Raw genomic sequence first — 115,106 nt, 5'->3', positions numbered from 1 at the left:
ACGCTGAAGACCTCGGTGTGGGTCACCGGCGGTTGCGAATCCTGGTATCAGGACCACAACGGCAACATCACCGCCCTGTGGCCGGGCTTCACCTTCGCGTTCCGCAACGCGACGCGTCGCTTCGACATCGCCGCCTACGACGTGACCGTGGGCGCCCAGGCCCCCGCCGACCGCCCGGCCGACGCCGTCCCGGTCACCGCCTGACTCCCCTACCTCCCGACGAAAGAGAAGACACATGAAGGATTTCCGCAACAAGGTCGTCGTGATCACCGGCGCCGGCTCGGGCATGGGCCGCGAACTGGCCGTCAAACTCGCTCGCCGCGGCGCGAAGGTCGCCATCTCCGATGTCGACCCGGACGGTCTGGCCACCACCGAGCGCCTGGTGACCGAGGCCGGCGGCGAAGTCCATGCGCAGCTGCTCAACGTCGCCGAACGGGAGGCCTTCCTCACCTACGCCGACACCGTCGTCGAGCACTTCGGGACCGTGAACGCCATCTTCAACAACGCCGGCATCGCGCACCACGGCGAAGTGGAGACCATGGAGTTCAAGGACATCGAACGCATCATGGACGTCGACTACTGGGGCGTGGTGAACGGCACCAAGGCGTTCCTGCCGGCCATCATCGCCTCCGGCGACGGCGCCATCGTCAACGTGTCCTCGCTGTTCGGCCTGCTGTCCGAGCCCGGACAGGCCGCGTACAACTCGGCGAAGTTCGCGGTCCGCGGCTTCACCGAGGCGCTGCGCCAGGAGATGCTGATCTCCGACCACCAGGTCGCGGTGACCTGCGTGCACCCCGGCGGCATCAAGACCGCCATCGCGCGCAACGCCACCACCTCCGGGGACCACGACGCGGCCGCGACGGCGGCGTTCTTCGACAAGTACCTGGCCAACACCTCGGCGTCCAAGGCCGCCGACATCATCCTGCGCGCGGTGGAGAAGGAGAACGCGCGCGTGCTGGTCGGCGCCGATGCGAAGCTGCTCGACCTCGGTGTGCGCCTGGTGGGCTCGTACTACCAGGGCATCTCGGCGAAGATCACCCAGTGGGGCATGTCCCGCCTGTCCTGAACCTGCAGGACCGCACGATCAGGACACGGCGCCGGTGGCCAGCCAGGCGGCGGCCACCGCGCCGGGGTCCTCACCGCGTTCCACCCGTGCACCGAGTTCGGCGAGCACGTCCGTGGTCAGCTCCCCCGCGATGCGGCTGAGCTGCTTGAGCGCGGACTTGTCCAGCGCCGCACTGCGGTACACCGGCACCAGATCCTGGGCGCGCGGAGCACCGTCGGACGCCAGGATGCGAAGGTCGCCCAGCTCCCCCGCGCTCGCCGTGGCCAACGCGGGCAGCACGCCGAGCGCCTCGCCGCCGGTGACGCGGGCGATCACCGCGCGCGCATCCGGCACCCGCTCCACCGCACCGGGGCGGCAGACGGCGAAGGCCGCGAGCACCGCAGCGTCCTGACCGTCGAGCACCACCAGCGGCAGTCCGGCCGGCAGCCGACCGCAGTCGGCGAGCGTCGGCACGTCGTAGCGGTCGCGCAGACCGGCCGACAGCAACAGCTGCGGGCGATCGCTGACCCCGGTCGGGTCGCCGATCGCCACGCCCTGCGGCAACGCGCGCGCCACCTCGGTCAGCAGTTCCTCCCCGCCGAGCGCTTCGGGGCGGGTGGAGAGCTGGGTCAGCAGGTCACCGGTGAAGGCCGGAAACAGATCCACCCCGCCGGTGCTGATCGCCGCCATCAGCGCGGTGTCGGTGCCCACCGGCGCACCCGCCGTCGTCGCCGGCGTGCCGGCACGGCTCAACCCCACCGCGTACACCGCGGCGGCCGCCCGCATCGTCGACGACGATCCGGAGCCGACCAGCAGCGGCGCGTCCGCCTCACTGTCGTCGCCGCACGCGGTGAGAACGGTGAGTCCGGCCAGCAGCACGAGGAGCGCGGTCAGGGCCCGCTTGGTGTTCGTCATCGCAGCCCACGGTAGTCCACCCGCGCGGCACCCACCCGCGACACACGGCGCTCGGTACGATCGCGACGTGTCCACGCAATCTCGAGGTTCCACGGGACCGCGCCGTACTCGGGCGCCGCGCACGTCGGTGCCGCCCGATCGCGCCGTCGTCGACTGCGCCGTCTATCGGGGCGGCCGCCGCGAACCCGGCTACCGCGACTTCGCGTCGGCGTACGCGCATGTGCGCGCCACCGGCTCGGGTTTCGTCTGGCTCGGCCTGCACGCGCCGGGCGAGGCGCAGATGGACGAGGTGGGCCGGATCTTCGGCCTGCACCCGCTGGCCGTCGAAGACGTGGTCGAGGCCCATCAGCGGCCCAAACTCGAGCTGTACGACGGGCTCATCTTCCTGGTGCTGCGCTCCATGTCGTACGTGGCGCACGACAGCATCGACCGGGCCAACGACATCGTCGACGGCGGCGAGATCATGGTGCTGGCCGGCCGCGACTTCGTGATCACCGTCCGCCACGGCGAACACACGCAGCTCGCCGGGGTGCGCGCCCGGATGGAGGCGCGCCCGCAGACCCTGGCCCTCGGCCCCGCCGCGGTGGTGCACGCCGTCGCCGACCACGTGGTCGACACCTACCTCGAGGTGGTCGCCGAGATGGCACCCGACGTCGACGAGGTGGAGGAACGCGTCTTCGCGGTCGCCACCACCGATCTCGACATCGACGTGGTCTACCTGTTCAAACGCGAGGTGATGGAACTGCATCGCGCGGTCGCTCCCCTGGCCGAACCGCTCGCCTGGCTGTCCGGGCAGGGCGGCCCCGGCAGCGCGCACCCGCCCGGCCTGCGCGGCGCGCACACCGGATCGTTCGACGAGAAGGAGGTGCACCGGCACTTCCGCGACGTCCGCGACCACCTGACGACCGTCATCGAGCGCATCGGCGAGTACGACGACCGGCTCACCTCGCTGCTGCACGCGGCCGCCACCAAGGTCGGCATCCAGCAGAACACCGACATGCGCAAGATCTCGTCGTGGGCCGCCATCGCGGCGGTGCCGACCATGGTCGCCGGTCTGTACGGCATGAACTTCGAGTTCATGCCGGAGCTGTCCTGGCGCTGGTCGTATCCGGTGCTGCTGGCGATCCTGTTCACCGCCTGCGTGCTGCTCTGGCGCCTGCTGCACCGCAACCGCTGGCTGTAGCGCCGGCGCTCGGGTCCGGACTCAGGCTGGTGTGACGCCGCCGCGGGTCGGGTCGGTCACGTCCACGTCGCCCTCGGCCCACGCCTCCCGCAGCGCGTCGGCGCCCTTGAGCCGCACCCAGGCTGCCTCGTTCGCGGTGATCGGCACGGCGCGCAGGAAGCGGACCGGCTCAGCCGGTTCCGGCAGCGGCAAGTCCGCCAGCTCCGGTTCGGCCGTCAGCAGGAACGCCGAGCAGATCGCCCCGCCCCAGAGCGGCTCCTGCAGATCGATCAGCGAGTCCTCGGCCAGGATCAGCCCCTCCACCGACGGCGCGGCCGCCACCGTCGCCAGCGACCGATGCAGCCCCGGCAGGGCCGCGCTCGGCCGCATCCGGACGATCAGCTCGGCCCGCGGACCGCGCTGCGGATCCGGCGCGAGGTCCGACGGATCGTGCATCGGGTGCCGCGCGCAGCCGACGGTGGCGAAGACCACCTCGCCGCGCTCGACGTCGGCGAAGCGCAGCACGTCGATCGCCTCGACGCCCAGGAAAGTCACCGAAGCGCGCTGCGGATCGGGTCCGAGCCCGGCGGTCAGGTGCGCGGTGACGAGTTCGACGATGGAGCTCACAGGCGCAGCGAGAGACCCGAACCAGTGTCGAAGACGTGCAGGTTCGCCGGATCCAGGGCGAGCTGCAGCGTCCCGCGACGCGGCACGGTGGTGGTCGGCTGCAGGCGGGCCACCTTCTGCCCGCCGCTGGTGGTCGAACCCAGGTCCTCGGCGAGCTGATTGAGCAGGTCGGCGCTCTGGCCGGTGTCCCCGAGGGTGAAGTAGTAGTACTTGTCCGAGCCCATCGACTCCACGATGTCCACGGTCGCGTCGAAGGCGACCATGCCGTCACCCTGCCCCGGCTCCAGGAGCGTGGCGTCCACCAGGTGCTCGGGCCGCACGCCGAGGAGCACCTCGCCGGAACTGCCGACCTGCTGCGCGTTGGCCACCACCTGCTCGTAGTCGGGCAGCTGGATCGGACCGATGACGGTGTCGACGTACCCGTGCGACAGTTTGCCCGGGATGAAGTTCATCGCGGGCGAGCCGATGAAGCCGGCCACGAACAGGTTGCGCGGGCGGTCGTACAGTTCCTGCGGGGCGCCCACCTGCTGCACCAGACCGGACTTCATCACCACGACGCGGTCGCCGAGGGTCATCGCCTCGGTCTGGTCGTGGGTCACGTACACGGTGGTGACACCCAGCCGGGCCTGCAGTTCGGCGATCTCGGTCCGCATCTGCACGCGCAGCTTGGCGTCGAGGTTCGACAGCGGCTCGTCCATCAGGAAGGCCTTCGGGTGACGCACGATGGCGCGCCCCATCGCGACACGCTGCCGCTGGCCGCCGGACAGGTTCGCCGGCTTACGGTCGAGGAACTCCTCCAGATCCAGGATGCGGGCGGCCTCGGCCACCTTCTCGGCGATCTGCGCCTTCGGCAGCTTCTGAAGGGTCAGCGGGAAGGCGATGTTCTCGCGCACCGTCATGTGCGGGTACAGCGCGTAGCTCTGGAAGACCATGGCGATGTCGCGGTCCTTCGGTGCGACGTCGTTCACCACGGTGCCGCCGATCGACAGCGTGCCCGAGGAGATGTCCTCGAGGCCGGCGATCATGTTGAGCGTCGTCGACTTGCCGCAGCCCGACGGGCCGACCAGGATGACGAACTCGCCGTCGGCGATGTGCAGGTTCACGTCCTGCACCGCCGTCGAGCCGTCCGGGTACTGCTTGGAGAGGTTCTCCAGAACGATGTCGGCCATGGGTTATCCCTTCACCGCGCCGGAGGTCAGACCGGCCACGATACGACGTTGGAAGAAGAGCACGAAGATGATGATCGGAATGGTGATCACGACGGCGGCTGCGGAAATGGAGCCGGTGGGCTCCTCGAACTGGCTGGAGCCGGTGAAGTTCGCGATGGCCACCGGCGCCGTCTGGGCGCGGTCGGTGGAAGTCAGCGACAGGGCCAGCAGCAGGTCGTTCCAGGCGAAGATGAACACCAGGATCGCGGCGGTGACCACGCCGGGCGCGGCCAGCGGCACGATGACCCGGCGGAAGGCCTGCGCCGAGGTGGCGCCGTCCATCATGGCGGCCTTCTCCAGATCCCACGGGATCTCCCGGAAGAACGCCGACAGCGTGTAGATCGCCAGCGGCAGCGCGAACGCCACGTACGGGATCACCAGGCCGGTCCAGGTGTCGAACAGGCCGAGGCTACGTTCGATGTTGAACAGCGGGGTCACCAGCGAGATCTGCGGGAACATGGCGATCAGCAGGGCGACGCCCACCAGCAGCTTCTTGCCGCGGAACTCCAGTCGGGCGATGGCGTAGGCGGCCATGGTGCCCAGCAGCACCGCGATGGCGGTGGTGATCAGGCCGACGCCGATCGAGTTCAGCAGCGGTCTACCGAAGTTGCCGCCGTCGGTCAGCGGGATGATGACGCCCCAGATGACGCCGGCCGCCAGGCCGATCGACACCAGGATCGCGCCGATCCGCAGACCGAGTTCCAGCGACGCGTTGTGCTCGGCCACCGCGCGCTTGCGCTGCCACAGCAGCACACCCAGCAGGGCGGCCCCGATGGCCAGGCCGAGCAGCGCCCACAGCAACTCGGCGAGGACGCCGTCGGCGAACAGCGCCTTGTAGTTGTCCATGGTCCACTGCCGCGGGATGAAGTTGCCGTCGAGCACCGTGCTCGGCGGCTTGAACGACAGACTGATGATCCACCACAGCGGAACCACGGCGTACAAGATGACGATCACATTGGCGACGGTCCAGCCGACGCGGCGATTGAGATGATTCACCGGTTACCGCCCCTCGTTGTCCGAGCCGGGCGCCGCGGCGCCGAAGATCTTGATGAAGATGAAGGCGATGATCGCCACGCACAGGAAGATCAGAATGCTGATCGCCGAACCGACGCCCAGGTTGAACGCCTTGAACAGGTTGTTGTAGCCGAGCATCGACACCGATCCGGTCCCGTGGTTGCCCTTGGTCAGGATGTAGATGTTGTCGAAGATCCGGAAGGCGTCGAGCGTACGGAACAGCAGCGCCACCAGGATGGCCGGCTTCATCAGCGGAATGATGATCTTCCGCAGTCGGGTCCAGGCGCCTGCGCCGTCGACCTGCGCGGCCTTGAGCAGGTCGTCGGGCACCAGGGCCAGACCCGCGAGCAGCAGCAGCGCCATGAACGGGGTGGTCTTCCAGACCTCCGCCAGGATGATGATGAACAGCGACGACCACTGGTTGGTCAGCGGATCGGTGCCGTCGGGCAGCAGGTTGGCCAGGTAGCCGGTGCCCGGGGTCCAGGCGTAGTACCAGGAGAAGGCCGCCGCGACGGTCACGATGCCGTACGGGATCAGCACGACGGTGCGGATGGTGCCCTTGCCGAAGATGGTCCGGTGCATCACCAGGGCGATCATCATGCCGAGCACCAGCTCGATCGCCACCGAGATCACCGTGATGAACAGGGTGACCCACAGCGACTGCCACCAGTAGCCGTCGGAGAGCACCGTGGCGTAGTTGGAGAGGCCGATGAACTCGTTCTCGTCCGGCGCGGTCAGCGTCGCCTTGTTCAGCGACAGCCACACCGCGTACAGGATCGGATAGCCGGTGACCAGCAGCATCACGATCGCGGCGGGCGCCACCAGCCAGTAGGCCAGCTTGCGTTCGTTGGACGTGCGTTCGCTGGCGACCTTGCGGGTGCGCGGTGTGCGCACCGAGGTCGACGACGCGGGCGGCGACTCGTCGAGCAGGTCGACGATCGACCCGGCGGACGAGGCCGCCGGAACCGGCACGGCGGCGGGTGCGGCCGCGGGGACCGGCTCCGCGACCGGCTGCGTCCGGGGCGCCGGCGGCGTCGGCAGCGGCGGGAGCGGGCCCGACCGCACCGGTGGGATCGGATCCGGGGGCAGAATCACCGCCTCCGGGGGCACCCAGATGTCGGAGTGGACCGGCGCCGCCGGCTCCCGCGATTCCCGGGGCTGCTGGGGTTCTGAGGGCTGCGCACCCTCGGTGTTCTCGGGGGCGTTGTCGTCACCGGTGGTCATGGGATGATCCCTTCCCCGTCGATCGCCTTCTGGACCTGCTCGGCCAGCGTGTCCACCATGGTCTCCGGATCCCACGCGCCGACCGGGCTGAGCGTGGCGGTGACCAGCGTGGAGACCGCCTGGTACTGCGGGGTGGCCGGTCGCGGAGCAACGTGCTCGGACTCGAGCTGGCGGCGGATGTCGTCGCCCATCGGGTAGGCCACCTTGAAGTCGGGCTCTTCATAGAGCGCGGTGACCGTCGGCGGCAGCGCACCCTCGAGCGCGTACACGCGCTGCGCGTCCCGGCTGGTGAGGCACGCGGCGAGCTCGGCGGCGAGGTCCTGCTGCTGCGAAGTGCTCGCCACCGCGATGTTCAGACCACCGAGGGTCGACTTGGCCGGCAGCGCGTCGCTCACACCCGGGTAAGGCGCGAAGTCGAAACTCTTGCGCAGGATCCGGTTGATCGGCACCAGTTCCTTGGCGGTCGGCGGATTCTCGGTGTCGGCGAGCTGGTCGGCGTACGGCGTCAGCGCCTGCAGGAAGTCGATGGCGCCGGCCGAACCGTTGTCGCGCGCCGACTTGAAGACGAACGGCCAGTTGATCTCGTAGAGCGCCTGTCCCTTCTCCATGCCGTCGCGGGCGGTGCCCTCGTTGGAGTTGGTGATCGACGGATCGGCGCCCGGGTAGGTCGCGACCGCCTTGAGGATCTGCAACGCCTTCAGCGTCGCCGCGCGATGCTCGGGCGTGTCGTTCAGGGTCTGCTTGCTCGGGTCGTCCGGATCGAGGATGTTCCCGCCGGCGCTCTGCAGCACCGAGTTGAACCACACCATCAGGCCCTCGTACTGGCCGCCCTGCACCAGGATCTGCGTGGGACCCTGCTTGTTCTTCTCATAGACGGCGGTGGCGTCGGCGATCATCTGGTCCCAGGTGGCGGCGGCCTTCGCCTTCCGCCCCAGGTACTCCGTCAACACGTCCGGCCGGAACCAGAGCAGCTGCGTGTTGGTCCAGATCGGCAGCGCGTACAGGCGCGCGGCCTCGTCGTCGGGCCGCTTCCACATCGCGGTCTCCACCGGACCGGCGAGATTGGTCTGCTCCACCTCGGCTGCGTGCGCATCGGGCACCGGCACCAGCCATCCGGCGTTGGCGAACTCGGCCGTCCAGACCACGTCCATCGCCATCACGTCGAGGCTCTTGTCGTTGCCGGCCAGACGACGAGCCAGCTGCAGGCGCTGCCCGTCGGCGTCCTTGGGCAGCACGGTCACCTTGGCTTCGTAGGCGCCGCCCGAGTTCTTGGTGCACAGCGCGGCCTGCGTGGTGATCTCACCCGCACCGTCGGCCGGGGCGTACACGTTCAGCACACCGGCGGTGTATCCGCCGCCGCAGGCGACCAGTGCCGGCACCACCGCGGCCGCGGCGACCGCGGCCACCGCCAACCGGGTGCGCAGCGGTCGACGACGTCGTCGACCGGTCACCGGTTCGGATACCGATTCCTCGGGCCCGGACCGCTCGGGCCCCGACTGTATGGGCCCCGACTGTATGGGCCCCGACTGTATGGGCCCCGACTGTATGGGCCCCGACTGCATGGGCCCCGACTGCATGGGCATCGACTCTCGTGGGACCATCTCGCCGACCCGCCTCCTCGCCATTTCGCAGTGACCACAGCGAACCTGAGGGACGCCTGTGAATCCTGATGTGAGGTCAGGTTAACGCAACCAGTGACTCATCACACAGGAAGGTCCCCGGCGCGGCTAGATTGCGAGCTTGGCGAGCATGTCGCGGGCCTGCTCGGCGCTGCCCGGATCGCACAGGACGTCGTACCGGCCGGCCACCAACTGCATGGTCGACGAGAAGTCGCGCTGCCCGCGGGTCGCGGCGTACGGAATGGCGCCGCTGATCACGCCGAAGACCATGCCCGCGACCACACAGAACACGATCGGAATCCAGAAGTCCTGGCCGGTGACGAAGATACTGATGATGAGGCCCACGAAGAGGCCGAACCACGCGCCCGAGACCAGTCCGCCGCCGAGCACCTTGCTCCAGGTCAACCGGCCCAGCACCCGCTCCACCTGCATCAGGTCGACGCCGACGATGGTCAGCTTCTCGACGTGAAACTCGTTGTCGGCGAGATGGTCCACCGCCCGCTGCGCCCGCTCGTAGGTGTCGTACGACCCGACCGGCCAGCCCGTCGGCTTGGTGGGCAGGCCCGGGGTCGGGCGCATGGGCTGGGTCATAGATCTCCCCTGTCGGGTCCGGCGGCAAACAATTCCACGGCTGTACTTCTAGTCTGGTGACCATGATGCCAACGCTCAAGGTCTTCGTCGCCAGATTAGTCGGTCTGGTCGTCTTGGGCCCGGACGGCGAGTCGATCGGCCGTGTCCGCGACGTCGTGGTCTCGATGTATCTGCCGGGGCAGCGACCCCGCGCACTCGGCCTGGCCGTCGAACTGGCCGCGAGCCGACGTCGCATCTTCGTTCCGATGGGCCGGGTGACCAACATCGACGCCGATGCCGTCACCCTGACCACCGGGCGCGTCAACATGCGCAAGCTGGCGCTGCGCCCCAACGAAGCCCTCGCGGTGGGCCAGATCATGGAGAGCCGGGTACGGACCGACGATCCCGACCATCCGGGGCTGGCCGACGCCGACCTTTCGGTCGTCGACCTGGAGATCGAACGCACCCGCGCCCTGGACTGGGTGATCGGCCGGGTGGCGCTGCGCACCATGCGCAAGGGGCCGCTCCGGCGGCGCGGCGAGACGATCGTGGTGACCTGGAATCACGTGCACGGCCTGACCCTCCTGAATCTGAACCGCCCGGGCCACGGCGTGGAACTGGCCCTGACCCAGTTCGAGGGCATGCGTCCGGCCGACGTCGCCAACGCGCTGCGTGAGCTGCCCGAGCCCCGCCGCATCGAATTGGCGCGGGCGATCGACGACGAACGGCTGGCCGACATCCTGCAGGAGATGTCCACCGACGAGCAGACCTCCATGCTCGCCAGCATGAAGCCGTCCCGCGCCGCCGACGTGCTGGAGGCGATGGATCCCGACGACGTCGCCGACCTGATGGGCGAACTGCCCGCCGCCGAGGCCGAGGCCCTGCTGTCCCAGATGGATCCGGAGGACTCCGAACCGGTCCGTCGCCTGTTGCGCCACTCCCCCGACACCGCGGGCGGCGTGATGACCCCCGAGCCGATCATCGTCTCGGCCGGCACCACCGTCTCCGAGGCCCTCGCCCGCGTGGCCAACCCCGACGTCGGCTCGGCCACCGCGACGATGGTGCTGGTGGTCCGCCCGCCCACCAGCACGCCCACCGGCAAGTTCCTCGGCGCCGTCCACACCCAGGCGCTGCTGCGCGAGCCGCCCGCCAACCTGGTGGCCGGCATCCTCGACGACGACGTGCCCCGCCTCAGCCCGGACGATCCGTTGGAAGAGGTGACCCGCTTCTTCGCGACCTACAACCTGGCCCTGGCCCCCGTGGTCGACGAGACCGCGCACCTGCTGGGCGCGGTGGCCGTCGACGACCTCCTCGACGCCGTGCTCCCCCGCGGTTGGCGCGACCAGGAGCCGGAGGCCGCCCGGTGAACCAACGTCGCCTCGACACCCCCAGCGACGGCCGACGGCGCTTCTCGGCGAACATCGACGCCGATGTGATCGGCGTCTACGCCGAACGGGTGGCCCGCTTCCTCGGCACCGGCTCCTACCTGGCCATCCAGACGGTCGTCGTGATCGTCTGGATCTTCCTGAACATCGGCGTCTTCACGTTCGGCTGGGATCCGTACCCGTTCATCCTGCTCAACCTCGCGTTCTCCACGCAGGCCGCCTACGCCGCCCCGCTGATCCTGCTGGCCCAGAACCGTCAGGAGAACCGCGACAAGGTCTCGCTCGACGAGGACCGTCGTCGTGCCGCCCAGACCAAGGCCGACACCGAGTTCCTGGCCCGCGAACTGGCCGCCGTCCGCCTGGCCGTCGGCGAGACCGTGACCCGCGACTATCTGCGCCGGGAACTGGACGACCTGCTCGACGACCTCGTCGAACGACTCGCCGCCGCGCAGGCCCCGGCGGCCGACAGCGAGGAACCGGCGCGCGGCGGGCCGGATCACCGATAACCCCGATCGCACGGAATCCGGGCAGGGTATGGTGACTCACGTCTCGTCCACCCGGGGGGAACAACTGACGGAATCGGACGCCAGACGTACTCGGCCAGAAGTCTCGACTGGAGTAAGTAGAAACAATGGGGATGAGTTTCCACCGCTCGCACGGCATGCCGTGGCGCGGCGTCGCGGTCACCACCGGCATCGCCGCCGTCGGTGCCGCCCTGATGGTCGGCACCTCCGCGAGCAGCACCCTCGACGCCCAGCCGCCGGTCACCGCGCCCGGCGTCACCCTGACCGCCGACGAGCAACAGTCCGTCGCCGTCGCGCAGTCGGTGCCCGCCGCCACCCCGTCCTGTACGGTTTCACCCTGCCGCGGCCGCCGACCGCCGCACCCAGTTCCGTATCGCCGCCGATCTGCCCAACGGCCCGCTCGGCATCCCCGGTGTGGTGCTGCAGGCCTACAAGCTGGCCGCCACCCGCGTCGCCGCCGAGAGTCCGCAGTGCAAGCTGCCCTGGTACCTGCTGGCCGGCATCGGCCGCATCGAGTCCGGGCACGCCGGCGGCGGCAACGTCAACGAGTACGGCAACACCCGCACCCCGATCCGCGGGCCGGTGCTCGACGGTTCACTGGCCGGCAACGAGGTCATCACCGACACCGACGGCGGCCGCTGGGACGGCGACGGCAAGCACGATCGCGCCATGGGCCCCATGCAGTTCATTCCGAGCACCTGGGCCTCCTGGGGCTCGGATGCCAACGGCGACGGCAAGGCCGACCCGGACAACATCTTCGACGCCACCTTCTCGGCCGGCCGCTACCTCTGCGCGGGCGTCACCGACATCATGGCCGAGCCCACCCGCGTCGGCGCCGTGCTGCGCTACAACCGCTCGGTGGCCTACGCCAACAACGTCCTCGGCTGGGCCGGCGCCTACGCCACCGGCGTGGTCCCGACCGGCGGCATCCCGGAGATGAGCCACTCCGCGCCGGACGACAAGGACAAGAAGAAGTCCGAGAAGAAGGACGACAAGGACAAGAAGGCCCAGGACAAGCCGGACAGTGACAAGCCCGGGGACAAGCAGCCCGGGGACAAGACGGACAAGAGCACCACGCCCAAGCCGAAGCCGACCACGCCGCCGCAGAACTGCCTCGGCGCGATCTGCCTGCCGCCGGGCATCGGGCCCGCCCCCGCTCCGCAGCAGAAGCCCGCACCTGCCAAGCCCAAGGCCACCAGTCCCGCACCGAAGCCTGCGAACGGCCGCTGAACACCCCGTTCGCAGGCCGACTAGGGTGGTCGGTGTGAGCACCGCAGGCACCCCCACCGAATCCGCTGTCCGTTCGGCGTTGAGCAAGGTGGCCGATCCCGAGATCGGCAAACCGATCACCGATCTGAACATGGTCAAGTCCGTCGCCGTCGCCGACGACGGCAGCGTCGACGTCGGCATCTACCTCACCACCTCGGGCTGTCCGATGAAGGGCAAGATCAGCGACAGCGTCCGCGACGCCGTCTCCGACGTGCCCGGCGTGGGCGAGGTCCGCGTGGAACTCGACGTGATGAACGACGAGCAGCGCACCGCCCTGCGCAAGCAGCTGCGCGGCGACCGCGCCGAGCCGGAGATCCCGTTCGCCAAGCCCGGCAACCTGACCCGCGTGTACGCCATCGCCTCCGGCAAGGGCGGCGTCGGCAAATCCAGCGTCACGGTGAACCTCGCGGCGGCGCTCGCCGACCGCGGCCTGTCGGTGGGCGTGCTGGATGCCGACATCTACGGCCACAGCGTCCCCCGCATGCTGGGCAGCGATGCCAAGCCCACGCAGGTGGAGTCGATGATCATGCCGCCGATCAGCCACGGCGTGAAGTTCATCTCCATCGGCCAGTTCACCGACGGCAACACCCCGGTCACCTGGCGCGGACCGATGCTGCACCGCGCGCTGCAGCAGTTCCTGGCCGACGTCTACTGGGGCGACCTGGACGTGCTGCTCCTGGACCTGCCGCCGGGCACCGGCGACGTCGCGATCTCCATCGCGCAGCTCATCCCGGGCGCCGAGATCCTGGTGGTCACCACCCCGCAGCAGGCCGCCGCCGAGGTGGCCGAGCGGGCCGGTGCGATCGCCCTGCAGACCCGCCAGAAGATCCTCGGCGTGGTGGAGAACATGTCGTGGCTCCAGCTGCCCGACGGCACCCGCATGGAGCCCTTCGGCTCCGGCGGCGGCGCGACCGTCGCCGAGCGCCTCACGCGCGCGGTGGGCGCCCCGGTGGAGCTGCTCGGTCAGGTCCCGCTGGAGCAGCAGCTCCGCGAGGGCGGCGACAGCGGTGTCCCCGTGGTGCTCTCGGCTCCGGACTCCCCCTCCGGCGCGGCGCTGCGCGCCGTCGCCGACAAGCTCGCCGTCCGCCGCCGCGGTCTGGCCGGCATGAGCCTGGGCATCGACACCGTCCGCCACTGAGCCATTCGGCGGCCCGCCGCCGCCGCTTCCCGCGAGAGCCTTCCGCTCCCGCGGCCTCCACGAGGCCCGCGGGAGCGGAGTCGTCTCTCGGGACCGGAATGCTCTCGCGGGAGCGCGCGGGCTAGGTGGCGTCCCAGTCGGTGACGTCGTGGTCGCGCGCGGCGCGCGGCGGCGGCGGAGTGTCGGCGTTGAGCCGCGCGGGATCCACCTGGGTGACCGGCGGGGCGGGCGTCGTCTCGCCCGCGGGCACGACCGGGTGCGGATTGGCCGGGGCCGGGCCGGACAGGCTCAGCGAGTCGCGGACCGAACCCTCCAGGGAGTCGATCGACGACGAGTCGCCGTCGAACAGATGCTTGGTGACGATCGCCTTGGGCGTCATCTGGCGCAGTTCGTTGAGCTGCTGCAGGGGTTCGCGGATGGAGTCGAAGTCGGTGCCCATCTGGTCCTGCAGGTCCTTCGACGCGCCGGTGGCGTAGTCGCGCGCCTTCCGCACCGACTGCATCACCCAGGTGATGGCGCCGGGCAGGCGTTCGGGGCCCAGGATCACCAGGGCCGCGACGATGAGGATCAGGACCTCGCCCCATCCGATACTGCTGAACATCGTTGTCGCCTCTAGTCGCCGCGCGGCGTGATGGTGCCGGTGAAGGTCCGCCCGTCTCGCCAGTAGGTGTACTTCACCTCTTCACCGATGGTCGACGTTCGCACGGCGACGGTCAACTCGTCGGCACCCTCGATGGGCTTGCCGTCGAACTCGGTGATGACGTCGTTCTCCTTGATCCCGGCGCTCGCCGCGGGGCTGCCGGCCGCCACGTCCTTGACGCGCGCTCCGAAGACCTGGTCGTTGCGGACCGTCGACGCGGTGACGCCGATCTGCGGGTGCCGCATCGAGCCGTCCTTGATCAACGCCTCGGTGATCGGGATCACTTCGTTGATGGGGATCGCGAAGCCCAGCCCGATCGAGCCGCCGCCGGCCGCGGCGATCGCGGTGTTGATGCCGATCACGCGTCCCTGACCGTCGACCAGCGGGCCGCCGGAGTTGCCGGGGTTGATGGCGGCGTCGGTCTGGATCGCGTTGATCACCGCGTCGGTGTCCGACGAGGCGTCCGGGCGCAGCGGCACGGGACGGTCGACGGCGCTCACGATGCCGGTGGTCACGGTCCGGTCCAGGCCCAGCGGCGCACCGAAGGCGATCACCGGCTGCCCGATCTCGAGCTTGGCCGAGTCGCCGAGCTTGGCGACGGTGAGGTTCTCCACGTTGTCGACCTTGAGGACGGCGACGTCGGTCTTCACGTCCCGGCCGACGATGCGCGCCGGGACGCGGGAGTGGTCGGAGAAGACCACTTCGAGCTTGGCGCTCTTGTCGTTGGCGGCGAGCGAGATCACGTGGTTGTTGGTGACGATGTAGCCGAGCTTGTCGACAACGAAGCCGGAGCCGGAGCCGCCGCTGCCCGCGGTGCGGACCTCGATCATCACGACCGAGGGCGCCACGGCCTTGGCGACCTTCGCGATGTCGGTGGAGGCCACCGCGGAGTCGTCCACGTCGAGGCTCACCGAGTTGGAGTTCAGCGGCGGGACCGCCTCGGCGGTCCACCGGCCGATCAGACCGCCGGCCACGCCGACCAGGAGGGCCACGATGGCGAGGGAGGCCAGCGCCCACCAGTGCACGCGCCGACCGAAGAGCAGGTCGGTGACGCCGAGTTTGGGGCCGGCCGGGCGCTCGGTGGTCGACGACGCTTCCGCGAGCGCGGGACCTTCCAGGTGCGCACCGCTGGCCGGATCGCGCCACGGATCGTCGGGCTCGGTCTCGGCGACCTCGCTGCCGTAGGTCGCGTAGGGGTCGCGCTGCAGGGCGCTGGACGCGCCCGCGGGACGACTGAAGGCTTCGGCCAGCACCGGGTCGGGCGGCGCGAGCTCGGGTTGCGGGCGGCGGCTGGGCGCGGTGGAGAACGAGCCCGCCACACCGTCGGGTCGACCGAAGACCGCGGCGGTCTGCGGGGAGACCGCGGGGTGCTCGCGGCGCGCGGGAGCGGGCTGCGGGTCGGCCTCGTCGCGGGTCGCCCAGTCGGGAGTAGTGCTCACGTGTCAGCGGCTCCGTCGGCGCACGTCGCGCACATCGATCTCGCGGTGGGGATCTCGCGGTGGGGATCGCGGGTGGGGTCTGGCTCAGCTGGCCGATCAGGCTCGACGGCGCATGGACCGCGCCGCAGCCGCGCAGCAGGGACCGCGCGTCGGTCTGGGCGGACACCTCGGCGGCGCAGCCCGGGCACAGACGCAGGTGTTCCTCGGCGCGGCCGCGGGCGGTACCGCGCAGCACGCCGTCGACGTAGGCGACGACCGCGTCGGCGGCGAGGTGATCGGTGGAGCCGAAGGCGCGACCGGCGCGATACTCCGGATTCGGGGCGAAGGTCGCACCCGCCGACGTCCAGCGCCGTGTCCGGGAGGTTCGGTCGTCTGCCACGGGCGGCACCTCTTTCACACCAGCAGGACTCCCACCACGGTCGCGGCGGAGATGCATCCAGCCTAACCGAACGTCCCCGCCGAGGGGTTCAGCCGCCGACGGATCCAGCCCCAAGCGATCAGGCCCACAAGGACTACGCCCCCAGGGATCAAACACCGAGGGATCAAACCCCGAGGGATCAAACACCGTGGCCGACGGCCACCGAACGACTGTCGGTGTGCCCGCGCGCCGCGAGGAATTCGCGGATCCCCTGCCGGCCGCGATGGATACGACTGCGGACGGTGCCCATCTTGACGCCCATGGTCGCCGCGATCTCCTCGTACGAGAGGCCTTCGATGTCGCACAGGACGACGGCGGCGCGGAACTCCGGCGCCAGCGCGTCGAGCGCCTGCTGCAGGTCCGGGTCCAGGCTGGCGTCGGCGTAGGCCTGCTGCGGATCGGGCGTGTCGGCGCTGATCCGCTCGTAGCCGGTCTCCAGGGCCTCCATGCGGATCTTCGCGCGGCGGCGCACCATGTCCAGGAACAGGTTCGTGGTGATGCGGTGCAGCCAGCCCTCGAAGGTGCCGGCCTGGTACTTGTTCAGCGAACGGAAGACGCGGATGAACGTCTCCTGCGTGAGGTCCTCGGCGTCGTGCTGGTTGCCGCTGAGCCGGAAAGCGAGGCGGTACACCCGGTCGGCGTGTTCGGCGACCAGGTCCTCCCACGTCGGCATCAGCGTGCGGTCGCCGCTCGCGTCGAACCCTGCGGTTCCCGCGAAGGAAGCGTGTGCCTCACTGCGTTGTGATGCCTTCACCGTGTTGATCGAGTCCTTTCGTGACTGTGAGCGGTCCAACACCGCTGGTGCGGCCGGTATTCCCGAACCGACAGAGCAAAGCCTGTCGTACTCCGGTGTGCGATCGCTGTTACCGGCCTGAGTGTTCGCTGAGGAAGCGTCCGGGCGGGAGTCGGCGTGCGATGCGGCCCACGTCCGGCGCGCCACTCGCGCAGGTCGGTCGAGGTCGTGGCACCCTACTGGACATGACTGAACTGGGCACGACTGACAAGTCCGCCGCCGCGCTGGCCGCCTACGCCGAATCCGCCATCATCGAAGACGATGCACTGCGGTCGGCGCGGGCCCGCGCCCAGGAACTGGGGGCGACGGCCGTCTCCCCCGCCACCGGCGCCCTGCTGTCGTTGTTCACCCGGATCGCGAACGCCCAGCACGTGGTGGAGATCGGCACCGGGGTGGGCGTGAGCGGGCTGTGGCTGCTGGCCGGCATGCCACCGACCGGCATCCTGACGACCATCGATCCCGAACCCGAACATCACCGGGCCGCGCGCCAGGCGTTCGCCGATGCCGGCATCGCGCCGGGACGCACACGGCTCATCACCGGCGCGCCGACGGACGTGCTGACCCGGCTGGCCGACGAGACCTACGACGTGGTGTTCATCGACGGTCCGCTGCTGAGCTACCCCGCCTACGTGACCGAGGCCGTGCGGATCCTGCGGCCGGGCGGCGTGCTCGTGGTGAACAACGCGTCCGCGGGCGGCACCATCGCCGACCCGTCGTCCGACGATCCGCGCACCTTCACCGCGCGCGAGGCCGCCCAGCTGATCGCCGACGACGACCGGCTGCTGCCGGCCGTCGTACCGGTGGGCACGGGTCTGCTGGCGGCCGCGAAGGCGCGCTGACCGCCGCGGTCAGACGTCGGTGGAGAAGCGGATACCGCTCTCCGGCAGCTGTACTCCCGGCCACACCCGGGCGCCGCGGAGCAGTTCGCAGCGCGCGCCGATGACGGCGTGGTCGCCGATCACGGTGTCGCGAACCAGAGCGCCGGCACCCACGCGGGCGCCGAAGCCCACGATGCTGCGCTCGACCACCGCGCCGTCCTCCACGACGGCCTCGTCGAAGATCACCGCGCCGTCGAGCCGGGCGCCGGAACCGATCTTCGCGTTCGCGCCGATCACCGTGCCGCCGATCAGGACCGCGTCGGGCGCGACCTGCGCACCGTCCTTGACCAGTGCTTCGCCGCCCGCGCCGCGGAGAGCGGGCGACGGCGCGATGCCGCGCACGAGGTCGGCCGAGCCGCGGACGAAGTCCTCCGGGGTGCCCATGTCGCGCCAGTAGGCGTCGTCGACGTAGGCGTGCACGTGACGGCCGGCGGCCAGCAGTCGCGGGAACACCTCGCGCTCCACCGAGACCGGACGTCCGGCCGGGATCTCGGCGATCACCTCGCGCCGGAACACGTACGTGCCGGCGTTGATCTGGTTGGTGGGCGGATCCTGAGTCTTCTCCAGGAACGCGGTGACCCGGCCGTCGCCGTCGGTCGGCACGCAGCCGAAGGCCCGCGGATCGCCGACGCGGACCAGGTGCAGGGTGACTTCCGCATCGGAGCTGCGGTGGGTGTCGAGGACCTCGCGGATGTCGGTGCCGCCGAGGACGTCGCCGTTGAACACGAGCACCGTGTCGGCGGTGAGCTCGTCGAAGACGTTCCGGATGCCGCCGCCGGTGCCGAGGGCCTCGGTCTCGGTGACGTAGGTGAGCTTCACGCCGAGGTCGGCGCCGTCGCCGTAGTAATCGGAGAAGACCTCCGCCTGGTACGACGTGCCGAGCACGATGTCGGTGACGCCCGCATCCCGGATCCGGGAGATCAGGTGCGTGAGGAACGGCACGCCGGCGGTCGGCAGCATCGGCTTCGGGGCCGACAGGGTGAGCGGCCGCAGGCGCGTGCCCTTGCCGCCCACCAGGATCACGGCCTGAACGTCAGTAGCCACGAGGGTCACCTTTCTTCTTCGGTAGACGCGGAGTCGGCGGCCTGCGCGCGCAGCGCGGCGGCGATCTCGAGTTTGGCGCGCACGGCCAGTCCGGCGCGCAGGCCCCAGCGCACCGGCGCCCACGCGGGGCCCGGGTGCCGATCGGCCTGGAAGCGGTAGGCGCTGTCGTGGTGCGCGGCGATCATGCGTTCGGGATGCCGGGACACCGAATGACTCTTGGCGTGCATCGCCACCGCGGACGGTACGAAGACGTTCAGCCAGCCCGCCGTGCTCAGGCGGTCGCCGAGGTCCACGTCCTCCATGAACATGAAGTAGCGGGAGTCGAAGCCGTCGATGCTGTCGAACGCGGCACGACGCACCAGCAGGCACGAGCCACTCAGCCAGCCCACCGGCCGCTCGACGAGTGCGGCGTCCTCATTGCGGTAGCGCACCGTCCACGGATTGTTCTTCCACACCTTGCCGAGCAGGGCGTGACCGGTGCCGGAGACCAGATCGGGCACGCGGCGGGCCGACGGGTAGACGGTGCCGTCGGGTTCGGTGATCAGCGGGCCGAGGGCGCCGGCGCGCGGCCAGCGGCGCGCCGCGGCGAGCAGCTCGTCGAGCGAGCCGGGTGACCATTCGATGTCCGGGTTGGCGATGACGATGAACTCGACGTCCGGGTCCAGCGCGGCGACGCCGCGGTTCATGCCGCCGCCGTAGCCGAGGTTGCCGCCGGTGTCCACCAGCGTCACCGCGGGATCGGCGGCCGCGGCCGCCTCCGGTGCGCCGTCGTCGGAGCCGTTGTCGGCGATGATCACCTGCACCGGCGCGGTAGTCGCGGTCTTCAGGGTGCGCAGGAAATTGTGCAGATACTCGCCGGAGGAGTACGTCACGGTCACTACGCCGACCGGCGGGACGGGCTGGGAAGTCACCGCAACAGCCTAGCGTCGGGCGCGAGCGCCGCCGACAGCGCGCCGCGCCAGTGCGGCAGCGGGGTCAGGCCGGCGGCCGCCCAGGAGCGCCCGGAGAGCACCGAGAACGCCGGGCGCGGCGCGGGGCGCGGAAAATCGGCCGTGGTGCACGGGTGCACCCGCGCCGGGTCGGCGCCGATCTCGGCGAACACCGCGCACGCCAGGTCGTACCACGTGGCCTCGCCGCCGCCCGCGGCGTGCAGCACGGCGCCCGCGGTGCGGTCGTCGGCCGCGCCCACCTGCCCCACCAGTTCCCACAGTCCGTCGGCCAGGTCACCGACATGGGTGGGCGAGCCGCGCTGATCGTCGACCACGGACAGTTCCGGGCGGGCGGCCTCGAGGCGACGCATGGTGCCGACGAAGTCCGGGGAGTCGAGGCCGCCGGTGTACACCCACGCGGTGCGCACCACGGTGGTCGACGGATCGGCGGCGCGGGCCGCGCGCTCCCCCGCCAGTTTGCTGGCCCCGTACACCGTCGCCGGGGTCGCGGCCGGATCCAGATCGCCGGGCTCCAGCGGCGCGCTCTGCCCGGGCGGCGGTGCGAAGACGTAGTCGGTGGACACGTGCACCAGCCGAGCGCCGGCCGCGGCCGTGGCGGCGGCGAGGTGACCCGGCCCGTCGGCGTTGACCGCATACGCTCCCGCCGCGTCCTCCTGCGCGCCGTCGACATCGGTGTAGGCGGCGGCGTTGACCACCGTCTCCCCGGGCCGCAGCTCGGCCAATGCCGACCGCACCTGCGCGGCGTCGGTCACGTCCAGGTCGGTCGAGGTGTAGCGGACCAGGTCGACGTCGGCCGGCGTGCGCGCGGCGAAGGCCGCCCCCAGTTGGCCGGCCGCACCGACGAGATGAATGCGGGTGGACATGGGTGCCATGGTGCCGCACCGCACCGCCGATCCCGCCCTCGCGCCACGCGTGCGTGTCCGACACCACCGGCGTTGCGCACCGCGTCCAGCCGTCGCGAACCAGTAGGGTGAAACCACACTTGTCACATCTGCAACACCGAGGGGACGCACGAGGGTGGAACCACGCCGCGAAGGTCGAGACCGACGCGCCGGCGGCCGGGCATCGTCCGGCGGCGGCGAGCCGGAACGTCGCGGACGCCGCACGCCTCCGATGCGGGCCGCCGAGGAGGCCGCCCGCAGCTCGGGCAAGGCCACTCCGGTCTCCACGCGGGCCCGCTCGACACGCCAGCGCACCTCCTCGGAGGAGATCCACACCCGGCCGCGTCGTGCCGCGGCCACCACCAAGACCGGACCGCGCAAGCCTCCGCCGCCGCGACCCCGCCGCACCATCCACGAGCTGCTGCCCTTCGGCCGCGGCCTGGTCGCGTTGCTGACCGTGGTGGTCCTCGTCGTCACCGGATACGGCTGGAGCCGGATCTCCAGCCTCAACTCGTCGGTGACGTTGGTCGGCGGCCTCGGACTCGGCGGCGGCGCCGACGGCGCGATGGACATCCTGCTGGTCGGCACCGACTCCCGCCTCGACGCCAAGGGCAACCCGCTCAGCGACGAGGAGCTCAAGTGGCTGCGGGTGGGCGACGAGATCACCACCTCCACGGACACGATCCTGCTGATCCGCATCCCCAACGACGGCAGCACCGCGACCGCCGTCTCCATCCCCCGCGACTCCTACGTCGAGGTCCCCGGCATCGGCATGAGCAAGATCAACGCGGCCTACGGCTCCACCCGCGAGACGGTGCGTCGTACCGCCGTCGAGTCGGGGACCGACGAGAAGACCGCCGAGAACGAGGGCATCAAAGCCGGCCGCAAGGCGCTGATCGATTCGGTCGCGAACCTCACCGGCGTCACCGTCGACCACTACGCGGAGGTGGGTCTGCTCGGCTTCGCGCTGCTCACCGACGCCGTCGGCGGCGTCGAGGTCTGCCTCAAGCAGGCGGTCCGCGAGCCGCTGTCCGGCGCCCGCTTCCGCGCCGGACGACAGACCCTCAACGGCCCCAAGGCGCTCAGCTTCGTGCGCCAGCGTCACGATCTGCCGCGCGGCGACCTCGACCGCATCACCCGCCAGCAGGTGTACATGGCCTCCCTCGCGCAGCGCATCCTGTCGACCCAGACCCTCACCAACCCGGCCAAGTTGGGCGAGCTCGAGACCGCCGTGGCGCGGTCGGTGGCGATCGACGACGGCTGGGACATCCTGAACCTCGCGAACTCGCTCAAGGATCTCAGCGGCGGCGACGTCAAATTCACCACCATCCCGGTGATCACCGATCACGGGTGGAGCGACGACGGCACGCAGAGCGTCGTCGAGGTGGATCCCGCACAGGTCAAGACGTTCGTCGATCGTCAGCTCGGCACCGCCGCCCAGGGCGAGTCCGGCGGCCGCGCCGGGATCACCGTGGACGTGGTGAACGCCGGCACCGTCGACGGTCTGGCCGCCAACGTCGCCGGGCTGCTGACCGCCAAGGGCTACAAGGAGGGCGAGACGTCGAGCAAGCCGATGAACGAGTTCGACTCGATCATCTTCGCGAACTCCACCGACAACGACGGCGCCCGCCAGCTCGCCCGGGATCTCGGCGGAAACATCGAGATCCGCGAGGACTCCTCGCTGCCCGACGACCGCGTCCGCGCGGTGCTCACCAACACCTACACCGGTCTCGGCGCCATCTGGAACACCGGCCCGCAGGGCGACAACGCCGCCGACGGCAACTCGCCGGCCGCGCCGGGATCCACCGCCAAGGCTCCGACGGCGATCAAGGCCGACACCGACGGCCCGGTCTGCGTGTACTGACATGGCCGATCCGACTCTCACCGGTGCCCTGCTGGCCGCCGTCGACGACCGCGCACGCCCCCTGCTGACCTACTACGGGGCGGCCCAGCGCATCGGCCTGTCCGGTGCGACCCTGGAGAACTGGGCGGCCAAGATCGCGAACTATCTGCGCGACGAAGTCGGCCTGTTCCCCGGCGACGCCGTGGGCGTGGCGGCGCCCGAGCACTGGCAGACCGCGGCCGTGCTGCTCGGCAGCTGGTGGGCGGGTCTGCGTGTGGACATCGGCGACGACGCCGCCACCGAGGCGCGCGTGGTCTTCACCGACCTCGCCGGCGTCGACGCCTACCCGGACGCCGAGGAGACGGTGGTGCTGCCGCTGGATCCGTTCGCCGGACGCACCCCCGATCTGCCGCCGTTCGCCGCCGACTTCGGCGACACCGTGCGTCCGCACGGCGACCACTTCTCCCCCGGCGGCGTCGGTGGCGAAGCGATGCTCGGCCGCAGCGTCGACCAGACGCTCGCCGCCGCCCGCGCGTCCGCCGCCGCGGACGGGATCGCCGCCGGGGCACGGGTGCTGTCGACACGACCGTGGCGCACCGCCGACGACGTCCTCGCCCACCTGGTGGCCCCGATGGCAGTCGGTGCGGCGCTGGTCTACGCCGATCCGGCCGCGGACCTGGATCTGGCCGCGATCGCCGACACCGCGCACACCGACCTCACCCTGACGTGAAAAGCGGACCGCCGCCACCGATGGTGGCCGCGATCCGCTTCCCGGGTCTGCCCGATCGGGCGGGGTGTCAGCGCAGCAGAGCGCGCGCCATCACCATCCGCTGGATCTGGTTGGTACCCTCGTAGATCTGAGTGATCTTGGCGTCGCGCATCATGCGCTCCACCGGGAAGTCGGTGGTGTAGCCGGCACCGCCGAACAACTGCACGGCGTCGGTGGTGACCTCCATCGCGACGTCCGAGGCCAGACACTTGGAGGCGGCGCTGATGAAGCCCAGCTTGCCGGTACCGCGCTCGGCGCGCGCCGCGGCGCTGTAGACCATGAGGCGAGCGGCTTCAACCTTCATCGCCATGTCGGCGATCATGAACTCGACACCCTGGAACTGGCTGATGGTCTTGCCGAACTGCTTGCGCTCCTTGACGTAGGCGATGGCCTGGTCGAGGGCGCCCTGCGCCACACCGACGGCCTGCGCGCCGATGGTCGGGCGGGTGTGGTCGAGGGTGGCCAACGCGGTCTTGAAGCCGGTGCCCTCCTCGCCGATGATGCGGTCCGCCGGGATGGTGCAGTTCTCGAAGTACAGCTCAGCGGTAGGGCTGCCCTTGATGCCGAGCTTGTGCTCCAGCGGGCCCACCGTGAAGCCTTCGTCGTCCTTGTGGACCATGAACGCCGAGATGCCGTTGGCACCCTTCTCCGGGTCGGTCACCGCCATCACGGTGTACCAGCTCGACTGGCCGCCGTTGGTGATCCAGCACTTGGAGCCGTTGATGATCCACGAATCGCCTTCGCGGCGGGCGCGGGTCTTCATGGCGGCGGCGTCGGAACCGGCCTCGCGCTCGGACAGCGCGTAGGAGGCCATCGCCTCACCGGAGGCGATCGACGGCAGCACCTGCGCCTTGAGCTCCTCGGAACCGGCCAGGATCAGACCCATGGTGCCCAGCTTGTTGACGGCGGGGATCAGCGAGGCAGAGACGTCGACGCGGGCGACCTCTTCGATCACGATGCAGGCGGCGACGGAGTCCGCGCCCTGGCCGTCGAACTGCTCCGGGACGTGGATGGCGTTGAAGCCGTTGTCCACGAGAGCCTTACGGGCCTCCTCGGGGAAGCGGGCGTTCTCGTCGACCTCCTTGGCGTAGGGGGCGATCTCCTTCTCCGCGAGGGCACGGATCGCCTCGCGCAGCGCCTGATGCTCCTCGGGAAGCTGGAACAGATCGAAATCAGGGTTGCCGAATGCCATTGTCTACACTCCTCCTGGCACTAAGTGCCACAGCCGGTTCGGTTCAAGTGCACCACGACGGCGGGGGTGAGTCAACACTCAGCGTTCGGCGAGCGTCTCCCAGAGTCGTCGCAGCTCGGCGTTCAGCACCGCGGCCGTGGCGTCCGCATCGCCGCGGCTGACCTGGCGGAGCAGATAGTTGTGCACCGCGGTGACCGCGGCCGCGTAGGCGACGACCCGAGCCGGCGGCGCATCCGGCCGCGTGCGGCGCAGGTGCTCCTCGAAGAGCCGTTGGTAGCGCAGTGCGGTCACCAGTTCCCGGTCGCGCAGGTTCGCGACCTGCGACACCACCGCGTAGCGGCGGGCGGCCAGATCGCGGTTGTCGGCGAAATGGGCGAACACCGTCTCCGCGCCCTCGCACACCACCCACCACGGATCGTCGTCGTCGACGGCCGAGGCCAGGTGCTCGGCGACCTGATCGAGCAGGGACTCGTGGTCGGCGAAGATCAGGTCCTCCTTGGACCCGAACTGCCGGAAGAGGGTGCGGCGGGACGTTCCCGCGGCCGCGGCGATGTCATCGACGGTGGTCGCCTCGTACCCGCGCTCGGCGAACAGCCGCAGGGACTCGGATGCCACATGCAACCGGAACTCGGATGCGTCGATCGACGCCTGCTCGGTGGTGACCATGCGCCCCAGTATTCACCGCGCCCGGCGGCGGCTCCTCCCCGGCACTACGCTGCCGGTATGCGACTGCTACTGCTCTCGTGGGGCATCGGCGCCCTGACCGACTTCCTCGACGACGCCGCCCCCGGCCCGCGCTCGGCCGTCCGCCTCGGCTACCTCAACGACGCGGCGCTGCCCTACGGAGACGCGGTGTTCACCGCCATCGAGACCGCGCGCCTCACCGAACTGGGGTACCGCCCCGAGGTGGTGACCGCCCGCGACTACACCTCGCCGGAGGCCTTCGCGGCGCGCCTGGACGCACTGGACGCGCTGTACGTCTGCGGCGGCGAGACCTACGTGCTGCTCCATCATCTGCGCCGGCACGGCCTGGACGTCGTGCTGGCCGACAAGGTCCGCGCCGGACTCCCGTACATCGGCCTCAGCGCCGGATCGGTGCTCGCCGGCGCCAGCACCGAACCCGTCTCGCTGATGGACGACGTCGCCGCCGCGCCCGGACTCACCGACCTGCGCGGCCTGGGGCTGCTCGAGGCGTCGGTGGTGCCGCACTCGGACGGCCAGATCCCCCAGTATCCGGCGGAGATCATCGCCGAGATCGACGCGCGCTACTCCCCGCGCATGCCGCTGATCATGCTGCCCGACGACCAGGCACTGCTGGTGACCGACGCCGACGTCACGCCGATCCCGTCCCGGTAGCGGTAGCGTTCGAGGGCATGAGAGTCCCCCAGGTCGTCGCCCGCATCAACAAGTACGTCACCAATCCGATCCAAGGCATCTGGGCGCCCCGGGTCGCGCCGTGGGCGGTGGTCGAGCACGTCGGCCGCACGTCCGGCAAGGCCTACTCCAACCCGGTGCTGTGCTGGGTGGACCACGGCCGCGTGTCGATTCCGCTGACCTACGGCACCCAGTCGGACTGGGTCCGCAACGTGCTCGCCGCGGGCGAGTTCACCCTGGTGCGCGAGGGCGAGCGCGTGCACGTCGCGGGCGCGCGCATCCTGCCGCCCGACTCCCCCGACATCGTCGGCCTGGCCCGCTACGTCGGCCGCCCGTTCGAGGGCGTGCTGTTCGGCCGCATCGTCGAGCAGCCGTCGTGACCGACCTGCTCGACGACTTCGCCCGCGCCGACTTCACCCACGACGGCACCACGCACCACTACTACCGGCTCGGCGCCGGCCCCGCGGTGCTCGTGCTGGCCGAGATCCCGGGCATCACGCCGAAGGTGATCACGTTCGCGCGACGGGTCGCCGCCGCCGGCCTCACCGTGTATGTGCCGTCGTTGTTCGGCACCGACGGCGCCGACCCGATGCCCGACGGCGCCACCGACCTGGCGCGGGTGGGCGCGGTCTTCACCCGGGCCTTCAGCAGGGTATGTGTCTCCCGCGAGTTCACCCTCTTCGCGACCGGTCGGTCCTCGCCGGTCGTGACCTGGCTGCGGGCGCTGGCCGCCCGCGCGCACGACGAGTGCGGCGGTCCGGGCGTCGGCGCGGTCGGCATGTGCGTCACCGGAGGCTTCGCCCTGGCGATGGCCGTCGACGACCGCATGCTGGCACCCGTCCTGTCCCAGCCGTCGCTGCCGCTGGCCCTGACCCCGGGCCGCGCCCGCACCATCGACATCAGCCGCGCCGACCTGAACACCGTCAAGGCGCGCTGCGCCAAGGGCCTGCAGGTCCTCGGTGCCCGCTTCGAGGGCGACCGGCTGGTGCCGGGCAGCCGCTTCGAGTTCCTGCGCGAGGAGTTGGGCGACGCGTTCGTGGGCGTCGAACTGCCCGACGACGCCGCGAACCCCGCCTCCCGGATACCGCCGCATTCGGTGCTGACCGAGCACCTGATCGATGAGCCCGGGCAGCCCACCCGCGACACCCTCGACCAGGTGATCGACTTCTTCGTCACCAAGCTCGGATCGTCGGCGTGAGCCGCGATGTCACCGTGCTCGACGATCCGTTCGGGAACGCGCTGCGCGGGCGGCAGCGGTCCTTCGCCCGCGCCCACGGCACCGCGATCGCCTATCAGCCGGACGTCTCGGTCTTCTTCGCCCATCCCGAGCCGCTGACCGACGCCGTCTACGCCGACCTCGCGACCCTGGCCGGACCGGGTCACACGCTCGGGCTGCGCGATCGCCACGTGCCGCTGCCGGACGGGTGGACGGTGGCCGGCACCTTCGGCATGGTCCAGTACACCGGCGTCGACGTGCCCGGCGTTCCCGACGACGAACTCGTAGTGCTCGGTCCGGCCGACGTCGCCGAGATGACCGCACTGGTGGAACTGACCAACCCCGGCCCGTTCCTGCCGCGCACCATCGAGCTGGGCCGCTACCTCGGCTACCGCGACCCGGCGACCGGCCGTCTGCTCGCCATGGGCGGCGAGCGTGCCCGACCCGACGGCTGGACCGAGATCAGCGCGGTCTGCACGCACCCGGACGCCCGCGGCCGCGGTCTGGCCCGGCGCATCGTCGCGGCGGTGGCCGCCGGGATCCGCGACCGCGGCGACGAGGTCTTCCTGCACACCACCGAGGACAATCCCGCTCGCCTCCTCTACGCGTCGATGGGCTTTGTCCACCGCAACACCGTCACCCTGGAGATCGTGCGCGTGCCCCGCTGACCCGGTGCCCCGCAACAGTGAGGAGCCTTCCATGTTCGATCCGTCCACTCTCGCCGTGCCGATCGTCGGGGCGCCCATGGCGGGCGGTCCGTCCACCCCGGCGCTGACCGCCGCGATCAGCGCGGCGGGCGGCTTCGGCATCCTGGCGGGCGCCTACCTGTCGCCGGACGCGCTGCGCGCCGAGATCGCCGCGGTGCGTGCCGCCACCGACGCGCCGTTCGGGGTGAATCTCTTCGTCCCCGAGGAGCTCGTGTTCGATGCCGCCGCGTTCGACGAGTACCGCGCCCGCCTGCTGCCGTTGGCCGGGATGTTCGGCGCCGAGCTGCCGACCGCCCCCGCCTATACCGACGACGCGTTCGCGGCCAAGGTCGACGTCCTGCTCGACGAGCGGGTCGCCGCCGTGTCGTTCACGTTCGGCGCTCCCGCACCGAAGGTCTACGCCGCGTTCGCCGACCGCGACATCGCCACCGTCACCACAGTGACCACCCTTGACGAGGCCCGCATCGCGGTCGCCTCCGGCAGTACCGCGCTGTGCGCGCAGGGCATCGAAGCCGGCGGGCACCGGTCCACGTTCGAGATCCTCGCCGACGACAGCGAGATCGGCGTCGGCGACCTGATCGTGGCCGTCGCCGGTCTCGGCGTACCGGTGATCGGTGCGGGCGGGGTCGGCGGGGTCGACGACGTCCGCGCGATCCTGGCGGCCGGGGCGGTCGCCGCGCAGGTCGGCACCCTGTTCCTGCCGACCCCGGAGGCCGGCACGCGGGCCGCGCACCGGGCGGCGCTGGCCGACCCGCGCTTCACCGCCACTGCCACCACCCGCGCCTACTCCGGCCGGCTGGCCCGGGCGCTGGTCAACGACTTCGTCCGCGACTTCACCGACGTCGCACCCCCGGTCTACCCGCAGGTCAACACCCTGACCGGGCCGCTGCGCCGGGCCGCGGCCGACGATCCGCAGGTGATCAACCTCTGGGCGGGCACCGGCTGGCGCGGCGCCCGGCCAGCGTCGGCCGCCGAGGTCGTCGCACATCTGAACCCGAACGCCTAGTCGGCGCACGTCCGCCGCGTTCCGTCGCCTGCGCACAGGCGTCAGTCCCACCCATCCGCGGCAGGCGGCCCCAGAGGCGGCCGCCCCGACTGCCGCCTCTGGGGCGGGCTGCCGCCTTTGTGTGAGGGTGCCGCCGCGGCCGGGGTCCGACGGATTGAGCCGGCCCGGCTAGGTTCGTGGCATGAAGACTCTCGCGACCGCCGTTGTGGTCGGTGCTCTCACGCTCGTCGTCGGCTGTGGCACGGCGGACGAGGCCGCCGCGCCGTCGTCGTCGTCCACCAGCACCACTGCAGCACCCCGGCCGACGCCGCTGGGCCAGGTCCGTGTCGGCGACTGCGTCCTCAACACCGAGCTCGCCTCGGGCAGCATGCAGGGCGTCTCGACGCTGACCGTGGTCGACTGCGACACGCCCGACAGCGCGCCGGTGCTGGCGGCCGGGCCGTTCCGAACGGAGATCCGCCGCGGCGGCGGCGCCACCACCCCGGGCATCCCCTACCCGGCCTTCCCGAACATGTACTTCATCGCCGTCGACGAATGCAGTCGCCTGCAGGGTGTGGCGAATCCGCAGAAGACGCTGAACTTCGCCTACCCGAACAAGGCCACCTGGGAAGCCGGCGACGACGTGGTCGTGTGCGTGGACGCGAACCGGGCCACCGGCACCTTTCAGTGGTGACCGGCCCCGGTCACCTCGCGCCGGCGGCCTCTCCTCCGGCGACGAGGTCGGCGCAGATCTGCAGGTGACCGGTGCGCTGGGTGAGTTCGCGAAGCAGATGCAGGATCACGAACTCTCCGGTCGCGGCCGCGGCGTCGGCGCGGGTGGAGCCGATGGCCGAGCGGTCGGCGATCCCGTCGGCCAAAGCGCGGTGAACGTACCGCGGCAGCCGATCGCGCATCCGATCCACCAGGGCGCGGGCCTGCTCGACGGTGCCGGTCGCGGCGAACTCTCCGGCCCGGTCGCGCGGGATCTTCTCCCCGGCCACCAGGTTGCCGCCCCAGTCGGCGATCACGCCGTCCAGGTGCGTCACCAGCGCGAACACCGAATTCATGCCGGGCACCTCCGCGACGACGGCGTTGACGGTGCGATCGTCGCACCGGTCCAGCACGGCCGCGATGGTGTCGAAGGTTTCACCCGCCACCACCGCGTAGGCGGCCTCCAGCGCCGCGTCGCGCTCGGACGCGCCCGGCATGCTCAGTCTTCGAGGATCGAACGACGCAGCTTCTCGTCCTTCTCCAGGACGATGGCCTGCAGGTCGGCCTGGAACTCGGCCATCCCGGCGCGCAGTCGCGCGTCGGTGGCGCCCAGGATGCGGACCGCCAGCAGACCGGCGTTGCGGCCGCCGCCGATGGACACGGTCGCGACCGGCACACCGGAGGGCATCTGCACGATCGACAGGAGCGAATCCATGCCGTCCAGGTACTTCAGCGGCACCGGCACGCCGATCACCGGCAGCGGGGTGGCCGCGGCCACCATGCCGGGCAGGTGCGCGGCGCCGCCGGCGCCCGCGATGATCACCTGTACGCCGCGGTCGGCGGCGGTCTGCGCGTAGTCGAGCATGCGGCCCGGGGTGCGGTGCGCCGACATCACGCCGACCTCGAAGGGCACGCCGAATTCGGCGAGGGCCTCGGCGGCCGGCTTGAGCACCGGCCAGTCCGAGTCGCTGCCCATGATCAGTCCGACGCGCGGGGCCGGGGGGCCTGCCGGGGTTTCAGCCATGTCAGTTCTCTCCTTCGTGGGGATCCCAGCCGTCGGTCCAGACGCCGTGGCTCATCCAGTGTGCGGCACGCTCGGCGCGCTCGCGGACATCGTCGAGGCTCTGGCCCGGTCGGCCGACGATGTTGAGGTGGCCCACCTTGCGGTCGGGCCGCTCGTCCTTGCCGTACAGGTGCACCTTGGCCTCGGGCATCCGTGCCATCAGGTGGTGCAGGCGCTCGTCCATCGACATCGTCGGCGCCTGCTCGGCGCCGAGGATGTTCGCCATCACCACGACGTCGGACGTGGCGGCGGTGGCCCCGAGCGGGTAGTCGAGGACCGCGCGCAGGTGCTGCTCGAACTGCGACGTGACGGCGCCGTCCATGGTCCAGTGGCCGCTGTTGTGCGGGCGCATCGCCAGCTCGTTGACGACGAGGTCGCCGTCGACGGTCTCGAACAGCTCCATCGCCATGTTGCCGACCACGCCGAGTTCGTCGGCCAGCGCCAGCGCCATCTGCTGGGCGCGCTGGGCGGTCTCGGGGTCCAATCCGGGCGCAGGCGCCAGCACGACGGCGCACTGGCCCTTGCGCTGGATGGTCTCCACCACCGGCCAGGCCGCGCCCTGGCCGTGCGGGGACCGGGCGATCATGGCCGAGAGCTCGCGCGCCATCGGCACCTTCTGCTCGGCCATCAGCACGGTGTCGCCGCCCGCAGCGGCGTCGAAGGCCGCCAACGCGGCGGCCTCGTCGCCGTCGATCAGCCAGACGCCGCGGCCGTCGTACCCGCCGCGCACCGCCTTCAGCACGATCTGCCAGTCCTGGGCGGCGCCGAACTCGATCAGCGCGGCGCGGGCCGCGGCGACGTCACCGGACAGGTCGACGAACGCGGGCACCGGCAGCCCCAGCTTCGCGAGCCGCTCACGCATGAGCATTTTGTCCTGCGCGTACTGCAGGGCCGCGGACGGCGGCCGGACCACCACGCCGCGCGCCTCCAGCGCCCGCAGATGGTCCACGGGCACGCCCTCGTGATCGAAAGTCAGCGCCACCGCGCCCTCGGCCGCGCGCAACAGGTCGTCGAGGTCGTCGTGCGATCCGAGGACCACGTCCGGGCTCACCGCCGCGGCCGGCTCGCTCGCCGACCCGGCGAGCACGCGCAGGCACTGGCCCAGCGCGATCGCGGACTGGTGGGTCATGCGGGCCAGCTGTCCGCCGCCGATCATGGTGACCGTCGGCAGACCGCCCCCGGAGGATGCAGCACGGGGGGAAGCAGCGCGGGAGGAAGGAGAAGGCGTACTCACGGTGCCAATCCTGGCACGATCGGCGCCCGATCGGCACAACGAGGCCCCGGGCACCGGACGGATTCGGCCCGGTACCCGGGACCGAATGGCTCACAAACCGGGCCGACGATTCCGGCCCGCACCGCGGGAGCCCTACAATGACTCTTTGTGCCATCCATCGACGGGCTTGCCTCCCTGCTGCCCGACCCCCTGCATCGCTTGGCACTGCGATACTCCGAGTTCATCAAGTTCGCCATCGTGGGCGGCACCACCTTCGTGGTGGACATGGCCATCTACTACGGCCTGATCTTCACCGTCCTCGAAGAGAAGCCGGTGGTCGCGAAGATCATCTCCGGCGTGATCGCCACCATTCTGAGCTACATCCTCAACGCCGAATGGGCGTTCAAGAACCGCGGCGGACGCGCCCGACACCACGAGGCCCTGCTGTTCTTCGCGATCAGCGGCATCGGCGTGGTGCTGGCCGCCGCACCGCTGTGGCTGGGCAACAACGTCTTCGACATGCGCCACAACCTCGGCGCCGTGGAGTTGGCGGTGGTCGACTTCGTGCTCGCCTTCATCCTGGGCAATCTGCTGCAGATGGCCTTCCGTTTCTGGGCGCTGCGCCGCTTCGCGTTCCCCGAGCAGCAGCTGCCCGGCGGCCAGGGCGGTTCCACCGACCTCGATCCCACGCCCGAAGAACTCACCGATGAGGAACTGGGCCACGCCTGAATTCGGGCGACACCAGGCCCCCGCCGGGCCCGCCCGAGCCGCTCGGCCCGGTCGGCAGCACGATCGTGAACACCGCTGGCCGTCGTGCCGCCAAGTCCAGTCGGCCGCCGTCGGCCTCGACGAGCGCCCGCGCCAGCGACAGTCCGACGCCGCTGCTGGATCCACCGGAGAAGCCGCGCCGGAAGACCTCCGGCGCCAACTCGTCGGGCACGCCCACCCCCTCGTCGGACACCGCGATACGCACCACCTCCGCGGACTCCAACTCCTCCACGCGCAGGGTGACGGTGCCGTCGCCGTGGCGGAGCGAATTGTCGAGCAACGCGCTGAGAGCCTCGCGCAGACGACCCGGCCCGCCGTGCACCGGCGACGGCGTGCCGTCGACCTCGACGGCGATCCGTCGGCCCTCCGCGCTGAACATCGCGTCGTGGTCGCCCGCCAGGGCGTAAAGCAGCTCGGGCACGTCCACCAGCGCGCGCTCGCCGCCCGTCGAGCGTGAGGCGGCGACGAACTCGTCGAGCTCAGCGGTCAGCTTCTCCACCAGGGCCACCGTCTCGGCGGCCTCGCTGACCACCTCCGGATCCGGGTGCAGGGTCAGCTCGTCCAGATGCAGGTGAATCGCGGTGAGACGGCTGCGCAGCTGGTGGGAGGCATCGCCGATCACCTGCCCCTCCTGTTCCAGGCGACGCACCACCGCGGTGTTCGCTTCCGACAGCGCGGTGGTCACGCGGTCCAGTTCGTCGATCCCGTAGTACGGCCAGGGCGAACTCAGGTCGCCGCGCGCCATCGCCGAGGCGCGGGTGGCCACCTGTTCCAGCGGTTGCGTCATCCGTCGCACCGTGACGACGGCGACCAGAACGCCCACGGCGAGCATCGCGAGGATCACCACCACCACCACCGCCACCGCGATCCATTGCCGCGACCGCACGTCGTTGCGCGGGATGGACAGCGTCAACACGTAGCCCGGTCCCAGATTCACCGATTCGGACAGCTCGTGCTCGGCGGCCGGTTGGCCCACCTGCTCCACCCCGGAGGGGCCGAGCAGCACCAGCGTGCCGTTGCCGGGCACCAACAGACGGAAGTCGTCCAGGTCCAGCGCCTCCGGTCCGCTCAACCGACCCGCGGTCTCCTCGGTCAGCACGTACTCGGAGATCCTCTTGAGCCGGTCGGCCAGGTCCTCGTGGGCGGCCAACGAGATCCCGGTCCACGTCAGCGTGGTCAGCGGCACGCCGAGTAGCACCGCCAGCGCCAGCATGGTGGCGATCATGGCCCGAAGCAGACGACGACGCATGCGCTACGGGTCGAATCGGAAGCCGACGCCGCGCACCGTCGCGATGTGCTTGCGTCGGCCCGGCTGGTCGTCGCCGAGCTTTCTGCGCACCCACGAGATGTGCATGTCGAGCGTCTTGGACGACCGCAGGTCCGTCGAACCCCAGACCTCGGTCATGATCTCGTCGCGGGTCCGGACCTGCCCGGGCGTCTCCATCAGACAGCGCAGCAGGTCGAATTCGCGGTTGGCGAGCGTCAGTTCGCGGCCGTCCATCACCACCCGCCGCGCCCGCGCGTCGAGCTGGAGGTCACCACTGTCGAGGACCACATCGTCGGCGCCAGCGCTGCGCCGCAGCAGCGCCCGCACCCGAGCCAGCAGTTCGGCCAGTCGGAAGGGTTTGCCGACGTAGTCGTCGGCGCCCGCGTCCAGGCCCACCACGAAGTCCACTTCGTCGGTGCGCGCGGTCAGCATCAACACGGCCAACTGCGGTCGTTCGACGCGGATTCGTCGGCACACCTCCAGCCCGTCCATGCCCGGCAGCCCGAGATCCAGGATCACCAGCGCGTACGCGCCGGACACGGCGGCGGCCAGCGCGGCCGGGCCGGACTCGACCACCGTGCAGTCGTTGCCCTCGCGTTTGAGGGCACGGGCCAGCGGCTGCGCGATCGCCGGATCGTCCTCGCCGAGCAGTATCGCGCGGCCGCCGGTCACCGTCGCCCCCAGTCGTCGTCGGGATCGTCGAGCAGTTGCTCGTAGAGCAGGGCGTGCACCGCTTCGACGCGCGGAATGTCGGCGAAGGTCAGCGGATCCTCGGAGGCCGACTGGATCTGCAGCGAGCCGGTGCGCAGCAGACGATCGATCAGGCCGTGCTCGAACTCGACGGTGTTGATCCGGCTGATCGGAATGTCGATGCCCGAGCGGGTCAGGATGCCGGTCCGGTAGATCACCCGCCGATCGGTCACCACGAAATGGGTGAAGCGCCAGGTCAGCAGGGGGCGGATCAGCCACCAGACGGTGCACAGCCCCCACACCACCGCGATCGCCACCGTCCCCCAGGTCTGTGTCGCCTCGGAGTCCTGCGAACCCCACAGCAGGCCCAGACCCAGCCCGCACACGGCGGTGATCAACCAGAACAGCAGAATCGGGGGCACCAACGACTTCCAGTGCGGATGCCGGTGCACCACCACGACCTCGTCGGGGGCCAGATTGTCCCGCGGGTATGCCATAGGCCACAGCGTAGTCGGCGGCCGACGCAGCGCCGCCGTTACACTTGAGCCAGGAGTCCGCGCCGCCCGCGAGCGGCACCACCGCAGACCACAGGCAGGGACCAGATGACCTACTCCGATCCGCGTGACCCCCGCAGGCAGTCGCCGTCGACCCGCGCGTACAGCGCCGACCCGGGCGGATACCCGAACTATCCGCCCACCCAGTCCGGCCAGACCCAGTCCGGCTACACCCAGTCGGGCTACCCCCAGTCGAGTCAGCCCGCGCCGCAGCGCCCGAGCCGCCGCCCCGACGTCGATCCCCTGCTGTTCGCCGGCGGCGTCTTCATGACCGGTGTGGTGACCGGTCTGGCCGCGTGGCTGGTCGCCTGGATCATCGGACTCATCGCCCGCGCGGTGACCGCGACCGGCCAGTTTGGCGCCTGGAATCCCTTGGAGCCGGGCGGCGAGTACTGGTTCGCACTCGCCGGCTTCATCACCGCCCTCGTCGGCGGCGCCCTCTGGTACCTGCTGCAGCTGGTCACCCCGACGCCGGACAGCTTCTACCGCTGGATCGTCGGATTGCTGATCATCGCGGCGTTCGTGGTCCCGCTGGCCGCCGACGGCGACATCTGGCGCGGCCTCGCGACCGGCGTGCTGCACGTGTGCATCGGCCTGCCGGTGCTGTCCCTGATCCCGACGATGGGCAACCGCAGCAAACAGCGTCACTGAGTCCGGGGCGCGAACGCCCCGGACCGGACCTGTCCCGCCCGGTCAGGTGAGGCGCAGGTGCGTCACGTCGCCGGCCGAGGCCGCCACGCGGCCGTTCTCCCCCTTCTCCCCGTCCACCCCGTCCACCACGATGCGCCCTTCGTCGTCGACGTCGACGGCGGTCCCGACCACCTCGGTGTCGCCGGGCAGGATCAGGCGCACCCGTTTGCCCAACGTCGCGGAGGCGCGGCGGTACCGCTCGGCCAGCGCGGGCAGCTCGGCGGGCCACCGATCCAGCAGTCCGGACAGGGCCCGCAGGTACGCGGCGGCCAGCGCGGTGGGATCCACCGCGCCGCCCGTGAGCTCCCGCAGGCAGGCGGCGGTCTCCAGCCGCGGCTGCGCCTGCGTCAGATCCAGATTGAGCCCGGTGCCGATCACGGCCACCCCGCCACCGCTCGGCGACGGCACGAATTCGCACAGGATGCCAGAGAGCTTTCGTCCGTCGGCGGGCACCAGGACGTCGTTGGGCCATTTGAGGTCCACCGCGACGCCGGTCACCTCGACGACCGCCTCGCGCACGGCCAGCCCGGTCAGCAACGACAGCCACCCCACCGCGGGCGTCTGCTCGGCCTCCACCCGCAGCGCCGCGGACACCGCCAGCTGTCCGGGCGGGGTCTGCCACACCCGCGCGTACCGGCCGCGGCCCGCGGTCTGCTCACCGGCGATCAGCACCGCGCCGTCCACCGCGGCGTCCCCCTCGCCGGCCCGGGCCACGAGGTCGGCGTTGGTCGAACCGGTCGCGGCGACCACCGCGACCTCCCGCCAACGGGTATCGGTCAACGCGGCGGCGAGGGCGACGGGGTCGGGCAGCACGGGAGAGTTCACGACGTCGAGCCTAATCTCGCGGGTGCGCGCACCGGATGCGACGCCCATTTCTACTGGCCAGTACCTGTGGCGGTTCACACTCGCGGCCCGACTCTCGTTAGCATGAGATCCCATGACCACTGCTCGCCGCGACGACGCCGCCGCTCCCGACATCCACACCACGGCCGGCAAGCTGGCCGATCTCCGCAATCGGCTGGCCGACGCCGAGCATCCCGCCGGCGAGGCCGCCGTCGAGAAGGTGCATGCCAAGGGCAAGATGACCGCCCGCGAACGCATCATCAACCTGCTCGACGAGGGCTCCTTCGTGGAACTCGACGCACTGGCCCGCCACCGCGCCACCAACTTCGGTCTGGCCGACAAGCGCCCGGTCGGCGACGGCGTCGTCGTCGGCTACGGCACCGTCGACGGCCGCGAGGTCTGCGTCTTCAGCCAGGACGTCACCGTCTTCGGCGGCAGCCTCGGCGAGGTCTACGGCGAGAAGATCGTGAAGGTCATGGATCTCGCGGTGAAGACCGGTCGCCCGCTGATCGGCATCAACGAGGGCGCGGGCGCCCGCATCCAGGAGGGCGTGGTCTCGCTCGGTCTGTACGGTGAGATCTTCCACCGCAACGTCCGCGCGTCCGGTGTGATCCCGCAGATCTCGCTGATCATGGGCCCCGCCGCCGGCGGCCACGTCTACTCCCCCGCGCTCACCGACTTCACGGTGATGGTGGACAAGACCAGCCAGATGTTCGTGACCGGCCCCGACGTGATCAAGACGGTCACCGGCGAGGACGTCACCATGGAGGATCTGGGCGGCGCCCACACCCACATGACCCGCTCGGGCGTGGCCCACTACGTCGCCGACGACGAGATGGACGCCCTGGAGTACGTCAAGGAACTGCTCAGCTACCTGCCGAGCAACAACCGCGCCGAGGCCCCGCGCCTGCCTGCGCCGGACCGCGTCGGCTCCATCGAGGACAACCTCACCGAGGAAGACCTCGAGCTGGACACGCTGATCCCGGACTCCCCGAACCAGCCGTACGACATGCACGAGGTGATCCGCCGTCTGCTCGACGACGACGAGTTCCTCGAGGTGCAGGCCGAGCGCGCGATGAACATCATCGTCGGCTTCGGTCGCGTCGACGGCCGCAGCGTCGGCATCGTCGCCAACCAGCCGACCCAGTTCGCCGGCTGCCTGGACATCGACGCCTCGGAGAAGGCCGCCCGCTTCGTGCGGACCTGCGACGCCTTCAACGTCCCGATCATCACCCTGGTCGACGTCCCGGGCTTCCTGCCGGGCACCGACCAGGAGTACAACGGCATCATTCGCCGCGGCGCCAAGCTGCTGTACGCGTACGGCGAGGCCACCGTCGGCAAGATCACCGTCATCACCCGCAAGGCCTACGGCGGCGCATACGATGTGATGGGCTCCAAGCACATGGGCGCCGACGTGAACCTGGCGTGGCCGACCGCGCAGATCGCGGTGATGGGCGCCTCGGGCGCGGTGGGCTTCGTCTACCGCGGCCAGCTCAAGGAGGCCGAGGCCAACGGCACCGACGTCGACGCGCTGCGCCTGGAACTCCAGCAGGAGTACGAGGACACCCTGGTGAACCCGTACGTGGCCGCCGAACGCGGTTACGTCGACGCGGTGATCCCGCCCAGCCACACCCGCGGCCAGATCGCGAACGCGCTGCGCCTGCTGGAGCGCAAGTACGTGCAGTTGCCGCCCAAGAAGCACGGGAACATCCCCCTGTGAGCGCAGCGAGCGAGAAGGGTGTCGAAGACGTGACTGCAGAGACGAAGCCGACCGAGCCGTTCCTGTCCGTCGTGAAGGGCGACCCGAGCGACGAGGAACTGGCCGCGCTGGTCGTCGTGCTGTCGGCGGCCGCCGGTTCGTCGGCTCCGGCTGGCCCGGCGATCAACGATCAGTGGGGCGCCCCCACCGATCTGCACCGGCCCTCGTGGGGCATGCCGACCAGCTACCTGCACGGTTTCTGAGATGACGCGGGTCCTGCTGGGGTCCGCCTCGCCGGCCCGGCGGCGCGTCCTGCTCGACGCCGGGTTGGCACCGCTGGTGCTGGTGGCCGACCTCGACGAGGACGCCCTCGTCGAGGGCCTGCGGGCCGACGGTGCGACGCCGACCGAGATCGTCACGGAGTTGGCGCGGGCCAAGGCGGCGGCGCTGCTGCCACGCATCCTCGGTTCGGCCGACGGCGAGATCGCCGAGGTGGCCGCCGACGGTGTGGTGTTGACCTGCGACTCCATGCTGCTGATCGACGGCGAGTTGGCGGGCAAACCCCTGACCGCCGAGGTCGCCGTCGAGCGGTGGCGTCGGATGCGCGGGACGACCGGACACCTGCTGACCGGCCACGCCGTCACCCGCCTGCGCGGCGGAGCGGTGGTCGCCGAGGCCGCCGCGACCAGGGCCACCGAGATCACCTTCTCGAACGTCTCGGACCGCACCATCGAGCGCTACGTGGCCACCGGCGAACCGCTGCAGGTGGCCGGCGCGTTCACGCTCGACGGCCGCGGCGGATGGCTGCTCGACGGTATCGACGGAGATCCGTCGTCGGTCATCGGCATCAGTCTGCCGCTGACGCGCGATCTGCTCACCGAGGTGGGCATCGACGTCACCGATCTGTGGGCGTAGCCGCGCGGCGCGCCGCAGGCGACCGCCACCGAATGCGCCGCCGGCCGGCGGTCGTATGCTTGAGCGCGAGAGCAATCCGCATGCGGCGGATTGGCAGCGCCGATCAGGAGTAGAACGTGACAGTGGAATTCGATCCGAACCCGTCGTTCGGCGCCTTCGCCCATCCGGAGCGCCTGGTCAGCACCGAGTGGCTGTCCGCGCACCTGGGCGCCCCCGGCCTCAAGATCATCGAGTCCGACGAGGACGTGCTGCTCTACGACATCGGACACATTCCGACGGCGCAGAAGGTGGACTGGCACCTGCACCTGAACAACCCGGTGACCCGCGATTACATCGACGGCGAGGCCTTCGCCGAGCTGATGCGCAGCAAGGGCATCGAGCGCACCGACACCATCGTGGTCTACGGCGACAAGAACAACTGGTGGGCCGCGTACGCGATGTGGGTCTTCACCCTGTTCGGCCACGAGGACGTGCGCCTGCTCGACGGCGGCCGCACCGCGTGGATGGACGAGCAGCGCGAGACCTCCTTCGACGTGCCCGAATACCCGCGCAGCGACTACCCGGTGATCGAGCGCGACGACACCGTGATCCGCGCCTTCGCCGACGAGGTCCGCGCCGCGCTCGGCAGCGAGCCGCTGATCGACGTCCGCTCCCCGGAGGAGTACACCGGCGAGCGCACCCACATGCCGGACTACCCGGAGGAGGGCGCGCTGCGCGGCGGCCACATCCCCACCGCGGTGTCCATCCCGTGGGCGCGTGCCGCCGCCCCGGACGGCCGCTTCCGCAGCCGCCCCGAGCTCGACGAGATCTACGCCGACTTCGATCCGGCGACGCCGACCATCGCCTACTGCCGCATCGGGGAGCGCTCGAGCCACACCTGGTTCGTGCTGACCTACCTGCTGGGTTTCGAGGCGGTCCGCAACTACGACGGTTCGTGGACCGAGTGGGGCAACGCGGTGCGCGCACCCATCGTCATGGGCGCCGAGCCCGGTTCGCTCGAGGGCTAGCGCACCGCCGATGAGCCTCACCCCCGCCCTCGCCGAGATCGTCGACGACTTCGGCGACCTCGGCCAGCCGGATCGCATCACGCTGCTGCTGGAGTTCGCCAACGATCTGCCGGACCTGCCCGAGCATCTGCACGCCGAGTCCATGGAGCCGGTGCCGGAATGCCAGTCGCCGATCTTCCTGTCGGTGGACGCGTCCGATCCGGCGGCGGTGCGGCTGTACTTCAGCGCGCCGCGTGAGGCGCCGACCACCCGCGGCTTCGCGTCGATCCTGCACGCCGGGCTCGACGGTGCCTCGGCGGCGGAGATCGCCGCCGTGCCGGTGGACTTCGCCAACGCGCTGCACCTGGGCTCGGTGATCTCGCCGCTGCGCCTGCGCGGGATGACCGGCATGCTGGTGCGCATCCAGCGCCAGGTCGCCGAGCAGACCGCGGCACCCTCCTAGCCGGCCGCCCGAAGCCGTTCCGCCGCAATGGAATTCACGCAGTTTCTGGACGCGAAGGTGCGTCCCGGCGGGCTCGCCGAATGGATCCCGGCCGTCCCCGGCGGGCTCGGCAGCTGGCACCGGGATCCGCGCGGCACGTCGCACAATCACGAGCAGCATCTGCGCGCGGCCCACGACTATCGGCTGCGCACGCAGCGCGAGGGCGGGCGGGAGGCCTGGCTCGGCCTGGCGGTGGAGTTCGACGAGCAGATCTCCCTCGCGGCGATCCGGACCGCCATCCTCGGGTGGATCAACCGGCACGAGGTACTGCGCACCCACGTGACCCTGGTCGGCGAGGACACCGCGCGGTACACCACCGACCCCGGCACCGTGCACCTGCGGATGACGCGCATCGGCTGGTATCAGCGGGCCGAGCTCCTGATGGAGCAGATCGGCGGCTCCTTCGACCGGGCCACCACCCCGCTGCACTGGCCGGCCTACCGGTTCGCGACCGTCGCCCGCGCCCACAGTTTCACGCTGCTCTTCGCCGCCGACCACTCGCTGGTCGACGGCTACTCGCTGATCAACGCCCAATACGAGCTGCGGGAGCTGTACGCCGCGGCGGTGGCCCGGCGCGCGCCGCACCTGCCACCGACGGGCAGCTACATCGACTTCTCCGGCGCCGAGCGCACCGAGGCCGATGCCGCCGACGATCGGCACACCGCGGTCGCCGCGTGGCAGGAGTTCCTGGCCGGCCGGCCCGAGTTGCCCCCGTTCGCGGTGGTGCCCGCGGCCGACGGACTCCCGAGCGACCCCGCTGATCCGAGCACCCCGGCGCAGCGCTCCCGCACGCAGCGCCTGCTCGACGACGACGCCGCCGAAGCCCTCGCCCGCCGGTGCACCGACCTCGGCGGCTCCCTGGTCGGCGGCATCCTGGCCGCCGCCGCGCAGGTCTACCGCGCGCACAGCGGCGTCGACCGGTTCGCCACCCTGATGCCGCGGCACACGCGCAACCATGCGCGGTTCCACGGCGCCCTCGGCTGGTTCGTCGCGCTCGCTCCGGTCACCATCGACGTCTCCGACGATCCGGACTTCCCCACCGCGCTCGAGCGGATCATGGTGTCCCTCGATCACGCCAAGGAGGGCGCGGCGCTGCCGCTGCTGCGTCTGGCGGAGATTCTCGGCTTCACGCCCGAGCCCAAGTTCGTCGTCTCGTTCATGGACACGCGCGCGGTCCCGGGGGCCGCGGCAGCCGACGAGGGCGCCGCCCAGGCGCTGCGCTCGCACGCCTACGCCGACGACGAGTTCTACCTCTGGGTCAACCGCACGCCGGGCGGTCTGCGCATGCACGCGCGCTTCCCGGCACCGGCCGCCGACCCCGGCCTGGACGCGATTCTGCAGGGTTTTGTCGACGACTTCGCCGACCTACTCGCGAGTATCGCGCGCGACGGGTAAATATCGACGGGTGTCCTGTGCGACCCGCCGAGACCACTCTTGCCGGGTTGGTATGAGGACGGCCGACCGCGACGCCTAGAGTGAGGTACGTCGTGGCGATCGTCCGCCCGCGCCCAGCGCACTGCGACGACGCACAGCAGTACCCATAACGAGTTCGCCACAACGAGCTTCCCACACAGAGAATCAGTTGTTCTCCGGACAACGGCCCGTCACCGCGGGCCCGCCGGCCGGGGTGCACCGCAGCCAGGAGAGCCAGTGCCCAACACCGAGATCCCCCAGAAGACCATCAAGAAGGTACTCATCGCCAACCGCGGTGAGATCGCGGTCCGTGTGATCCGTGCGGCACGAGATGCGGGCATCGCCAGCGTCGCCGTCTACGCCGAGCCCGACGCCGGCGCAATGTTCGTCGAGCTGGCCGACGAGGCCTTCGCACTCGGCGGCCAGACCTCGGCCGAGTCGTACCTCGTCTTCGACAAGATCCTCGACGCCGCCGCGCGCTCGGGCGCCGACGCCATCCACCCCGGCTACGGCTTCCTGTCCGAGAACGGCGACTTCGCCCAGGCCGTGATCGAGGCCGGTCTCACCTGGATCGGCCCGCCGCCCGCCGCGATCCGCGCCCTCGGTGACAAGGTCACCGCGCGCCACATCGCCGAGCGCGCCGACGCCCCGATGGCCGCGGGCACCAAGGACCCGGTGTCCGGCGCCGACGAGGTCGTCGCGTTCGCCAAGGCCCACGGCGTCCCGGTCGCCATCAAGGCGGCCTTCGGCGGCGGCGGTCGCGGCATGAAGGTGGCCCACACCGTCGAGGAGATCCCCGAGCTGTTCGACTCGGCCACCCGCGAGGCCGTGGCCGCTTTCGGCCGCGGCGAGTGCTTCGTGGAGCAGTACCTGGACAAGGCCCGCCACGTCGAAGCGCAGGTCATCGCCGACCAGCACGGCAACGTCATCGTCGCCGGCACCCGCGACTGCTCGCTGCAGCGCCGTTTCCAGAAGCTCGTCGAGGAGGCCCCCGCGCCGTTCCTGACCGACGCGCAGCGCACCATGATCCACGAGTCGGCCAAGGCCATCTGCCGCGAGGCCGGCTACTACGGCGCGGGCACCGTGGAGTACCTGGTGCAGGGCGACACCGTCTCCTTCCTCGAGGTCAACACCCGCCTGCAGGTGGAGCACCCGGTCACCGAGGAGACCGCGGGCATCGACCTGGTGCGCCAGCAGTTCCTGATCGCCGAGGGCCGCGAGCTGGAGCTCACCGAGGACCCCGCCCCGCGCGGCCACTCCTTCGAGTTCCGCATCAACGGCGAGGACGCCGGCCGCGGTTTCCTCCCCGCCCCCGGCCCCGTCGCCGTGTACCGCGAGCCCTCGGGCCCGGGCGTGCGCGTGGACTCCGGCGTCCGTCAGGGCGACGTGATCGGCGGCCAGTTCGACTCCATGCTCGCCAAGCTGATCGTCACCGGCGCCACCCGCCAGGAGGCGCTGGAGCGTTCGGCCCGCGCCCTCGCGGAGTTCGAGGTCGACGGCCTCGCGACCGTCATCCCGTTCCACCGCCACATCGTCGAGAACCCCGCCTTCGTCGGCGACGGCGAATCGTTCGAGGTCTACACCAAGTGGATCGAGACCGACTGGGAGAACCCGATCGAGGCCTACAGCGGCCTGGGCGCCGCCACCGATGACGAGGAGGCCCTGCCGCGGCAGGCAGTGGTCGTCGAGGTCGGCGGACGGCGCGTCGAGGTGTCCCTGCCGGGCGACCTGAACCTGTCCGGCGGCGGCAACGGCAACGGCGGCGCCCTGCGTCGCAAGCCGAAGTCGCGCACCCGCACCAAGGGCGGCGGCAAGGCCGTCTCCGGTGACGCCGTGGCCGCACCGATGCAGGGCACCGTCGTCAAGGTGGCCGTCGCCGAGGGCGACACCGTCGCCGAGGGCGATCTGGTCGTGATCCTGGAAGCCATGAAGATGGAGAACCCGGTGACCGCGCACAAGGACGGCGTCGTGACCGGCCTGGCCGTCGACGCCGGTGCCGCCGTCACGCAGGGCACCGTCCTGCTGGAAATCAAGTAGTCCGCGGCGCAGGCCGCGAACGCTGCCGAGTGACTGCCGTCGAGATCAATGCGGGTGCGTGGTATCTGCGCGCCCTGCGGCACGACGACCGTCTCTCCGATGTCCCGGCGTTGACCGACCTGGGTCTGACCGACCCGGCCGGTTACGTCGCCGGGACGGCCGACAACGACGACGACGCTCTCGTCCGCGCTGCGGACGAGAGCGTTCGTTGCGTCTGGGCCGTCGCCGAGCCGACGACCGGCGAACTGGTCGCGCTCGTCGGCGTGTCCGGCGTCCCCGAAGGGCCCGCCGCGGTGCGCGGCCTCGCCCGCGCCGACTTCGCTACGGCCCTCGGCGATGTGCTCCCCGTGGTGCGGCGGTACGCCGAGCAGGCCCTCGGACTGCGTCCGGGCGAATTGATCGCCGAACCCCCATAACACCCCTACCGATCGGTTGACTGCCCGGTAAGTGTGTCCTTGGTCGCTTCCCGGGCGGTTACGTGAGAGTAGGTACTACCCCCGCGGCCCCCGGCGGCTTACCGTGAAAGAACCGGATCGAGACAAGACCGATCCTTTCGCGTGCGCATCGTCGTGCCGAGACCCCCGCCAGCAGCCCTGGCACCCCCGAACAGAGAAGGGCGCATGTTCCGTCGTATTGCGATCGTCAACCGTGGAGAGGCCGCGATGCGGCTCATCAACGCCGTCCGCGACCTGAATGCCGAGACCGGACAATCAGTCCAGACCATCGCTCTACACACCGACGTCGATGCCGGCGCCACCTTTGTGCGCGAGGCCGACCTCACCTACGACCTGGGTCCGGCCGCGGCCCGGCCGTACATCAACCTCGAGGTCCTCGAGCGGGCCCTGACCGAGACCGGCGCCGACGCCGCGTGGGTCGGCTGGGGATTCGTCGCCGAGGATCCGGCGTTCGCCGAACTCTGCACCAAGCTGGGCGTCACCTTCGTCGGTCCGTCCGCGGAGGCCATGCGCCAGCTCGGTGACAAGATCGGCGCCAAACTGATCGCCGAAGAGGTCGGCGTGCCGGTGGCTCCGTGGAGCCGCGGCCCGGTCGAGACGCAGGAGGAGGCCGTCGCGGCCGCCGAGCGGATCGGCTACCCGCTGATGCTCAAGGCCACCGCCGGCGGCGGCGGTCGCGGCATCCGCATGGTCGCCGACGACTCGGCGCTGATCGACGCCTACCAGCGCACCCGCGACGAAGCCGAGCGCGCCTTCGGCAGCGGCGTCGTCTTCCTCGAACGTCTCGTCACCGGCGCCCGCCACGTCGAGGTCCAGGTGATCTCCGACGGCGAGACCGCGTGGGCCCTCGGCGTGCGCGACTGCTCGGTGCAGCGCCGCAACCAGAAGGTCATCGAGGAATCGGCCTCCCCGGTCCTCGGCCCCGATCAGGTCGCCGAGGTCAAGGCCGCCGCCGAACGCCTCGCGGTACGCGTCGGCTACCGCGGTGCGGCCACCGTCGAGTTCCTGTATCACCCGGGCGAGAAGCTCTTCGCCTTCCTCGAGGTCAACACCCGCCTGCAGGTGGAGCACCCGATCACCGAGGTCACCAACGACTTCGACCTGGTCCGCGCCCAGCTGCACGTCGCCGCCGGCGGCCGCCTGGACGGTGAACGCCCCGTCGAGCGCGGGCACGCCGTCGAGGCCCGCCTGAACGCCGAGGATCCCGACCGCGACTTCGCGCCGTCGCCCGGCTACATCGCCCGCCTGGAACTCCCGAGCGGCCCCGGCGTCCGCGTGGACACCGGCGTCAGCGAAGGCGACACCATCCCCGCCGACTTCGACTCGATGATCGCCAAGATCATCGCCTACGGCAGCACCCGCGATCAGGCGCTGGCCCGCCTGCGCCGCGCCATGTCCCGCACCCGCGTGGTGATCGAGGGCGGCGCCACCAACAGCAGCTTCATCATCGACCTGCTCGATCAGCCCGAGGTGATCGACGGCAGCGCCGACACCGGCTGGATCGACCGCGTCCGCGAGCAGGGCCGCCTGGTCTCGCACCGGCACTCGTCCATCGCGCTGGCCGCCGCCGCCATCGACGCCTACGAGGAGGAGGAGCGGGCCGAGCTCAACCGCCTGCTCGCCACCGCCCGCGGCGGTCGCCCGCAGGTGATGCACGAGAGCGGTCGCCCCGTCGACTTCAAGCTGCGCGGCGTCGCGTACCGCGTCAGCGTCGCCCGCGTCGGCGCACAGCGCTTCAGCGTCGCCATCGAGGCCGGCGCGCAGACGCAGACCGCCGACGTCGAGGTGGAACGCTACGACGAGCACACCGGCCGGATCACCGTCAACGGCGAGCGCTTCCGCGTGCTCACCGACACGCACGGCCCGGTCCACCTGGTGGACGTCGACGGCGTGACCCACCGGGTCAGCCGGGACGAGGGCGGCGTGGTCCGCTCCCCCGCTCCCGCGCTGGTCATCGCCACCCCACTGGAGGTGGGCGCCGAGGTGGCGGCCGGTGATCCGGTCCTGGTCCTGGAGTCGATGAAGATGGAGACGGTGCTGCGCGCACCGTTCGCCGCCCGCTTGAAGGAGTGCGTGGTCTCGGTCGGCGCCCAGGTGGAGACCGGTGCGCCGCTGCTGCGCCTGGAGCCGATCGCCGACGGCGAGGACGACGCCGCCGACAGCACCGACGACGCCGTGCTCGATCTGCCCGACACGCCGACCGACGTGTCCGACACCGACCGCGCCGCCGCCGAACGCGAGATGCTGCGCGCCCTGATGCTCGGCTTCGACATCGAGCCCAGCGAGGGCGCACGCATGGCCGACTACCTGGCGCTGCGCCAGGCCGAGATCGACGCCGACGAGCGCCCGCTGGGCGCCGAGCTCGAGCTGGTCGGCGTCTTCGCCGACCTCGCCGAGCTGGCCCGTCGTCGTCCGTCCGACGACGACGCCCACGACCGCGTGCACAGCGCCCGCGAGCACCTGCACACCTACCTGCAGAGCCTGGACGTGGAGCTGTCGGCGGTGCCCGAGCAGTTCCGCACCAAGCTGGCCGCCGCGCTGGCCCACTACGGTGTCACCGACCTGGAACGCACCGACGAGCTGGAGAGCGCCGTCTTCCGGATCTTCCTGGCGCTGCAGCGCCTGGACGACGTGGTGCCCGGCATGGCGACCCTGCTGCGCCGCTGGATGAAGGAGCCGCCGCCCCCGGCCGAGCTGCGCGAGCACACCGGCCACGTGCTGGAGCACCTCGTCGCCGCCACCCAGCTGCGTTTCCCGGTGATCTCCGACCTGGCCCGCGGTGTGCTGTACGCCTGGTACGGCCAGCCGCGTCTGCGCCGTAAGCGCGAACGCGTCTACGCCGCCATCGACAGCGACCTGAACTACCTCGACGAGCACCCGAAGGCATCCGATCGCGCCGAGCGCATCGCCGAGATGGTCAAGAGCACCGAGCCGCTGGTCCGCGTCCTCAGCCGTCGCCTGGTCGACGACTCGCTGGACAACTCCGCGATGCTCGAGGTGCTGACCCGCCGCTACTACGGCAACAAGGGCCTGTCCGCGGTCGCCACCCACCGCGCCAGCGGCTGCACCTTCGTGCTGGCCCAGCGCGGCGGCTCGCTGCTGGTCTCCGCCGCCACCAGCTTCGACAAGCTCGACACCGCCCTCTGCGGGCTGGCCGAGCTGGTCGACGGCGCCGCGTCGATCGACGCCGACGTCTACGTGCGCTGGGACGACCAGCCCGAGGACCTCGACGAGATGGCCGCCGCCCTGCACGAGGTGGTCAGCGCACGTCTGCTGCCCAACCAGGTGCACCGCGTCACGGTCACCGTGGCCGGCCTCGGCGACGAAGCCATGCACCATCACGTCACCTTCCGACCATCGGCCACCGGCATGTCGGAGGACCGGCTGATCCGCGGGCTGCACCCGTACATCGCCCAGCGCATGCAGATGGAGCGCCTGCGCAAGTTCGACGTGACCCGCCTGCGCTCGTCCGACGACGAAGAGGTGTACCTCTACCGCGCGGTGGCCAAGGCCAACCCGGGCGACGACCGCCTGATCGCCTTCGCCCAGGTCCGCGACCTGATCGCGGTGTCCGAACAGGACGGCAGCATCCTGACGCTGCCGACCGCCGAGCGCACCTTCGAGGCGTGCGTCGACTCCATCCGCCGCGCGCAGGCGCGTCGTCCGTCGTCGAAGCGGTTCAACACCAACCGCATCGTCATGTACATCTGGCCGCCGCTGGACGTGAGCCGCGAGCAGGTGGCCCGCGTGGTGAGCCACACCCTGGGCACCGCCGCCTCCACCGACGGCGCCGGGCTCGAGGAGATCGAGCTCATCGCCCGCCACCGCGACCAGGACACCGGCGAACTGTCCAAGGTGTCGGTGCGCGTCACCCTCGACGCCGCAGGCGAAACCCAGATCACCGTCGACGAGCCCGTCGAGACCCCGATCGAGCCGGTCGACGAGTACCGCCAGAAGGTGCTGCGCGCCGCCCGCCGCAACACCGTGTACCCGTACGAGCTGACCGCCCTGCTCGGCACGTTCACCGAGTACGACCTGAACGACGCCGGCGACCTGGTCCCGGTGGACCGCCCCAAGGGCCGCAACACCGCGGCCGTGGTGGTCGGCACCGTCAGCACGCCCACCGAGAAGTACCCCGAGGGTGTCGAGCGCGTCGTGATGCTGGGCGACCCGACCAAATCGCTAGGTGCGCTCACCGAGCCCGAGTGCCGTCGCTACATCGCGGCCCTCGACCTCGCCGAGGCGCGCACGCTGCCCGTCGAGTGGTACGCCGTCTCCTCCGGCGCCGCCGTGAAGATGGACTCGGGCACCGAGAACCTCGACTGGGTGGCCGCGGCCCTCAAGCGGATCGTCGAGTTCACCCAGGACGGCGGCGAGATCAACATCGTCGTGTCCGGTATCAACGTCGGCGGCCAGGCCTACTGGAACGCCGAGGCCACCATGCTGATGCACACCAAGGGCATCCTGGTGATGACCCCGGACTCGTCGATGGTGCTCACCGGCAAGCAGGCCCTGGACTTCTCCGGCGGTGTCTCCGCCGAGGACAACTTCGGTATCGGCGGCTACGACCGCGTGATGGGCCCGAACGGCGAGGCGCAGTACTGGGCGCCGAATCTGACGGCGGCCATCGGCGTGATGATGAGCCACTACGACCACACCTATGTGGTGCCCGGCGAGGCCGGTCCGCGCCCGGCGGTCACCACCGACCCCGCGAACCGCGACGTCTCGGACTACCCGCACGAGCTGGAGGGCAGCGAGTTCGCCACGGTCGGCGAGATCTTCTCCGCCGAGGCCAACCCGGACCGTAAGAAGCCGTTCGACATCCGCTCGGTGATGCGCGCCGTCGTCGACCAGGATCTGCCCGCGCTGGAGCGCTGGGCCGACATGGCCGACGCCGACACCGTCGTCGTGGAGGACACCCACCTGGGCGGTCACCCGATCACGCTGATCGGCATCGAGTCGACGCCAGTGGCCCGCCGGGGCTTCCTGCCGACCGACGGCCCGGACACCTTCAGCGCGGGCACGCTGTTCCCGCAGTCGTCGAAGAAGGCGGCCCGCGCGATCAACGCGGCCAGCGGCAACCGTCCGGTCGTGGTGCTGGCCAACCTGTCCGGCTTCGACGGCTCCCCCGAGTCGCTGCGCAAGTTGCAGCTGGAGTACGGCGCCGAGATCGGCCGGGCCATTATCAACTTCGAGGGCCCGATCGTCTTCTGCGTGATCTCCCGCTACCACGGCGGCGCGTTCGTGGTCTTCTCCAAGGCCCTGAACCCGAACATGACCGTGTTGGCCATCGAGGGCTCGTTCGCCTCGGTGCTCGGCGGCGCCCCGGCGGCGGCCGTGGTTTTCGCCGGCGAGGTCCGTACGCGCACCGAGAACGATCCGCGCGTGCAGGCCCTGCACACGCGCCTGGAGCACGCCTCGGACACCGATCGCGCCGATGTGACCGCCGAACTCGAGGAGGCCCGCACCTCGGTGCGCGCCGAGAAGCTCGCCGAGGTGGCCGCCGAATTCGACGCGGTGCACAGCATCGAGCGCGCCGTGCAGGTGGGCTCGGCCGACGCGATCGTCCGCGCCGCCGACCTCCGCCCCAGCCTGATCAACGCGATCGCCGCGAAACAGAGCTGATCAGTAGCAGTTCACCGGCAATACAGCACCGCCGTGGTCACTATGACCACGGCGGTGCTGTATATGTCAGTGAAGTCCGCCGGGCACGTCCGGCCCGGCGAGGTCCGAGCAGTCGACGGTGGTCACTTCGCCGGCGTGGTCGCCGAGGAAGCCGATCGCGCCCCCGGAGGCGGCGAGCAGGTCGGCCGCGTCGGGGAGCAGGTCGGCGCCCACGTACACCGGCTGCGCCCAGTGCCCGTGCCGCACCCCGCGCACCACCGCGTCGCGGCGTCGCCCGGCCGCGGCCAGCACCCGCGCCACCCCGACCCCGCCGACGTCGGCGCTGTCGACGGTCTGCAGCAGCACCCCGGCGATCGGGTCGAGCCCGCGGGCGTAGGTCAGGGCGGCGTGCACCGTCGCGTCGAGTCCGTCGTACCAGGACGGCAGGTAGAAGGTGGTGGAGGTGTCCCGCGGCGCCGCGATCACCCGGCTGCCGAGCGCCACGTACAGCGTGTCGCAGCCACCGGCACCGAACCCGGCCAGCAGCACTTCGAGCCGCTCGAGCTGCGGCACATCCGCCTCGGTCGGGGCCTCCCGCTCATCGCCCCGGGCCACCAGCACGATCCCGACGACCGGCGCGGGCCGGTCGCGGGATCCGAGATCATCCTGCAACGCCACCATGCTCGCCCAGGATACTCGCCGCAGTGGCCGGTGCCGGGTGAGTCCGCCGCCGCACCCGCGCGCAAGTCCGCGGGGGAATTAGAATCACGCTCTTCGCGCGGGATGACACGGTCCGCGCGCCGGGCCTATGGTCGTAGACGCAATCGGTTCGTCCGTAGCGCCGTCGCCAAGGAGCCCCTGCGACCGCGCGGACGTCGAGCGAATTCGCTGCTGCGGCAACGACTTTCGCGAGAGGGAATCCGGTGAGACTCCGGAGCTGACCCGCAGCGGTAACTTGGAACGACCGCCGTCACCGGCACTGGACGCACGCGTGTGCGTCTGGGAAGCGACGGCCAGTAGGTGCGCCTTTCGACGGCGCTCGCCGAGGAGCCCGAAGACCTGCCCGTTGTCTCGGATGCGCCGCATCCGAGGACGGATCGCCTCGTGGACCGGGCGGCGTCGACGCACCCGTGCATGCCTGGGCTCGTCGTCTGTCGCCTCCCGGTAGGGCGCCTCGTCGTCAGCTTCTGTATTGCATGGAGAACACAAGATGGGCTTTCACACCACTGTCACCGGCACCGCGCGCATCGGCGCCGACCGGGAACTCAAGCACGCCGTCGAGGGCTATTGGGCCGGGCGGCTGAGCCGGGAGGAGCTGCACCGCGTCGCCGCCGACCTGCGGCGCAGCGGCCGGCAGCAGCTGCTGGCCGCCGGCCTGGACTCGATCCCGGTCAACACCTTCTCGTACTACGACCAGATGCTCGACATGGCCGCAACGCTCGGCGCCCTGCCGCCGCGCGTGGCCGCCATCGCCGACCCGCTGGACCGCTACTTCGCGGCCGCCCGCGGCACCGCCGACGTGCTGCCGCTGGAGATGACCAAGTGGTTCGACACCAACTACCACTACCTGGTCCCGGAGATCGGTCCGGACACGGTGTTCGGTCTCGACGCCGCGACGGTGCTCGCCGACCTGGCCGAAGCCCTCGCCGACGACGTGCCCGCACGGCCGGTGGTGATCGGCCCGATCACGTTCCTCGGTCTGTCCAAGGGTGTCGACGACCTCGTGCCGCTCGACCGGATCGACGATCTGCTGCCGCTCTACGAGCAGCTGCTGACCGACCTCGCCGCGGCCGGCGCCGAGTGGGTGCAGATCGACGAGCCGATCCTCGTGACCGACGCCCACGACGGGCTCGCCGCACTCGCCGAACGCGTCTACACCCGCCTGAGCGCGGTGTCCGCGCCGAAGCTGCTGGTGCAGACCTACTTCGGCGATGCCGGCGACGCGCTGGCCGCGCTGGGACGCACCGACATCGACGGGGTCGGCGTCGACCTGGTCCGCGGCTCGGTCGCGACGGTGGAGGCGGCCGGTCTGGCCGACAAGCTGGTCGTCGCCGGCATCGTCGACGGCCACAACGTCTGGCGCACCGACCTGGACGCCGCGCTCGCCGTGCTCACCGACCTGCGTCCGCACGTCGGCACGCTGGCGGTGAGTACCTCGTGTTCCACCCTGCACGTGCCGTACTCGTTGGCGCCGGAGACCGGTCTCGACGACGTCCTGCGCGGCTGGCTCGCGTTCGCGGCGGAGAAGTTCGACGAGGTCGTCGCCCTGTCCCGGGCGCTCACCGACGGCCGAGACGCGCAGGCGGCGGCCTTCGACGCGGCCCGGGCCGCGCTGGCCACCCGCGCCGACGATCCGCGTCGCCACGACGCCGACCTGCGTGCCCGACTGGCCGGGTTGACCGACGCCGACCGCAACCGCACCGCGGCCACGCAACGGCAGGAGCTCAGCCGCGCCCACCTGGCGCTGCCCACACTGCCGACCACCACCATCGGGTCGTTCCCGCAGACCGGCGATATCCGGGCCGCCCGCGCCCGGCTGCGCGCCGGCACGCTCGACGCGGAGCAGTACCGCGCCCAGATGGAGGCGGAGATCGCCGCGGTGATCGCCCTGCAGGAGCAGATCGGGCTGGACGTGCTGGTGCACGGCGAACCCGAGCGCAACGACATGGTGCAGTACTTCGCCGAACAGCTCACCGGCTTCTTCGCCACCGCGAACGGCTGGGTGCAGTCGTACGGCTCGCGCTGCGTGCGGCCGCCGATCCTGTTCGGCGACGTGCAGCGTCCCGCGCCGATGACCGTCGACTGGGCGGTCTACGCGCAGGGTCTGACCGACAAGCCGGTCAAGGGCATGCTCACCGGACCGGTCACCATCCTGGCCTGGAGCTTCGTGCGCGACGATCAGCCGCTGGCGCAGACCGCCGATCAGGTGGCCCTCGCGATCCGCGACGAGACGCTCGACCTACAGGAGGCCGGGATCGGCATCATCCAGGTCGACGAGCCCGCCCTGCGCGAGTTGCTGCCGCTGCGCGCCACCGAACGCGCCGCCTACCTGGAGTGGGCGGTGAACGCCTTCAAGCTGTCCACCGCGGGTGTGAACGACGAGACGCAGATCCACACCCACCTGTGTTACTCGGAGTTCGGTGACGTGATCGGCGCGATCGCCGACCTCGACGCCGACGTCACCTCCATCGAGGCGGCCCGCTCGCACATGGAGGTGCTCGACGACCTCAACGCGATCGGTTTCGCCGCCGAGGTGGGCCCGGGCGTCTACGACATCCACTCCCCGCGCGTGCCCGCGGCCGAGGAGATGACGACGCTGCTGGCCGAGGCGCTGGCCGCCGTCCCGGCCGACCGCCTGTGGGTGAACCCGGACTGCGGCCTCAAGACCCGCACCACCGCGCAGGTCACCGCCGCCCTCACCGCGATGGTCGACGCCGCCAAGGCCGTCCGCGCCTGACCCTTCGACAAGCTCAGGGAGCGTCGCACGACGCTCCCTGAGCCCCGTCGAAGCCCGCGCGTCAGCGCCAGGCGAAGACCGGCTGCTCCAGGTGGTCCACCCGGGTGTCGAGCCCGAGGACCACCACCTGCGCGAACTGGTAGATCACCGCCGCGGTGGGCGCGTGCACCCACCGGTTCATGATCGGCAGCCGGATCACCGGCCGGGGTGACTGCGCGATGGTGTCGAACACCGCCGGGGCGGTCACCTCGTCGAGGGTGACGTAGAACAGCTGGTCCACCTCGTCCGGGCTGGGCGCCGGGGTCACCGGTTCGTCGATCCAGCACACCACCGGCGTCATCAGATAGCCCGAGCGGGTGGCGTAGTCGTCGAGCAGACCGACCACCGAGTCCTCGCCGAGCGAGACCCCGAGTTCCTCGTCGAGCTCGCGCAGCGCGGCCTGCACCGGGGTCTCCCCGGGGTCCAGGCGGCCGCCGGGCAGCGCGAACTGGTTGGCGTGGCTGCGCAGCGTCGACGGCCGTCGCGCCACCCAGATGCCGCGCTCGCCGTCGACCGGTGCCACGGTGATGGCCACCGCCGACGGCTTCAACGCGGCGTCGTCGATCGCCCGTCGCTCCCACGCCGACAGGCGCTGCTCGGCCAGCTCCCGGGTCAGTTCCATACCCATGGGTCTACCCCACCCGGCCGCTACCGGACAGTCACCCGGCGCCCGGCAGCGGCTACTCGAACTCGACGAGCAGGTCGCCGGCGCCCACTTCGGTGGCCGGTCCGACGGTGATCCGGCGGACCGTGCCGCCGGCGGGCGCGGTGATCGAGGCCTCCATCTTCATCGCCTCGATGGTGCCGATCACGCCGCCCGGGGCCACTTGCTCGCCCACCGCGACGGTCACCGTGACCACGCCGGAGAACGGCGCGCCGACGTGCGCGGGGTTGCCGGCGTCGGCGCGCTCGCGCACCTCGGTGGACACATCGGCGCTGCGGTCGAGCACCGGCACCGGCCGCAACTCACCGTTCAAGGTGCACATCACCGTGCGGATGCCCGCGGCGTCGGGCTCGGACACCGCTTCCAGGCGGATGAGCAGGTCGACGCCGTCGCGCAGGCGAACTCGGTGCTCGAGTCCCTGCTGCAGCCCGTAGAAGAACTGGTAGGCCGCAAGTCGCGAGGTGTCGCCGTATTCGGCCACGTGCGCCTGGTACTCCGCGGTGGGGCCGGGGAAGAGCAGCCGGTTGAGGGTGGCGCGCCGCTGATCGCCGGGCACTTTCAGCGCGGCGCTGTCGGCGGCGTCGACCGTCTCCTCGGCCTGGTGCACGCTGCGTCCGGCCAGCACCTGCTCGCGCAGCGGCTCCGGCCAGCCCGCGGCGGGCACCCCGAGTTCGCCGGCCAGGAAACCGACCACCGAGTCCGGGATGTCGTAGGCGGTGGGGTCGGCGGCGAAGTCGGCGGCGGTGATGCCCTGCGCGACGAAGGCGAGTGCCAGATCGCCGACCACCTTCGACGACGGCGTCACCTTCACCGGCCGTCCGAGCAGCCGGTTGGCGCCGGCGTACGCGTTCTCGACGGCTTCGAAGCGGTCGCCCACGCCGAGCGAGATGGCCTGCTGGCGCAGGTTGGAGAGCTGGCCGCCGGGGATCTCGTGGTCGTACACGCGCCCGGTGGGCGCGGGGACGCCGGACTCGAAGGTCCCGTACATACGCCGCAACGTCTCCCAGTACGGCTCCAGCGACGTCACCTTGTCCAGATCCAGCCCGGTGTCGTACTCGGTGTGCGCGGCCGCCGCGACAATCGCCGACAGCGACGGCTGGCTGGTGGTGCCCGACAGCGGTGCGCTCGCACCGTCGACCGCGTCGGCGCCGGCCTCCCACGCCGCCAGGTAGGTGGCCAGCTGGCCGCCGGGGGTGTCGTGGGTGTGCACGTGGATGGGCAGGTCGAACTCGCGACGCAACGCACCCACCAGGGTCCGCGCGGCCGCCGGGCGGAGCAGTCCGGCCATGTCCTTGATGGCCAGCACGTGCGCGCCGGCCTCGACGATCTGCTCGGCCAGGGCCAGGTAGTAGTCCAGCGTGTACAGGTCTTCGGCGGGGTCGGCGAGGTCGCCGGTGTAGCTCAACGCCACCTCGGCCACCGTGGTGCCGGTGGCGAGTACCGCGTCGATCGCCGGACGCATGGCGTCGACGCTGTTGAGGGCGTCGAAGATGCGGAAGATGTCCACACCGGTGCGCGCCGCCTCCTCGACGAACGCCTGTGTCACCTCCACCGGGTACGGGGTGTAGCCGACGGTGTTCTTGCCGCGCAGCAGCATCTGCAGGCAGATGTTCGGCAGGGCCGCCCGGATCCGTTCCAGGCGTTCCCACGGATCCTCCTTGAGGAAGCGCAGCGCCACGTCGAAGGTGGCCCCGCCCCAGCACTCCACCGACAGCAACTCGGGGGTCTGGGCGGCCACATACGGCGCCACCGACACCAGGCCGCTGGTGCGCACGCGGGTGGCGAGCAGCGACTGGTGAGCGTCCCGGAAGGTCGTGTCGGTCACCGCGAGCGCCTTCTGCTCGCGCAGGGCCCGCGCGAAACCGGTGGGCCCCAACGCATCCAAGCGCTGCTTGGACCCGGCGGGCGGATCGGCAAGCAGTTCCGGGCTCAGCGGCGGCAGCTTGGTGTGCGGGTGCACGGCCGTCGGCACCAGGCCGTGCGGGCGGTGCACGGTCACGTCGGCCAGGTAGTTCAGCAGCCGCGAGCCGCGCTCGGACGAGCGCACCGCGGTAAGCAGTTCCGGGCGTTCGTCGATGAACGACGTCGTGATCGCCCCGGCTTGGAAGTCCGGGTCGGCCAGCACCGCGCTGAGGTAGTCGATGTTGGTGTGCACGCCGCGGATCTTGAACTCGGCCAGCGCCCGCTGCGCGCGGGTCACCGCCGTGGCGAAGTCGCGGCCGCGGCAGGTCAGCTTCACCAGCATCGAGTCGAAGTAGCCGGTGATCTCGCTGCCGAGTGCCGCGGCGCCGTCCAGGCGGACGCCGGTGCCGCCGGGTGCGCGGTAGACGTTGATCTGTCCGGTGTCCGGCCGGAAGCCGTCGGCCGGGTTCTCGGTGGTGATGCGGCACTGCAGCGCGGCGCCGTGCAGGGCGATCGCGTCCTGCGACAGCCCCAGATCGGCGAGCGTCTCCCCTGCGGCGATGCGCAGCTGCGCGGCGACCAGGTCCACGTCGGTCACCTCTTCGGTGACGGTGTGCTCCACCTGGATCCGCGGGTTCATCTCGATGAAGAAGTGGCCGCCGCGCTCGTCGACCAGGAACTCGACGGTGCCCGCGCACGAGTAGCCGATGTGCCGGGCGAAGCGCACCGCGTCGTCGCAGATGCGTTGCCGCAGAACCGGATCCAGGTTCGGTGCGGGCGCGATCTCGATGACCTTCTGGTGCCGCCGCTGCAGCGAGCAGTCGCGTTCGTACAGGTGCACCACATCGCCGCGGGCGTCGGCGAGGATCTGCACCTCGATGTGCCGCGGGTTCACCACGGCCTGCTCCAGGAAAACGGTCGGGTTGCCGAAGGCCGCCGCCGCCTCGCGGGACGCGGCCCCGATCGCCTCGGCCAGCTCGGCCGGGTCGTCGACCCGACGCATCCCGCGCCCGCCGCCGCCGGCCACCGCCTTCACGAAGATCGGGAACGACATGTCGGCGGCCGCCGCGAGCAGTTCGTCGACGTCCGACGACGGCTCGCTGCCGGCCAGCACCGGCAGCCCGGCCTCCCGGGCCGCCTGCACCGACCGCTTCTTGTCGCCGGTCAGCTCCAGCACCGCGGCGCTGGGCCCCACGAAGGTGATGCCGGCGTCGGCACAGGCGGCGGCCAGTTCCGGGTTCTCCGACGCGAAACCGTAGCCGGGGTACACGGCGTCGGCCCCGCAGTGCCGGGCCACCCGCAGGATCTCGTCGACCGACAGGTACGCCTGGACGGGATGCCCGGGTTCGCCGATCTGATACGACTGGTCGGCCTTCCCCCGGTGCACGCAGTTACGATCCTCCACCGGATAGACCGCCACCGTGCCCATGCCGAGCTCGTACGCGGCGCGGAATGCGCGCACCGCGATCTCGCCGCGGTTGGCCACCAGGACTTTGCCGAACATGTCATGCCTCACTGTCGATGCACCGGCGCACGTCGACGCGCCGGCCGCTACGGAAAACGGTAGAGAATTACGCGGGAACGGGGCGCTGAACGGGCCCGTCGTACGCGGAGAGCGGCCGGATGAGCGCATTCGACCGGGTCTGTTCGACGATGTGCGCGGTCCACCCGGTGATCCGGCTCATCACGAACAGCGGCGTGAACATCGGGACGTCGAAGCCCATCAGGTAGTAGGCCGGCCCGGTCGGGAAGTCCAGGTTGGGCTGGATGCCGGTACGCTCGTCCATCGCGGCGGCGAGTTCGCGGTAGATCTCGAGCCAGCGGCCCGCGCTCGGATCTGACTGCACACAGTGGGCGGAGACCTGCACCAGCGCGTCGTACATCGTGGGCACCCGCGAGTCGCCGCGCTTGTAGACGCGGTGGCCGAAACCCATCACCTTGTCCTTGGCGTCGAGCTTGGCCGTGAGCCAGGCGCGGGCGTTCTCCGGGGCGCCGATCTCGATCATGTCCGCCATCACGGCCTCGTTGGCGCCGCCGTGCAGCGAGCCCTTGAGCGCCCCGATCGCGGCGGTCACCGCGCTGTACAGGTCCGACTGCGTGGACGTGACCACCCGCGCGGCGAACGTCGAGGCGTTGAAGCTGTGCTCGGCGTACAGCACCATCGACTGGTTGAACGCCTCCACGATGACAGGGTCGGGCACCTCGCCGAAGCACATGTTCAGGAAGTTCTCGGCGTAGCTGAGGCCGTGGTGCGGGTCGATCGGCGCCAGCCCGCGGCGTCGTCGGAAGTCGGCGGCGACGATGGTCGGCAGCACTCCGAGCAGGCGCAGCGCCTTGTCCAGGTTCGCCGCCGCGGTCGGGACGTCCTCGTCCGGGTCCTCGCTGCCGAGGTAGCTCACCATGGTCCGCATCACGTCCATCGGGTGGCAGGTCTCCGGGATCCGGTTCAGCACCGCCTGCGCCGACCGGTTCAGCCGCCGGTTCGCGCGCTCGCGCTGGGTGAACAGCGCCAGCTGCCCCGCCGTCGGCAGTTCGCCGTACCAGAGCAGGTAGGCCACCTCCTCGAAGCTCTTGGTGGTCGCGAGGTCCGCTGCCGCGTAGCCGCGGTAGGTGAGGCTGTTGGTCTCGGGGACCACCTTGGACACGGCGGTGGTGTCCACCACCACGCCCGCGAGGCCCTTCCGGATTTCTGTGGCACCGATGTCGGTCATGACGTCCCTCCCGGGCGGCTGTAGGTGAAGATCTCGGAGTCGAAGGCGTTGTAGTCGGCGTACTGCAGGAACTCGTAGAGGCGCGCACGATGCTGCATGCGGTCGACGACGCCGGCCTGGGTGCCGTCGGCGGCGATCGCGGCGAGCCCGGATTCGACGGCGCCCATCGCCAGCCGCAGCGTGGTGACCGGGTAGATCACCGCGTTGTAGCCGATGGACCGCAGTTGGTCGGCGGTCAGCAGTTCGGACTTGCCGAACTCGGTCATGTTGGCCAGCAGCGGCACGTCCACCGCGTCGCGGAAGCGTGCGAACTCGTCGAGGTCGGCGAGTGCCTCGGTGAAGATCAGGTCGGCACCGGCGGCCGCGTACTCGGTGGCCCGGGCGATCGCGGCGTCGAGTCCCTCCACGCCGCGGGCGTCGGTGCGCGCGCAGATCACGAAGTTCTCGTCCCGGCGGGCGCTGACCGCGGCGCCCAGTCGGCGGACCATCTCCGTCGTCGGGACCACTTCCTTGCCGTCGAGGTGGCCGCAGCGCTTCGGGTTCACCTGGTCTTCCAGGTGGCACCCGGCCAGCCCGGCATCCTCGAGCGCTGCGACGGTGCGCGCGGCACTCATCGGTTCGCCGAAGCCGGTGTCGGCGTCGATCAGCGTCGGCAGGTCGGTGGCGCGGGCGATCGCGCCGCCGCGGGCGGCGACCTCGGTGAGCGTCGTCAACCCGATGTCGGGCAGACCCAGGTCGGCCGACAGCGCGGCCCCGGAGACGTAGACGCCCTCGAACCCGGCGTCGGCGACGATCTTGGCGACCAACGGCGAGAACGCCCCCGGCCAGCGCTGCAGGTCGCCGGAGGCGAGCCCGGCGCGCAGTGCCTTCCGCTTGTCGGCGTCGGTGACGCCCGAGGAGAACAGGCGCATCAGAGGATGCCCTCGCCGGTCGCGGGCGCCGAGGCCAGCACGTCGCCGAGCACCCGCACGTTCAGGCCGCCCAGCCCACCGGCCGGGAGGTCGGCCAGACCGGTCGCCGCCGCCACGAACCGCTCCTGCTCGGCGGCGTCGACCACGCCGTCGGCCATCGCGGCGAACTTGCCCAGGTACTGCTCCCGCGCGAACGGCCGCGCGCCCAGCGGGTGGGCGTCGGCCACCGCCAGCTCGTCGACGATCACCTCGCCGTCGGCCATGGTGATCACCGCGCGGGCGCCGAAGGCCTTCTCGTTCGGATCGGTCGAGTGGTAGCGGCGGGTCCACTCCGGGTCCTCGACGGTGGAGATCTTGTTCCACAGCTCCACGGTGTCGGCGCGCCGCGCGCGCTCGGGCGCGTAGCTGCGCTCGTGGTCCCACTCCCCGTCCTGCAGGGCCACGGCGAAGATGTACATCACCGAGTGGTCGAGGGTCTCCCGGCTGGCATTCGGGTCGAACTTCTGCGGATCACCCGAGCCGGTGCCGATCACGTAGTGCGTGTGGTGGCTGGTGTGCAGCACGATCGACTCGATGTCGGCGACGTCGGCGATCCGCGCGCGCATCCGACGGGCCAGGTCGATCGGCGCCTGACTCTGGTATTCGGCCGAATGTTCCTTGGTGTACGTGTCCAGGATGCCGCGCTTGGCCTCGCCCGGTCCGGGCAGCGGCACCGTGTAGCGGGCGTCCGGGCCGCCGAGCAGCCAGGCGATGACGCCGTCCTCGCCCTCCCAGATCGGCGACGGCGCACCCTCACCGCGCATGGCGCGGTCCACGGCCTCCACCGCCACCTTGCCGGCCAGCGCCGGGGCGTACGCCTTCCAACTGGAGATCTCGCCCTTGCGCGACTGGCGGGTGGCGGTGGTCAGGTGCAGGGCCTGACCGACGGCCTGGTAGATCGTGTCGATCGGCAGGCCCAGCATGGTGCCCAGGCCGGCGGCCACCGACGGGCCGAGGTGGGCGACGTGGTCGATCTTGTGCTCGTGCAGGCAGATGCCGCGCACCAGATCCACCTGCACCTCGTAGGCGGTGGCGAGGCCGCGGATCAGGTCGCGGCCGCTGGCGCCCACGCGCTGGCCGACGGCGACCAGGGCGGGGATGTTGTCGCCCGGGTGGCTGTACTCGGCGGCCAGGAACGTGTCGTGGAAGTCGAGTTCGCGGACCGCGACGCCGTTGGCCCACGCGGCCCACTCCGGGGCGTACTCGCCGTCGATGCCGAACACCGTCGCGCCGCCGGCCAGCGGCCGGCTCTGCGCCTGCCGGCGGGCACTGGTGACCGGTCGACGGGCCACCGACGCGGCGCTCACCGCGGCGTTGTCGATGATCCGGTTGACGATCATCTCGGCCGTTTCCTCGGGGACCTCGACGGGGTCGACGGCGATCTGCGCGATCTTGTAAGCCAGGTGCTCTTCCTTCGGGAAGGCCTCGGCACTGCGACGGGTGTACACCTCGTGATTGATCATGTTCGCACCGTACGCAGACCCGATAGGACTGCGAAAGACCTGGCAAATGCGTATTTCTGCAAATTTTTCTCCGACACCTTGCGAAGGTTGCGGACGCCGGGGCCACTACGCTGTCCCCATGGCCAAGACGTACGTGGGCGCGCGACTGCGCCGGTTGCGCGAGGAACGCGGGGTCAGCCAGGCGACGCTGGCGCGCCGGCTGGAGCTCTCGACCAGCTACGTCAATCAGCTGGAGAACGACCAGCGGCCGATCACCGTCCCGGTGCTGCTGCGCCTGACGCGCGAGTTCGAGTTGGCGCCGGACTTCTTCGCGGCCGACGGCGACGCCCGCCTCACCGCCGACCTCGCCGACATCCTCCTGGAGCACGGCGACCAGACCCCGTCCACCGCGGAGATCAGCGAACTGGTGGCCCGCATGCCGGGCGTCGGCCAGACGCTGGTGGCGCTGCAGCGGCGCCTGACCGCCGCGACCAGCGAGCTGGAGAGCATGCGCGGGACTCTCGGCGCCGTCGCCGCCAACGCCGAGACGGTGGGCGGCACCCCGTTCGAGCAGGTCCGCGACTACTTCTACGACCGCCGCAATCACCTGCCCGAACTCGACGCGGCCGCCGAGGACCTGTTCGCGCGCGCCGGCCTGACCATCGGCGGCCTCGACCTGCAATTGGCCCGTTTCCTCGACGCCGAATACGGCATCGCGGTGCAGATCAGCGGTGTCGACCCCGGGGACGACAGCGAGCTCCCCAAGCGCCGCTACGACCCGGCGACGGCCACCGTGTATCTGCCCCGCCGCCTCACCGCGGGCCAGCGTGCCTTCCAACTCGCCACCCAGCTGGCGCTGCTGAGCCAGCGCGACCTGATCGACCGACTGATCGACGACGTCGACCCGAGTTCGGTCGCCGTCGCCCGCACCGGGCTGGCGAACTACTTCGCCGGCGCCCTGCTGCTGCCGTACACGCAGTTCGCGGCCGCCGCCCGCCGGCTGCGCTACGACGTCGACCTGCTGGCCCGCGACTTCGAGGTGGGTTTCGAGACCGTGTGCCACCGCCTGTCGACGCTGCAGCGCACCGGCGACCGCGGCGTGCCGTTCATCTTCGTCCGGGTCGACAAGGCCGGGAACATCTCGAAACGCCAGTCCGCCACCGCTTTTCACTTCTCCCGGGTGGGCGGCAGCTGCCCGCTGTGGGTGGTGCACGACGCCTTCTCCATGCCCGGCCGCATCCACACGCAGCTCGCCCGGATGCCCGACGGCCGCACCTACTTCTGGTTGGCGCGGACCACCGATCCGGCGCAGCAGGGGCACCTCGCGACGCCGTCGAACTTCGCCGTCGGCCTGGGCTGCGATCTGGCGCACGCCGAGGAACTGATCTACGCCACCGGGGTGGATCTGCGCGAGCCGCGCACCGTGGTCCCGATCGGCGCGGGCTGCAAGGTGTGTCCGCGCCCGGCCTGCAGCCAGCGCGCCTTTCCGATGCTGGGCACGCCCATCGAGCACAGCGAAACGGTCAGTCCCGCAACGCCGTACGCGCCGGTCTCACCCTGAGGCCGGACGACGCCAGTGCTGCAGCTCCAGGGCCGCGGCCACGGTGATCGCCGACTCGGCGAGCGAGACCGGCAGCAGCGACTCGGCTTTGGCCAGCCGGCGCACCACGGTGTTGCGGTGGGTGTACAGCTGCTGGGCGGTGGCGGCGGCATTGCACCGCTGCGCGAACCAGACGCGTAGGCACTCGGCGAGCTCGGGCTCGGCGTCGAGCAGATCGCCCAGGGTGGCGGCGAGGAACTCGTCGATGCGCGCATCGTCGTCGGTCACCACTTCGAGCAGACGCAGCTCGTCGTAGCGCGCGAAGCGTCGCTGCGAGCCCAGCCGCCCGAGCAGTCGGAAGGCGGCGAGGGCCTGAAAGTGGCTGCGCCGGAAGCCTTCTCGACCCACGCCGGGCGCCCCGAGGGTCACTCGCACGTCGTCGACGTCGGCCGGCACCGCGTCCACGTCCACGGTGACCGCCGGGAACCACACCCACAGCTGGGAGGCCCCGGCCAGCACGGTGAGCCGGGTCGCGATGCCGCTCGCGGTCATGATCGCCTCGCAGACCGCTTCCAGCCGATCCGCGCCCGACTCGGGGCCGCCGGAGATCACCGCCGCCAGTTGCGGCCCGTCGAGCCGGTAGCCGAGCTGCGCCACCGCACGGGCCTCCGACAGCGGCGCGCCCTCCAGCAGCAGGGCGACCGCCGCGCGGCGTTGGGCGTGCGTGTCTCCGGCGAGTTCGGCGCGCGCCACGTCGATCATCTCGGCGAGCGCGGACACCGTGTCGTCGACGAACCGCGCGATCGAATCGAGGGTCACCGCCAACAGTTCGCGCAGGAGCGCCGGATCGTCGGTGAGTCCGAAGCAGATCTCCATCCACAGGCGCCACGCCAGGTTCTGTGCGGTGCGGAAGGAGTCGAGCACCCCGGAGTCGAAGCCGCGGCGCACCGCGTCGCGGACGAACACCACGGTCTCGTCGGTGATCGCGACGCTCACGCGTTCGCCCGGGTGCGCGGCGTTCATCGCCGCCCAGTGCGCGATGTTGCCTGCGTTGGTGCGCAGCACCACCTCGGTGAGCGCCGGATCCTCGGCGATCAGGCCCATGCCCGCACCCGCGAGCACACTGTCGTCGAGCGCCTGGGTCCACTCGGTCGGCGCCTCGAGGATCACCTGCACCCCGGCCCGGATCAGGTCCGCGACGGCCGGACTCACCGGCCCCGGACCCGCCTGCCACGTCGACCGTTCAAGTTCCTCCGCACCGTGCCCGCCCGCAGCCATGTGGTCGATTATGCACACCGCAATGCGTCAACCCGGTACAGAATGCCCTTGCCCCGGGACCGCGATGCCATCGATCATTGATAGCGACGGCGCATCCCCCTCGCCCACCGCTCGACGAATCTGGAGTACCGATGGCCACCGAGACCCCCACCGATCTGCTCGACGTCCTGATCATCGGCGCCGGCATCTCCGGTATCGGCGCGGCGCACTACCTCACCACCGAACTCCCGGAGAAGACGTTCGCGATCCTCGAGTCGCGGCACACCGCCGGCGGCACCTGGGATCTGTTCAAGTACCCCGGCATCCGCTCGGACTCGGATCTGCACACCTTCGGTTTCGAGTTCAAGCCGTGGACCGACAAGCAGGCCATCGCCGACGCCCCGCGCATCCTCGACTACCTGCACGAGGCCATCGACGACGATCAGCTCGCCGACAAGATCACCTACCACCGTCGTGCGGTGTCCGCCGATTGGCACACCGACGAGGCGGCCTGGCACGTCACCGTGCGCCGCACCGACGACGACGCCGCCGCCGAGCCGGAGATCATCAAGGCGCGCTGGATCTTCGCCGGCACCGGCTACTACGACTACGAGCAGGGCTTCTCCCCCGACTTCCCCGGCCGGGAGCGGTTCACCGGGCAGATCGTGCACCCGCAGCACTGGCCGGAGGACCTGGACTACCGCGGCAAGCGCGTCGTGGTGATCGGCTCCGGCGCCACCGCCGTGACCCTGGTGCCGTCGATGACCGACCAGGCCGAGCACGTCACGATGCTCCAGCGCACGCCCACCTACGTGATCCCGCTGCCCCGCGAGGATGCGATCGCCAACGCGATGAAGAAGGTGCTCGGGCCCCGTCGCGGCTACCGGCTGAGCCGCGAGAAGAACATCCTGCAGCAGCGCGTGGTCTTCGAGCTGTGCCAGCGTTTCCCGCGCCTGGCCCGCCGGGTGATCCGCGGTACCAACAAGGCCATGCTGGGCAAGGACTTCCCGCTCGACCCGCACTTCAACCCGCCGTACAACCCGTGGGATCAGCGCCTGTGCGTGGTGCCCAACGGCGACATGTTCACCGCGCTGCGGCGCGGTGCGGCGTCGATCGTCACCGACCGGATCGCCTCGTTCACCGAGACCGGGATCCTGCTGGAGAGCGGCGCGGAGCTGGCCGCCGACATCATCGTCACCGCGACCGGCCTGAACTTGCAGATGTTCGGCGGCATGACCTTCGCCCGCGACGGCGTCGACGTGGACCTGACCGACAGCGTCTCCTACCGCGGCATGATGCTGTCCGGGCTGCCGAACTTCGCGATGGCCATCGGCTACACCAACTCGTCGTGGACGCTCAAGGTCGACATGCTGTGCCAGTACTTCGTGCGCATGCTGGCCCACATGGACCGGAACGGCTACACCAGCGTGGAGGCCGTCCCGGATCCGGCGATGGAACTGCGCCCGCTGCTCGACTTCGGCGCAGGGTACGTCCAGCGCGCCCTCGACGGTCTGCCCAAGCAGGGCGTCGTGGACCCGTGGAAGATGTCGATGAGCGTCTACGCCGACGTCCGACTCATCCGCCGCGGGCCCGTCGACGACGAGTTCCTGCACTACGCGCGTGTCAGCGAACCCAGCCTCGTGTAGCCGCGCGCGATTCTCCGACGCGTCTGACGAACCCCGCATCCCCGGTGCGGGGTTTGTCCTAGGTTCAGCGGTGACACCCACCGCGTAACACCCACTGCGAGGACTCGGAGACACCACCATGGCAGGTATCAGCACCTGGATCACCCGGCGCGCCCAGCGCACCCCGGACGCGATCGCCCTCATCGACGCGACCACCGGCGCCACCACCACCTACGCCCAGTTGGCCGCCGACAGCGCCCGCCGCGCCGCCGCGCTCCGCGCCCGCGGCGTCCGACGCGGCGATCGCGTCATGATGATCGGCCTCAACTCCACCGCCCAGTTGGCCACCATGTTCGCCGTCGCCCGCCTCGCCGCGATCAGCGTGCCCGTCAACTTCCGGCTCAGCCCCGGCGAAGTGGCCTACCTGATCTCCGACGCCACCCCCACCCTGCTGCTGCACGACGACATGTTCGCCGAACTGGCCGCCACCGCCGCCGAGCAGGCCCCGCGCGCCGTCGACCTCGTGCACCTGGACGCGCTCGAGGCACCCGAGGAGGTCTTCGCGCCGGAGGATCCGGTGACCGCCGACGACGTCGCGATGCTGATGTACACCTCCGGCACCACCGGCAAGCCGAAGGGCGCCATGCTCACGCACGGCAACTTCGAGTGGAACGCGATCAACATGCTGGTGGCCGGCGAGGGCATGACCCCGCGGGACAAGACCCTCGCCGTCGCGCCGCTGTTCCACATCGGCGGCCTCAGCCTCTACGTCCTGCCGCTGCTGTACACCGGTGGCACCATCGTCGTCGCGCCCGCCTTTGATCCGGCCGCCGCGCTGAAACTCCTGGAGGCGCACAAGGTCACCGTGCACTTCATGGTTCCGGCGATGTGGGATGCGATGCGCAAGGTGCCGAACTTCGACGACCACGACCTGTCGTCGCTGCGGACTCTGCTGTGCGGCGGCGCGCCCTGCCCGCTCCCGGTGATCGACTTCTATCAGGGCAAGGGCCTGACCTTCATGGAGGGCTTCGGCATGACCGAGCTCGCCCCGGCCGCCATGATCCTGGAAGCGCAGTACGTCCGCACGCACGCCGGTTCGGTGGGCCGCCCGGTGTTCCACGACGACGTGCGCATCGTCGACGGCGACGACCGGGACGTCGCGACCGGCGAGGTCGGCGAACTGCTGATGGCCGGACCCAACGTCTTCGCCGGCTACTGGGGGCTGCCCGAGGTGACCGCCCACGACATGCGCGGCGGCTGGTTCCACACCGGCGACCTCGCCCGCATGGACGCCGACGGCTTCATCACCCTCGTCGACCGCAAGAAGGACATGATCGTCACCGGCGGCGAGAACGTCTACCCGATCGAGGTGGAGCAGGTCCTGCTCAGTCACCCGGACGTCGACGACGCCGCGGTGATCGGGCTGCCCGACCCGAAGTGGGGCGAGGGCGTCACCGCGGTGGTGTCGCTGCGCGCGCAGGCATCGGTCTCGGCCGACGATCTGCTCGCCTACTGCCGCGACCGGATCGCGCACTTCAAGAGCCCGCGTCGCATCGAGTTCCTCGACGTGCTCCCCCGCAACGCCACCGGCAAGCTGCTCAAACGGACCCTCCGCGAGCAGTTCGGGTCCGACGGGTCGGCCGTCACCCGCTGACCCGCTCCTGCGCACGCGGTGACAGAACGCGCGCGCAGGAGTGTACTGAGAGGCATGGGCCCGCAGCCGCCGCGCGGAAGGTCTGACGTCCGCACCGAACTCGACGAGCTCGCGGCCGACAGCCGCGCGCTGGTCGAGCACTGGCTGGCCGTCACCGCCGCCTCCGCCACCCGTCCCGATCCGGCGGCGGCCCGGTTGGTCGCGGTGCTGGCCGACCCGCGGGGGCTGGCGTTCACCGTCGGGTTCGTCGACCGGGTGATCGGCGTCGAGGACATCCGCGCCGCCGCGCTGGCCCTGACCGAGCTGACCGCCGACCTGCCGTCGTCGCTGCGGGCCGTCGATCGCCTGCAACTGCGGCTGGGCGGCCGGTTGGCGCCGCATCTGCCGCGGCTCGTGGTGTCGGCCGCCCGACTGCGGATGCGGTCGATGGTCGGGCACCTGATCGTCGACGCGCGGCCGCGCCGCTTCGCCCGGCAGGTGGCGCGCCTGCGCCGGGACGGCCACCGCCTCAACGTCAATCCGCTCGGCGAGGCGGTACTCGGCGAGACCGAGGCGGCGCGACGGCTGTCGGGGGCGCGTCGCCTGCTGCGGCGCGACGACGTCGACTACGTCTCGGTGAAGGTCTCCGCGGTGACCTCCCAGCTGTCGATGTGGGATTTCGACGCCACCGCCGCCGCGGTCACCGACCGACTCGCCCCGATGTACCGGGAGGCGGCCGCCGCCCCGCCCGGCACCGCCTTCCTCAACCTCGACATGGAGGAGTACCGGGATCTGCGGTTGACCGTCGAGGTGTTCACCCGGCTGCTGAGCCTGCCCGAACTCCGCCGCTACGAGGCCGGCATCGTGCTGCAGGCCTACCTGCCCGATGCGCTCGGCGTGATGGAGGAGTTGGCGCGGTTCGGGGCGCAGCGTGTCGCCGACGGCGGCGCCGGGATCAAGGTCCGGCTGGTCAAGGGCGCGAACCTGGCGATGGAGCGGGTGCACGCCGAGCTCGCGGGCTGGCCGTCGGCCACCTATGAGAGCAAGCTCGCCACCGACGTCAACTACAAGCGGGTGCTGCACGCGATCCTGACGCCGGAGACGCTGACCGGACTGCGGGTAGGCGTGGCGGGGCACAACCTGTTCGACGTCGCCTTCGCGCAGCTGCTGGCCCACCGTCGCGGCGTCGCCGACCGCGTCGAGTTCGAGATGCTCGCCGGGATGGCGACGGCCCACTCCCGTGCGGTCGCGGCCACCGTCGGGCCGCTGCTGCTGTACGTGCCGACGGTTGCGCCGAAGGAGTTCGACGTCGCCATCTCGTACCTGGTCCGCCGCTTGGAGGAGAACGCCTCCAGCGACAACTTCCTGTCGGCCACCGTGGATCTGCGGCCGGGCAGTCCCGGGGCGCGGCGCGAGGCCGACCGGTTCGACGCCGCGGTCGCCGCCCTGGCCGACGAACTGGATCGCGGCCCGTTGTCGCCGCCCGAGCCGCGTCGCCGCCAGGACCGCCGCCGCATCACCGCCGACACCGCCGACCTGCCGGAACTGCCGCCGTTCACGCACACCCCCGACACCGACCCTGCTCTGCCGGCCAACCAGGCGTGGGCGCGCGAGGTGCTTGCAACGAGCGCGCGGCCGGGCTGGCTCGACGCCGCTCCCGCCCCGCCGGCGGTGTCCGCGGCCGCGATCGACGATCTGGTCGCGCGCGCCCGCACCGCCGCCGTCGCATGGGCGGCGCGGCCGGCCCGGGACCGTGCCCGCGTGCTGGACCGGGCCGCGGATCTGCTGGAGCAGCGCCGCGGCCTGCTGGTGGCGTTGGCCGCCGCCGAGGTCGGCAAGACGATCGGCGAGAGCGACCCGGAGGTCTCCGAGGCCGTCGACTTCGCCCGCTACTACGCCCGGCGCGCCCTCGACCTCGACCCCGAACGACTCGACCCCGAACACGTAGCCACCGACGACGCGGTGTTCACCCCGGACCGGCTGGTGGTGGTGACGCCTCCGTGGAACTTCCCGAACGCCATCGCCGCCGGCGGCATGCTCGCCGCCCTGGCCGTCGGCGCGGCGGTGATCGCGAAACCGGCCGGCCCGTCCCCGCGCTGTCTGCAGGCGATCGCCGAGGCGCTGTGGGAGGCCGGGGTGCCGCGGGCGGTGTGCGCCACCGTGGCCCCCGACGAAGGCGAGGCGGGGCGCCGCCTGATCGCCCATCCCGGCGTGGACCGGGTGATCCTGACCGGGGCCTCGGACACCGCGGCCCTGTTCGCCTCGTGGCGGCCCGAGTTGGCGCTCACCGCGGAGACGTCGGGCAAGAACGCGCTGGTGATCACCCCGTCGGCGGACCGGGACCGGGCGATCGCCGATCTCGTGCACAGCGCGTTCGGGCACGCCGGTCAGAAGTGTTCGGCCGCGTCGCTGGCGATCCTGGTGGGCTCGATGGCGACGTCCGAACGCTTCCGTCGGCAGCTGGTCGACGCCGCGTCGTCGTTGATCGTCGATTGGCCGACGAACCTGTCGGCCACCGTCGGTCCCCTCACCGAGCCGCCGGGCGCCAAGCTGACCCGCGCGCTGACCGTCCTCGATCCCGGCGAGCGGTGGCTGCTGCGCCCGCGCGCCCTCGACGACTCCGGCCGCCTGTTCTCCCCCGGCATCAAGGTGGGCGTCGCCCGCGACTCCTCCTTCCACCGCACCGAGGTCTTCGGTCCCGTGCTCGGGCTGATGGCGGCCACCGACCTCGACGACGCCCTCGACCTGCAGAACGGCACCGACTTCGGGCTCACCGCCGGGCTGCATTCCCGCGATCCGGTCGAGGTGCGCACCTGGCTCGACCGCGTGCAGGCCGGGAACCTGTACGTCAACCGCGGGATCACCGGCGCCGTCGTCGGTCGCCAGCCGTTCGGCGGCTGGAAGCTGTCGTCGGTGGGCTCGGGCGCCAAGGCCGGCGGGCCGAACTATCTGCGGCAGCTCGGCACCTGGTCCGACGCCGCCCGGCACTCCCGAAACCCGGCTCCCCGTGCGTTGCCGCCGGGTCCGATCGCCGACTTCGTCGACGCCGTCGCACCCCTGCTCGACGCGCCGTCGCACGCGTGGCTGCGCGCCGCCGCCGGCTCGGACGAGGACGCCTGGTCCACCGAGTTCGGCCGCGCCCGGGAACTGACCGGACTGGCGGCCGAGGCCAACATCTTCCGCTACCGCCGGGCCGACACCGCGGTCCGGGTGGGCACCGACGCCGACCCGGCCCGCCTGGCCCGCGTCCTCGCGGCGGCCGCCCGCGCGCGGATCCGTCCGGCGCTCTCCCTGGCCGAGCCGGTGCCGGTCGCGGTCGACGACGTGCTCCGGGCCGCCCGGGCCCACCTGGACGTCGGCCCCGTCGTCCACGCCGCCGACGACCGGTTCACCGCCGCGGTGTCGGCATCGGGCCCCGCACGCATCCGGGTGATCGGCACGGTCTCCGCAGCGACCCGTGCCGCGGTCGCCGCCCGCCCGGCCACGGCGCTGCTCGACGATCCGGTCGTCGCTGCCGGCGCCGTCGAACTCCGGTACTGGGTGCTCGAACAGGCGGTGTCGATCACGCTGCACCGCTTCGGCGATCCGGATGGTTTCCTGCAGCAGGTCGCGGCGGAGTTGCTACCGTCAGCGGGCGGGAGCCCCCGGCCCCGGCCGTCACGGCATCACCCGGCCTGAGCCCCGACTCGGCCTGTATCAAGGAGAACCCGATGGCGGGACCGTCCAACGAAGAGGCCTGGCAGCTCGCCGCCGTCATCGTGTATTTCCTGGCCATGCTGAGCATCGGCTACTACGCGTACCGCAAGACCAAGGACGATCTGGACAGCTACATGCTGGCCGATCGCGGGCTCAAACCCTGGGTGGCGGCGCTGTCGGCCGGCGCGTCGGACATGTCCGGCTGGTTGCTGATGGGCCTGCCGGGCGCCATCTATCTGCACGGCCTGGTGGAGTCGTGGATCTTCATCGGCCTGATCGTCGGCGCGTGGCTCAACTGGAAGCTCGTCGCCCCGCGGCTGCGCGCCTACACCGAGGTGGCCGACGACGCCATCACCGTCCCGAGCTTCCTCGGCAAACGCCTGCACGACAAGGCGCACGCCGTCCGCATCACCTGCGGCGTGATCATCCTGGTGTTCTTCACCTTCTACGTCTCCAGCGGCATGGTGGCCTCGGGCAAGTTCTTCGAGTCGTCGTTCGACGTCGACTACGTGGTCGGCATGCTGATCGTCGCCGGAATCACCATGCTGTACACCCTGTTCGGCGGCTTCCTCGGCGCCTCGCTGACCGACGTCGCGCAGGGCGTCCTGGTGGTGGTGGCGCTGCTCGCGGTGCCGATCATCGGCGTCATCGAGTTGGGCGGGTTCGGCGCGACGGTCGACGCCGTGCAGGCGATCGACCCGGATCGGCTGTCGATGGTGTCCGGCGGCAGCGCCCTGGCGATCATCTCCGCCGTCGCCTGGGGGCTGGGCTACTTCGGCCAGCCGCACATCATCGTGCGATTCATGGCGCTGCGGTCGCCGGCCGACGCCCCGGTGGCCCGGCGCATCGGTATCGGCTGGATGCTGCTGTGCGGTATCGGCGCGGTCAGCACCGCCCTGGTCGGCATCGCGTACTACGGCGCGACCCTGGAGGCCGACAACCAGTCCGAGACCGTGTTCCTGGCGCTGTCGCAGGTGCTGTTCCATCCGTTCATCGCCGGTCTCGTGCTGGCGGCGGTGCTGGCCGCGATTATGTCGACGATCTCGTCGCAGCTGATCGTGTGCTCGTCGGCCCTGGTCGAGGACCTGTACAAACTGATCTCGGTGAAGTCGGGCTGGCGGGAGCTGGCTCCGGCCACCTATGTGCGGCTGGGTCGCCTCGGCGTGCTCGCGGTCGCGGTGGTCGCCGTGATCCTGGCGTTGTCCCCGTCGAACAGCATCCTGAGTCTGGTGGCCTTCGCGTGGGCCGGCTTCGGCTCGGCCTTCGGCCCGGTGGTGATTCTGTCGCTGTACTGGCGTCGTCTCACCACGGCGGGCGCACTCGCCGGCATCATCACCGGCGCGGTGGTCGCCTTCGTCTGGGGCCAGGACTCGTTCCACCGCTTCCTGGCCGACCGCGCGCCCGACTCCGTCGCGAGCTTCGTGGCCGACACCTACGAGATCATCCCCGGTTTCCTGATCGGCATGCTCGCGATCGTCGTCGTGAGCCTGCTGACCCGCCGCGCCGATCCCGAGGCAGTCGACGCCGAGTTCGACGCCGCCGTCACCGCCTCCCGCGAGAGCTCTGTGCTCCCGCGAGAGGACTCCGTTCCCGCGGGCCACTAGAACTCCCGCGGGAACCGGTTCGTCTCGCGGGAGCGGAATCCTCTCGCGGGAGCGGCGCGGCGTGCGGGCTGTGGACAGGGCGGGTTGTCCACAGGGGGCGTGCGCGGCGGCGGAACCGGGCGGGGTGCGGGAGCGTCCAAACGTCATGGACCTACCGCACGACAGCAACGGCCTCATCCGCCGCACCCGCGCACTCGACCTCGGTTTCACCGACGAGGACATCGCCGATCTCCTGGCCGATGAGACGCTGCTCCGCGTGGTCCGCGGCGTCTACGTGGCCGCCGACCTGGCGCCGCTGCGGACCCGAACCGCCGACCTCTATCGCCTGCGCTGTCTGGCGATCGCCACCGGCCCGACCCGGTGCGGCGTCCTGAGCCATCAGTCCGCCGCCGCGGTCCTCGGCCTGGAGCTGCTCGAACCCGATCGCACCCGCGTCCACCTCACCACCGGGCTCGGCCAGGGCGGCATGACCTCACCGAAGCGCCACACGCATTGCACACCGTTGGACGACACCGCCGTCCAGCGCGACGGCGTGCTCCTGACCAATGTGGTGCGCACCGCGGTCGACGTCGCCGTCGGCGGCACCTTCGCCCAGGCCCTCACCGTCTTCGACTCCGCGCTCCGGATCGGCACGCCCCGCGATGAATTGGCGACGGTGCTCACTCATCGTCGACGGCGCGGCATCGCCCGCGCCCGCGTCGCCCTCGCGATGGCCGACGGACGGGCGGCGAACCCGGGGGAATCATGGAGTCGCGCGCAGATGATCGAAGCCGGCCTGCCGCTGCCCGTGCTGCAGCGACGTGTGCTCCTCGACGACGACCTCGGTGAGGCCTTCCCGGACTTCAGCTGGGACGACGTACTCGCCGGCGAGTTCGACGGCGAAGCCAAGTACCACGACTACCTTCGCGAGGGCGAGACCGAAGCCGACGTCGTGCTCAAGGAGAAGAACCGGGAGAACGGTCTGCGCGACCTCGGCTTCGACGTCGTCCGCTGGGACTGGCCCGACCTGCGGGCCGACCGCATGATCCCCCGCGTCACCCGCCGCATGTACCGCTGCGGCCTGCTCCGCTGACCCGCCCGCTCCCGCGAAACCAATCCGCTCCCGCGAGAAGTGTCCGTTCCCGCGGGCCTGGGAAAGGCCCGCGGGAACGACAAGCTCTCGCGGGAGCGGGGTCGTCTCGCGGGACGACGACGGGCGCGGCGGTTCAGCCGTTCAGCAGGCCCTTGGCGACGTGGGTCACCTGGATCTCGTTGGAGCCGGCGTAGATCATCAGTGACTTGGCGTCGCGGGCCAGCTGCTCCACGCGGTACTCGGCCATGTAGCCGTTGCCCCCGAAGAGCTGCACGGCCTCCATGGCCACCTCGGTGGCGGCGCGCGAGGAGTACAGCTTCATGGCCGACGCCTGCGCGAGGGTCGGCGGCTTGCCCGCCTGCGAGGCCTCGATCGCGGTGAACAGCATGTTCTGCACGTTCAGGCGCGCGATCTCCATCTCGGCGAGCTTCAGCTGGATCAGCTGGAACTTGGCGATCTCGTTGCCCCACAGGGTGCGGGTCTTGGCGTAGTCCAGCGACAGGCGCAGGCACTCGTTGATGATGCCCAGGCTGAGCGCGGCGATGCCGATGCGCTCGGCGGTGAAGCCGGCCTTGGCGTTGTCGCCGCCGCGCTTGTCCGCGCCGGTGTCCTCGGTCTCGCCGAGCAGGCGGTCCTTGGACACGCGGACGTCCTCGAAGAACAGCTCACCGGTGGGCGAGCTCATCATGCCCATCTTCTTGAAGGCCGGACCCTGGGTGAGGCCTTCCATGCCGGTGTCGAGGACGAAGGTCAGCACCTTGCGGTCGCGCATGGGCGTGCCATCACCCTCGTCGAGCTTGGCGAAGACGACGATGGTGTCGGCGTTGGGCCCGTTGGTGATGAAGGTCTTGTTGCCCTTGAGGATGTAGTCCTCGCCGTCGCGACGGACCGTGGTCTTCATGCCGCCCAGGGCGTCGCTGCCGCTGTCGGGTTCGGTGATCGCCCAGGCACCGACCTTCTCCATCGTGACCAGCTGCGGCAGCCAACGCCGCTTCTGCGCCAGGGTGCCGCGGCTGCGGATGGTCGACACGGTGAGACCCAGCGAGACGCCCATCGACGCGATCAGGCCCAGGCTCACGCCGGCCATCTCCATGTTCAGGATCATGAACATCGGGTTGGCGAGGGTGGTGGAGCCGCCGCCCGATTTCTTCTCCCCGGCCTCTTCGGCGGCGAGCTCCTTCTCCAGGTTCTCCGCGGCCATGGTGTCCATGCCGAACGCGGCCAGCATCTTTCGGGTGATGTCGAAGGGCGGCAGCGCGCCGGTCTCCAGTTCGTCGATGTGCGGGCGCACCTCCTTCTCGATGAAGGCGCGCACCGCGTCGCGGACCATCAGATCTTCTTCAGACCACTCGAACAACTTCAGACCTCCGGGCTAGAACACGTTCTACTTAGGTTCTGACAGTAGCGTGATCGGGGTGACAGCGACAGACCAGGAGTGGCCGGGCCGGATCCACGCGCCGGACAGTCTTGCGCCCGACTACCTCGATGCGATTACCGATATCGACGACGAAGCGTCGTCGCCGGCGTATTGGCCAGCCGCCCAGCAGATCTGGGGTGCGGCCCGACACTGGTATCAGGCCGGACTCCAGCCGGGTATCGCGGTCTGCGTGCGCCACCGCGGCGAGGTGGTGGTCGATCGCGCCATCGGGCACGCGCGCGGGAACGGACCCGACGACGGCCCCGACGCCGAGAAGGTCCCGCTGCGCACCGACACCCCGGTCTGCGTGTTCTCCGCGGCCAAGGCGATGGCGGCGACGGTGCTGCACCTACTCGTCGAGCGCGGCGAACTGAGTCTGAACACCCGGGTCGACGACCTGCTGCCCGGCTACCGCGCGCACGGCAAGGGGCGCACCACCGTCGACCACGTCCTGACCCACCGCGCGGGCGTGCCGATCCCCACCGGCCCGCGCCCGGATCTGCGGCGCAGCGAGGACAGCGACTACACGCGCGCCATGCTCGCCGACCTGCGGCCGATCTATCCGCCCGGGACGGTGCACTTCTACCACGCCCTGACCTGGGGTCCGCTGGTGCGCGAGATCGTCGCCGCCGCAACGGGTTCGAGCATTCGAGACATCCTCGACGCGGAGATCCTGGCGCCCTTGGGATTTCGGTGGACCAACTTCGGGGTCGCCCCCGAGGACGTCGGACTCGTCGCACCGAGCTACGTGACCGGGCCGCCCAACTCCGGGGCGGTCGACGCCGCGTTCACCAGGGTGGTCGGCGGATCGATGGCCCAGATCGTGCCGATGGCCAACAAGGCGCCCTTCCTCACCGGCGTGGTGCCCTCGTCCAACGCCGTCTCCACCGCGCACGAGCTGTCCCGCTTCGCCGAACTCCTGCGCCGCGGCGGCGAACTCGACGGCACCCGCGTGCTGTGGCCGTCGACCCTGCGCGCCGCCACCGCGCAACGTCGACGCCTCCGCCCGGATGTGGCGACCGGCGGTGTCCCGCTGCGCTGGGGCACCGGCTTCATGCTCGGCTCGCGGCGCTTCAGCCCCTTCGGGCGCGACGCACCGGCCGCTTTCGGGCACACCGGTCTCACCCAGATCGCGATGTGGGCCGACCCCGAACGCGACCTGGCGGCCGCCGTCGTCTCCACCGGAAAACCCGGTGGCCACCCGGAAGCCGGGCGCTACACCGCGCTCCTGGACACCATCGGTGCGGCTATCGGCCGCTGAGCGCCTGCATGCGCGCCTGCGCCAGCTCCTCGTCGGTGATCAGCCCGCTGCTGTGCAGTCGGCTCAGTTCGGCCAATCGCTCCTCGATCGACGGTGCAGCCGGGGCCAGGGCCGCGCTGTCCATCGCCAGGACCTTGAGCTCGGTGTCGACGGCGAACGGATCGACGCCGCCGCGTTTGGCCGCCCGATAGTTGCGGACGGCGACGAAGACGCCGAAACCGATGATGGCGATGATGAACAGCGGCACGAGCATGAACAGCACGTCGAACCACCCCGGCACTAATGGTGAAGACATCCCCGCGGGTCTCCTTGTGTCGATGATGCAGTTGTCAGCGGCATTTTATCCCCGCTCGTCGTCCCCGCGCGCCGCGCGGGGAGTCGGTGGCGTGCGGTTGAATGGATCCATGGGCCACGACGCGGACACGATGGCGGGCTTCGGTCCGGCCACCCGCCAATGGTTCACCGGTGCCTTCGGCGCGCCCACCGCCGCGCAGGCCGACGCGTGGGAGTCCATCGCCCAGGTCGACGACACGCTGGTCATCGCCCCGACCGGCTCGGGCAAGACCCTCGCGGCGTTCCTCTGGGCCATCGACCGACTCGCCGCCGAGCCGCCGGACGACGACCGCACCGAAGGCGTCCGGGTCCTCTACATCTCGCCGCTGAAGGCGCTCGCCGTCGACGTCGAACGCAACCTGTCGGCACCGCTGGTCGGCATCGGGCACGCCGCCGCGAGCCTCGGGCTGCCGATCCCCGCGGTGAGCGTCGGGGTCCGCTCCGGGGACACCCCGGCGGCCGCGCGCCGCACCCTGGCCGCGCACCCGCCGGACATCCTCATCACCACCCCCGAGTCGCTGTACCTGATGCTCACCTCACGGGCACGCGAAACGCTGCGCAGCGTCACGACGGTGATCGTCGACGAGATCCACGCCCTCGCCGCCACCAAACGCGGCAGCCACCTGGCCCTGTCCCTGGAACGACTCGACGAGCTGACCAGCACACGCGCGCAGCGGATCGGCCTGTCGGCCACCGTCCGGCCGCCCGAGACGGTGGCCGGTTTCCTGTCCGGTGAGGCCGCGTGCACCATCGTGTCGCCGCCGGCGAGCAAGACCTTCGACCTGCGCGTCGAGGTGCCGGTCGAGGACATGACGAACCTGCCGGTCCCACCCGGCGACAGCGAGCTCGACGACGCCTTCTCCCCCACCGCCGGCTCGCTGTGGCCGTTCGTGGAAGCGGCCATCGTCGACGAGATCTCCCAGCATCGCTCCACCATCGTCTTCGCCAACTCCCGCCGCCTGGCCGAACGCCTCACCGCCCGCCTCAACGAGATCGCCGCCGACCGCGCCGGGCTCGACGTCGACGCGCAGCGCCGCAATCCGATGGTGCCCGGCGGCGCCCCGGCCACCATCACCGGGGCGGTGACCACCGCGGGCGCACCGCCGGTCCTGGCCCGCGCCCACCACGGCTCGGTCAGCAAGGAGCAGCGCGCCGACATCGAGGACGCCCTCAAGTCCGGACGCCTGCGCGCGGTGGTCGCCACCAGTTCCCTGGAACTCGGCATCGACATGGGCGCGGTGGATCTGGTGATCCAGGTGGAGACGCCGCCCTCGGTGGCCTCCGGACTGCAGCGCATCGGGCGCGCCGGGCACCAGGTCGGCGAGATCAGCACGGGCGTCGTGTTCCCGAAGCACCGCACCGACCTGATCGGCTGCGCGGTGACCGTGGCCCGCATGCGCGCCGGCGAGATCGAGGAGCTGCGGGTGCCGCGCAACCCGCTCGACATCCTCGCCCAGCAGACCGTGGCCGCCGTCGCCGTCGACGACGTCGAGGTGGATCAGTGGTACCAGACGGTGCGCCGGGCGGCGCCCTTCCGCGAGCTGACCCGCGACGTCTACGACGCCGTGCTCGACCTGATCTCCGGCCGCTACCCGTCCGACGAGTTCGCGGGCCTCGCCGCCCGCGTCGACTACGACCGCGCCACCGGCACCCTCACCGCCCGCCGCGGCACCCTCTCCCTCGCGGTCACCTCGGGCGGCACCATCCCCGACCGCGGCATGTTCGGCGTCTTCCTGGTGGGCGACGACTCCGCGCGCCGCGTCGGCGAACTCGACGAGGAGATGGTCTACGAGTCCCGGGTCGGCGACGTCTTCGCCCTCGGCACCAGCAGCTGGCGCATCGTGGAGATCACCCCCGACCAGGTGCGGGTGATCCCGGCGTTCGGCCAGCCCGGCCGGCTGCCGTTCTGGATCGGCGACGCCGTGGGCCGTCCCGCCGAACTCGGCGCCGCGATGGGCCGCTTCGTCGGCGAGGTCGGCACCTCCGAACAGCAGCTCGCCGCGCACGCCGACGCGATCGGGTTGTCGGCCACCGCGCGGACCAATCTGGCCGCCCTGATCGACGACCAGCGCGCCGCCACCGGCGCCCTGCCGACCGACCGCACCCTGGTGGTGGAACGGTTCCGCGACGAACTCGGCGACTGGCGCCTGATCCTGCACTCGCCGTACGGCCTGCGCGTGCACGCGCCGTGGGCCAGCGCGATCGCCGCGCAACTGTCGGCGAACCTCGGCCTGGACGGCGCCACCACGGCCACCGACGACGGCATCATCGTGCGCCTGCCCGACACCGACGACACCCCGCCCGGCGCGGACGTCTTCGACGTCGACCCCGACGAGATCGAGGACATCGCGACGCGCGCCCTGGCCGATTCGTCGATGTTCGCCGCCCGGTTCCGCGAATGCGCGGCGCGCGCCCTGCTGCTCCCGCGCCGCAACCCGGGCAAACGCGCACCGCTGTGGCAGCAGCGCCAGCGCGCCGCGCAACTGCTCGCGGTGGCCAGTCAGTTCCCCGACTTCCCGATCATCTTGGAGACGGTCCGCGAGTGCCTGGAGGATATCTACGACCTGCCCGCGCTCGTCGACGTCCTCACCCGCATCCGCGGTCGCCGCGTCCGGCTCCTGGAGGTGGAGACGCCGAGCCCGTCACCGTTCGCGGCCGCCATGCTGCTCGGCTACACCGGGTCGTTCATCTACGACGACGACGCCCCGCTCGCCGAACGCCGCGCCACCGCCCTCACCCTGGACACCGCTCTCCTCGCGCAGCTGCTCGGCCGGGTGGACCTGCGCGAACTCCTCGATCCGGTGGTCCTCGCCGAGACCGTCGCCCGTCTGCAGCGGACCGCGCCGGAACGCCGGGCCCGGGACGGCCAGGACATCACCGACCTGCTGCGTTGGCTGGGACCGCTCACCCGCGCGCAGATCGACGAAAGGTACGCGGGCACAGTCGATCTCGACGCGGCGATCGCCGAGGAGGTCGCCGCCGGCCGGGTGATCGGCGTACTGCTGCGCGGCCTCGAGCACCTCGCCGCGATCGACGACGTCGCACGCCTGCGCGACGGGCTCGGCATCCCGCCGCCGCTCGGCGTTCCGGCCGCCTACCTCGCCCCCGCCGACGACCCGGTGGGCGATCTGGTGCACCGCTACGCCCGCACCCACGGGCCGTTCACCGCCGCCGACGTGGCCGCCGACCTGGGCATGGGCGTGGCCGTGGTGCGCGAGGCGCTGGCCAAGCTGGCTGGCCGCCGCATCGTGATCGAAGGCGAGTTCGTGCCCCGCGAGGACGCCGAACGCGCCCAGTGGTGCCACGCCGACGTCCTCGGTCAGCTGCGTCGCGGTTCCCTCGCCGCCGGCCGCGCCGAGGTGCAGCCGGTCAGCGCCGACACCTACGCGCGCTTCCTCCTCGACTGGCAGCACGTCGGCGCCCCCCTGGCCACCGGCGGCCGCGACCCGCGCCTGCACGGCGTGCACGGGCTGCTGTCGGTGATCGAACAGCTTGCCGGGCAACCGATCCCCGCATCGGCGTGGGAATCGCTGATCCTGCCCACCCGCCTGCAGGACTATCGCCCGGCCCTGCTCGACGAACTGCTCTCCGCGGGCGAGGTGGTCTGGTCCGGCCACGGCCGGATCGGTGCCTCGGACGGATGGATCAGCCTGCACCCGGCCGAATCGGCACCGCTCACCCTGCGGCCCGCCGACCCCGTCGAGCTCGACGCCCTGCACACCGCGATCCTGGCCGCGGTCGACGGCGGCGCCCTGCGCTACGCCCAGTTGACCACCCACCTCGACGACGCCGGGCTCGCCGTCGGCGACGAACCCGCCCGGCACGCGGCGCTGTGGGACCTGGTCTGGTCCGGGCGCCTCGCCAACGACTCGTTCGCCCCGCTGCGCGCCCTGCTGACCCCCGGTCGCTCCCGGTCGGGCGCCCAGACCTCCACCCCGTCGCACCGGGTGCGCGGTGGCGCCCGCCCGCCGCGCCTGCGCGCCGCCCGCCTGTCCAGCCGATACCTCGCCGGTACCGACGGACCGCCGGTGCCGCCGCTGGTCGGCGGCCGCTGGGTGCGCCTCGAACGCGCCGCCCTCGACCCCACCACCCTGGCCGCGGCCACCTGCGAGATCCTGCTCGACCGGTACGGCGTGGTGACCAAGGGCGCCGTCACCACCGAGGAGGTGCCCGGCGGATTCGCGCGCATCTACAAGGCGCTCAGCGTCTTCGAGGATTCCGGCCAGGCCCGACGCGGCTACTTCATCGACGGCCTCGGCGGCGCCCAGTTCGCCGCCGGTCACACCGTCGACACCCTGCGTGCGGCCGCCGTGGTGCCCCGCGAACAGCAGGACACCGCGCACGTGCTGGCCGCCACCGACCCGGCCAACCCGTACGGGGCCGCCCTGCCGTGGCCCACCGCCGACACCGGCCACCGACCGGGACGCAAACCCGGCGCCCTCGTCGTCCTGGTCGACGGCGCCCTCGCCGTCTTCGTCGAGCGCGGCGGCAAACGCATCCTGACCTGCACCGACCGCACCGATCAGCTCGAGGCGGCCGCGGCTGCGCTCACCGACGCGGTGCGCCGCGGACGACTCCCCCGCATTCGCATCGACACCATCGACGCCGAACCCGCGCTGCGCACCCCACTGGGCGCGCTGCTGTCCGAACAGGGTTTCGCCACCACGCCGCGCGGTCTGCGCATGAACTACGACCCGCGCCATGCCTGAGGGCGACACCGTCTATCGCGCCGCCCACCGGCTGCATGCGGCGCTCGCCGGAAAGACCCTGTCCCGGAGCGACTTCCGCATTCCGTCGCTGGCGACCACCGACCTGCGCGGCGCCGTCGTCGAGCGGGTCCGGGCGGTCGGCAAGCACCTGTTCATCGACCTGTCGGGCGCAGGCGGGCGCACCCTGTCGATCCATTCGCATCTGATGATGGAGGGCGTCTGGCACGTGTATCGCCGCGGCGAGAAGTGGCGCAAGCCCGGCTTCCGTGCGCGCGTGGTGCTGGCGGCCGACGGCCGCGACGGTGCCGCCGTGGAAGCCGTCGGCTTCGACCTGGGGATCCTGGAGATCACGCGCGATCCGGCCGCGGCCGTGGCGCACCTGGGCCCCGATCTACTGGGCCCGGATTGGGATCCGGCCCGCGCGGCGGCGCAGCTCGCCGCCGATCCGGAGCGGCCCGTCGGCCTGGCGCTGCTCGACCAGCGCACCCTCGCCGGTATCGGCAACATCTACCGCAGCGAACTGTGCTTTCTGGCCGGGGTTCATCCCACCCGGCCGGTGCGCGAGGCCGATCCGGCGGCGCTCGTCGCCGACGCCCACCGGCTGCTGACCGCGAATGCGCTGGCCGCGGTCCGCTCCACCACCGGCGATCGCCGACGGGGACGCGAACTCTGGGTCTACGGCCGCGAGCACCGGCCGTGCCGACGGTGCGGCACGGCGGTGCAGCGCGGCGTGCTCGGTGTCGGCACGGACGGGTCGGCCGCCGAGCGGTCGATCTACTTCTGCCCGGCGTGCCAGCCGGTCACACCGGGTAGCGGTCGGGCTCCGCGCCGAACTTGAAGCGGCGGCCGCTGATCTCCTCCACGTCGATCTCGACGTAGTTCATCTTCAGCGTGGGGACCCACGGCTTCAGCGGCAACTGGTCGGCATCCATGATCTCGTGCGTGCTGGTCAGGATGCGGGCGCGGCCCTTGGCCACGACGCTCCAACCGATCTTGCTGGTGAAGCCGTCGGTCTCGAAGGCCACGCGTCCGTTCACCGCGATCTCGGAGAGCTTGGTGCCCTCGCCGGTGCGGAAGAGAATCTTGCCGTCGTGCGCGTACGCGTTGATCGGGAAGATCTCGGGCTCACCGTCGACGCTGAGCGCCAACCGACCCATCACGCTCTCGGACAACAGATTCCAGCACTGGGCCTCGTCCAGGACGGTGATCTCTTCCATGGCTCCTCTTCCTCTCGCACTTCCCCGACGCTTCGAACTTCCAGCCTATGCCGCCCATAGTCGCCCCGCAGGCGAGCGCGGGGCCAGGGCCCTACGTCCCGCCGTGGCGATCATCACTCGGGCGCGGGCACCGGTTCCAGGATCTCCCGACGGGCCTCGGGCGCCGCCACGCGCAGCGCATCGGCGGCCTCGTCGTCGGGCTGGCGCTGCGACGCGATCTCCGCGGCCACGCGGGCGCAGTAGTTCTCGATCTCCCACTCGCGGCGTTCGTCGCTCCACCCCAGGATCGGCGCCATCAGTTCGGCGGCCTCGCGAGCGCAGTCCACGCCGCGGTGGCTGTACTCGATCGCGATACGGGTGCGACGGGCCATCACGTCCTCGAGGTGCAGCGCACCCTCGCTGGCCGCCGCGTAGACCACCTCGACGCGCAGGTACTGCGGGGCGGCACCCAGCGGGTTCAGCAACGACGGATCATCGACGGCCGCGGCCAACACCTCGTCGAGCAGCGAGCCGTACCGATTCAGCAGACGACGCACCCGGTACGGATGCAGGCCGTACTGCTGACCCAGGTGCTCGCACTGGTTGATCAGCGCGAAGTAGCCGTCGGCGCCGAGCAGCGGCACGCGTTCGGTCACCGATTCGCCCACCCGATCCGGGATGAAGTCGGCGGCCGCGTCGACGGCGTCGGCGCCCATCACGCGGTAGGTGGTGTACTTGCCGCCGGCGATCGAGATCAGGCCGGGCGCGACCACCGCCACCGCGTGCTCGCGGGACAGGGCCGACGTGGACTCGTCCTCCCCGGCCAGCAGCGGGCGCAGGCCGGCGTAGACGCCCTCGATGTCGTCGTGGGTCAGCTGGGTCACCAGTTCCTGGTTGACCCGCTCCAGAATGAAGTCGATGTCCGCACGGGTCGCCGCCGGGTGCGCCAGGTCCAGGTTCCAGTCGGTGTCGGTGGTGCCGATGATCCAGTGCGTCTCCCACGGGATCACGAACAGCACCGACGTCGGGGTGCGCAGAATGATGGCCGTCTCGCTGACGATGCGGTCGCGCGGGATCACGATGTGCACGCCCTTGGACGCGCGCACGGTGAAGTGGCCGCGCTGGCCGGACAGCTTCTGCACCTCGTCGGTCCACACGCCCGCGGCGTTGATCACCGACTGGGTGGCCACGGTGGTGGTGGCGCCGGTCTCCGAGTCGCGCAGCTTCACGCCGATCACCCGGTCGCCCTCCTTCACGAAGCCCACGGCCTGCGTCGAGGTGCGCACCACCGCGCCGTACTGCGCGGCCGTCCGGGCCAGGGTGAGGGTGTGCCGGGCATCGTCGACGACGGTGTCGTAGTAGCGGATGCCGCCGACCAGAGCGCTGCGCTTGAGGCCCGGCGCGATGCGGAGGGCGCCGGCGCGGGTCACGTGCCGCTGGCCGGGCACCGACTTGGCGCCGCCCATCCGGTCGTACAGGAACAGTCCGGCGGCCAGGTACGGCCGCTCCCACACCCGCTTGGTCAGCGGGAACAGGAACGGCAGCGGCTTCACCAGGTGCGGCGCCAGCAGGCTGAGCGAGAGTTCCCGCTCGCGCAGCGCCTCGCGCACCAGACCGAACTCCAACTGCTCCAGGTAGCGCAGGCCGCCGTGGAACATCTTCGACGACCGGCTGGAGGTGCCGGACGCGAAGTCGCGGGCCTCCACCAGCGCCACCCGCAGGCCGCGGGTGGCGGCGTCCAGGGCCGCGCCCACACCGGTGACGCCGCCGCCGATCACGACGAGGTCGAATTCTTCCTCGGAGAGCCGCCGCCACGCTTCCTCGCGCTGGCTCGGGCTCAAATCCGCAGGTCGATCCTGGCTATTCTCAGTGGACACGCCCCGAACTCTACCGGAGCGTAACCCCGCATCGTGAGAGACTGACGACCGTGAGCCAGACCACTGCCGCCGCCGCCCACCGCTATGTCGCCGCCATCGACCAGGGCACCACGTCCACCCGCGCCATGCTCTTCGATCACGCCGGAACGGTGGTGGCCAGCGAGCAGACCGAGCACCGCCAGATCTTCCCGCAGGCGGGCTGGGTGGAGCACGACCCCATCGAGATCTGGCGCAACACCCGGCGGGTGGCCGGCGCGGTGATCGCCGCCGGCGAGGTGGGCCCCGGCGAGATCGCCGCCTGCGGCATCACCAACCAGCGCGAGACCACCGTCGTCTGGGATCGCCACACCGGGCAGCCGGTGTACAACGCGATCGTCTGGCAGGACACCCGCACCGCCGAGCTGTGCGAGGAACTGGCCGCAGCCCCGGACGCGCTCGGCGACCCCGGCGTCGACCGCTACCGCGAGCGCACCGGACTGCCGCTGTCGACGTACTTCTCCGGCCCCAAGATCCGCTGGATCCTGGACCACGTGGACGGCGCGCGCGAGCGCGCCGAGAACGGCGACCTGCTGTTCGGCACCATGGACACCTGGTTGATCTGGAATCTGACCGGCGGCGCCCGGCACGACGGCCTGCACGTCACCGACGTCACCAACGCCTCGCGCACCCTGCTCATGGATCTGCGCACGCTGGCGTGGGACCCGGACATCTGCGCCGACCTGGGCATCCCGGTCGCGATGCTGCCGCAGATCCGGTCCAGCTCCGAGGTCATCGCGCCGCTCACCCTGGGCGGCACCTACCCCGATGTGCCGCTGGCCGGCATCCTGGGCGACCAGCAGGCGGCCACCTTCGGCCAGGCCTGCCTGGAGCCCGGCGAGGCCAAGAACACCTACGGCACCGGAAACTTCCTGCTGATGAACACCGGCACCGAACCGGTCTTCTCCCGGCACGGTCTGCTCACCACGGTCTGCTATCGCCTCGGCGACGAGCCCGCCCGCTACGCGCTCGAGGGCTCGATCGCGGTGACCGGTTCGCTGGTGCAGTGGCTGCGCGACAACCTGGGCCTGATCGCCTCGGCCCCCGAGGTGGAGACGCTGGCCGCGGCCGCCGAGGACAACGGCGGCGTCTACTTCGTGCCCGCCTTCTCCGGCCTGTTCGCGCCGCGCTGGCGCCCCGATGCGCGCGGGGTGATCGTGGGCCTGACCCGGTTCGCCGACAAACGTCACCTGTCGCGCGCGGTGCTGGAGGCCAGCGCGTACCAGACCCGCGAGGTGATCGAGGCCATGCAGGCGGACTCCGGCGTCGCCCTGACCACCCTCAAGGTGGACGGCGGCATGGTGGTGAACGAACTGCTCATGCAGTTCCAGTCCGACATCCTCGCCGTCCCGGTGGTGCGCCCGGTGGTGAACGAGACCACCGCCCTCGGCGCCGCCTACGCCGCCGGTCTGGCCGTCGGCTTCTGGGAGTCCGCGCAGGACATCCGCGACAACTGGGCCGAGGGCGGCCGCTGGTCGCCGTCGATGGACGACGGCGAGCGCGAGCGCCTCTTCGCGGGCTGGAACCGCGCCGTCACCCACTCCTACGATCTGGCCTGATCTCGCCGCAACCCTTGACCTACAACCAAATGGTTGTATATTGGGAAGGGTGAACGAGGTCGACGAGGATCGGGCGGACGCCCTGTTCCACGCCCTCTCCGACCGGACGCGACGCGACATCCTGCGGCGAGTATTGGCCGGCGAGCACTCGGTCACCGCGCTCGCGGCGGACTACGACATGAGTTTCGCCGCCGTGCAGAAGCACGTCGCCGTGCTGGAGAAGGCCGGACTGCTCACGAAACGTCGTGACGGTCGACAACAACTGGCCTCCGGCGACGTCGCCGCCGTCCGCTCGGTGCAGGCCATGCTGGCCGGCATCGAACAGATCTGGCGGGGCCGCATCGCCCGGATCGACGACCTCCTCGCCGCCGATCCACCCTCCCCCTGACCATCCCACCCACTTTCACCCGGGAGTCACCATGCCTGTCACCGACGTCACCACCGACATCGCCCACTGCACCCTCACCATCGAGGCCGCGTTCGACGCGACCGTCGAGCGCGTGTGGGCCCTGTACGCCGATCCGCGCCAGCTCGAGAAGGTGTGGGGCCCGCCGGAGGTGCCCGCCACCTTCGTCGACCACAACCTGACGCCCGGCGCCAAGTGCACGTACTACATGACCGATCCGAACAGCGGCGAGAAGTACTACGGCTGGTGGATCATCACCGAGGCCGACGCCCCGAGCCTGTTGACCTTCGACGACGGCTTCGGCGACGCCGACTTCAACCCGGCCCCCGGCATGCCGATCAGCAAGAACGTCTACCGTTTCGAAGCGGCCGACGGCGGCACGCGCGCGCTGTACACCTCGGTCTACCCCGATGCCGCGTCGCTGCAGCAGGTGCTGGACATGGGCGTGATCGAGGGCGCCAGTTCCGCCATCAACCAGATCGACGCCTTCCTGGCCGGCTGACCCCTGATCGGAACGATTCAGCGCGCGTGCTGTGCGCGGTGGCGTCGGTCGGCCGCGAACTCACCGAAGACCGCGGCCACCGCGACCACTCCGACGAGGGCGTAGCCGACGCTCAGCACGCGCGCCGAACCCAGGATCTCGGGGCCGCCGACCGCCACCAGCAGCCCGGCCATCGCCGAACCGAAGGCGGTCGCGATCAGCTGCGTGGTGTTCATGCCCGCCGAGACGTGGGCGGCCTCATGCGGGTCGTCGCTGACGCGCAGGCCCGCGGTGAGCCAGTGCGCCATCGCCATGCCGATACCGCAGCCGGCGACGAACAGCGCGACGAACCAGCCGGTCACCACGGCACCGCTCGGCCCGTCGACCTGGAGGGCCGCGTAGCCCACGAAACCGAGCGAGATCAGCACCGGACCGGCCACCTGCACGCGGCGGCGGACCCGGTCGGAGGTGACCGTGGAACTGATCAGCGAGGCCACCGTCCAGCCCCAGGAGATCGCCGCCCCGAGCAGTCCGGCCACCAGCGGCGACATGCCGCCCAGCCGCTGCCCGAACAGCGGCACGAAGGTCTCGATGGTCGACGCCAGGGTGAGCAGCCCGATGGCGAGATAGATCCACCGCAGCGGTGACGCACCGTGGTAGACCAGGCGCGGCAGCACCCGGTGCGCGGCGCCGCGTTCGCGCCACACGAACGCCACCGTCGCCGCCACGGCGCCCAGCACCCACAGGCCGGTGGCCGTCGACGACGACACGATCGACGCGACGCTGAGCGCCAACGCGGCCGCGGCAAGCAGCACCAGCGCCGTCCAGGGCACCGGATCGGCGTCGCCCCCGGTGCCGCTCCGCACCGGCAGCACCCGCGCCGCGACCGCGGCCAACCCCACCGCGATCGCCGCCAGCAGCAGGAAGGCTCCGCGCCAGAAGCCGATCTGGGCGAAGAAGCCGCCCACCACCGGACCGGCCAGATTGCCCACGCCCCACATCGCCGACAGCAACGCCACCGCGCGCTGCCACAGCGACGCGGGCAGCACCAGGCGCACCACCGCGAAGGCCAGTCCGGCCAGCAGCCCCGCGGCCAACCCCTGTACCGCGCGGCCGGTCAGCAGCACCGGCATGCTCGGCGCGACGGCTGCCAGCAGCGTGCCGAGCGCGAACACACCGAAGCCCCCCAGGTACGACAGCCGGCTGCCGAACCGGTCCAGGGCCCGCGACACCAGCATCGACGACGCCACCGACGCGACGACGAAGACCGTCATCGTCCAGGCATAGAATTCGCCGCCGCCGATCTGCGTCACCGCACTCGGCAGCAGACTGGTGGTCACATAGGTGTTGGTCGCGAACAGTCCGATGCCGCCGGCCAACACCACCACCGGGGCCCGATGTTCGGGGCCGAACAGTTCACGCCAACCACCGACGACGTCGGACACGCCGGTACCGCCCCGCTCTAGTCCAGATCGTCCCTAGTCCAGATCATCGTGGCGGACCAGCTGGCGCGCGGCCTCGGTGATGGAACCGGACAGCGACGGGTACACCGAGAAAGTGTTGGCCAGATCGGAGACCTGCAGCTTGTTCTCCACGGCGAGGGCGATCGGGAGGATCAGCTCGGACGCGATCGGCGAGACCACCACGCCGCCGATCACCACGCCGGTGGCGGGGCGACAGAAGATCTTCACGAAGCCGCGGCGCAGACCGCTCATCTTGCCGCGCGGGTTGGTGGCCAGCGGCAGCATCACGGTGCGCGCCGGGTACTCCCCGGAGTCGATCGCGTTCTGCGAGACGCCGACGGCGGCGATCTCCGGCCGGGTGAAGATGGCCGAGGCGACGGTCTTGAGCCGGATCGGGCTCACGCCCTCGCCCAGCGAGTGGTACATCGCGATGCGGCCCTGCATGGCCGCCACCGAGGCCAGCGGCAGCACGCCGGTGCAGTCGCCCGCGGCGTAGACACCGGGCACGGACGTGCGGGAGACGCGGTCCACGGTGATGTAGCCGCCGCGGTCCACCCTCACGCCGACATCGGCCAGGCCGAGGCCTTCGGTGTTCGGGACGGAGCCGACGGTCATCAGCACGTGCGAGCCGGTGACAGTCTGGCCGTCGGCCAGGTGCACCTGCACGCCGTCGTCGACGCGTGCGACGCGATCGGCGCGCGCATGCTTGATCAGGGTGACGCCGCGCTCGGAGAACGCCTCCTCCAGGGCCAGCGCCGCGTCTTCGTCCTCGTGCGGCAGTACGCGGTCGCGGCTGGAGACCAGGGTCACCTTCACACCGAGCTCGGTGTAGGCGTGCACGAACTCCGCGCCGGTCACGCCGGAACCGACCACCACCAGGTGTTCGGGCAGCTCGTCGAGGTCGTACAGCTGGCGCCAGTTGAGGATCCGCTCCCCGTCGGGCTTGGCGTCGGGCAGCTCGCGCGGGGAGGCGCCGGTGGCGATCAGCACCACCTCGGCCTCGAACGACTCCACGGTGCCGTCGGCGTGGGTGGCGATCACCTCGTGCACGCCGCTGCCGGCCGGCGTCTCGGACAGCTTGCCGGTGCCGTTCACGATCCGAACGCCCTCGCTGACCAGCCGCGCGCGGATGTCCGCGGACTGCGCGAACGCCAGGTCCTTGACCCGCTGATTCATCTGCGGCAACGTCACCGGGGCCGAACCCACATCGATCGAGATGCCGAGGTCGGCGGCCTTGCGGACCTCGGTGCGCACACCGGTGGTGGCGATGAACGTCTTGCTCGGCACGCAGTCCCACAGCACGCAGGCGCCGCCGATGCCGTCCGAGTCGATCAACGTGATGTCGGCACCGTACGCCGACCCCGCCTGCGCCGCCTCATACCCTGCCGGCCCTCCACCGATGATCACGATCCGCGCCACTTAGTCATCTCCTTGCCAGCAGGGTCTGTTCGCTCTCAAACCTACCCTCCTCGCGGCGGCGCGCAGTTTCCTCCACCGCGGCGAGGGCATAGGCTGTGCGCCGTGCCCCTCTATGCCGCCTATGCGTCGAACATGGACCCCGCTCAGATGTTGCAGCGGGCTCCGCACTCGCCGATGGCATCCACCGGCTGGCTGTACGGCTGGCGCCTCACGTTCGCCGGTGACGACCTCGGCTGGGAGGGCTCGTTGGCCACCGTCACCGAGGACCGCGACGACCCGGAGGCCAAGGTTTTCGTGGTGCTGTACGACGTCCCCACCGAGGATCAGGCCAACCTCGACCGCTGGGAGGGCACCGAACTCGGCGTGCACCGCAAGATCCGCACCCGCGTCACCACCGCCGACGGCCCGGTCATGGTGTGGCTGTACGTGATCGACGGATACGAGGGCGGCCTCCCTTCGGCGCGGTACATCGGCATGATCGCCGACGCGGCCGAAGTGGCCGGCGCACCGGCCGAGTATGTCCGTCGGCTCCGGCTGCACGAGGCCCGTAACGTGGGTCCGGGGCCGGAGGAACCGATGGACAATCAGCCCTGAGTCGGCGCTCCTAGTGCCCCGTGCTAGAGCAGCGGGGGCTCCGGTTCCAGCTCGCCCTGCAGCACGGCCCCGGCGAGGGTGGCGATGCCCACTGCGATCGCCCGCTCGTCGAGGTCGAAGTCCGGCTGATGCAGGTCGCCGTGCGGTCCCGTGCCCGACCACACGCCCAGGCGTGCCATCGCGCCCGGCGCTTCCTGCAGGTACCAGGCGAAGTCCTCGCCGCCCGCCGACTGCGGGGTGTCGACCTCGGCGGCCGGATCGATCGCGCCGACGGCACGCCGCAGCATACCGACGCTGTCTTCGTCGTTAACCACCGGCGGAACGCCGCGCACATAGGTCAGGTCGTAGCTCACGCCCAGCGGGGCGACGAGCTCGCCGACGATGCTGCGCACCAGGGGCTCCATCTCGTCCCACACTTCCTGGTCGCCGGTTCGGACGGTGCCGCGCAGGCGCCCCTCCTGCGGAATGGCGTTGGGCGCATCGCCGGAATGTGCTGCGCCCCAACCCATCACGGTGCCCGAACGGGGATCCACGCGGCGCGCCAAGACGCCCGGCAGGCCGGTGATCAGCGCGCCCATCGCATAGACGAGGTCGCCGGTCAGATGCGGCCGGGAGGTGTGCCCGCCCGGTCCGCGCAGGTGCACCTCGATGCGATCGGCGGCCGACGTCAACGCACCCGCGCGCAGGCCGACGGTGCCGACCTGCAGGTGCGGATCACAGTGCAGCGCAAAGATTCTCGCGAGGCCGTCCATCGCGCCGGCGTCGATCGCGTCGAGGGCGCCGCCGGGCATGATCTCTTCGGCGGCCTGGAACACCAGGCGCACGCCGAACGGCAGATCGTCGATCCCGGCCAGCAGGCAGCCCACGCCCATCAGGATGGCGGTGTGCGCGTCGTGCCCGCAGGCATGCGAGACGCCCGCCACCTGGGACGCGAACGGCAGGCCCGTCTGCTCGGTCACCGGCAGTGCGTCGAGGTCGGCACGCAGGCCGATCCGCGGCCGATCGGCGGGGCCGAAGTCACAGATCACGCCGGTGCCCTTGGGCAGCACCACCGGCGACAGGCCCGCCGTGGTCAGGACCTCCACCACCTTGGCGGTGGTGGCGAACTCCGCCCTCGACAGTTCCGGCGCCGCATGAATCTCGCGGCGCCAGGCGATCACCTGATCCAGGTTCGCGTCGAGCCAGTCGCTGATCGCCGGGAACATCAGAGCAGCGTCGGCGGCACGGGGGTGTTCAGGTCCTCCAGCAGCGGCAGCCGCAGTCCGCGCTTGATCGTCGCCAGGTTGTCATTCACCAGGCTCGCGCGTTCGCGGGCCAGTTCGCGACCGCGCTCGAGCAGAGCGTCGGCGTCGACCGCCTCTTCGACGATCCCGGCCGCCACGGCGTCGTCGGCGCCGTAGCGACGGCTGGTCAGCATGGCCTCGGTGGCCGTGGCGTCGGGAGTGCGGGTGCGCACCAGCGCCGCCATGCCGCGGGTGAACGGCATGTTGAGCGCCGCCTCCGGCAGCGACCAGAAGCCGCGCTCGGTGCGCATGATGCGGTGATCGGCGCACAGCGCGAGCATCGCGCCGCCGCCGAAGGCGTGGCCGTTGAGCGCGGCGATACTCGGCACCGGCAGCGTCAGGACGCGGACGTACAGCTGGTGGATGCGGTCCAGGTAGCCGGGCAGTTCGGCGAAGTTGCTCGCGATGAAGTCGGTGTCCAGGCCGTTGGTGAAGTACTTGCCGGTCGCGGTCAACACGATCGGCTTGCCGGCGGCCACGGCCTCGTCGAGCGCCTGGTTCACCTCGTCGAGCCAGCCGAGGGTGAAGCGGTTCTCCGGGTTTGTCTCGTCGAGCTCGCGTCCGGGCGCACCCAGGTAGACCTCGGCGGCGTCGTCGTGCAGGGAGAAATAGGGCATGGCGATGACTCTATCGCCCGGCACTAGGGTGGGCACCATGGATCCCACCGTCGACGCCGACGCCGCCGCGGTCGCCGCGGCCGCCTTCCTCGCCGCGCACACCGATTGCCGTCGGCACGACGTCGCGGTGGTGCTCGGCTCGGGCTGGGCGCCCGCCGCCGACGAGTTCGGCCGCCCGGTCGCCGAGGTGCCGATGACGCACATCCCCGGCTTCACCCTTCCGTCCGCGCAGGGGCACAGCGGATCGGTGCGGTCGGTGCGCATCGGCGGCTCCCGCGTGCTGATCATGGCCGGCCGGGTGCACGCCTACGAGGGCCATCAGCTGGCGCGCGTGGTGCATCCGATCCGGACCGCCGCCGCGGCCGGGGTGCGCACCGTGGTGCTGACCAACGCGGCAGGCGGGATCGCCGACGGCCTGACCGTGGGCGAACCCGTCCTGATCAACGATCAGCTGAATCTGACCGGCCGTTCGCCGCTGCCGGGCGCGCAGTTCGTGAACATGGTCGACGCCTACGCACCCGCCCTGCGCGAGTTGGCCCGCAGCGTCGATCCGTCGTTGCGCGAGGGCGTCTACGCCGGGCTGCCCGGGCCGCAGTACGAGACGCCGGCCGAGATCCGGATGCTGCGTACCGTCGGCGCCGACCTGGTGGGCATGTCGACGGTGCACGAGACCATCGCCGCCCGCGCGGCCGGGCTGGATGTCCTCGGGGTGTCGTTGGTGACCAATCTGGCCGCCGGAATCACCGGGGAACCGCTGGCGCACGCGGAGGTGCTGGAGGTGGGCCGCGCCTCGGCCACCCGCATGGGCACGCTGCTCGCCGAGGTCGTCGCCGCCCTCGATCAGCGATGACACTGCGTTTCGGGACCGCCGGGCTGCGCGGACCGGTGCGCGAGGGACCGGACGGCATGAACGTCGGCACCGTCACCCGGGCCACCGCCGGTCTCGTCCATTGGCTGGCCGCACAGGGGGACAGCGGCGCGGCGGTGGTGGTCGGCCGGGACGCCCGGCACGGCTCGGCGGACTTCTTCGCCGCCACCACGCAGGTGTTGGCCGCGGCCGGATTCGACGTGGTGGCCCTGCCCGCGCCCGGGCCCACCCCGCTGGTCGCCTTCGCCACCCGCCTGCTGAACGCGGCGGCCGGCGTCATGATCACCGCCTCGCACAATCCGGCCGGCGACAACGGCTACAAGGTGTACGTCCGCGGCGGCGCACAGCTCCTCTCCCCCGCCGATCGGGAGATCGAGGCCGCCATCACCGCCGCCCCGCCCGCGGAGCAGGTGCCGCGGCGCGCCGTGCCGGCGGATCCGCGGGCCGCCGCGATCGCCGAGCAGTACCTGGCCCGCCTCGACGCCCGGTTCGGGCCGCCCGTCGCCGACGGCGTCCGCATCGCGCTGACCGCCATGCACGGTGTCGGCGGCATGCTGGCGCGGGAAGCGTTGGCGCGCAACGGGTTCACCGACGTGCACGTGGTCGCCGAGCAGTTCGCCCCCGACCCGGACTTCCCCACCGTCGCCTTCCCGAATCCGGAGGAGCCGGGCGCCACGGATCTCCTGCTGGCGTTGGCGCAGGAGTGCTCGGCCGATCTCGCGCTCGCCCTGGATCCGGACGCCGACCGGTGCGCCGTCGGCGTCCGGGGCGCGGACGGGACCTGGCGGATGCTGACCGGCGACGAGACCGGTGCACTGCTGGGCGACGCCGTGCTCGACGAGCACCTGCCCGCCGCCGTGCCGCCGGTGGTCGCGTCGTCGATCGTCTCCGGCACCCTGCTGCACACGATCGCCGCCGCGCGCGGGGCCCGCGCGGTGCGCACGCTCACCGGTTTCAAGTGGTTGGTGCGCGCTGGCGAGCCGCTGGTCTACGCCTACGAGGAGGCCCTCGGGCACTGCGTCGATCCCGCGGCGGTCCGCGACAAGGACGGCATCAGTGCCGCGGCCGCGCTGGCCCGGCTGGCCGCGGCCCGCGGCAGCCTCGCCGCGGTCCTCGACGACCTGCAGGAGCGGTACGGACGGCACGCGACGGCGCAGCGCAGTCTGCGCGTGGACCACGTCGCGCAGATCGGCGCACTGATGTCCCGGCTGCGCACCGACCCGCCGTCGACGCTGGCCGGAATCGACGTCACCGCCGCCGACCTGCTCCGCGACGGCCCCGGCCCGCACACCGATGCGGTCGAGCTGACCGGAGTCGACGCCGCGGGCATCGCCGTGCGCGTGGTGGCGCGGCCCAGCGGCACCGAGCCGAAACTGAAGTACTATGCGCAGGTCAGCACCCCGCCCGGTGCCGAGGTCGGCGCGGGCCAGCTCGACGATCTACTCGAACGGGTGCTGGCCGAACTGCCCGGAGAAGCGTGAGGGAGCCGCGATCATGTCCTACCCCGAATACCCGATCCCCACTACCCGCAGCCCCAATACCCCCAGCCGCAATACCCCCAGCCGCAGCCGCCGAATCGCGGACCGCAGATCATCGCCGTGATCGCGGCGATCGTCGCACTCGCCGCGGTGGTCGCCGTGATCGTCCTGTTCGTGAACTCCGGGGGCGACGACGAGGCCGCCGCGCCGGAGAGCAGCGGGCCGGTGGTGACCGAGTACGTCCAGGCACCGCCGTCGCCCGGCTCGGACACCGACACCGGCGTCAAGCAGCCCCCGGCGCCGAGCACGACGCCGTCGTCGTCGACCGCTCAGCAGCCGATTCCGCCGATCGACGGCGCGACCTCGCACGGTTTCGTCGGCGGCCCCACCTGTGACGACACCGCCGATCCGCTGGTCTTCATCGGCTACACCCAGCGCTCGGAGGTGATCGTCTGTCAGGTGGGCCGGCAGACCGGCCGCTACTACTACAAGGGCAAGGCCGACGGGAATTCGAGCCACGTGGACTTCCCCACCCGCTCGGGCAACACGTTCACCGCGACCAACGGCAGCACCTCGTACATCGTGTCCCCGCAGTCGCTGGTCATCACCGAAAACGGCCGGGTGCTGGCCACCGAGCCGATGCTCGAGGCCTGGGTCGGCTAGTACCCGTTAGAAGTTGCGCGGGCCGAACAGTCGGTCGCCTGCGTCGCCGAGGCCCGGCACGATGAACGATGCGTCGTTCAGGCCGTCGTCGAGGCCGCCCACCATCAGGCGCAGTCGGTGCCGTGAGTTCTCCAGTGCCGCAATGCCTTCCGGCGCCGCGACCACGCAGATCGCGGTGAGGTCGGTGGCGCCGCGGGCCGCCAGCACATCCAGGGTGTGCAGCATCGATCCCGCCGTCGCGAGCATCGGATCGAGCACGAACACCGGGCGGCCGGACAGATCCTGCGGCAGCGACACCAGATACTCGGCCGGGAGGGCGGTGTCCTCGTCGCGGGCGACACCGACGAAACCGATCTGCGCCTCGGGCACGGCGCCCATCGCCGCGTGCAGCATGCCCAGGCCGGCGCGCAGCACCGGCACCATGAGGGGCGCGTCGGTCAGCATCGCGCCGGGGCACGGGCCGATCGGGGTGCGCACCACCACGTCGTCGACCGGCTGGTCGGCCATCGCCTCGTAGATCAGCATCCCGGTGAGCTGCGTGAGCAGATCACGGAATTCGGCGCTCGAGGTGTTTTCGTCGCGCAGCCGGGTCAGCCGGGACCGCACCAGCGGATGGTCGACGACGCGGTAGTCCAGACGGTGGGTGCTCATGTCCGCACAGCGTAATCGCCACGCCGGGGACGCCATCGTGGAACCGAACCGGGCACCGCTGCGTCTAATCACCATGAAACCTGTCGCAGTCACCGATTCCTCGCTCTCGCAGATCGCCGGGCGGCAGAGTGCCGCCGCCGGGATCGTCACCGAACGGGCCGTCGCCGAACGCCTCGACACCGCCGCATTGACGCCGACCTTCGGCCTCATCGGCGCCTCGTTTCTGGCGGCGCTCGGTGCGGCCATGAACACCCGGGCCGCGCGGCTCGACGCGTTGGCCGGCAGCCACACGCAGCAGGCCACGGCCACCGTCGCCGCGGCGGCGGGCTACGGCAGCACGGATGCCGCGAACGCGGCGGGGGTGTCGGCGTGATGTTCGAGTTCCTCATCGCGCCGCTGCGCATGCTGATCGCCGCCCTCGGCACCGGCGAACTGCCGACCGGGGGCCCGACCACCACGCTCGCCGCCTCCCAGACCGCGCTCGACGGCGCGGCCGACCTCACCCGCGGCGCGGCCCGGCAGGCCACCACCGATTGGCTCGGCACGGGCGGCACGGCCGCCGCCGACCGCGCCGTCACCACCGCGGCGGCGGGCGTCGTCGAGGGCGGCAACGGAGCAGACATCTCGGCCGCGGTGGCGACCGCCGCGGGCCGGGTGAAGCAGGCGAACGCCGAGCTGAACCGGTTGGCCGACGCCTTCGTCGCGGCCGCCTCGGCCGCCGCCCCCACCGTGACGCCCGCGGCCCTGGCGGTGCTGGTCCCGCTGGCCGCCGACTACCTGGGGCGCGGGCTGGCGGTGATCGCCAAGACGCAGGCCGAGCTCGCCGCCGACGCCCGGGGGCTGGGCCGGATCACCGCGCCCGAGCACGTCCGCACCGCGGGTCCGGCCGGACTCACCGACGTCCCCGGGCCGGGGAAGGTGCCGATCACCCTGCCCGACGGTTCCGTGGCCTACGCGCCCAACGCCCGGGCCGCGGCGGCGGTGCGTGCCGCGCTCAGCCAGCGCGGAGTCCCCTACGTGTGGGGCGGCACCACCACCGACGGTTTCGACTGCAGCGGCTTCACCCAGTGGGCCTACCGGCAGGCCGGCTTGGAGCTGCCGCGCCTGGCCCAGGACCAGGACACGGCCGGTTTCCCGGTGAGCCAGTCGCAGCTGCAACCGGGTGATCTCGCGGTGTGGAGCGGCCACGTCGCGATGTACATCGGCAACGGTCAGCTGATCGAGACCGGCGGCGATCCGGTCGGGGTGACCGCCCTGCGCACCACGAATGCCGACCAGAGTTTCGAGGGCTTCTACCGCCCCCGGTAGGCTCATCGGCATGGCCGGAGACATCGTGCCCATCGAGCTCGGATTGACCGATGGCAACCTGTTCACCCTGTGGGCTCCTCGCTGGCGCGAGGGCGATGACGAGTGGGAGGCTTTCCTGGGTCTGGAGGACGACCTGTACGGGTTCGACTCCGTCGCCGCCCTGGCCGCCTTCGTGCGCACCGACGACGACAACGACCTCGCCGATCACCCGCAGTGGGCGACGATCACCGAGCTGCAGGCCGACGAACTCATCCCGGACGAGAAGCACTCGTACGACCTGATCGGCGTGCCCGAGCTGGCCGCCGAGGACCCGCGCGGGCAGGTCATCGCCGAGCTCGAGGATGCGCTGGAGATCACCCGCATCATCGGTGAGGTCTGCGATCTGACCCCGATCACCAAGTTCTTCACCGCCAACCCGATCCTGGGCGCCGTGACCGTCGGCACCGAGAACTTCCAGGGCCGCGACGGCGTCGACCTCTGGGTGCGGATCGGCCGCCTGATCGCCAAGCACTGGGACGACGTCATCGACGCCCTCGACGACGTGGTGACCACGCCCGACGTCGACGCCGCCGCCCTCAGCATCGCCGAGGGCGAGCTCGACGCCGCGGCCTCCGCCGAAGACGAGGACGAGCCGGAGTTCGATCCGGTCGACCCGCTCGACGAGGACTCGGACGCCGACAGCGACGACGATGACGATGAGGACGACGCAGACGACGTCGACGAAGGCTTCTGGGGCGAGGTCGGTATCGATCCGATCCGGATCTACACCGACACCGGCGAGTACCTGACGCTGCGCTGCTACCTCGGCGACGACGCCGTGTTCCTCGGCGCCAAGGGCACCATCTACGGCTTCACGTCCGAGCGCGCCCTGACCCGCTACCTGGCCGAACACAACGACCATGCGCTGGCCCGCGTCTCGACCTACGGCGAAGTGCAGGCGATGGCCAACGCCGGCGAGCTCACCTACGACGTGCTCCCGGAGAACGTCTACGCGCTGCCCGGCATCGACGAGGACATCCTCGACGGCCCGCGCCGCGTCGACTCCCGCCAGCTCGACCTCGCCGTCGAACTGCTCTCCGACGCCGCCGACTTCGCCGACCTCGACTCGGTGGACGAGGCCCTGGGCACCACCACCCCGCTGGGCTGGTTCGTCGACTACACCGTGAAGCCGGACCCGAATCGACTCGCCCCGTCGGGCCCGTTCGACAACGAGTCCGAGTCGTGGCGCGCGCTGGTCAGCGACTTCGAGGAACGCCTCGTCCGTCGCGGCTGAACCCTGCCCGGCAATTCAGCCGAGCAGCACGGCGTAGCCGGGCTTGACCACCTCGTCGATGAGCGCGAGCCGCTCGTCGAAGTGCAGGAACGATGATTTCATCGCGTTCACGGTGAAGCGCTGAAAGTCGGCCCAGCCGTACCCGAAGGCCTCGTGCAGCAGCAGGAATTCGCGGCTCATCGTGGTGTTGCTCATCAGCCGGTTGTCGGTGTTCACGGTGACCCGGAACTGCAGGCGCGCAAGCACATTGAACGGGTGCTCGGCGATCGACGCCACCGCGCCGGTCTGCACGTTGCTGCTCGGGCACAGCTCCAGCGGAATCCGCTTGTCCCGCACGTAATCGGCGATCCGGCCGAGTCGGGCGCCGGGATAGCTGTGGTCGGCCGGGCCGCTGCCCGGCGGCAGGGTGATGTCGTCGATCATCCGCACGCCGTGGCCCAGCCGGTCGGTGCCGCAGAACGCGACGGCCTCGTGGATGGACGGCAGCCCGAAGGCCTCCCCCGCGTGAATCGTGAAGTGCGAGTTCTGATCTCGCAGATACTCGAAGGCGTCCAGGTGGCGCGACGGCGGGTTCCCGGCCTCCGCGCCGGCGATGTCGAAGCCCACCACCCCGCGGTCGCGGAACCGGACCGCCAGTTCGGCGATCTCGCGGGAGCGCGCGGCGTGGCGCATCGCGGTCACCAGCCCCCGCACGATGATCGGTTGTCCCCGCTCGGCCGCCGCGGCCGCGCCGTCGGCGAAGCCGCGCAGCACCGCCGCCACCGTCTCGTCCAGCGACAGGCCGCGTTCGGTGTGCAGTTCCGGCGCGAACCGCACCTCGGCGTAGACCACCCCGTCGGCGGCCAGGTCCTCGGCGCACTCGCGCGCCACCCGGGTCAGCGCCTGCGCCGTCTGCATCACCGCGACGGTGTGCTCGAAGGTCTCCAGGTACCGCTCCAGCGATCCCGCGTCGGCGGCCGTCGCGAACCAGTGCGCGAGCGTCTCGGCGGTGTCGGCGGGCAGTCGGTCGTAGCCGATCTCGCGCGCCAGCTCGAGCACCGTCGCCGGTCGGAGTCCGCCGTCGAGGTGATCGTGCAGCAGCACCTTGGGCGCCAACCGGAAGTCGTCGAGTGTGCACGCCATGTACCCCACCGTAGCCGTGCCGCCGCGGCTCCTGCGGGAGGGAAATCCTCGACCGGCATGATGTTCATATGAGCGATTCCGACGAGTGGCGCCCCGTTCCGCCCGAGGACACCGATCCGACGAGCCTGCCCGACTCGGCGAGCGTTCCCGACCCGGCGGTGCCCGAGCAGGAGAACCCGTACGCGTCTCAGCCGTACGCACCCCAGCCGTACGCCATCGACCCGTCCGCACACGCCTACGGTGTTCCGCCGCAGCACCACCCGCTGCTGCCGGTGCCGTCGCCCCCGTCGTTGTCGGCGGCCTTCTCCTGGGCGTGGCGCAAGTTCTCCGCGCACGCCGGCGTCATCGTCGGCGCCGCCGCGCTGTGGGCCGCGGTCCTGGTCGCCGTCCTGGTGGCCCTCTGGATCGTCGCCACCGCGGTTCTGCTCTTCGTCTTCACCGTCGGCGGCGGCTGGAGCGCCGACTCGTTGCCGACGGTCGCCGTGCTGACCACCTCGCTGGTGCTCGGCATCGTCCTCACCCTGGTCGGGGCGATCGCCGTGTCGTGCTGGCTGAACGCGTTGATCGTCATCGCCGACGGACGACGCCCCGAGCTGGCCGACTTCGGCCGCCCCGCGGCGCTGGGTCCGATCATGGCGATCTCGGTGGTCATCGGGGTGATCTCGGTGCTGCTGGACGTCCTTTTCGTCGACGGCCTGGACATGGAATGGGCCTCGTGGATCGTCACCCTCGTGATCAGCTTCGGCACGCTGTGGATGCTGTACCAGGCGGCCGACGCGCGACTGTCCACCGCCGGCGCGGTGCGCACGGGCCTCGATCTGAGCATGCGCAACCCCGCCGCCACCCTGATCGTGCTGGTGGTCACCACGCTCATCGGGCTCGCCGGAATCCTCGCCCTGGTGGTGGGCCTGCTGGTGGCCCTCCCGGTGAGCGGGCTCTTCGCGCTGTACTACTTCCGCGCCCTCACCGGCCGCCCGATCGCGGCCTGACCGGCAGCACGCCTAACCGGCAGCGCCGACCCGCCCGAGCACCCGCGACGCCGCCACGGCGGGCCGATCCGTCGACACCGTGACGGCGTCGGCCAGCCGGGCCCGCGCCGCCGCGAAGCGGGCGGGATCGTCGGCGTGCAGGGTCAGCAGCGGAGCACCAGCCTGCACCGCATCGCCGATGCCGGCGTGCCAGGTGACTCCGGCACCGGCGGAGACCGCCGCGCCCGGCACCGAGCGGCCCGCCCCGAGCTCCCACGCCGCATGTCCGACGGCCAGCGCGTCCAGACCCGACAGGTACCCGGAGTCACGGGCGACGATCACCTCCCGGTGCGCCGCCTGCGGCAGGGGCGCAGCCGGGTCGCCGCCCTGCGCGGCGATCATCGCGCGCCAGGTGTCCATTCCCTGCCCGCCGGTCAGGTGCTCGGCCGGGTCCACGTCGTCGCGCCCGACGGCGGCCAGCATCGCGCGCGCCAAGGCGAGGGTCAGCTCCACCACATCCGCGGGTCCGCCGCCGGCCAGCACCTCCAGCGCCTCGGTCACCTCCAGCGCGTTACCCGCCGAGCGGCCCAACGGCGACGACATGTCGGTGAGCAGCGCGCTGGTGGCGACCCCGGCGTCGGCGCCGAGCTCGGTCATGGTCGCCGCGAGCTCGTGCGCGTCGTCGTACTCGGTCATGAACGCGCCGGAGCCCACCTTCACGTCGAGCACCAGCGCACCGGTGCCCTCGGCGATCTTCTTGCTCATGATCGACGCCGCGATCATCGGAATCGAGGCGACTGTGCCGGTCACATCGCGCAGCGCGTACAGCTTCCGGTCGGCCGGGGCCAGATCGGCCGACGCCGCGCAGATCACCGCGCCCACCCGCTCCAGCTGCTCGCGCAGCGCGTCCGGGCTCACCTCCGCCGACCAGCCGGGGATCGCCTCGAGCTTGTCCAGCGTGCCGCCGGTGTGCCCGAGGCCGCGCCCGGACAGCTGCGGCACGGCCAGCCCGTAGGAGGCGATCAGCGGAGTCAGCGGCAGCGTGATCTTGTCCCCGACCCCGCCGGTGGAGTGCTTGTCGACGGTGGCCAGCGCCCGGCCGTCGCGGCGCAGGCCGGACAGATCCATCCGCGTCCCCGAGGCGATCATCGCGGCCGTCCAGTCGGCGATCTCGCGGCGCGTCATTCCACGCCACAGGATCGCCATCGCCAGGGCGGACATCTGCTCCGGCGCCACCGTGCCCGCGGTGAAGCCGGCCACCACGGCGTCGATCTGCGGCGTCGACAGCTCACCGCCGTCGCACTTGCGGCCGATGACGCTCACCGGGTCGAGCGCAGCGGTGCTCATCGGGTCTCCGCCGCCCGCGCGAGGTCGTCGGGGCCGAAGGCATCCGGCAGCAGTTCGGCCAAGGCCCGGGGTCCGTGCACGGAGTCCACGAGCAGCCCCGGACCGCCGAACTCGAGGAGGACCTGCCGGCACCGACCGCACGGGGTCAGCACCCGGCCGTCGCGGTCGCAGATCGAGATCGCGCGGAGTCGTCGTACCCCCGCGGAAACGGCTGCACTGACCAGCGCGACTTCCGCGCACACGCCGAGTCCGTATGAGACATTCTCCACATTGGCACCGAGCACCATTCCGCCCTCGCCACTGATTGCGGCCGCCCCCACCGGAAAACCCGAGTAAGGAGCGTAGGCCCTGGTCATCACGTCGCGCGCGGCGTCCCGCAGGTCGTCGAAGTGGATTTCGGTGCTCAATTTCGCTCCTCGAATCGCGGAATTCAAAAGGTAAGGCAAACCTAAGGCCTGGATCTGGTCTCCGTCACATTGTTACAAGGATTTATGACAACACTCAGCATGGGTTTAAAGTCAGGAGTCATTGGGCCTTTGGTCTGCGCCCGCAGCACCCGAGCCCGACTTCACTTGTCGACACTTTGGAGGCGTAGAACGCGATGAGCACCCCCACCGAGGTCGCACCGGATCCGGTGCGCAAACGCTCTCTCTACCGCGGAGATCCCGGCATGTGGGCCTGGGTGCTTCAGCGGATCACCGGCGTCACCATCTTCTTCTTCCTGTTCGTGCACGTACTGGACACCGCGGTGATCCGCGTGAACCAGAACACGTACACCGAGATCATCGACACCTACAAGACCTGGTACATCGGTCTGATGGAGATCGGCCTGGTCTTCTGCCTCCTGTGGCACGCCCTCAACGGTATCCGCGTCATCCTGATCGACTTCTGGGGTAACGGCCCCAAGTACCAGCGTCAGATGCTGTGGACCGTCGTCGGCGTCTTCGCCGTGGTCTTCACCGCCGCCGCCGTCCGCCTGCTGTCGCTGATCATCAGCCACGCGTTCTAAGGGAGCGAAGAGTAATGACTATCGAAGCCAAAACCATCGCGACCGATTACGACCGGCCGGCCAGCCTGGACGCACCGCGCGCACCGCGCGCGCAGAGCCGCACCAACTTCGAGAAGTGGGCATGGCTGTTCATGCGCTTCTCCGGCATGCTCCTGGTGATCCTGGCCCTCGGCCACGTCTTCATCATGCTGGCCTGGGACGACGGCGTGCACCGCATCGACGCCTCCTTCGTCGCCGCGCGCTGGCGCGAGCCCTTCTGGCAGGTCTGGGACCTGACCATGCTGTGGCTCGCGCAGCTGCACGGCGCCAACGGTCTGCGCACCGTCATCTCCGACTACTCGCGCAACGACCGCACTCGCTTCTGGCTCAACGCCCTCCTGGCGATCTCCGGGATCCTGGTGCTCGTCCTCGGCACCTACGCGATCCTCACCTTCGGCTCCGGCTCCTAAGGAGAACTAGAAACTCATGCAGGAACATCGGTATGACGTCGTCATCGTCGGCGCCGGCGGCGCCGGGATGCGCGCGGCCATCGAGGCCGCTCCGCGCGCCCGCACCGCGGTACTGACCAAGCTCTACCCGACGCGCAGCCACACCGGCGCGGCGCAGGGCGGCATGTGCGCCGCCCTTGCGAACGTCGAGGAAGACAACTGGGAATGGCACACCTTCGACACGGTCAAGGGCGGCGACTACATCGTCGACCAGGACGCCGCTGAGCTGATGGCCAAGGAGGCCATCGACGCGGTGCTCGACCTGGAGAAGATGGGTCTGCCGTTCAACCGCACCCCGGAAGGCCGCATCGACCAGCGTCGCTTCGGTGGCCACACCCGCGATCACGGCAAGGCTCCGGTGCGTCGCGCCTGCTACGCCGCCGACCGCACCGGCCACATGATCCTGCAGACGCTGTACCAGAACTGCGTGAAGCACGACGTCGAGTTCTACAACGAGTTCTACGCGCTCGACGTGAACATGACGACCGACGAGAACGGCGAGCCCGTCGCCAACGGCGTCGTCGCCTACGAGCTGGCCACCGGCGAGATCCACGTCTTCCACGCGAAGTCGATCATCTTCGCCACCGGCGGCAGCGGCCGCATGTACAAGGTGACCTCCAACGCGCACACCCTCACCGGTGACGGCATGGGCATCATCTTCCGCAAGGGCCTACCGCTGGAGGACATGGAATTCCACCAGTTCCACCCGACCGGTCTCGCCGGCCTGGGCATCCTCATCACCGAGGGCGTCCGCGGCGAGGGCGGCATCCTCCGCAACGCGGACGGCGAGCGCTTCATGGAGCGCTACGCCCCCACCATCAAGGACCTCGCCCCGCGCGACATCGTCGCCCGTTCGATGGTCCTCGAGGTCCTCGAAGGCCGCGGCGCCGGCCCCAACAAGGACTACGTCCTCCTGGATGTCACGCACATCCCGGAAGAGACCCTGATGGCCAAGCTCCCCGACATCATGGAGTTCTCGCGCACCTACCTGGGCGTCGACCCGGTCACCGAGCTGGTCCCGGTCTACCCGACCTGCCACTACGTGATGGGCGGCATCCCGACCAACATCAACGGCCAGGTGCTCGCGAACAACACCCAGGTGGTCCACGGCCTGTACGCCGCCGGCGAATGCGCCTGCGTCTCGGTGCACGGCGCCAACCGCCTCGGCACCAACTCGCTGCTCGACATCAACGTCTTCGGCCGCCGGTCCGGCATCGCCGCCGCCGAGTACGCCAACGCGACCGAGTTCACCGAGCTCGAGGAGAACCCCTCCGCGCGCGTCGAGGAGTGGGTCGCGCAGATGCTCAGCGATCACGGTCACGAGAACGTCATGACCATCCGCACCGAGCTGCAGCAGACCATGAACGACAACGCCGCGGTGTTCCGCACCGAGGAGACCCTCAACCGGGCGCTCACCGACGTGCGGGCCCTCAAGGCGCGCTACGAGCACGTCACGGTCACCGACAAGGGCAAGCGCTTCAACTCCGACCTCCTCGAGGCCATCGAGCTGGGCTTCCTGCTCGAACTGGCCGAGGTCACGGTCGTCGGCGCGATCAACCGCAAGGAGACCCGCGGCGGTCACGCGCGCGAGGACTACCCCGATCGCGACGATGAGAACTTCATGGTTCACACGATGGCCTACAAGAAGGGCGACGGACTGATCTCGGACATCGAGCTCGACTACAAGCCCGTCGTTCAGACCCGTTACAAGCCGATGGAGCGGAAGTACTGATGACTGTCACCGTCGAAAACAACGCCACCAACCTGCCTCCGGTGCCGCCGGAAGCGACGATGGTGACGCTGAAGATCTACCGTTTCAACCCGGAGAACCCGGACGCGCAGGGCTTCGAGAGCTTCCGCGTCCCGGCGCTCCCCTCGGACCGCCTGCTGTCGCTGCTGCTCTACGTGAAGGGCTACCTGGACGGCACCCTGACGTTCCGTCGCAGCTGCGCGCACGGCATCTGCGGCAGCGATGCCATGCGGATCAACGGCGTCAACCGGCTGGCCTGCAAGCTCCTGATGAAGGACCTGCTGCCCAAGGACACCAGCAAAGAGATCACCATCACCATCGAACCCATCAAGGGTCTCCCGGTGGAGAAGGATCTCGTGGTCGACATGGAGCCCTTCTTCGACGCGTTCCGCGCCGTGAAGCCGTTCCTGATCACCAGCGGCAACGAGCCCAGCCGCGAGTACATCCAGAGCCAGGCCGACCGCGCCCGCTTCGATGACACCACCAAGTGCATCCTGTGCGCGTGCTGCACCACCAGCTGCCCCGTGTTCTGGACCGAGGGCAGCTACTACGGCCCGGCCGCGATCGTAAACGCACACCGCTTCATCTTCGACAGCCGTGACGAAGGCACCATCGAGCGTCTGGACATCCTGAACGACGCCGACGGTGTGTGGCGCTGCCGCACCACCTTCAACTGCACCGACGCATGCCCGCGTGGCATTCAGGTGACGCAGGCGATCCAAGAGGTCAAGCGCGCCCTGATGTTCTCGCGCTGACAGTCCACTCTGCAGCCCCGACGAAGCCCCCGGTCCGCTGACCGGGGGCTTCGTTGTCGGCGCCGCCGCACCGATCGGTACAATTTCCCCGCAATGCGCTCCTCATCACTTTCCCGGTTCCTGCCCGTCGTACTCACCGCCGTCCTCGCCGTCAGCGGCGCGCTGATTCCCGCTGCGGCGTCGGCCGATCCCGGCTCGGCGCCCACCCCGACGGTCCTGCTGCCCACCGGCACCGTGCCCCCGGAATGCCCGCACGAGATCCACACCCGCCGGCGGTCGACGATCGGAGACCGTCGCGCCGGCGACCACCGCTCCCTGCCGTGCCGACCCGCCGTCGGCGGCGAGCGCCTGGGCGAGTGCGGATCGTCGCCGACCCGGCCGCCGGACCCACCCCGGCGGATCTCACCTCGCAGGGCTGGCTGATCGCCGATCTGGACACGGGCGCGGTGATCGCCGCGCTGGATCCGCACGGGCGCTACCGCCCGGCGTCGACCATCAAGGTGCTGCTGGCCCTGGTGGCGCTCGAAGAACTGGACCTGAACACGCCGATCGAAGCGACCGTCAACGACTGGTCGATGGAAGGCGATGCCTGCGGCGTCGGCCCCGGCGGGCAGTACACCACCCGCGACATCGTCACCGGCCTGCTGGTGGTGTCCGGCAACGACTGCGCCAACATGCTGGCCCGTGAACTCGGCGGCTACGACGAGACGCTGGCCAAGATGAACGCCAAAGCCAAGGCGCTCGGCGCACTGGACACGCGGGCGGCGAGCCCGTCCGGTCTCGACGCGGCCGGCATGTCCACCTCGCCCTACGACCTGGCGGTGATCTTCCGCGCCGGCATGGAGAACGACGAGTTCGCCGCCATGATCGGCCTGTCGTCGTATCGGTTCCCCGGCTACCCGGCCCGCAAGGACGTCCCCGGCGACGAGGACCATCCCGCCTACCTGATGGGCACCTCCAACACCCTGCTGCGCGACGGCGTACCCGGCATGACCGTCCTCGGCGGCAAGACCGGCTACACCGACGACGCGCTCAAGACCTTCGTCGGCGCCGTCGAGAAGGACGGCCGGAAGCTGCTGATCGTGCAGCTGTTCGGGCTCACCGAGGGCGACAACAGCTATCATGATCAGGCGGTCCGCATGCTCGACTACGGCTTCGCCGCCGACCCGTCGATCGCGGTGGGCAGCCTGGACACCGGGGCCGAGAAGACGTCCGGCAAGGACCAGCCCGCGTGGGCCGGCTCCGGCACCGATGCGGCCGCGATGGGCCCGCTGCAGCTGATCCTGGTGGGCGTGCTGACGTTGACCGCGGCCTCGCTGGTGGTGCTGGCCGTGCGACGGCATCGTCGACGACGCTGAGCCCGCCGGCCCGACGAGCCTCAGCGGTCCCGGCGGACCCAGCCGTACAGGCCCGCGGCGGCCGCGCCGATCCCGGCCGCGGTCAGCAGGGCGCGGGCCGTGGGCGCCTCCGTCTGCTCGTACACCGGTGCCAGGACCACCGGTTCGCGCTCGGCCTCATCGTCCTCGTGCGTGTAGTCCACCAGTTGGTACTGCTCGTTGCGCGGGTTCGCCGCGATCCAGGCGGACGCGTACAGCACGATCTGCGAGGCCAGGAAGGCGAAGGCCAGCATGCCCAGGATCGGACCGAAGGCGACGCCCGCCGGGCTGTTCAGCACCGACTGCAGGTACAGGCCGCCGAGCGTTTTGAGTGCGGTGAAGATCAGCGCGGTGGCCAGGGCCGGCCAGAGGACCACGCGGACCGGGAGTCGGTGGCGCGGCAGTCGGGCCAGTACCACGATGAACAGCCCCCAGGTGCCCAGCACTGCGATCAGCTGGGAGCCCAGCTTGAGCAGTTCGCTGACGTCGCCCAGGCCCAGCCACTCGGTCACCTTCAGGGCGATCGGCCCGGTGGCGATGACCGTCAGCGCGATGGTGAGGACGAAGACCAGACCGAGGACCACGAACATGCCCAGGTCCTTGACCTTCGCCAGGATCGCGTTGGTGCTTGTGCGGCCGCCCCACATGTCGGTGATGCCGGTGCGCACCAGCCCCATCCAGCCGATGCCGGTGAGGGCGGCGCTGACCAAGCCGATCAGACCGACCGCGCCGCGCGAGTCGATGGCCGAGGTGATGATGTCGCCGACCGTCTCGCCCAACTGGCCCGGCATCGCCTCGACCACTTCGCGCACCAGGGTGTCGACCAGGTCCGGCCGACTGGCCAGCACGAAACCGGCGATCGAGAAGCTCACCATCAGGATGGGGACCAGCGCGAGGATCCCGCTGAAGGCGATGGCCGCGGCATAGGTGCTGCCCCGGCGCTCACCGTAGCGGGTGAGCGTCGCCAGGATGTGCCCGAGCCACGGCCAGCGCGTCTTCAGCGTTTCGAAGAGCGCGACGGCTCGGGCCACGAGTGCTTTGATCCGGTCGACGATTGCTCCCATCGAAGCCGACGCTACCGTGTCGCGGGCGCGAAGCCGATCTTCTCGTACACATCGGCGAGGGTCTTGGCCGCGGTGGCGCGGGCCTTGGCGGCGCCGTCGGCGAGCACCTCAGTCAGCGCGTCGCGGTCGTCGAGCAGTTCCTCCACCCGCCCGCGCAGCGGCGTCACGAACTCGGTGAGGGCGTCGGCGGTGTCCACCTTGAGGTGGCCGTACTGCTTGCCGACGTAGCCCTCGACCAGAGCGTCGACGCTCCTGCCGGTGAGCGCGGCCTGGATGGTCAGCAGGTTGGAGACGCCCGGCTTCTCCTCGCGGTCGAAGCGGATCTCGCTGCCGCTGTCGGTGACCGCCGAGCGGATCTTCTTGGCCGAGCGCTTCGGGTCGTCGAGCAGGTTGATCAGACCCGCGTCGGACTCGGCCGACTTGCTCATCTTGGCGGTCGGATTCTGCAGGTCGTAGATCTTCGCGTACTCGCTGACGATGCGCGCCTTGGGGACCACGAAGGTCTCGCCGTAGCGGGAGTTGAACCGCTGCGCGAGGTCGCGGGTCAGCTCGAGGTGCTGGCGCTGATCCTCGCCGACCGGCACCTCGTCGACGTCGAAGGCGACGATGTCGGCGGCCTGCAGGATCGGGTAGGTGAACAGGCCGACGCTGGCCGACTCGAGGCCGCCCTTGGCCGACTTGTCCTTGAACTGCGTCATGCGGCTGGCCTCGCCGAAACCGGTGAGGCACTGCAGCACCCAGGTCAGCTGCGCGATCTCCGGGATCTGCGACTGGACGTAGATCGTCGACCGCTGCGGGTCCACACCGATCGCCAGCAGCTGGGCCACGCTGCGCAGGGTGCGCTCGCGCAGCTGCGCGGGATCCTGCGGCATGGTGATCGCGTGCATGTCCGGGATGAAGTAGAACGCCTCGTCGAAGTCGTCCTGCAGCGCCACCCACTGTCGTAGCGCGCCCAGGTAGTTACCGAGGTGAAACGAGTCGCTGGTCGGCTGGATTCCGGACAGGACGCGGCGCGGGCGCGGGGTGGGAGTGGTCATGGCCCCCATTGTTTCAAACGGTTCAGCGCGCGAAGCGGGCGGTCACCGGTGCGTGATCGGACCAGCGCAAGTCGTAGGCGTCCGCCCGATCCACCCACACCTGCTCGGTCCGGGCGGCCAGCGCCGGGCTCGCGAGGTGGTAGTCGATGCGCCAGCCGGCGTCGTTGTCGAAGGCTTTGCCGCGCCACGACCACCACGCGTACGGACCGGCGACGTCGCCGTGGTGTGCGCGGGCCACGTCGACCCAGCCGGAGGCCATCCGCTTGGCCACCCACTCGCGTTCGTGCGGGAGGAAGCCGGCGTTCTTCAGGTTGCCCTTCCAGTTCTTGATGTCCCGCTCGTCCGGGGCGATGTTCCAGTCCCCGGCCACGACGACATTGCCGCCGGCGGCGAGGAGATCGTCCAGGTAGGGGCCGAAGGAGTCCAGGAAGCGCACCTTCTCGTCGTGCTTCTCGACGTCCTTCGGGTTCTCGGTGCGCGCGGCCCCCGACGGCACGTAGACGCTGGCCACGGTGATCGCGTCGGCGCCGGAGCCGAAGTCGGCCTCGAGGTAGCGGCCGAGGGTGTCGAACTCGTCGCTGCCGTAGCCGATCCGCACCGCCGTCGGCTCGGTCCGCGACAGCATGCCCACGCCCGACCGGCCGGCGACCGACGACTCGGTCATCGCCAGGTGCCAGCCCGCGTCCAGGGCCGGGGCGAGCGCGGTCCGCGCGATCTTCTCCGACGCCCGGATCTCCTGCAGCAGCACCACGTCCGGGGCGGCGGCGGTGAGCCACGGGAGCATGCCGAGGTTGTGTTCGTTCCGCTGCTTCACGGCGGCCCGAACACCGTTGACGTTGACACTGGCGACGGTCATCGATGCGCTGCTCACAGCCCAGCAGCTTAGCCGCCCTGCGCGGTCACGCCGTGATCTCGTCGAGCGGAGCCTCGTCCTCCGACGGCACTTCCCCTGCCGGCGCTTCCACTGCAGGGACTTCGACAGACGGCGATTCGACGGACGGGGTGTCGACCTGCGGCGTCACGACAGGCGGATCGATCGTGGTCGGCGTCGGCTCCACGAGCAACGTCGGCGCCTCCGACGATGCGGTCGGCGCGTCCGAGGCGAACCGCAGTGTCTCGGTGCCGGTGGTGGACGAGGTTCCATCGCGCACCAGCTCGACCGCCTCCCCCACCCAGTGCTCCACGAACCGCAGCGGCATGGCCGCGATCGACACCACGCTGCCCGCGATGCCCTGCAGGCTCTGCAATACCGCGGGCAGGTTCAGATCGCGCACACCGTTCAGCAGGTCCTGGAACAGGAGCACGCTGGGCAGGTAGCCGCCGTAGCCCAGGTTCGGCAGTTCGGGCAGCAGCGTGAACACCGGCGTCACCAACCACTGGAGGTCGGACAGGTTGGCGTGCGGGAAGATCCCGTTCAGATTCGGCCGCAGGCTGAGGACGTCGATCACGTCGCGCGGCGGCAGGCCGAGGGCTGCGCGCACCTGGTTCACCGCGTCCCGCCGGACTCCGCTGATCGCCGATCCGGCCGGGATCATGCACTCCACGTAGCCGACGCCGGCCCCGGCCTGCACGACGGCCGGGTCGGCCGCACACTGCCAGGTCCCGCTGTCGGTCACTGGGCGCCACATCCGCCACGGGTAGTAGCCGTGCTTGGTGAAGTAGCCGACCAGGCCGTCGATCGCTCCGATCGGATCGTGCAGCGGGTCGGGCAGATCGCAGATCGGATCCCCTTCGACGCAGAAGCTGGTCACCGGGACGTCGCCGAAACCACCCGCGCGCGCGCCGCTCATCGTGAGTCCGGGGAGCACGCCGAGCAGCGTCTGCTCGATGCCGCGTCCGCTCTCCGGCCCGTCCCGCCGGGGATCGGAGTACAGCTCCCCGGTCAGGCCGTCGGCGCTGATCCAGTACGACTCGCCGTCCGGGCCGACCACTTCGCGGTACGTCACGCCGTCGACGGTCTTGGTGGAGGTCGACGTCCCGACCGCGTTGAGCACATCGCCCGCCACACGCGCGCCCTGCGAGTAGCCGGCCACGACGACCGGTTTACCCGGGCATTCGGCCTGGTACTCCGCGATCGCCTGGGCGGTGGCCACGGTGCCGCGGCGCACGTCGTCGTCGTAGGCGACGGTGCCGACCGGCCACAGTTCGGTGGGATAGGTCGGCGCGATGACGCGGTAGGCGTTGTCACCCTGGTACGGGCTGTGGGGGTTCACGGTCCCGTTGGCCATCTTGCCGGTGTACCGCTGTTTCACCCCGATGAGATGGTTGGCGCCCACATCGTTGGTGCCGGCGACGGCGATCAACGCCCCGCCGCCGCAGTCGACCGGGTCGGCTCCGGCCACCGCGGGCAGCGCGCCGGCGCCCAGAACTGCGGCCGCAGCGACCACCACGGTGCCGCGTCGTGTCAGCGACCGCAGCGATCGTGCGTTCATGATGGATCGCCCCCTGCCCAGCGGAAATGGAGCAGAACGCCCCTCGCCTCCAGCGTCCGTCACCGCCGGTCCGACGGCTATCGTCCGTTCGGAGGAATGCCCAGAACGACGGCGACTTCGCCCGCCGCCAGTACCACAGTGCCGCGACCTGCGAAGAGTTAAGTTCACGCCCCTGCCTGGTGTTACCGGCACGCGTCGGTGGTGCTATATCCTGAGGCACAGGTCATGAGTGTCAGCGCCAAGCCCCGGCTCGCTGAACGGCAACCCTCCAACCGCGGTGGGGTGCTCCGGGTGATGACCTGGTCGTCACGCGACGTGACGACAAGCGCGGGTCCGAGGGTCGGACCCCTCACCGGGCAGTGCCCGGCCGACCGATAGAAAGTGATCTGACGTCTATGTCTGACGCCAACCAGTGGAGCTTCGAGACCCTTCAGGTGCACGCCGGCCAGACCGTCGGCGACACCAAGGCACGGGCCTTGCCGATCTTCCAGACCACCTCGTTCGTCTTCGACGACACCGACCACGCCGCGAACCTGTTCGCCCTGGCCGAGCCGGGCAACATCTACACGCGCATCATGAACCCGACGCAGGACGCGGTGGAGCAGCGTCTGGCCGCCCTCGGCGGCGGCGTCGCCGCGCTGCTGCTGGCCTCGGGCCAGGCCGCCACCACCTACGCGATCCAGAACATCGTCGAGAACGGCGGCCACGTCGTCTCCAGCCCCCGTATCTACGGCGGCACCTACAACCTGTTCGCGCACACCCTGCCGAAGTTCGGTATCCAGGTGTCGTTCGTCGAGAACCCGGACGATCCGGAGTCGTGGCGCGCCGCGATCCAGCCGAACACCCGCGCCGTCTTCGGTGAGTCGATCGCCAACCCGCACAACCAGATCCTCGACGTCGAGGCGATCGGCAAGGTGGCCCACGAGGCCGGGCTGCCGTTCATCGTCGACAACACCGTCGCCACGCCGTACCTGTTCAACCCGTTGGACCACGGCGCCGACATCGTCGTGCACTCGGCTACCAAGTACATCGGCGGCCACGGCACCTCCATCGGCGGCGTCATCATCGACGGCGGCACCTTCGACTGGCGCGTCGAGCGCGACGGCGAGAGCCTCTTCCCCGGCTTCACCCAGCCCGATCCCAGCTACGGCGGCGTGGTCTACGCCGACCTCGGCGCCCCGGCCTACGCCCTCAAGGCGCGCGTGCAGCTGCTGCGCGACACCGGTTCGGCCATCTCGCCGTTCAACGCCTTCCTGCTGGCCCAGGGCATCGAGACCCTGAGCCTGCGCGTGGAGCGCCACGTCGCCAACGCGCAGAAGGTGGCGGCCTACCTCGAGGCGCACCCGCAGGTCGAGTCGGTCACCTACGCCGGCCTGGAGTCGTCGCCGTACTACGAGCTCGGCCAGAAGCTCATGCCGAAGGGCCAGGGCGCGGTGCTCGGCTTCGAGATCGTCGGCGGCAAGGAGTCGGGCCGCAAGTTCGTCGACTCGCTGGAACTGCACAGCCACGTCGCCAACATCGGTGACGTCCGCTCCCTGGTGATCCAGCCCGCCACCACCACGCACAGCCAGCTGAGCGACGACGAGCTCGCCGCCGCCGGCATCAGCCCGGGCCTGATCCGCCTCGCTGTCGGCATCGAGAACATCGACGACATCCTCGCCGATCTCGACAAGGGCTTCGCAGCCGCGAAGGGCTAGGACCGAAGTAACCGTGAATCGCCCGTCGGACGGAATCTGAACAGTGTCGGTGAGTATCGACGCGACAGCGACGATCAGCGACCCCGACTGGACCAGTGGTCCGGACGGGGCGTCGATCGACGTCTCGATCGGCGACCTCGCGTTGGAGTCGGGGCGGCGGCTCGAGGATGTGACGGTCAACTTCCAGCGGTGGGGCACCCCCAACGCTCGGCGGGACAACATCATCCTCGCGCTGCACGCCCTGACCGGCAACTCCCATGTGACCGGCCCGCCGGACGATCGCTTCTCGATGGTCGGCTGGTGGGACGGACTGGTCGGCCCGGGCCTGGTGGTCGACACCGACGAATGGTGCGTCGTCGCACCGAATGCGATCGGCGGCTGCTTCGGGTCCACCGGTCCGGGCAGCATCGCGCCGGACGGCAAGCCGTGGGGCGCCCGTTTCCCGCGCCTGACGGTGCGTGACCTCGTCGCCGCCGAAGCCAAGGCCTTCGAGTCGTTGGGCATCACGCGGTTCGCCGCGGTCACCGGCGGCTCCATGGGCGGAGCGCGCGCCCTGGAATGGCTCGTCACCCATCCCGAGCGGTGCGACTCCGGCCTGGTCCTCGCAGTGGGCGCCCGCGCCTCCGCCGACCAGATCGGCACCCAGACCACGCAGATCGCCGCCATCACCGCCGACCCCGACTGGCAGGGCGGCGACTACTACGGCACCGGCCGCGCACCGATGACCGGCATGGGCATCGCCCGCCGGATCGCGCACCTCTGCTACCGCAGCGACGGTGAACTCGACGAGCGGTTCGAGAACAAGCCGCAGGGCGACGAGGAGCCGCTGCTCGAAGGCCGCTACGCCATCGCCAGCTACCTGGAGCATCAGGCCGACAAGCTGAAGCAGCGCTTCGATCCGGGCAGCTATGTGGCCCTCACCGACGTGCTCAACAGCCACGATGTCGGACGTGGCCGCGGCGGAGTGACCGCCGCGCTCAACGCCTGCCCGGTGCCGACCATCGTCGTCGGCATCGACTCCGACCGGCTGTACCCGCTCTACCAGCAGGCCGAGCTCGCCGCGGAGCTGGGCAACTGCGTCGACGGCCTGCAGGTGGTGCACTCCAGCGCTGGCCACGACGGCTTCCTCACCGAACGCGAGCCGGTCGGCGAGTTGCTGGCTCGCACCCTGGAACTGGCGCGGCGCCGGCGCGACGACACCCGCGCCTGACCGCTCCCGGCCAGGCCTGTCCGGCCGGGCGTTCCGGTTCCCGCCGGACGCCGCGGCTGCCGCGACCCATCCGGCGCGGTGTCAGCACCGAATCCCTGGGGTACCCGTCCTGTCGACGAACGGAGCAC

102 protein-coding genes and 2 riboswitches (1 of these 104 running past the window's edge) are annotated in these 115,106 nt (G+C 70.8%); of the genes, 57 read left to right on the top strand and 45 right to left on the bottom strand.

The window, feature by feature from the left end:
• Positions 1-204, top strand: the 3' portion of a protein-coding gene (locus tag MUG78_RS11715; RefSeq protein WP_246994991.1) for a flavin-containing monooxygenase. 1,323 nt of this gene lie to the left of the window's left edge; 204 of the gene's 1,527 nt are visible here — the last part of the coding sequence; the start codon falls outside the window, past its left edge; it ends in the stop codon at positions 202-204.
• A 31-nt stretch (positions 205-235) separates the two neighbouring features.
• Entirely contained in the window at positions 236-1,066 is an 831-nt protein-coding gene (locus MUG78_RS11710) for an SDR family NAD(P)-dependent oxidoreductase (protein WP_246994989.1), read from the top strand.
• An 18-nt stretch (positions 1,067-1,084) separates the two neighbouring features.
• Here MUG78_RS11710 and MUG78_RS11705 read toward each other — a convergent pair whose 3' ends face one another.
• On the bottom strand, positions 1,085-1,960 hold the full coding sequence (locus MUG78_RS11705) for a glycine betaine ABC transporter substrate-binding protein (RefSeq protein ID WP_246994987.1): 876 nt from the start codon (positions 1,958-1,960) through the stop codon (positions 1,085-1,087).
• A gap of 67 nt (positions 1,961-2,027) precedes the next feature.
• Here MUG78_RS11705 and MUG78_RS11700 point away from each other — a divergent pair, with 67 nt between their 5' ends.
• Complete coding sequence (locus MUG78_RS11700; protein ID WP_246994986.1) at positions 2,028-3,143, top strand: magnesium and cobalt transport protein CorA; 1,116 nt, start codon at positions 2,028-2,030, stop codon at positions 3,141-3,143.
• A 21-nt stretch (positions 3,144-3,164) separates the two neighbouring features.
• On the opposite strand, the gene MUG78_RS11695 is transcribed toward MUG78_RS11700, so the two are convergent.
• The 6 genes from MUG78_RS11695 to MUG78_RS11670 form a co-directional block, all read right to left on the bottom strand.
• Positions 3,165-3,749 (bottom strand): suppressor of fused domain protein, encoded by a 585-nt coding sequence (locus MUG78_RS11695; protein WP_246994984.1) that lies wholly within the window; start codon positions 3,747-3,749, stop codon positions 3,165-3,167.
• On the bottom strand, positions 3,746-4,918 hold the full coding sequence (locus MUG78_RS11690) for an ABC transporter ATP-binding protein (RefSeq protein WP_246994981.1): 1,173 nt from the start codon (positions 4,916-4,918) through the stop codon (positions 3,746-3,748). Before MUG78_RS11690 ends, MUG78_RS11695 begins: the two co-directional genes overlap by 4 nt.
• A 3-nt stretch (positions 4,919-4,921) precedes the next feature.
• Entirely contained in the window at positions 4,922-5,953 is a 1,032-nt protein-coding gene (locus MUG78_RS11685; RefSeq protein ID WP_246994979.1) for a carbohydrate ABC transporter permease, read from the bottom strand.
• Between the two features lie 3 nt (positions 5,954-5,956).
• Complete coding sequence (locus MUG78_RS11680) at positions 5,957-7,195, bottom strand: carbohydrate ABC transporter permease (protein ID WP_281499826.1); 1,239 nt, start codon at positions 7,193-7,195, stop codon at positions 5,957-5,959.
• Positions 7,192-8,646: an extracellular solute-binding protein gene (locus MUG78_RS11675; protein WP_246994977.1), complete on the bottom strand. Its 1,455-nt coding sequence runs from the start codon at positions 8,644-8,646 to the stop codon at positions 7,192-7,194. The genes MUG78_RS11680 and MUG78_RS11675 overlap by 4 nt, the downstream gene beginning before the upstream one ends.
• A 276-nt stretch (positions 8,647-8,922) precedes the next feature.
• The gene (locus tag MUG78_RS11670; RefSeq protein WP_246994975.1) at positions 8,923-9,405 is read right to left on the bottom strand and encodes a YflT domain-containing protein; all 483 of its coding nucleotides are present in this window, start codon (positions 9,403-9,405) and stop codon (positions 8,923-8,925) included.
• 62 nt (positions 9,406-9,467) lie between these two features.
• Here MUG78_RS11670 and MUG78_RS11665 point away from each other — a divergent pair, with 62 nt between their 5' ends.
• The 4 genes from MUG78_RS11665 to MUG78_RS11650 all read left to right on the top strand — a co-directional run bounded on the left by MUG78_RS11665 (position 9,468) and on the right by MUG78_RS11650 (position 13,700).
• Positions 9,468-10,751, top strand: coding sequence for a magnesium transporter MgtE N-terminal domain-containing protein (locus tag MUG78_RS11665; protein ID WP_246994973.1), 1,284 nt, complete (start codon positions 9,468-9,470; stop codon positions 10,749-10,751).
• Positions 10,748-11,275, top strand: a complete 528-nt coding sequence (locus MUG78_RS11660; RefSeq protein WP_246994971.1) for a DUF1003 domain-containing protein — start codon at positions 10,748-10,750, stop codon at positions 11,273-11,275. The genes MUG78_RS11665 and MUG78_RS11660 overlap by 4 nt, the downstream gene beginning before the upstream one ends.
• Before the next feature lie 432 nt (positions 11,276-11,707).
• A complete protein-coding gene (locus tag MUG78_RS11655) occupies positions 11,708-12,523 on the top strand; it encodes a lytic transglycosylase domain-containing protein (RefSeq protein WP_372493200.1) in 816 nt (271 codons plus the stop codon).
• 34 nt (positions 12,524-12,557) lie between these two features.
• Positions 12,558-13,700 (top strand): Mrp/NBP35 family ATP-binding protein, encoded by a 1,143-nt coding sequence (locus MUG78_RS11650; protein WP_246994969.1) that lies wholly within the window; start codon positions 12,558-12,560, stop codon positions 13,698-13,700.
• Between the two features lie 121 nt (positions 13,701-13,821).
• On the opposite strand, the gene tatB is transcribed toward MUG78_RS11650, so the two are convergent.
• Both tatB and MUG78_RS11640 read right to left on the bottom strand, forming a co-directional pair.
• Complete coding sequence (gene tatB, locus MUG78_RS11645; RefSeq protein ID WP_246994967.1) at positions 13,822-14,301, bottom strand: Sec-independent protein translocase protein TatB; 480 nt, start codon at positions 14,299-14,301, stop codon at positions 13,822-13,824.
• An 11-nt stretch (positions 14,302-14,312) separates the two neighbouring features.
• Positions 14,313-15,779, bottom strand: coding sequence for a S1C family serine protease (locus tag MUG78_RS11640; RefSeq protein ID WP_246994965.1), 1,467 nt, complete (start codon positions 15,777-15,779; stop codon positions 14,313-14,315).
• A gap of 112 nt (positions 15,780-15,891) precedes the next feature.
• Here MUG78_RS11640 and MUG78_RS11635 point away from each other — a divergent pair, with 112 nt between their 5' ends.
• Complete coding sequence (locus MUG78_RS11635; protein ID WP_246994963.1) at positions 15,892-16,224, top strand: hypothetical protein; 333 nt, start codon at positions 15,892-15,894, stop codon at positions 16,222-16,224.
• A gap of 112 nt (positions 16,225-16,336) precedes the next feature.
• Here MUG78_RS11635 and sigE read toward each other — a convergent pair whose 3' ends face one another.
• Positions 16,337-16,990, bottom strand: a complete 654-nt coding sequence (gene sigE, locus MUG78_RS11630; protein ID WP_281499825.1) for an RNA polymerase sigma factor SigE — start codon at positions 16,988-16,990, stop codon at positions 16,337-16,339.
• A 185-nt stretch (positions 16,991-17,175) separates the two neighbouring features.
• On the opposite strand from sigE, the gene MUG78_RS11625 reads away from it, so the two are divergent.
• Positions 17,176-17,829 (top strand): O-methyltransferase, encoded by a 654-nt coding sequence (locus MUG78_RS11625; RefSeq protein WP_246994961.1) that lies wholly within the window; start codon positions 17,176-17,178, stop codon positions 17,827-17,829.
• A 9-nt stretch (positions 17,830-17,838) separates the two neighbouring features.
• On the opposite strand, the gene manB is transcribed toward MUG78_RS11625, so the two are convergent.
• From manB to rfbD, 3 genes are read right to left on the bottom strand one after another with little or no spacing between them, the layout of a single operon-like run.
• Positions 17,839-18,912, bottom strand: coding sequence for a mannose-1-phosphate guanylyltransferase (manB, locus tag MUG78_RS11620; RefSeq protein WP_246994959.1), 1,074 nt, complete (start codon positions 18,910-18,912; stop codon positions 17,839-17,841).
• Positions 18,913-18,917: 5 nt separating this feature from the next.
• Positions 18,918-19,823: a glycosyltransferase gene (locus MUG78_RS11615; protein ID WP_246994957.1), complete on the bottom strand. Its 906-nt coding sequence runs from the start codon at positions 19,821-19,823 to the stop codon at positions 18,918-18,920.
• Positions 19,820-20,734 carry a dTDP-4-dehydrorhamnose reductase gene (gene rfbD, locus MUG78_RS11610; RefSeq protein ID WP_372493198.1) on the bottom strand — a complete coding sequence of 305 codons (915 nt, stop codon included), beginning with the start codon at positions 20,732-20,734 and terminating at the stop codon, positions 19,820-19,822. Before rfbD ends, MUG78_RS11615 begins: the two co-directional genes overlap by 4 nt.
• A gap of 241 nt (positions 20,735-20,975) precedes the next feature.
• Here rfbD and MUG78_RS11605 point away from each other — a divergent pair, with 241 nt between their 5' ends.
• Positions 20,976-22,607: an LCP family protein gene (locus MUG78_RS11605; RefSeq protein ID WP_246996990.1), complete on the top strand. Its 1,632-nt coding sequence runs from the start codon at positions 20,976-20,978 to the stop codon at positions 22,605-22,607.
• 1 nt (position 22,608) lies between these two features.
• Positions 22,609-23,316 (top strand): TIGR03089 family protein, encoded by a 708-nt coding sequence (locus MUG78_RS11600; RefSeq protein WP_246994954.1) that lies wholly within the window; start codon positions 22,609-22,611, stop codon positions 23,314-23,316.
• Between the two features lie 67 nt (positions 23,317-23,383).
• Here the strand turns inward: MUG78_RS11600 and MUG78_RS11595 are convergent, their stop codons facing one another.
• The gene (locus MUG78_RS11595; RefSeq protein ID WP_246994952.1) at positions 23,384-24,547 is read right to left on the bottom strand and encodes an acyl-CoA dehydrogenase; all 1,164 of its coding nucleotides are present in this window, start codon (positions 24,545-24,547) and stop codon (positions 23,384-23,386) included.
• A gap of 78 nt (positions 24,548-24,625) precedes the next feature.
• On the bottom strand, positions 24,626-25,213 hold the full coding sequence (locus MUG78_RS11590; RefSeq protein WP_246994950.1) for a TetR/AcrR family transcriptional regulator: 588 nt from the start codon (positions 25,211-25,213) through the stop codon (positions 24,626-24,628).
• Positions 25,214-25,270: 57 nt separating this feature from the next.
• Between MUG78_RS11590 and MUG78_RS11585 the strand changes: the two genes are divergently transcribed.
• From MUG78_RS11585 to MUG78_RS11560, 6 genes are all read left to right on the top strand, one after another.
• Positions 25,271-25,903: a Type 1 glutamine amidotransferase-like domain-containing protein gene (locus tag MUG78_RS11585; protein WP_246994948.1), complete on the top strand. Its 633-nt coding sequence runs from the start codon at positions 25,271-25,273 to the stop codon at positions 25,901-25,903.
• A gap of 17 nt (positions 25,904-25,920) precedes the next feature.
• Positions 25,921-26,301 carry a nitroreductase family deazaflavin-dependent oxidoreductase gene (locus MUG78_RS11580; RefSeq protein ID WP_246994946.1) on the top strand — a complete coding sequence of 127 codons (381 nt, stop codon included), beginning with the start codon at positions 25,921-25,923 and terminating at the stop codon, positions 26,299-26,301.
• Positions 26,298-27,119 (top strand): dienelactone hydrolase family protein, encoded by an 822-nt coding sequence (locus MUG78_RS11575; protein WP_246994945.1) that lies wholly within the window; start codon positions 26,298-26,300, stop codon positions 27,117-27,119. The genes MUG78_RS11580 and MUG78_RS11575 overlap by 4 nt, the downstream gene beginning before the upstream one ends.
• A complete protein-coding gene (locus MUG78_RS11570; RefSeq protein ID WP_246994943.1) occupies positions 27,116-27,805 on the top strand; it encodes a GNAT family N-acetyltransferase in 690 nt (229 codons plus the stop codon). The genes MUG78_RS11575 and MUG78_RS11570 overlap by 4 nt, the downstream gene beginning before the upstream one ends.
• A gap of 31 nt (positions 27,806-27,836) precedes the next feature.
• Positions 27,837-28,850, top strand: a complete 1,014-nt coding sequence (locus tag MUG78_RS11565; protein ID WP_246994941.1) for a nitronate monooxygenase — start codon at positions 27,837-27,839, stop codon at positions 28,848-28,850.
• A 181-nt stretch (positions 28,851-29,031) separates the two neighbouring features.
• Positions 29,032-29,523 (top strand): hypothetical protein, encoded by a 492-nt coding sequence (locus MUG78_RS11560; RefSeq protein ID WP_246994939.1) that lies wholly within the window; start codon positions 29,032-29,034, stop codon positions 29,521-29,523.
• Between the two features lie 10 nt (positions 29,524-29,533).
• On the opposite strand, the gene MUG78_RS11555 is transcribed toward MUG78_RS11560, so the two are convergent.
• The 3 genes from MUG78_RS11555 to MUG78_RS11545 are packed head-to-tail and all read right to left on the bottom strand — an operon-like array spanning position 29,534 to position 31,774.
• Positions 29,534-30,037: a DinB family protein gene (locus tag MUG78_RS11555; protein ID WP_246994937.1), complete on the bottom strand. Its 504-nt coding sequence runs from the start codon at positions 30,035-30,037 to the stop codon at positions 29,534-29,536.
• A gap of 2 nt (positions 30,038-30,039) precedes the next feature.
• Positions 30,040-30,564, bottom strand: a complete 525-nt coding sequence (purE, locus tag MUG78_RS11550) for a 5-(carboxyamino)imidazole ribonucleotide mutase (protein WP_246994935.1) — start codon at positions 30,562-30,564, stop codon at positions 30,040-30,042.
• Position 30,565: 1 nt separating this feature from the next.
• Entirely contained in the window at positions 30,566-31,774 is a 1,209-nt protein-coding gene (locus tag MUG78_RS11545) for a 5-(carboxyamino)imidazole ribonucleotide synthase (protein ID WP_281500223.1), read from the bottom strand.
• 210 nt (positions 31,775-31,984) lie between these two features.
• On the opposite strand from MUG78_RS11545, the gene MUG78_RS11540 reads away from it, so the two are divergent.
• A complete protein-coding gene (locus tag MUG78_RS11540) occupies positions 31,985-32,545 on the top strand; it encodes a GtrA family protein (RefSeq protein ID WP_246994931.1) in 561 nt (186 codons plus the stop codon).
• Here MUG78_RS11540 and MUG78_RS11535 read toward each other — a convergent pair.
• Genes MUG78_RS11535 through MUG78_RS11525 form a run of 3 tightly spaced genes read right to left on the bottom strand, consistent with a single transcriptional unit; the run spans position 32,517 to position 35,038 of the window.
• Positions 32,517-33,809, bottom strand: coding sequence for an ATP-binding protein (locus MUG78_RS11535; protein ID WP_246994929.1), 1,293 nt, complete (start codon positions 33,807-33,809; stop codon positions 32,517-32,519). The two genes, MUG78_RS11540 and MUG78_RS11535, sit on opposite strands and share 29 nt — an antisense overlap.
• A gap of 27 nt (positions 33,810-33,836) precedes the next feature.
• A complete protein-coding gene (locus MUG78_RS11530) occupies positions 33,837-34,523 on the bottom strand; it encodes a response regulator transcription factor (RefSeq protein ID WP_246994927.1) in 687 nt (228 codons plus the stop codon).
• Positions 34,520-35,038 carry a PH domain-containing protein gene (locus tag MUG78_RS11525; protein WP_246994925.1) on the bottom strand — a complete coding sequence of 173 codons (519 nt, stop codon included), beginning with the start codon at positions 35,036-35,038 and terminating at the stop codon, positions 34,520-34,522. The genes MUG78_RS11530 and MUG78_RS11525 overlap by 4 nt, the downstream gene beginning before the upstream one ends.
• A gap of 105 nt (positions 35,039-35,143) precedes the next feature.
• Between MUG78_RS11525 and MUG78_RS11520 the strand changes: the two genes are divergently transcribed.
• Positions 35,144-35,746, top strand: coding sequence for a DUF6069 family protein (locus MUG78_RS11520; protein ID WP_246994923.1), 603 nt, complete (start codon positions 35,144-35,146; stop codon positions 35,744-35,746).
• A gap of 42 nt (positions 35,747-35,788) precedes the next feature.
• Here the strand turns inward: MUG78_RS11520 and MUG78_RS11515 are convergent, their stop codons facing one another.
• Positions 35,789-36,610 carry a biotin--[acetyl-CoA-carboxylase] ligase gene (locus MUG78_RS11515; protein ID WP_246994921.1) on the bottom strand — a complete coding sequence of 274 codons (822 nt, stop codon included), beginning with the start codon at positions 36,608-36,610 and terminating at the stop codon, positions 35,789-35,791.
• Positions 36,611-36,722: 112 nt separating this feature from the next.
• Here MUG78_RS11515 and MUG78_RS11510 point away from each other — a divergent pair, with 112 nt between their 5' ends.
• The 9 genes from MUG78_RS11510 (at position 36,723) to MUG78_RS11470 (ending at position 50,260) form a co-directional block, all read left to right on the top strand.
• Complete coding sequence (locus MUG78_RS11510) at positions 36,723-38,348, top strand: acyl-CoA carboxylase subunit beta (protein WP_246994918.1); 1,626 nt, start codon at positions 36,723-36,725, stop codon at positions 38,346-38,348.
• A gap of 29 nt (positions 38,349-38,377) precedes the next feature.
• Positions 38,378-38,590 (top strand): acyl-CoA carboxylase subunit epsilon, encoded by a 213-nt coding sequence (locus tag MUG78_RS11505; RefSeq protein WP_246994917.1) that lies wholly within the window; start codon positions 38,378-38,380, stop codon positions 38,588-38,590.
• Between the two features lies 1 nt (position 38,591).
• Entirely contained in the window at positions 38,592-39,242 is a 651-nt protein-coding gene (locus tag MUG78_RS11500) for a Maf family protein (RefSeq protein WP_246994914.1), read from the top strand.
• A gap of 116 nt (positions 39,243-39,358) precedes the next feature.
• Entirely contained in the window at positions 39,359-40,249 is an 891-nt protein-coding gene (locus tag MUG78_RS11495; RefSeq protein WP_246994912.1) for a sulfurtransferase, read from the top strand.
• A gap of 10 nt (positions 40,250-40,259) precedes the next feature.
• Positions 40,260-40,691, top strand: a complete 432-nt coding sequence (locus MUG78_RS11490; protein ID WP_246994910.1) for a SufE family protein — start codon at positions 40,260-40,262, stop codon at positions 40,689-40,691.
• Between the two features lie 27 nt (positions 40,692-40,718).
• Positions 40,719-42,125 (top strand): condensation domain-containing protein, encoded by a 1,407-nt coding sequence (locus MUG78_RS11485; RefSeq protein ID WP_246994908.1) that lies wholly within the window; start codon positions 40,719-40,721, stop codon positions 42,123-42,125.
• A gap of 255 nt (positions 42,126-42,380) precedes the next feature.
• On the top strand, positions 42,381-44,180 hold the full coding sequence (locus tag MUG78_RS11480; RefSeq protein WP_246994906.1) for an acetyl/propionyl/methylcrotonyl-CoA carboxylase subunit alpha: 1,800 nt from the start codon (positions 42,381-42,383) through the stop codon (positions 44,178-44,180).
• 29 nt (positions 44,181-44,209) lie between these two features.
• Positions 44,210-44,596 carry a hypothetical protein gene (locus MUG78_RS11475; RefSeq protein WP_246994904.1) on the top strand — a complete coding sequence of 129 codons (387 nt, stop codon included), beginning with the start codon at positions 44,210-44,212 and terminating at the stop codon, positions 44,594-44,596.
• A gap of 204 nt (positions 44,597-44,800) precedes the next feature.
• Positions 44,801-50,260 carry an ATP-binding protein gene (locus MUG78_RS11470; protein WP_246994902.1) on the top strand — a complete coding sequence of 1,820 codons (5,460 nt, stop codon included), beginning with the start codon at positions 44,801-44,803 and terminating at the stop codon, positions 50,258-50,260.
• Between the two features lie 66 nt (positions 50,261-50,326).
• Here MUG78_RS11470 and MUG78_RS11465 read toward each other — a convergent pair whose 3' ends face one another.
• Positions 50,327-50,920, bottom strand: a complete 594-nt coding sequence (locus tag MUG78_RS11465; protein ID WP_246994900.1) for an NTP transferase domain-containing protein — start codon at positions 50,918-50,920, stop codon at positions 50,327-50,329.
• Positions 50,921-51,111: 191 nt separating this feature from the next.
• Positions 51,112-51,320: riboswitch (cobalamin riboswitch) on the top strand.
• Between the two features lie 129 nt (positions 51,321-51,449).
• Between MUG78_RS11465 and metE the strand changes: the two genes are divergently transcribed.
• Positions 51,450-53,696 carry a 5-methyltetrahydropteroyltriglutamate--homocysteine S-methyltransferase gene (metE, locus tag MUG78_RS11460; protein WP_246994898.1) on the top strand — a complete coding sequence of 749 codons (2,247 nt, stop codon included), beginning with the start codon at positions 51,450-51,452 and terminating at the stop codon, positions 53,694-53,696.
• A 61-nt stretch (positions 53,697-53,757) separates the two neighbouring features.
• Here metE and MUG78_RS11455 read toward each other — a convergent pair whose 3' ends face one another.
• The 5 genes from MUG78_RS11455 to prpD all read right to left on the bottom strand — a co-directional run bounded on the left by MUG78_RS11455 (position 53,758) and on the right by prpD (position 61,425).
• Positions 53,758-54,357, bottom strand: a complete 600-nt coding sequence (locus MUG78_RS11455; RefSeq protein WP_246994896.1) for an NUDIX hydrolase — start codon at positions 54,355-54,357, stop codon at positions 53,758-53,760.
• A 58-nt stretch (positions 54,358-54,415) separates the two neighbouring features.
• Positions 54,416-57,805 carry a pyruvate carboxylase gene (locus MUG78_RS11450; protein ID WP_246994894.1) on the bottom strand — a complete coding sequence of 1,130 codons (3,390 nt, stop codon included), beginning with the start codon at positions 57,803-57,805 and terminating at the stop codon, positions 54,416-54,418.
• Positions 57,806-57,872: 67 nt separating this feature from the next.
• Complete coding sequence (locus tag MUG78_RS11445) at positions 57,873-59,012, bottom strand: bifunctional 2-methylcitrate synthase/citrate synthase (protein ID WP_246994892.1); 1,140 nt, start codon at positions 59,010-59,012, stop codon at positions 57,873-57,875.
• Entirely contained in the window at positions 59,009-59,923 is a 915-nt protein-coding gene (gene prpB, locus MUG78_RS11440; RefSeq protein WP_246994890.1) for a methylisocitrate lyase, read from the bottom strand. Before prpB ends, MUG78_RS11445 begins: the two co-directional genes overlap by 4 nt.
• Complete coding sequence (prpD, locus tag MUG78_RS11435; protein ID WP_246994888.1) at positions 59,923-61,425, bottom strand: 2-methylcitrate dehydratase PrpD; 1,503 nt, start codon at positions 61,423-61,425, stop codon at positions 59,923-59,925. The genes prpB and prpD overlap by 1 nt, the downstream gene beginning before the upstream one ends.
• Before the next feature lie 118 nt (positions 61,426-61,543).
• Here prpD and MUG78_RS11430 point away from each other — a divergent pair, with 118 nt between their 5' ends.
• Positions 61,544-62,965 (top strand): short-chain fatty acyl-CoA regulator family protein, encoded by a 1,422-nt coding sequence (locus MUG78_RS11430; RefSeq protein ID WP_246994886.1) that lies wholly within the window; start codon positions 61,544-61,546, stop codon positions 62,963-62,965.
• Here the strand turns inward: MUG78_RS11430 and MUG78_RS11425 are convergent.
• Positions 62,957-64,222 (bottom strand): PucR family transcriptional regulator, encoded by a 1,266-nt coding sequence (locus MUG78_RS11425; protein ID WP_246994885.1) that lies wholly within the window; start codon positions 64,220-64,222, stop codon positions 62,957-62,959. The two genes, MUG78_RS11430 and MUG78_RS11425, sit on opposite strands and share 9 nt — an antisense overlap.
• Before the next feature lie 131 nt (positions 64,223-64,353).
• Between MUG78_RS11425 and MUG78_RS11420 the strand changes: the two genes are divergently transcribed.
• The 5 genes from MUG78_RS11420 to MUG78_RS11400 all read left to right on the top strand — a co-directional run bounded on the left by MUG78_RS11420 (position 64,354) and on the right by MUG78_RS11400 (position 73,831).
• Entirely contained in the window at positions 64,354-65,847 is a 1,494-nt protein-coding gene (locus tag MUG78_RS11420) for a flavin-containing monooxygenase (RefSeq protein ID WP_246994883.1), read from the top strand.
• A 118-nt stretch (positions 65,848-65,965) separates the two neighbouring features.
• Positions 65,966-67,480, top strand: coding sequence for an acyl-CoA synthetase (locus MUG78_RS11415; RefSeq protein ID WP_246994881.1), 1,515 nt, complete (start codon positions 65,966-65,968; stop codon positions 67,478-67,480).
• A 54-nt stretch (positions 67,481-67,534) separates the two neighbouring features.
• On the top strand, positions 67,535-71,137 hold the full coding sequence (locus MUG78_RS11410; protein ID WP_246994879.1) for a proline dehydrogenase family protein: 3,603 nt from the start codon (positions 67,535-67,537) through the stop codon (positions 71,135-71,137).
• A 32-nt stretch (positions 71,138-71,169) separates the two neighbouring features.
• Positions 71,170-72,759 (top strand): sodium/proline symporter PutP, encoded by a 1,590-nt coding sequence (putP, locus tag MUG78_RS11405; RefSeq protein WP_246994878.1) that lies wholly within the window; start codon positions 71,170-71,172, stop codon positions 72,757-72,759.
• Positions 72,760-72,904: 145 nt separating this feature from the next.
• Positions 72,905-73,831 carry a hypothetical protein gene (locus tag MUG78_RS11400; protein WP_246994876.1) on the top strand — a complete coding sequence of 309 codons (927 nt, stop codon included), beginning with the start codon at positions 72,905-72,907 and terminating at the stop codon, positions 73,829-73,831.
• Between the two features lie 133 nt (positions 73,832-73,964).
• Here MUG78_RS11400 and MUG78_RS11395 read toward each other — a convergent pair whose 3' ends face one another.
• Positions 73,965-75,188 carry an acyl-CoA dehydrogenase family protein gene (locus tag MUG78_RS11395; protein ID WP_246994874.1) on the bottom strand — a complete coding sequence of 408 codons (1,224 nt, stop codon included), beginning with the start codon at positions 75,186-75,188 and terminating at the stop codon, positions 73,965-73,967.
• Positions 75,189-75,246: 58 nt separating this feature from the next.
• Between MUG78_RS11395 and MUG78_RS11390 the strand changes: the two genes are divergently transcribed.
• Positions 75,247-76,509 (top strand): serine hydrolase, encoded by a 1,263-nt coding sequence (locus MUG78_RS11390; RefSeq protein ID WP_372493197.1) that lies wholly within the window; start codon positions 75,247-75,249, stop codon positions 76,507-76,509.
• Here the strand turns inward: MUG78_RS11390 and MUG78_RS11385 are convergent.
• Positions 76,496-76,804, bottom strand: a complete 309-nt coding sequence (locus tag MUG78_RS11385) for an SHOCT domain-containing protein (RefSeq protein ID WP_246994872.1) — start codon at positions 76,802-76,804, stop codon at positions 76,496-76,498. The genes MUG78_RS11390 and MUG78_RS11385 overlap by 14 nt on opposite strands.
• A gap of 109 nt (positions 76,805-76,913) precedes the next feature.
• On the opposite strand from MUG78_RS11385, the gene MUG78_RS11380 reads away from it, so the two are divergent.
• Together MUG78_RS11380 and MUG78_RS11375 are read left to right on the top strand one after the other, a co-directional pair.
• Complete coding sequence (locus MUG78_RS11380; protein WP_246994870.1) at positions 76,914-81,551, top strand: ATP-dependent helicase; 4,638 nt, start codon at positions 76,914-76,916, stop codon at positions 81,549-81,551.
• Positions 81,544-82,389: a DNA-formamidopyrimidine glycosylase family protein gene (locus MUG78_RS11375; RefSeq protein WP_246994868.1), complete on the top strand. Its 846-nt coding sequence runs from the start codon at positions 81,544-81,546 to the stop codon at positions 82,387-82,389. The genes MUG78_RS11380 and MUG78_RS11375 overlap by 8 nt, the downstream gene beginning before the upstream one ends.
• Here the strand turns inward: MUG78_RS11375 and MUG78_RS11370 are convergent.
• Both MUG78_RS11370 and MUG78_RS11365 read right to left on the bottom strand, forming a co-directional pair.
• On the bottom strand, positions 82,352-82,768 hold the full coding sequence (locus MUG78_RS11370) for a pyridoxamine 5'-phosphate oxidase family protein (RefSeq protein WP_246994866.1): 417 nt from the start codon (positions 82,766-82,768) through the stop codon (positions 82,352-82,354). The genes MUG78_RS11375 and MUG78_RS11370 overlap by 38 nt on opposite strands.
• 113 nt (positions 82,769-82,881) lie before the next feature.
• Positions 82,882-84,624 carry a glycerol-3-phosphate dehydrogenase/oxidase gene (locus MUG78_RS11365; RefSeq protein WP_246994864.1) on the bottom strand — a complete coding sequence of 581 codons (1,743 nt, stop codon included), beginning with the start codon at positions 84,622-84,624 and terminating at the stop codon, positions 82,882-82,884.
• 125 nt (positions 84,625-84,749) lie between these two features.
• On the opposite strand from MUG78_RS11365, the gene glpK reads away from it, so the two are divergent.
• Genes glpK through MUG78_RS11350 form a run of 3 tightly spaced genes read left to right on the top strand, consistent with a single transcriptional unit; the run spans position 84,750 to position 87,127 of the window.
• Positions 84,750-86,219, top strand: coding sequence for a glycerol kinase GlpK (glpK, locus tag MUG78_RS11360; protein ID WP_246996986.1), 1,470 nt, complete (start codon positions 84,750-84,752; stop codon positions 86,217-86,219).
• A gap of 49 nt (positions 86,220-86,268) precedes the next feature.
• The gene (locus MUG78_RS11355) at positions 86,269-86,607 is read left to right on the top strand and encodes an ArsR/SmtB family transcription factor (protein ID WP_246994862.1); all 339 of its coding nucleotides are present in this window, start codon (positions 86,269-86,271) and stop codon (positions 86,605-86,607) included.
• 31 nt (positions 86,608-86,638) lie between these two features.
• On the top strand, positions 86,639-87,127 hold the full coding sequence (locus tag MUG78_RS11350) for an SRPBCC family protein (protein ID WP_246994860.1): 489 nt from the start codon (positions 86,639-86,641) through the stop codon (positions 87,125-87,127).
• A gap of 17 nt (positions 87,128-87,144) precedes the next feature.
• Here the strand turns inward: MUG78_RS11350 and MUG78_RS11345 are convergent, their stop codons facing one another.
• Complete coding sequence (locus tag MUG78_RS11345; RefSeq protein WP_246994857.1) at positions 87,145-88,551, bottom strand: MFS transporter; 1,407 nt, start codon at positions 88,549-88,551, stop codon at positions 87,145-87,147.
• Between the two features lie 33 nt (positions 88,552-88,584).
• Complete coding sequence (locus MUG78_RS11340) at positions 88,585-89,988, bottom strand: NAD(P)H-quinone dehydrogenase (RefSeq protein ID WP_246994855.1); 1,404 nt, start codon at positions 89,986-89,988, stop codon at positions 88,585-88,587.
• Positions 89,989-90,090: 102 nt separating this feature from the next.
• On the opposite strand from MUG78_RS11340, the gene MUG78_RS11335 reads away from it, so the two are divergent.
• Complete coding sequence (locus MUG78_RS11335) at positions 90,091-90,582, top strand: gamma-glutamylcyclotransferase family protein (protein ID WP_246994853.1); 492 nt, start codon at positions 90,091-90,093, stop codon at positions 90,580-90,582.
• Positions 90,583-90,605: 23 nt separating this feature from the next.
• Here MUG78_RS11335 and MUG78_RS11330 read toward each other — a convergent pair whose 3' ends face one another.
• Together MUG78_RS11330 and MUG78_RS11325 are read right to left on the bottom strand one after the other, a co-directional pair.
• On the bottom strand, positions 90,606-91,787 hold the full coding sequence (locus MUG78_RS11330) for an amidohydrolase (protein WP_246994851.1): 1,182 nt from the start codon (positions 91,785-91,787) through the stop codon (positions 90,606-90,608).
• Positions 91,787-92,482 (bottom strand): enoyl-CoA hydratase/isomerase family protein, encoded by a 696-nt coding sequence (locus MUG78_RS11325; protein WP_246994849.1) that lies wholly within the window; start codon positions 92,480-92,482, stop codon positions 91,787-91,789. Before MUG78_RS11325 ends, MUG78_RS11330 begins: the two co-directional genes overlap by 1 nt.
• Positions 92,483-92,519: 37 nt before the next feature.
• Here MUG78_RS11325 and MUG78_RS11320 point away from each other — a divergent pair, with 37 nt between their 5' ends.
• The 3 genes from MUG78_RS11320 (at position 92,520) to MUG78_RS11310 (ending at position 95,491) form a co-directional block, all read left to right on the top strand.
• Positions 92,520-93,332, top strand: coding sequence for a purine-nucleoside phosphorylase (locus MUG78_RS11320; RefSeq protein ID WP_246994847.1), 813 nt, complete (start codon positions 92,520-92,522; stop codon positions 93,330-93,332).
• Positions 93,329-94,831: a phospho-sugar mutase gene (locus MUG78_RS11315; RefSeq protein WP_246994845.1), complete on the top strand. Its 1,503-nt coding sequence runs from the start codon at positions 93,329-93,331 to the stop codon at positions 94,829-94,831. The genes MUG78_RS11320 and MUG78_RS11315 overlap by 4 nt, the downstream gene beginning before the upstream one ends.
• Before the next feature lie 117 nt (positions 94,832-94,948).
• Complete coding sequence (locus MUG78_RS11310; protein WP_246994843.1) at positions 94,949-95,491, top strand: hypothetical protein; 543 nt, start codon at positions 94,949-94,951, stop codon at positions 95,489-95,491.
• A 6-nt stretch (positions 95,492-95,497) separates the two neighbouring features.
• Here MUG78_RS11310 and upp read toward each other — a convergent pair whose 3' ends face one another.
• The gene (gene upp, locus MUG78_RS11305) at positions 95,498-96,142 is read right to left on the bottom strand and encodes a uracil phosphoribosyltransferase (RefSeq protein ID WP_246994841.1); all 645 of its coding nucleotides are present in this window, start codon (positions 96,140-96,142) and stop codon (positions 95,498-95,500) included.
• Between the two features lie 73 nt (positions 96,143-96,215).
• On the opposite strand from upp, the gene MUG78_RS11300 reads away from it, so the two are divergent.
• Genes MUG78_RS11300 through MUG78_RS11290 form a run of 3 tightly spaced genes read left to right on the top strand, consistent with a single transcriptional unit; the run spans position 96,216 to position 98,723 of the window.
• On the top strand, positions 96,216-96,515 hold the full coding sequence (locus MUG78_RS11300; protein WP_246994839.1) for a type VII secretion target: 300 nt from the start codon (positions 96,216-96,218) through the stop codon (positions 96,513-96,515).
• Positions 96,515-97,450 carry a C40 family peptidase gene (locus tag MUG78_RS11295; RefSeq protein WP_246996983.1) on the top strand — a complete coding sequence of 312 codons (936 nt, stop codon included), beginning with the start codon at positions 96,515-96,517 and terminating at the stop codon, positions 97,448-97,450. Before MUG78_RS11300 ends, MUG78_RS11295 begins: the two co-directional genes overlap by 1 nt.
• A gap of 10 nt (positions 97,451-97,460) precedes the next feature.
• Positions 97,461-98,723, top strand: a complete 1,263-nt coding sequence (locus tag MUG78_RS11290) for a SatS C-terminal domain-containing protein (protein WP_246994838.1) — start codon at positions 97,461-97,463, stop codon at positions 98,721-98,723.
• A gap of 15 nt (positions 98,724-98,738) precedes the next feature.
• On the opposite strand, the gene MUG78_RS11285 is transcribed toward MUG78_RS11290, so the two are convergent.
• On the bottom strand, positions 98,739-99,845 hold the full coding sequence (locus MUG78_RS11285) for an adenosine deaminase (protein ID WP_246994836.1): 1,107 nt from the start codon (positions 99,843-99,845) through the stop codon (positions 98,739-98,741).
• 68 nt (positions 99,846-99,913) lie between these two features.
• Here MUG78_RS11285 and MUG78_RS11280 point away from each other — a divergent pair, with 68 nt between their 5' ends.
• The gene (locus tag MUG78_RS11280) at positions 99,914-100,834 is read left to right on the top strand and encodes a DUF3824 domain-containing protein (protein ID WP_246994834.1); all 921 of its coding nucleotides are present in this window, start codon (positions 99,914-99,916) and stop codon (positions 100,832-100,834) included.
• 12 nt (positions 100,835-100,846) lie between these two features.
• On the opposite strand, the gene MUG78_RS11275 is transcribed toward MUG78_RS11280, so the two are convergent.
• Together MUG78_RS11275 and MUG78_RS11270 are read right to left on the bottom strand one after the other, a co-directional pair.
• The gene (locus MUG78_RS11275) at positions 100,847-102,160 is read right to left on the bottom strand and encodes a thymidine phosphorylase (protein ID WP_246994833.1); all 1,314 of its coding nucleotides are present in this window, start codon (positions 102,158-102,160) and stop codon (positions 100,847-100,849) included.
• The gene (locus MUG78_RS11270; RefSeq protein ID WP_246994831.1) at positions 102,157-102,567 is read right to left on the bottom strand and encodes a cytidine deaminase; all 411 of its coding nucleotides are present in this window, start codon (positions 102,565-102,567) and stop codon (positions 102,157-102,159) included. The genes MUG78_RS11275 and MUG78_RS11270 overlap by 4 nt, the downstream gene beginning before the upstream one ends.
• Positions 102,568-102,761: 194 nt before the next feature.
• Between MUG78_RS11270 and sdhC the strand changes: the two genes are divergently transcribed.
• The 6 genes from sdhC (at position 102,762) to MUG78_RS11240 (ending at position 107,520) form a co-directional block, all read left to right on the top strand.
• On the top strand, positions 102,762-103,169 hold the full coding sequence (gene sdhC, locus MUG78_RS11265; protein WP_246994829.1) for a succinate dehydrogenase, cytochrome b556 subunit: 408 nt from the start codon (positions 102,762-102,764) through the stop codon (positions 103,167-103,169).
• A 14-nt stretch (positions 103,170-103,183) separates the two neighbouring features.
• On the top strand, positions 103,184-103,618 hold the full coding sequence (locus tag MUG78_RS11260; protein WP_246994827.1) for a succinate dehydrogenase hydrophobic membrane anchor subunit: 435 nt from the start codon (positions 103,184-103,186) through the stop codon (positions 103,616-103,618).
• A gap of 16 nt (positions 103,619-103,634) precedes the next feature.
• Positions 103,635-105,389 (top strand): succinate dehydrogenase flavoprotein subunit, encoded by a 1,755-nt coding sequence (gene sdhA / locus MUG78_RS11255; protein WP_246994825.1) that lies wholly within the window; start codon positions 103,635-103,637, stop codon positions 105,387-105,389.
• Positions 105,389-106,162 carry a succinate dehydrogenase iron-sulfur subunit gene (locus tag MUG78_RS11250; RefSeq protein ID WP_246994823.1) on the top strand — a complete coding sequence of 258 codons (774 nt, stop codon included), beginning with the start codon at positions 105,389-105,391 and terminating at the stop codon, positions 106,160-106,162. Before sdhA ends, MUG78_RS11250 begins: the two co-directional genes overlap by 1 nt.
• A 93-nt stretch (positions 106,163-106,255) precedes the next feature.
• Positions 106,256-106,585 carry a hypothetical protein gene (locus MUG78_RS18305; RefSeq protein WP_246994821.1) on the top strand — a complete coding sequence of 110 codons (330 nt, stop codon included), beginning with the start codon at positions 106,256-106,258 and terminating at the stop codon, positions 106,583-106,585.
• Positions 106,519-107,520 (top strand): D-alanyl-D-alanine carboxypeptidase family protein, encoded by a 1,002-nt coding sequence (locus tag MUG78_RS11240; protein ID WP_246994820.1) that lies wholly within the window; start codon positions 106,519-106,521, stop codon positions 107,518-107,520. Before MUG78_RS18305 ends, MUG78_RS11240 begins: the two co-directional genes overlap by 67 nt.
• A gap of 20 nt (positions 107,521-107,540) precedes the next feature.
• On the opposite strand, the gene MUG78_RS11235 is transcribed toward MUG78_RS11240, so the two are convergent.
• From MUG78_RS11235 to MUG78_RS11220, 4 genes are read right to left on the bottom strand one after another with little or no spacing between them, the layout of a single operon-like run.
• Positions 107,541-108,602, bottom strand: a complete 1,062-nt coding sequence (locus MUG78_RS11235; protein WP_246994818.1) for a YhjD/YihY/BrkB family envelope integrity protein — start codon at positions 108,600-108,602, stop codon at positions 107,541-107,543.
• Between the two features lie 11 nt (positions 108,603-108,613).
• Entirely contained in the window at positions 108,614-109,639 is a 1,026-nt protein-coding gene (gene trpS / locus MUG78_RS11230; protein WP_246994816.1) for a tryptophan--tRNA ligase, read from the bottom strand.
• Between the two features lie 22 nt (positions 109,640-109,661).
• Positions 109,662-110,495 (bottom strand): exodeoxyribonuclease III, encoded by an 834-nt coding sequence (locus MUG78_RS11225; RefSeq protein WP_246996981.1) that lies wholly within the window; start codon positions 110,493-110,495, stop codon positions 109,662-109,664.
• Positions 110,496-110,538: 43 nt separating this feature from the next.
• Positions 110,539-112,071 (bottom strand): cutinase family protein, encoded by a 1,533-nt coding sequence (locus tag MUG78_RS11220; RefSeq protein ID WP_246994814.1) that lies wholly within the window; start codon positions 112,069-112,071, stop codon positions 110,539-110,541.
• Between the two features lie 221 nt (positions 112,072-112,292).
• A riboswitch (SAM riboswitch) is annotated at positions 112,293-112,405 on the top strand.
• A gap of 61 nt (positions 112,406-112,466) precedes the next feature.
• On the opposite strand from MUG78_RS11220, the gene MUG78_RS11215 reads away from it, so the two are divergent.
• Entirely contained in the window at positions 112,467-113,768 is a 1,302-nt protein-coding gene (locus tag MUG78_RS11215; protein ID WP_246994813.1) for a bifunctional o-acetylhomoserine/o-acetylserine sulfhydrylase, read from the top strand.
• A gap of 43 nt (positions 113,769-113,811) precedes the next feature.
• Positions 113,812-114,978 carry a homoserine O-acetyltransferase MetX gene (gene metX, locus MUG78_RS11210; RefSeq protein WP_246994811.1) on the top strand — a complete coding sequence of 389 codons (1,167 nt, stop codon included), beginning with the start codon at positions 113,812-113,814 and terminating at the stop codon, positions 114,976-114,978.
• The last annotated feature ends 128 nt before the right edge of the window (positions 114,979-115,106 follow it).

Origin of the sequence: Gordonia alkaliphila (genome assembly GCF_023017165.1) — a bacterium.
GTDB classification, from domain to species: domain Bacteria; phylum Actinomycetota; class Actinomycetes; order Mycobacteriales; family Mycobacteriaceae; genus Gordonia; species Gordonia alkaliphila.
Note: the sequence above shows the minus strand (reverse complement) of the source record. Positions and strands in the feature narration are given on the sequence as shown.

Excerpts from the sequence above, each read along its gene's own strand:
- MUG78_RS11710 (WP_246994989.1), top strand. The coding sequence starts at position 236 with ATGAAGGATTTCCGCAACAAGGTCGTCGTGATCACCGGCGCCGGCTCG.
- MUG78_RS11705 (WP_246994987.1), bottom strand. The coding sequence starts at position 1,960 with ATGACGAACACCAAGCGGGCCCTGACCGCGCTCCTCGTGCTGCTGGCC.
- MUG78_RS11690 (WP_246994981.1), bottom strand. The coding sequence starts at position 4,918 with ATGGCCGACATCGTTCTGGAGAACCTCTCCAAGCAGTACCCGGACGGC.
- MUG78_RS11680 (WP_281499826.1), bottom strand. The coding sequence starts at position 7,195 with ATGACCACCGGTGACGACAACGCCCCCGAGAACACCGAGGGTGCGCAG.
- MUG78_RS11670 (WP_246994975.1), bottom strand. The coding sequence starts at position 9,405 with ATGACCCAGCCCATGCGCCCGACCCCGGGCCTGCCCACCAAGCCGACG.
- MUG78_RS11665 (WP_246994973.1), top strand. The coding sequence starts at position 9,468 with ATGATGCCAACGCTCAAGGTCTTCGTCGCCAGATTAGTCGGTCTGGTC.
- tatB (WP_246994967.1), bottom strand. The coding sequence starts at position 14,301 with ATGTTCAGCAGTATCGGATGGGGCGAGGTCCTGATCCTCATCGTCGCG.
- MUG78_RS11635 (WP_246994963.1), top strand. The coding sequence starts at position 15,892 with ATGGACCGCGCCGCAGCCGCGCAGCAGGGACCGCGCGTCGGTCTGGGC.
- MUG78_RS11625 (WP_246994961.1), top strand. The coding sequence starts at position 17,176 with ATGACTGAACTGGGCACGACTGACAAGTCCGCCGCCGCGCTGGCCGCC.
- rfbD (WP_372493198.1), bottom strand. The coding sequence starts at position 20,734 with ATGGCACCCATGTCCACCCGCATTCATCTCGTCGGTGCGGCCGGCCAA.
- MUG78_RS11605 (WP_246996990.1), top strand. The coding sequence starts at position 20,976 with ATGCGGGCCGCCGAGGAGGCCGCCCGCAGCTCGGGCAAGGCCACTCCG.
- MUG78_RS11600 (WP_246994954.1), top strand. The coding sequence starts at position 22,609 with ATGGCCGATCCGACTCTCACCGGTGCCCTGCTGGCCGCCGTCGACGAC.
- MUG78_RS11595 (WP_246994952.1), bottom strand. The coding sequence starts at position 24,547 with ATGGCATTCGGCAACCCTGATTTCGATCTGTTCCAGCTTCCCGAGGAG.
- MUG78_RS11590 (WP_246994950.1), bottom strand. The coding sequence starts at position 25,213 with ATGGTCACCACCGAGCAGGCGTCGATCGACGCATCCGAGTTCCGGTTG.
- MUG78_RS11585 (WP_246994948.1), top strand. The coding sequence starts at position 25,271 with ATGCGACTGCTACTGCTCTCGTGGGGCATCGGCGCCCTGACCGACTTC.
- MUG78_RS11580 (WP_246994946.1), top strand. The coding sequence starts at position 25,921 with ATGAGAGTCCCCCAGGTCGTCGCCCGCATCAACAAGTACGTCACCAAT.
- MUG78_RS11565 (WP_246994941.1), top strand. The coding sequence starts at position 27,837 with ATGTTCGATCCGTCCACTCTCGCCGTGCCGATCGTCGGGGCGCCCATG.
- MUG78_RS11560 (WP_246994939.1), top strand. The coding sequence starts at position 29,032 with ATGAAGACTCTCGCGACCGCCGTTGTGGTCGGTGCTCTCACGCTCGTC.
- MUG78_RS11555 (WP_246994937.1), bottom strand. The coding sequence starts at position 30,037 with ATGCCGGGCGCGTCCGAGCGCGACGCGGCGCTGGAGGCCGCCTACGCG.
- purE (WP_246994935.1), bottom strand. The coding sequence starts at position 30,564 with ATGGCTGAAACCCCGGCAGGCCCCCCGGCCCCGCGCGTCGGACTGATC.
- MUG78_RS11535 (WP_246994929.1), bottom strand. The coding sequence starts at position 33,809 with ATGATCGCCACCATGCTGGCGCTGGCGGTGCTACTCGGCGTGCCGCTG.
- MUG78_RS11525 (WP_246994925.1), bottom strand. The coding sequence starts at position 35,038 with ATGGCATACCCGCGGGACAATCTGGCCCCCGACGAGGTCGTGGTGGTG.
- MUG78_RS11520 (WP_246994923.1), top strand. The coding sequence starts at position 35,144 with ATGACCTACTCCGATCCGCGTGACCCCCGCAGGCAGTCGCCGTCGACC.
- MUG78_RS11510 (WP_246994918.1), top strand. The coding sequence starts at position 36,723 with ATGACCACTGCTCGCCGCGACGACGCCGCCGCTCCCGACATCCACACC.
- MUG78_RS11500 (WP_246994914.1), top strand. The coding sequence starts at position 38,592 with ATGACGCGGGTCCTGCTGGGGTCCGCCTCGCCGGCCCGGCGGCGCGTC.
- MUG78_RS11490 (WP_246994910.1), top strand. The coding sequence starts at position 40,260 with ATGAGCCTCACCCCCGCCCTCGCCGAGATCGTCGACGACTTCGGCGAC.
- MUG78_RS11485 (WP_246994908.1), top strand. The coding sequence starts at position 40,719 with ATGGAATTCACGCAGTTTCTGGACGCGAAGGTGCGTCCCGGCGGGCTC.
- MUG78_RS11470 (WP_246994902.1), top strand. The coding sequence starts at position 44,801 with ATGTTCCGTCGTATTGCGATCGTCAACCGTGGAGAGGCCGCGATGCGG.
- MUG78_RS11465 (WP_246994900.1), bottom strand. The coding sequence starts at position 50,920 with ATGGTGGCGTTGCAGGATGATCTCGGATCCCGCGACCGGCCCGCGCCG.
- metE (WP_246994898.1), top strand. The coding sequence starts at position 51,450 with ATGGGCTTTCACACCACTGTCACCGGCACCGCGCGCATCGGCGCCGAC.
- MUG78_RS11455 (WP_246994896.1), bottom strand. The coding sequence starts at position 54,357 with ATGGAACTGACCCGGGAGCTGGCCGAGCAGCGCCTGTCGGCGTGGGAG.
- MUG78_RS11450 (WP_246994894.1), bottom strand. The coding sequence starts at position 57,805 with ATGTTCGGCAAAGTCCTGGTGGCCAACCGCGGCGAGATCGCGGTGCGC.
- MUG78_RS11445 (WP_246994892.1), bottom strand. The coding sequence starts at position 59,012 with ATGACCGACATCGGTGCCACAGAAATCCGGAAGGGCCTCGCGGGCGTG.
- prpB (WP_246994890.1), bottom strand. The coding sequence starts at position 59,923 with ATGCGCCTGTTCTCCTCGGGCGTCACCGACGCCGACAAGCGGAAGGCA.
- prpD (WP_246994888.1), bottom strand. The coding sequence starts at position 61,425 with ATGATCAATCACGAGGTGTACACCCGTCGCAGTGCCGAGGCCTTCCCG.
- MUG78_RS11430 (WP_246994886.1), top strand. The coding sequence starts at position 61,544 with ATGGCCAAGACGTACGTGGGCGCGCGACTGCGCCGGTTGCGCGAGGAA.
- MUG78_RS11425 (WP_246994885.1), bottom strand. The coding sequence starts at position 64,222 with ATGGCTGCGGGCGGGCACGGTGCGGAGGAACTTGAACGGTCGACGTGG.
- MUG78_RS11420 (WP_246994883.1), top strand. The coding sequence starts at position 64,354 with ATGGCCACCGAGACCCCCACCGATCTGCTCGACGTCCTGATCATCGGC.
- MUG78_RS11415 (WP_246994881.1), top strand. The coding sequence starts at position 65,966 with ATGGCAGGTATCAGCACCTGGATCACCCGGCGCGCCCAGCGCACCCCG.
- MUG78_RS11410 (WP_246994879.1), top strand. The coding sequence starts at position 67,535 with ATGGGCCCGCAGCCGCCGCGCGGAAGGTCTGACGTCCGCACCGAACTC.
- putP (WP_246994878.1), top strand. The coding sequence starts at position 71,170 with ATGGCGGGACCGTCCAACGAAGAGGCCTGGCAGCTCGCCGCCGTCATC.
- MUG78_RS11400 (WP_246994876.1), top strand. The coding sequence starts at position 72,905 with ATGGACCTACCGCACGACAGCAACGGCCTCATCCGCCGCACCCGCGCA.
- MUG78_RS11385 (WP_246994872.1), bottom strand. The coding sequence starts at position 76,804 with ATGTCTTCACCATTAGTGCCGGGGTGGTTCGACGTGCTGTTCATGCTC.
- MUG78_RS11380 (WP_246994870.1), top strand. The coding sequence starts at position 76,914 with ATGGGCCACGACGCGGACACGATGGCGGGCTTCGGTCCGGCCACCCGC.
- MUG78_RS11375 (WP_246994868.1), top strand. The coding sequence starts at position 81,544 with ATGCCTGAGGGCGACACCGTCTATCGCGCCGCCCACCGGCTGCATGCG.
- MUG78_RS11370 (WP_246994866.1), bottom strand. The coding sequence starts at position 82,768 with ATGGAAGAGATCACCGTCCTGGACGAGGCCCAGTGCTGGAATCTGTTG.
- glpK (WP_246996986.1), top strand. The coding sequence starts at position 84,750 with ATGCTCTTCGATCACGCCGGAACGGTGGTGGCCAGCGAGCAGACCGAG.
- MUG78_RS11350 (WP_246994860.1), top strand. The coding sequence starts at position 86,639 with ATGCCTGTCACCGACGTCACCACCGACATCGCCCACTGCACCCTCACC.
- MUG78_RS11330 (WP_246994851.1), bottom strand. The coding sequence starts at position 91,787 with ATGTTCCCGGCGATCAGCGACTGGCTCGACGCGAACCTGGATCAGGTG.
- MUG78_RS11325 (WP_246994849.1), bottom strand. The coding sequence starts at position 92,482 with ATGCCCTATTTCTCCCTGCACGACGACGCCGCCGAGGTCTACCTGGGT.
- MUG78_RS11320 (WP_246994847.1), top strand. The coding sequence starts at position 92,520 with ATGGATCCCACCGTCGACGCCGACGCCGCCGCGGTCGCCGCGGCCGCC.
- MUG78_RS11315 (WP_246994845.1), top strand. The coding sequence starts at position 93,329 with ATGACACTGCGTTTCGGGACCGCCGGGCTGCGCGGACCGGTGCGCGAG.
- upp (WP_246994841.1), bottom strand. The coding sequence starts at position 96,142 with ATGAGCACCCACCGTCTGGACTACCGCGTCGTCGACCATCCGCTGGTG.
- MUG78_RS11300 (WP_246994839.1), top strand. The coding sequence starts at position 96,216 with ATGAAACCTGTCGCAGTCACCGATTCCTCGCTCTCGCAGATCGCCGGG.
- MUG78_RS11295 (WP_246996983.1), top strand. The coding sequence starts at position 96,515 with ATGTTCGAGTTCCTCATCGCGCCGCTGCGCATGCTGATCGCCGCCCTC.
- MUG78_RS11290 (WP_246994838.1), top strand. The coding sequence starts at position 97,461 with ATGGCCGGAGACATCGTGCCCATCGAGCTCGGATTGACCGATGGCAAC.
- MUG78_RS11285 (WP_246994836.1), bottom strand. The coding sequence starts at position 99,845 with ATGGCGTGCACACTCGACGACTTCCGGTTGGCGCCCAAGGTGCTGCTG.
- MUG78_RS11280 (WP_246994834.1), top strand. The coding sequence starts at position 99,914 with ATGAGCGATTCCGACGAGTGGCGCCCCGTTCCGCCCGAGGACACCGAT.
- MUG78_RS11275 (WP_246994833.1), bottom strand. The coding sequence starts at position 102,160 with ATGAGCACCGCTGCGCTCGACCCGGTGAGCGTCATCGGCCGCAAGTGC.
- sdhC (WP_246994829.1), top strand. The coding sequence starts at position 102,762 with ATGAGCACCCCCACCGAGGTCGCACCGGATCCGGTGCGCAAACGCTCT.
- MUG78_RS11260 (WP_246994827.1), top strand. The coding sequence starts at position 103,184 with ATGACTATCGAAGCCAAAACCATCGCGACCGATTACGACCGGCCGGCC.
- sdhA (WP_246994825.1), top strand. The coding sequence starts at position 103,635 with ATGCAGGAACATCGGTATGACGTCGTCATCGTCGGCGCCGGCGGCGCC.
- MUG78_RS11250 (WP_246994823.1), top strand. The coding sequence starts at position 105,389 with ATGACTGTCACCGTCGAAAACAACGCCACCAACCTGCCTCCGGTGCCG.
- MUG78_RS18305 (WP_246994821.1), top strand. The coding sequence starts at position 106,256 with ATGCGCTCCTCATCACTTTCCCGGTTCCTGCCCGTCGTACTCACCGCC.
- MUG78_RS11235 (WP_246994818.1), bottom strand. The coding sequence starts at position 108,602 with ATGGGAGCAATCGTCGACCGGATCAAAGCACTCGTGGCCCGAGCCGTC.
- trpS (WP_246994816.1), bottom strand. The coding sequence starts at position 109,639 with ATGACCACTCCCACCCCGCGCCCGCGCCGCGTCCTGTCCGGAATCCAG.
- MUG78_RS11225 (WP_246996981.1), bottom strand. The coding sequence starts at position 110,495 with ATGACCGTCGCCAGTGTCAACGTCAACGGTGTTCGGGCCGCCGTGAAG.
- MUG78_RS11220 (WP_246994814.1), bottom strand. The coding sequence starts at position 112,071 with ATGAACGCACGATCGCTGCGGTCGCTGACACGACGCGGCACCGTGGTG.
- MUG78_RS11215 (WP_246994813.1), top strand. The coding sequence starts at position 112,467 with ATGTCTGACGCCAACCAGTGGAGCTTCGAGACCCTTCAGGTGCACGCC.